101 protein-coding genes, 2 tRNA genes, 1 rRNA gene and 1 pseudogene (1 of these 105 only partly in view) are annotated in these 112008 nt (G+C 68.3%); 48 read left to right on the top strand and 57 right to left on the bottom strand.

Annotated elements, in window-relative coordinates:
- The 4 genes in view from MLE64_RS00525 to MLE64_RS00510 are tightly spaced (at most 51 nt apart) and all read left to right on the top strand, a layout consistent with a single transcriptional unit that may run on beyond the window.
- Window positions 1–1006 carry the 3' portion of an acetoin utilization protein AcuC gene (locus tag MLE64_RS00525; RefSeq protein WP_243314648.1) on the top strand. It extends 128 nt beyond the left edge of the window, so only the last 1006 of its 1134 coding nucleotides appear in the window; the start codon falls outside the window, past its left edge; its stop codon occupies window positions 1004–1006.
- Window positions 1007–1057: 51 nt separating this feature from the next.
- Entirely contained in the window at window positions 1058–1645 is a 588-nt protein-coding gene (ruvA, locus tag MLE64_RS00520; RefSeq protein ID WP_243314646.1) for a Holliday junction branch migration protein RuvA, read from the top strand.
- On the top strand, window positions 1642–2577 hold the full coding sequence (locus MLE64_RS00515) for a 2-hydroxyacid dehydrogenase (protein WP_243314643.1): 936 nt from the start codon (window positions 1642–1644) through the stop codon (window positions 2575–2577). The genes ruvA and MLE64_RS00515 overlap by 4 nt, the downstream gene beginning before the upstream one ends.
- Window positions 2578–2605: 28 nt before the next feature.
- Window positions 2606–4147, top strand: a complete 1542-nt coding sequence (locus tag MLE64_RS00510; RefSeq protein WP_243314640.1) for a tetratricopeptide repeat protein — start codon at window positions 2606–2608, stop codon at window positions 4145–4147.
- Between the two features lie 326 nt (window positions 4148–4473).
- Here the strand turns inward: MLE64_RS00510 and smc are convergent, their stop codons facing one another.
- Window positions 4474–8028 carry a chromosome segregation protein SMC gene (smc, locus tag MLE64_RS00505; RefSeq protein WP_243314639.1) on the bottom strand — a complete coding sequence of 1185 codons (3555 nt, stop codon included), beginning with the start codon at window positions 8026–8028 and terminating at the stop codon, window positions 4474–4476.
- 189 nt (window positions 8029–8217) lie between these two features.
- Between smc and MLE64_RS00500 the strand changes: the two genes are divergently transcribed.
- The 10 genes from MLE64_RS00500 (at window position 8218) to MLE64_RS00455 (ending at window position 15715) form a co-directional block, all read left to right on the top strand.
- The gene (locus MLE64_RS00500) at window positions 8218–8949 is read left to right on the top strand and encodes a hypothetical protein (protein WP_243314637.1); all 732 of its coding nucleotides are present in this window, start codon (window positions 8218–8220) and stop codon (window positions 8947–8949) included.
- On the top strand, window positions 8949–9803 hold the full coding sequence (locus tag MLE64_RS00495; RefSeq protein WP_243314635.1) for a PilN domain-containing protein: 855 nt from the start codon (window positions 8949–8951) through the stop codon (window positions 9801–9803). Before MLE64_RS00500 ends, MLE64_RS00495 begins: the two co-directional genes overlap by 1 nt.
- Complete coding sequence (locus MLE64_RS00490; RefSeq protein WP_243314633.1) at window positions 9800–10378, top strand: hypothetical protein; 579 nt, start codon at window positions 9800–9802, stop codon at window positions 10376–10378. Before MLE64_RS00495 ends, MLE64_RS00490 begins: the two co-directional genes overlap by 4 nt.
- A complete protein-coding gene (locus MLE64_RS00485) occupies window positions 10375–11022 on the top strand; it encodes a hypothetical protein (RefSeq protein ID WP_243314632.1) in 648 nt (215 codons plus the stop codon). The genes MLE64_RS00490 and MLE64_RS00485 overlap by 4 nt, the downstream gene beginning before the upstream one ends.
- 17 nt (window positions 11023–11039) lie before the next feature.
- Complete coding sequence (locus tag MLE64_RS00480; protein ID WP_243314630.1) at window positions 11040–13343, top strand: secretin N-terminal domain-containing protein; 2304 nt, start codon at window positions 11040–11042, stop codon at window positions 13341–13343.
- A complete protein-coding gene (locus MLE64_RS00475) occupies window positions 13340–13798 on the top strand; it encodes a type II secretion system protein (protein WP_243285911.1) in 459 nt (152 codons plus the stop codon). The genes MLE64_RS00480 and MLE64_RS00475 overlap by 4 nt, the downstream gene beginning before the upstream one ends.
- A 98-nt stretch (window positions 13799–13896) precedes the next feature.
- Window positions 13897–13982: transfer RNA gene (locus tag MLE64_RS00470), tRNA-Leu, on the top strand.
- A gap of 132 nt (window positions 13983–14114) precedes the next feature.
- A complete protein-coding gene (gene rpsO / locus MLE64_RS00465; protein WP_243285910.1) occupies window positions 14115–14384 on the top strand; it encodes a 30S ribosomal protein S15 in 270 nt (89 codons plus the stop codon).
- A gap of 57 nt (window positions 14385–14441) precedes the next feature.
- The gene (locus tag MLE64_RS00460; RefSeq protein WP_243314628.1) at window positions 14442–15116 is read left to right on the top strand and encodes an NUDIX domain-containing protein; all 675 of its coding nucleotides are present in this window, start codon (window positions 14442–14444) and stop codon (window positions 15114–15116) included.
- Complete coding sequence (locus tag MLE64_RS00455; protein ID WP_243293266.1) at window positions 15113–15715, top strand: L-threonylcarbamoyladenylate synthase; 603 nt, start codon at window positions 15113–15115, stop codon at window positions 15713–15715. Before MLE64_RS00460 ends, MLE64_RS00455 begins: the two co-directional genes overlap by 4 nt.
- On the opposite strand, the gene MLE64_RS00450 is transcribed toward MLE64_RS00455, so the two are convergent.
- The 7 genes from MLE64_RS00450 to MLE64_RS00420 form a co-directional block, all read right to left on the bottom strand.
- Window positions 15708–16487 carry a hypothetical protein gene (locus MLE64_RS00450; RefSeq protein WP_243314626.1) on the bottom strand — a complete coding sequence of 260 codons (780 nt, stop codon included), beginning with the start codon at window positions 16485–16487 and terminating at the stop codon, window positions 15708–15710. The two genes, MLE64_RS00455 and MLE64_RS00450, sit on opposite strands and share 8 nt — an antisense overlap.
- The gene (locus MLE64_RS00445) at window positions 16487–17887 is read right to left on the bottom strand and encodes an L-serine ammonia-lyase (protein ID WP_243314616.1); all 1401 of its coding nucleotides are present in this window, start codon (window positions 17885–17887) and stop codon (window positions 16487–16489) included. The genes MLE64_RS00450 and MLE64_RS00445 overlap by 1 nt, the downstream gene beginning before the upstream one ends.
- Before the next feature lie 24 nt (window positions 17888–17911).
- Window positions 17912–19486: an L-aspartate oxidase gene (nadB, locus tag MLE64_RS00440; RefSeq protein WP_243314613.1), complete on the bottom strand. Its 1575-nt coding sequence runs from the start codon at window positions 19484–19486 to the stop codon at window positions 17912–17914.
- Window positions 19483–20259 (bottom strand): DUF309 domain-containing protein, encoded by a 777-nt coding sequence (locus MLE64_RS00435; RefSeq protein ID WP_243314611.1) that lies wholly within the window; start codon window positions 20257–20259, stop codon window positions 19483–19485. The genes nadB and MLE64_RS00435 overlap by 4 nt, the downstream gene beginning before the upstream one ends.
- A complete protein-coding gene (yaaA, locus tag MLE64_RS00430; RefSeq protein WP_243314609.1) occupies window positions 20256–20978 on the bottom strand; it encodes a peroxide stress protein YaaA in 723 nt (240 codons plus the stop codon). The genes MLE64_RS00435 and yaaA overlap by 4 nt, the downstream gene beginning before the upstream one ends.
- A complete protein-coding gene (locus MLE64_RS00425) occupies window positions 20975–21670 on the bottom strand; it encodes a DUF3473 domain-containing protein (RefSeq protein ID WP_279342884.1) in 696 nt (231 codons plus the stop codon). The genes yaaA and MLE64_RS00425 overlap by 4 nt, the downstream gene beginning before the upstream one ends.
- A 119-nt stretch (window positions 21671–21789) precedes the next feature.
- The gene (locus MLE64_RS00420) at window positions 21790–22485 is read right to left on the bottom strand and encodes a MotA/TolQ/ExbB proton channel family protein (RefSeq protein WP_243285902.1); all 696 of its coding nucleotides are present in this window, start codon (window positions 22483–22485) and stop codon (window positions 21790–21792) included.
- Window positions 22486–22557: 72 nt separating this feature from the next.
- On the opposite strand from MLE64_RS00420, the gene MLE64_RS00415 reads away from it, so the two are divergent.
- From MLE64_RS00415 to tatC, 4 genes are all read left to right on the top strand, one after another.
- Window positions 22558–23913, top strand: coding sequence for a UDP-glucose dehydrogenase family protein (locus tag MLE64_RS00415; protein WP_243314606.1), 1356 nt, complete (start codon window positions 22558–22560; stop codon window positions 23911–23913).
- Entirely contained in the window at window positions 23913–24257 is a 345-nt protein-coding gene (locus MLE64_RS00410; RefSeq protein ID WP_243314603.1) for an AtuA-related protein, read from the top strand. Before MLE64_RS00415 ends, MLE64_RS00410 begins: the two co-directional genes overlap by 1 nt.
- Window positions 24258–24289: 32 nt before the next feature.
- A complete protein-coding gene (tatA, locus tag MLE64_RS00405) occupies window positions 24290–24487 on the top strand; it encodes a twin-arginine translocase TatA/TatE family subunit (RefSeq protein ID WP_243314595.1) in 198 nt (65 codons plus the stop codon).
- A 64-nt stretch (window positions 24488–24551) separates the two neighbouring features.
- Window positions 24552–25319, top strand: coding sequence for a twin-arginine translocase subunit TatC (gene tatC, locus MLE64_RS00400; protein ID WP_243314593.1), 768 nt, complete (start codon window positions 24552–24554; stop codon window positions 25317–25319).
- Here the strand turns inward: tatC and MLE64_RS00395 are convergent.
- A complete protein-coding gene (locus MLE64_RS00395) occupies window positions 25268–26395 on the bottom strand; it encodes a UDP-N-acetylglucosamine--N-acetylmuramyl-(pentapeptide) pyrophosphoryl-undecaprenol N-acetylglucosamine transferase (RefSeq protein WP_243314591.1) in 1128 nt (375 codons plus the stop codon). The two genes, tatC and MLE64_RS00395, sit on opposite strands and share 52 nt — an antisense overlap.
- Before the next feature lie 187 nt (window positions 26396–26582).
- Between MLE64_RS00395 and MLE64_RS00390 the strand changes: the two genes are divergently transcribed.
- On the top strand, window positions 26583–27332 hold the full coding sequence (locus MLE64_RS00390) for an electron transfer flavoprotein subunit beta/FixA family protein (protein WP_243314588.1): 750 nt from the start codon (window positions 26583–26585) through the stop codon (window positions 27330–27332).
- Window positions 27333–27379: 47 nt separating this feature from the next.
- Window positions 27380–28351: an electron transfer flavoprotein subunit alpha/FixB family protein gene (locus tag MLE64_RS00385; RefSeq protein WP_243314586.1), complete on the top strand. Its 972-nt coding sequence runs from the start codon at window positions 27380–27382 to the stop codon at window positions 28349–28351.
- Between the two features lie 66 nt (window positions 28352–28417).
- On the opposite strand, the gene MLE64_RS00380 is transcribed toward MLE64_RS00385, so the two are convergent.
- From MLE64_RS00380 to MLE64_RS00365, 4 genes are all read right to left on the bottom strand, one after another.
- Window positions 28418–28867 (bottom strand): DUF1569 domain-containing protein, encoded by a 450-nt coding sequence (locus tag MLE64_RS00380; RefSeq protein WP_243314584.1) that lies wholly within the window; start codon window positions 28865–28867, stop codon window positions 28418–28420.
- An 84-nt stretch (window positions 28868–28951) separates the two neighbouring features.
- Window positions 28952–29179 (bottom strand): hypothetical protein, encoded by a 228-nt coding sequence (locus tag MLE64_RS00375; protein ID WP_243314582.1) that lies wholly within the window; start codon window positions 29177–29179, stop codon window positions 28952–28954.
- 31 nt (window positions 29180–29210) lie between these two features.
- Entirely contained in the window at window positions 29211–29933 is a 723-nt protein-coding gene (locus MLE64_RS00370) for a cyclic nucleotide-binding domain-containing protein (protein ID WP_243285893.1), read from the bottom strand.
- Between the two features lie 24 nt (window positions 29934–29957).
- A complete protein-coding gene (locus MLE64_RS00365) occupies window positions 29958–30494 on the bottom strand; it encodes a GAF domain-containing protein (protein WP_243314580.1) in 537 nt (178 codons plus the stop codon).
- A 63-nt stretch (window positions 30495–30557) separates the two neighbouring features.
- On the opposite strand from MLE64_RS00365, the gene lpxK reads away from it, so the two are divergent.
- Window positions 30558–31676 carry a tetraacyldisaccharide 4'-kinase gene (lpxK, locus tag MLE64_RS00360; protein WP_243314577.1) on the top strand — a complete coding sequence of 373 codons (1119 nt, stop codon included), beginning with the start codon at window positions 30558–30560 and terminating at the stop codon, window positions 31674–31676.
- On the opposite strand, the gene btsR is transcribed toward lpxK, so the two are convergent.
- Both btsR and MLE64_RS00350 read right to left on the bottom strand, forming a co-directional pair.
- Window positions 31608–32321, bottom strand: a complete 714-nt coding sequence (gene btsR, locus MLE64_RS00355; protein WP_243293251.1) for a two-component system response regulator BtsR — start codon at window positions 32319–32321, stop codon at window positions 31608–31610. The genes lpxK and btsR overlap by 69 nt on opposite strands.
- Window positions 32318–34000 (bottom strand): sensor histidine kinase, encoded by a 1683-nt coding sequence (locus tag MLE64_RS00350; protein WP_243314575.1) that lies wholly within the window; start codon window positions 33998–34000, stop codon window positions 32318–32320. The genes btsR and MLE64_RS00350 overlap by 4 nt, the downstream gene beginning before the upstream one ends.
- Window positions 34001–34334: 334 nt before the next feature.
- Here MLE64_RS00350 and MLE64_RS00345 point away from each other — a divergent pair, with 334 nt between their 5' ends.
- The 6 genes from MLE64_RS00345 to MLE64_RS00320 all read left to right on the top strand — a co-directional run bounded on the left by MLE64_RS00345 (window position 34335) and on the right by MLE64_RS00320 (window position 40040).
- Window positions 34335–35609 carry an ABC transporter substrate-binding protein gene (locus tag MLE64_RS00345; RefSeq protein WP_243314573.1) on the top strand — a complete coding sequence of 425 codons (1275 nt, stop codon included), beginning with the start codon at window positions 34335–34337 and terminating at the stop codon, window positions 35607–35609.
- A 72-nt stretch (window positions 35610–35681) separates the two neighbouring features.
- Window positions 35682–36560: a branched-chain amino acid ABC transporter permease gene (locus MLE64_RS00340; protein WP_243314571.1), complete on the top strand. Its 879-nt coding sequence runs from the start codon at window positions 35682–35684 to the stop codon at window positions 36558–36560.
- A gap of 1 nt (window position 36561) precedes the next feature.
- Complete coding sequence (locus MLE64_RS00335) at window positions 36562–38517, top strand: branched-chain amino acid ABC transporter ATP-binding protein/permease (RefSeq protein WP_243314569.1); 1956 nt, start codon at window positions 36562–36564, stop codon at window positions 38515–38517.
- Between the two features lie 11 nt (window positions 38518–38528).
- Window positions 38529–39245, top strand: a complete 717-nt coding sequence (locus tag MLE64_RS00330; protein WP_243314566.1) for an ABC transporter ATP-binding protein — start codon at window positions 38529–38531, stop codon at window positions 39243–39245.
- Window positions 39246–39292: 47 nt separating this feature from the next.
- Window positions 39293–39367: transfer RNA gene (locus tag MLE64_RS00325), tRNA-Gly, on the top strand.
- A 127-nt stretch (window positions 39368–39494) separates the two neighbouring features.
- A complete protein-coding gene (locus MLE64_RS00320; protein ID WP_243314564.1) occupies window positions 39495–40040 on the top strand; it encodes a peroxiredoxin in 546 nt (181 codons plus the stop codon).
- Window positions 40041–40042: 2 nt separating this feature from the next.
- On the opposite strand, the gene MLE64_RS00315 is transcribed toward MLE64_RS00320, so the two are convergent.
- From MLE64_RS00315 to MLE64_RS00295, 5 genes are read right to left on the bottom strand one after another with little or no spacing between them, the layout of a single operon-like run.
- Entirely contained in the window at window positions 40043–41146 is a 1104-nt protein-coding gene (locus MLE64_RS00315) for a hypothetical protein (RefSeq protein ID WP_243314563.1), read from the bottom strand.
- Between the two features lie 2 nt (window positions 41147–41148).
- Window positions 41149–41967: a helix-turn-helix domain-containing protein gene (locus tag MLE64_RS00310; RefSeq protein WP_243314560.1), complete on the bottom strand. Its 819-nt coding sequence runs from the start codon at window positions 41965–41967 to the stop codon at window positions 41149–41151.
- On the bottom strand, window positions 41964–42947 hold the full coding sequence (locus tag MLE64_RS00305) for an AAA family ATPase (protein ID WP_243314558.1): 984 nt from the start codon (window positions 42945–42947) through the stop codon (window positions 41964–41966). Before MLE64_RS00305 ends, MLE64_RS00310 begins: the two co-directional genes overlap by 4 nt.
- On the bottom strand, window positions 42944–44197 hold the full coding sequence (locus tag MLE64_RS00300) for a sigma-54-dependent transcriptional regulator (protein WP_243314557.1): 1254 nt from the start codon (window positions 44195–44197) through the stop codon (window positions 42944–42946). Before MLE64_RS00300 ends, MLE64_RS00305 begins: the two co-directional genes overlap by 4 nt.
- Before the next feature lie 40 nt (window positions 44198–44237).
- A complete protein-coding gene (locus MLE64_RS00295; protein ID WP_243314555.1) occupies window positions 44238–45626 on the bottom strand; it encodes a type I 3-dehydroquinate dehydratase in 1389 nt (462 codons plus the stop codon).
- 172 nt (window positions 45627–45798) lie between these two features.
- Between MLE64_RS00295 and MLE64_RS00290 the strand changes: the two genes are divergently transcribed.
- Window positions 45799–47136, top strand: coding sequence for an anaerobic C4-dicarboxylate transporter (locus MLE64_RS00290; protein WP_243293240.1), 1338 nt, complete (start codon window positions 45799–45801; stop codon window positions 47134–47136).
- Between the two features lie 62 nt (window positions 47137–47198).
- On the opposite strand, the gene MLE64_RS00285 is transcribed toward MLE64_RS00290, so the two are convergent.
- On the bottom strand, window positions 47199–48956 hold the full coding sequence (locus MLE64_RS00285; RefSeq protein WP_243314553.1) for an anion permease: 1758 nt from the start codon (window positions 48954–48956) through the stop codon (window positions 47199–47201).
- A gap of 147 nt (window positions 48957–49103) precedes the next feature.
- Between MLE64_RS00285 and MLE64_RS00280 the strand changes: the two genes are divergently transcribed.
- Window positions 49104–50159: a tartrate dehydrogenase gene (locus MLE64_RS00280; RefSeq protein ID WP_243314551.1), complete on the top strand. Its 1056-nt coding sequence runs from the start codon at window positions 49104–49106 to the stop codon at window positions 50157–50159.
- 451 nt (window positions 50160–50610) lie between these two features.
- Entirely contained in the window at window positions 50611–53655 is a 3045-nt protein-coding gene (locus MLE64_RS00275; RefSeq protein WP_243314549.1) for a cytochrome c3 family protein, read from the top strand.
- Between the two features lie 81 nt (window positions 53656–53736).
- On the opposite strand, the gene MLE64_RS00270 is transcribed toward MLE64_RS00275, so the two are convergent.
- From MLE64_RS00270 to MLE64_RS00250, 6 genes and pseudogenes are all read right to left on the bottom strand, one after another.
- Entirely contained in the window at window positions 53737–55293 is a 1557-nt protein-coding gene (locus MLE64_RS00270) for a peptidylprolyl isomerase (protein WP_243314547.1), read from the bottom strand.
- 36 nt (window positions 55294–55329) lie between these two features.
- A complete protein-coding gene (locus MLE64_RS15915; protein ID WP_341482247.1) occupies window positions 55330–55758 on the bottom strand; it encodes a hypothetical protein in 429 nt (142 codons plus the stop codon).
- Between the two features lie 264 nt (window positions 55759–56022).
- A pseudogene (locus MLE64_RS15995) lies at window positions 56023–56490 on the bottom strand (cytochrome c3 family protein); the annotation flags it as partial.
- A gap of 62 nt (window positions 56491–56552) precedes the next feature.
- Window positions 56553–58259, bottom strand: coding sequence for a hypothetical protein (locus tag MLE64_RS00260; protein WP_243314538.1), 1707 nt, complete (start codon window positions 58257–58259; stop codon window positions 56553–56555).
- 156 nt (window positions 58260–58415) lie between these two features.
- The gene (locus tag MLE64_RS00255; RefSeq protein ID WP_243314536.1) at window positions 58416–59069 is read right to left on the bottom strand and encodes a cytochrome c3 family protein; all 654 of its coding nucleotides are present in this window, start codon (window positions 59067–59069) and stop codon (window positions 58416–58418) included.
- A 57-nt stretch (window positions 59070–59126) separates the two neighbouring features.
- Entirely contained in the window at window positions 59127–60194 is a 1068-nt protein-coding gene (locus MLE64_RS00250; protein ID WP_243314534.1) for an NHL repeat-containing protein, read from the bottom strand.
- Window positions 60195–60503: 309 nt separating this feature from the next.
- Between MLE64_RS00250 and MLE64_RS00245 the strand changes: the two genes are divergently transcribed.
- From MLE64_RS00245 to MLE64_RS00215, 7 genes are all read left to right on the top strand, one after another.
- A complete protein-coding gene (locus tag MLE64_RS00245; RefSeq protein ID WP_243314532.1) occupies window positions 60504–61865 on the top strand; it encodes an NHL repeat-containing protein in 1362 nt (453 codons plus the stop codon).
- Window positions 61862–64897 (top strand): cytochrome c3 family protein, encoded by a 3036-nt coding sequence (locus MLE64_RS00240; protein ID WP_243314531.1) that lies wholly within the window; start codon window positions 61862–61864, stop codon window positions 64895–64897. Before MLE64_RS00245 ends, MLE64_RS00240 begins: the two co-directional genes overlap by 4 nt.
- Before the next feature lie 56 nt (window positions 64898–64953).
- Window positions 64954–66213, top strand: a complete 1260-nt coding sequence (locus tag MLE64_RS15645; RefSeq protein ID WP_279342836.1) for a cytochrome c biogenesis ResB family protein — start codon at window positions 64954–64956, stop codon at window positions 66211–66213.
- Window positions 66214–66215: 2 nt separating this feature from the next.
- Window positions 66216–66755, top strand: coding sequence for a hypothetical protein (locus tag MLE64_RS00230; RefSeq protein ID WP_243314529.1), 540 nt, complete (start codon window positions 66216–66218; stop codon window positions 66753–66755).
- Complete coding sequence (gene ccsA / locus MLE64_RS00225; RefSeq protein WP_243314527.1) at window positions 66752–67579, top strand: cytochrome c biogenesis protein CcsA; 828 nt, start codon at window positions 66752–66754, stop codon at window positions 67577–67579. The genes MLE64_RS00230 and ccsA overlap by 4 nt, the downstream gene beginning before the upstream one ends.
- A 71-nt stretch (window positions 67580–67650) precedes the next feature.
- Window positions 67651–69111 carry a B12-binding domain-containing radical SAM protein gene (locus tag MLE64_RS15910; RefSeq protein WP_243314524.1) on the top strand — a complete coding sequence of 487 codons (1461 nt, stop codon included), beginning with the start codon at window positions 67651–67653 and terminating at the stop codon, window positions 69109–69111.
- A gap of 81 nt (window positions 69112–69192) precedes the next feature.
- The gene (locus MLE64_RS00215; protein WP_243314522.1) at window positions 69193–69942 is read left to right on the top strand and encodes a hypothetical protein; all 750 of its coding nucleotides are present in this window, start codon (window positions 69193–69195) and stop codon (window positions 69940–69942) included.
- Window positions 69943–69968: 26 nt separating this feature from the next.
- Here the strand turns inward: MLE64_RS00215 and MLE64_RS00210 are convergent, their stop codons facing one another.
- Genes MLE64_RS00210 through MLE64_RS00200 form a run of 3 tightly spaced genes read right to left on the bottom strand, consistent with a single transcriptional unit; the run spans window position 69969 to window position 73239 of the window.
- Window positions 69969–70496 (bottom strand): hypothetical protein, encoded by a 528-nt coding sequence (locus MLE64_RS00210; RefSeq protein ID WP_243314519.1) that lies wholly within the window; start codon window positions 70494–70496, stop codon window positions 69969–69971.
- On the bottom strand, window positions 70493–71281 hold the full coding sequence (gene mazG, locus MLE64_RS00205) for a nucleoside triphosphate pyrophosphohydrolase (protein ID WP_243314517.1): 789 nt from the start codon (window positions 71279–71281) through the stop codon (window positions 70493–70495). Before mazG ends, MLE64_RS00210 begins: the two co-directional genes overlap by 4 nt.
- Before the next feature lie 26 nt (window positions 71282–71307).
- Complete coding sequence (locus MLE64_RS00200; protein ID WP_243314515.1) at window positions 71308–73239, bottom strand: L,D-transpeptidase family protein; 1932 nt, start codon at window positions 73237–73239, stop codon at window positions 71308–71310.
- 126 nt (window positions 73240–73365) lie between these two features.
- On the opposite strand from MLE64_RS00200, the gene MLE64_RS00195 reads away from it, so the two are divergent.
- Window positions 73366–73737 (top strand): diacylglycerol kinase, encoded by a 372-nt coding sequence (locus MLE64_RS00195; protein ID WP_243314512.1) that lies wholly within the window; start codon window positions 73366–73368, stop codon window positions 73735–73737.
- Here MLE64_RS00195 and MLE64_RS00190 read toward each other — a convergent pair.
- A complete protein-coding gene (locus MLE64_RS00190; protein WP_243314510.1) occupies window positions 73715–74596 on the bottom strand; it encodes a phosphatase PAP2 family protein in 882 nt (293 codons plus the stop codon). The two genes, MLE64_RS00195 and MLE64_RS00190, sit on opposite strands and share 23 nt — an antisense overlap.
- Window positions 74597–75054: 458 nt before the next feature.
- Window positions 75055–76998 carry an aconitase family protein gene (locus MLE64_RS00185; RefSeq protein ID WP_243314508.1) on the bottom strand — a complete coding sequence of 648 codons (1944 nt, stop codon included), beginning with the start codon at window positions 76996–76998 and terminating at the stop codon, window positions 75055–75057.
- A gap of 135 nt (window positions 76999–77133) precedes the next feature.
- On the opposite strand from MLE64_RS00185, the gene MLE64_RS00180 reads away from it, so the two are divergent.
- Window positions 77134–77925 carry a VOC family protein gene (locus MLE64_RS00180; protein WP_243314506.1) on the top strand — a complete coding sequence of 264 codons (792 nt, stop codon included), beginning with the start codon at window positions 77134–77136 and terminating at the stop codon, window positions 77923–77925.
- A 64-nt stretch (window positions 77926–77989) separates the two neighbouring features.
- Here MLE64_RS00180 and MLE64_RS00175 read toward each other — a convergent pair whose 3' ends face one another.
- The 6 genes from MLE64_RS00175 to MLE64_RS00150 form a co-directional block, all read right to left on the bottom strand.
- On the bottom strand, window positions 77990–78337 hold the full coding sequence (locus MLE64_RS00175; RefSeq protein ID WP_243285858.1) for a DUF1292 domain-containing protein: 348 nt from the start codon (window positions 78335–78337) through the stop codon (window positions 77990–77992).
- A gap of 141 nt (window positions 78338–78478) precedes the next feature.
- Window positions 78479–78682: a cold-shock protein gene (locus MLE64_RS00170; protein ID WP_243285857.1), complete on the bottom strand. Its 204-nt coding sequence runs from the start codon at window positions 78680–78682 to the stop codon at window positions 78479–78481.
- A gap of 182 nt (window positions 78683–78864) precedes the next feature.
- A complete protein-coding gene (locus MLE64_RS00165; RefSeq protein WP_243314505.1) occupies window positions 78865–79665 on the bottom strand; it encodes a C40 family peptidase in 801 nt (266 codons plus the stop codon).
- Window positions 79666–79791: 126 nt separating this feature from the next.
- Entirely contained in the window at window positions 79792–82356 is a 2565-nt protein-coding gene (locus MLE64_RS00160; protein WP_243314502.1) for a PxKF domain-containing protein, read from the bottom strand.
- Window positions 82353–82895 carry a hypothetical protein gene (locus MLE64_RS00155; protein WP_243314500.1) on the bottom strand — a complete coding sequence of 181 codons (543 nt, stop codon included), beginning with the start codon at window positions 82893–82895 and terminating at the stop codon, window positions 82353–82355. The genes MLE64_RS00160 and MLE64_RS00155 overlap by 4 nt, the downstream gene beginning before the upstream one ends.
- Before the next feature lie 102 nt (window positions 82896–82997).
- Window positions 82998–83297 (bottom strand): PilZ domain-containing protein, encoded by a 300-nt coding sequence (locus tag MLE64_RS00150; protein ID WP_243314498.1) that lies wholly within the window; start codon window positions 83295–83297, stop codon window positions 82998–83000.
- Between the two features lie 174 nt (window positions 83298–83471).
- Between MLE64_RS00150 and MLE64_RS15630 the strand changes: the two genes are divergently transcribed.
- Both MLE64_RS15630 and MLE64_RS00140 read left to right on the top strand, forming a co-directional pair.
- Window positions 83472–83951 carry a helix-turn-helix transcriptional regulator gene (locus MLE64_RS15630; protein ID WP_279342835.1) on the top strand — a complete coding sequence of 160 codons (480 nt, stop codon included), beginning with the start codon at window positions 83472–83474 and terminating at the stop codon, window positions 83949–83951.
- A gap of 86 nt (window positions 83952–84037) precedes the next feature.
- On the top strand, window positions 84038–84298 hold the full coding sequence (locus MLE64_RS00140) for an Ada metal-binding domain-containing protein (RefSeq protein ID WP_243314497.1): 261 nt from the start codon (window positions 84038–84040) through the stop codon (window positions 84296–84298).
- A gap of 47 nt (window positions 84299–84345) precedes the next feature.
- On the opposite strand, the gene MLE64_RS00135 is transcribed toward MLE64_RS00140, so the two are convergent.
- Window positions 84346–85374 carry a DUF2911 domain-containing protein gene (locus MLE64_RS00135; protein ID WP_243314495.1) on the bottom strand — a complete coding sequence of 343 codons (1029 nt, stop codon included), beginning with the start codon at window positions 85372–85374 and terminating at the stop codon, window positions 84346–84348.
- 600 nt (window positions 85375–85974) lie between these two features.
- On the opposite strand from MLE64_RS00135, the gene MLE64_RS00130 reads away from it, so the two are divergent.
- The 3 genes from MLE64_RS00130 to MLE64_RS00120 all read left to right on the top strand — a co-directional run bounded on the left by MLE64_RS00130 (window position 85975) and on the right by MLE64_RS00120 (window position 88589).
- Entirely contained in the window at window positions 85975–86754 is a 780-nt protein-coding gene (locus MLE64_RS00130) for a toll/interleukin-1 receptor domain-containing protein (protein ID WP_243314493.1), read from the top strand.
- Between the two features lie 167 nt (window positions 86755–86921).
- Window positions 86922–87833 (top strand): hypothetical protein, encoded by a 912-nt coding sequence (locus tag MLE64_RS00125; protein WP_243314491.1) that lies wholly within the window; start codon window positions 86922–86924, stop codon window positions 87831–87833.
- Window positions 87834–88409: 576 nt separating this feature from the next.
- Window positions 88410–88589 (top strand): hypothetical protein, encoded by a 180-nt coding sequence (locus MLE64_RS00120; protein ID WP_243314489.1) that lies wholly within the window; start codon window positions 88410–88412, stop codon window positions 88587–88589.
- A 286-nt stretch (window positions 88590–88875) separates the two neighbouring features.
- On the opposite strand, the gene MLE64_RS00115 is transcribed toward MLE64_RS00120, so the two are convergent.
- From MLE64_RS00115 to MLE64_RS00075, 9 genes are all read right to left on the bottom strand, one after another.
- Entirely contained in the window at window positions 88876–89175 is a 300-nt protein-coding gene (locus MLE64_RS00115; protein ID WP_279342834.1) for a helix-hairpin-helix domain-containing protein, read from the bottom strand.
- The gene (locus MLE64_RS00110; RefSeq protein ID WP_243314483.1) at window positions 89162–89692 is read right to left on the bottom strand and encodes a DinB family protein; all 531 of its coding nucleotides are present in this window, start codon (window positions 89690–89692) and stop codon (window positions 89162–89164) included. Before MLE64_RS00110 ends, MLE64_RS00115 begins: the two co-directional genes overlap by 14 nt.
- 39 nt (window positions 89693–89731) lie before the next feature.
- On the bottom strand, window positions 89732–90142 hold the full coding sequence (locus tag MLE64_RS00105) for a nuclear transport factor 2 family protein (protein WP_243314481.1): 411 nt from the start codon (window positions 90140–90142) through the stop codon (window positions 89732–89734).
- A gap of 69 nt (window positions 90143–90211) precedes the next feature.
- On the bottom strand, window positions 90212–90733 hold the full coding sequence (locus MLE64_RS00100; RefSeq protein ID WP_243314479.1) for a DinB family protein: 522 nt from the start codon (window positions 90731–90733) through the stop codon (window positions 90212–90214).
- A gap of 83 nt (window positions 90734–90816) precedes the next feature.
- Entirely contained in the window at window positions 90817–93822 is a 3006-nt protein-coding gene (locus tag MLE64_RS00095; protein ID WP_243314476.1) for a helix-hairpin-helix domain-containing protein, read from the bottom strand.
- Between the two features lie 63 nt (window positions 93823–93885).
- Window positions 93886–94341, bottom strand: coding sequence for a DUF2442 domain-containing protein (locus MLE64_RS00090; RefSeq protein ID WP_243314474.1), 456 nt, complete (start codon window positions 94339–94341; stop codon window positions 93886–93888).
- Window positions 94319–94561: a DUF4160 domain-containing protein gene (locus MLE64_RS15905; protein WP_243314472.1), complete on the bottom strand. Its 243-nt coding sequence runs from the start codon at window positions 94559–94561 to the stop codon at window positions 94319–94321. The genes MLE64_RS00090 and MLE64_RS15905 overlap by 23 nt, the downstream gene beginning before the upstream one ends.
- 27 nt (window positions 94562–94588) lie before the next feature.
- The gene (locus tag MLE64_RS00080; RefSeq protein ID WP_243316781.1) at window positions 94589–95722 is read right to left on the bottom strand and encodes a Y-family DNA polymerase; all 1134 of its coding nucleotides are present in this window, start codon (window positions 95720–95722) and stop codon (window positions 94589–94591) included.
- Between the two features lie 240 nt (window positions 95723–95962).
- Entirely contained in the window at window positions 95963–96397 is a 435-nt protein-coding gene (locus MLE64_RS00075; RefSeq protein WP_279342833.1) for a molybdenum cofactor biosynthesis protein MoaE, read from the bottom strand.
- 59 nt (window positions 96398–96456) lie between these two features.
- Between MLE64_RS00075 and lat the strand changes: the two genes are divergently transcribed.
- Both lat and rnhA read left to right on the top strand, forming a co-directional pair.
- Window positions 96457–97797 (top strand): L-lysine 6-transaminase, encoded by a 1341-nt coding sequence (gene lat, locus MLE64_RS00070; RefSeq protein WP_243314469.1) that lies wholly within the window; start codon window positions 96457–96459, stop codon window positions 97795–97797.
- A complete protein-coding gene (rnhA, locus tag MLE64_RS00065; protein ID WP_243314467.1) occupies window positions 97794–98237 on the top strand; it encodes a ribonuclease HI in 444 nt (147 codons plus the stop codon). Before lat ends, rnhA begins: the two co-directional genes overlap by 4 nt.
- Window positions 98238–98280: 43 nt before the next feature.
- Here the strand turns inward: rnhA and MLE64_RS00060 are convergent, their stop codons facing one another.
- From MLE64_RS00060 to MLE64_RS00050, 3 genes are all read right to left on the bottom strand, one after another.
- On the bottom strand, window positions 98281–100101 hold the full coding sequence (locus MLE64_RS00060; protein ID WP_243314465.1) for an energy transducer TonB: 1821 nt from the start codon (window positions 100099–100101) through the stop codon (window positions 98281–98283).
- A 119-nt stretch (window positions 100102–100220) separates the two neighbouring features.
- On the bottom strand, window positions 100221–100889 hold the full coding sequence (locus MLE64_RS00055; RefSeq protein ID WP_243314463.1) for a hypothetical protein: 669 nt from the start codon (window positions 100887–100889) through the stop codon (window positions 100221–100223).
- On the bottom strand, window positions 100882–102303 hold the full coding sequence (locus tag MLE64_RS00050; RefSeq protein WP_243314461.1) for a sigma-54-dependent transcriptional regulator: 1422 nt from the start codon (window positions 102301–102303) through the stop codon (window positions 100882–100884). Before MLE64_RS00050 ends, MLE64_RS00055 begins: the two co-directional genes overlap by 8 nt.
- 65 nt (window positions 102304–102368) lie before the next feature.
- Here MLE64_RS00050 and MLE64_RS00040 point away from each other — a divergent pair, with 65 nt between their 5' ends.
- Window positions 102369–104720 (top strand): ComEC/Rec2 family competence protein, encoded by a 2352-nt coding sequence (locus tag MLE64_RS00040; RefSeq protein WP_279342832.1) that lies wholly within the window; start codon window positions 102369–102371, stop codon window positions 104718–104720.
- Here MLE64_RS00040 and MLE64_RS00035 read toward each other — a convergent pair.
- Genes MLE64_RS00035 through ettA form a run of 4 tightly spaced genes read right to left on the bottom strand, consistent with a single transcriptional unit; the run spans window position 104689 to window position 108453 of the window.
- Entirely contained in the window at window positions 104689–105270 is a 582-nt protein-coding gene (locus MLE64_RS00035; protein WP_243314459.1) for a phosphorylase, read from the bottom strand. The genes MLE64_RS00040 and MLE64_RS00035 overlap by 32 nt on opposite strands.
- A gap of 9 nt (window positions 105271–105279) precedes the next feature.
- Window positions 105280–106137: a DNA cytosine methyltransferase gene (locus tag MLE64_RS00030; protein ID WP_243314457.1), complete on the bottom strand. Its 858-nt coding sequence runs from the start codon at window positions 106135–106137 to the stop codon at window positions 105280–105282.
- Between the two features lie 4 nt (window positions 106138–106141).
- Window positions 106142–106759, bottom strand: a complete 618-nt coding sequence (locus MLE64_RS00025; RefSeq protein WP_243314456.1) for a hypothetical protein — start codon at window positions 106757–106759, stop codon at window positions 106142–106144.
- On the bottom strand, window positions 106756–108453 hold the full coding sequence (gene ettA / locus MLE64_RS00020) for an energy-dependent translational throttle protein EttA (protein WP_243314454.1): 1698 nt from the start codon (window positions 108451–108453) through the stop codon (window positions 106756–106758). Before ettA ends, MLE64_RS00025 begins: the two co-directional genes overlap by 4 nt.
- Window positions 108454–108657: 204 nt before the next feature.
- Here ettA and MLE64_RS00015 point away from each other — a divergent pair, with 204 nt between their 5' ends.
- Complete coding sequence (locus tag MLE64_RS00015) at window positions 108658–109053, top strand: DUF6982 domain-containing protein (RefSeq protein WP_243314452.1); 396 nt, start codon at window positions 108658–108660, stop codon at window positions 109051–109053.
- A gap of 6 nt (window positions 109054–109059) precedes the next feature.
- Here the strand turns inward: MLE64_RS00015 and ppdK are convergent, their stop codons facing one another.
- Complete coding sequence (gene ppdK, locus MLE64_RS00010; RefSeq protein WP_243314450.1) at window positions 109060–111774, bottom strand: pyruvate, phosphate dikinase; 2715 nt, start codon at window positions 111772–111774, stop codon at window positions 109060–109062.
- Between the two features lie 115 nt (window positions 111775–111889).
- A 5S ribosomal RNA gene (gene rrf / locus MLE64_RS00005) occupies window positions 111890–112005 on the bottom strand.
- Window positions 112006–112008 lie beyond the last annotated feature (3 nt).

Genomic DNA, 112008 nt, shown 5'->3' with positions numbered 1-112008 from the left:
CGCGGCGCCCGCGGCCACCCGGGAGGAGATCCTCACGGTCCACGACGAGGCGTACGTGGCCATGGTCGAGGCCCTGGATCGCGGCGAGTCCAGGCCCGAGGCGGAGCAGTTCGGACTGGGGACGCCGGACAACCCCATCTTCCCGGGCATGGACCTCGCGGCCCGCTGGCTGGTGGGCGGAACCCTCCATGGGGCACGGCTCCTGATGGAGGGAGCCGAGACCCGGGTGCTCCAGCTGGGCGGAGGACTCCACCACGCCCAGAGGAACCGGGCGGCGGGCTTCTGCATGTACAACGACCTAGCCGTGGCCATCCGGGCCATGGTGCGCCACGGCTGGCGCGTGGCCTACCTCGACATCGACCTCCACCACGGCGACGGGGTCCAGAGCCTCTTCTACGACAGCGACCAGGTGCTGACCATCAGCCTGCACGAGACGGGGCACTACCTCTATCCCGGCACCGGCCACATCCAGGAGCTGGGCGCCGGCACCGCGCGGGGGCTCAGCGTCAACATCCCCCTGGAGCCCTTCACGGAATCCGAGAGCTACCTCGAGGCCTTCGACGCCGTGGTGCCGAGGGCCCTGGAGTGGTTCTCGCCCCACGTCCTGGTGGTGCAGGCCGGCGCGGACGCGCATTTCGCAGACCCCCTCGGGGACCTGGCCCTGACCACCCAGGCCTTCCAGGCCCTCTATCGCCGGATTCTCGACCTGGCCGCTGAGCGCACCCAGGGACGGGCGCTCTTCACCCTGGGCGGCGGCTACGAGGCCCAGGTCGTGGCCCGCGTCTGGACGATCCTCTACCTCACGCTGATGGACCTTCCCATCCCGGAACAGCTTCCCGATGCCTGGCTGGACCGCTGGCGCGAGCTGCTGGGGCCGGAAGTCGGACGGACCCTGCACGATCCCGTGCCGGCCTATCCGGAGCTCCCCGGCCGCGAGGAGCGCAACCGGCGCAACGGCGACGTGGTCGCGCGGCTGATGGACTCGCTCTTCCGCTACTGGATGTAGCGGCAGGAAACGCCGCAGGCCCGGGGGTTTTCCTTCCGGTATCCTCGAAGGATGATCGGACGCCTGCGCGGGGAACTCATCCAGAAGCTGCCGAACCTGGCCCTCGTCGAGTGCGGGGGCGTGGGCTACGCCGCGGCCATCAGCCTCTCGACCTATGGCCTGCTGCCGGAGGCGGGCACCCAGGTGGTGCTGCACACGGAGCTGCTGGTGCGCGAGAACGAGATCGCCCTCCTGGGCTTCTCCTCCACCCAGGAACGGGAGCTCTACCGACTGCTGGTGAAGGTGGACGGCGTGGGGCCAAAGATGGCCCTGGCGGCCCTGGGCGCCCTCAGCCCCGAGGACCTGGTGCGCGCCATCCGGGGCCGGGACGTGAAGGCCCTCACGCGCATCCCCGGCGTGGGGAAGAAGACCGCCGAGAAGATGTGCTTCGAGCTGTCGGAGAAGCTCGGCGGCCTGTCGGGCCTGGACGGCCTGGCGGGAGGGCCCGTGGGCGACCCCTGGGAGGAGAACCTGCGCTCCGCCCTGACGAATCTTGGCTTCAAGGAGGACGTAGTGCTGCCGGTGGTGGCGGACCTTCGCACCTCGAAGCCGCCCCTGGCGGAGGCCATCCGTCTCGCTTTGAAGGCCCTGCAGCGATGAGCACGCGAATCCTCTCCACCTCTCCTCTCGTCGGCCCCGCCTTGGCCGAACTCGGCGCCCGCTTCCCCGATCTCCGGCTGGCGGCCTTCCGCTCGCCGGAATGGAACGCCGCCCTGCCCGAGGCCGAGGCTCTGGTGGTGATGCTCTCCGAGCCCGTCACCGAGGCGGATCTCGACGCCGCGCCGAAGCTGAAGGCCATCGGCACCTACTCCGTGGGCGTGAACCACCTGCCCGTGAAGGCCTGCCAGGCCCGCGGCATCGCCGTGGTGAACACGCCCGGCGTGCTGACGGACGCCACCGCCGACATCGCCCTGGCCCTGCTCATGGCCGTGACTCGCCGCGTGGCGGAAGGCGAGGCGCTGGTGCGTTCCGGCGCGTGGAAGGGCTGGGCGCCTGACCAGCTGCTGGGCCTGGGTCTCTCGGGCAAGGGCTGCGGCATCCTCGGTAGCGGCCCCATCGGCCAGGCCTTCGCCCGTCGTGCCCAGGCCCTGGGCATGACGCCCTTGTTCTGGGATCGCGAGGGACGGGGCGGCGAGGTGGATTTCGGCGCCGGCAAGGCCGCGCGCCTCCCCCTGGCGGACCTGCTCCCGAGGAGTCTCGTGCTGTCCCTCCACTGCCCGCTGACGGACCAGACCCGCGGCATGCTGGACCGCGCCGCGCTGGAGAAGCTGCCCCAGGGCGCGGTGATCATCAACACCGCGCGCGGCGGCATCATGGATGAGAATGCCGCCATCGATCTGCTGGAATCGGGCCGCCTCGGCGGGGCGGGCCTGGACGTCTACGAAGGTGAACCGCGCCTCAATCCGCGTTGGCTGAAGGCGCCCCGCGCCGTGCTGCTGCCCCACCTCGGTTCGGCCACCGTCGAGACCCGTGGCGCCATGGCACAGCTTCTTTGCGACGGACTCGCGGCGGCGCTGGCTCCATCGCGGTGATACCCTGGACTCCCTCACGAGGCATCCCATGGCACGCCCCTGGATCAAGCTGCTCGACCCAGACCTGACGGCCCTCAAGGCCGCGGCCGGAACGTCGTTTGCTGACCGCCTCAAGCTGGCTCGCGCCCTCAATGGCCGCGCCCGGCACACGGAGGCCCAGGAGGTCCTGGACCAGCTCCTGGTCGAGGACCGCTCCCACGCGGAGGCCTGGTTCGAACGCCTGCTCTGCTTCAGCGACAACGCCGAGGAGGAAGAGGGCCAGGAGCTCCTGACGCAGCTCGAATCCCTCCGGGATGAGCACCCCGGGTGCGGCGGGCACCTGCGCAACCTGGGCTACCTGCGCCTTCTCCTCCAGGACATCGACGGAGCGGAACTCGCCCTCCACCAGGCCCTCGCCCTCGACGGCCAGGATCCCAAGGCCCTCGAGCTCACGGGCCTCGTGCACCTGCATCGCGGCCAGGCCGCGGAGGCCAAGGCCTGGCTGCTGAAGTCCCTCAGCCTGCGGCCCACGGATCCCCGCACCCTCCGTCTGCTCGCCATCGCCATGGACCAGCTCTCCGACTGGAGCGGCGCCGAGGCGCAGCTGGTGGCCGCGCTCCAGACGGACGGGTCCTACTACTGGGGCTGGCACGCCCTCGGCGAGATGCTGCTGAAGCGCGGCGAGCTCGCGGAAGGCCTGCGCTGCATCCAGCGGGCCCGCAGCCTGCACGTGTGTGATCCGGCCAGCTACTTCATCCTCGCGGAGATCTTCAGCGAGCAGGGGCATCTGGAGCTCGCCCAGGGCCAGCTCCACACGCTGATGCTCCTCGCCCCCCCCGCGCCGGTGCTGGCGGAGGCCCAGGCCCTGCTGGGCGAGCTGAAGCGCGACATGGGTGACCGCGAAGGCGCCGTTTCCTACTTCAGCCTCGCCACAGAGACCGATCCGGAAGCCGCGAACCCCTGGGCCGCCCTGGGCGACATGGCCCGCGAGGAATCCCGCTGGGAGGACGCGCTCCGTTGCTACCGCGAGGCCATGATGCGGGAGCCCGATGCGGCGGACCTCCAGGTCCAGCTGGGCTATGCCCTCATCGAGACCCGTCAGGGACCAGCCGCCGAGCAGGCGTTCCTGAAGGCGCTGGAGACGGATCCTGGCGAGTACAGCGCCTACCTCGGCCTGTCCGAGGTCTACCGTTTCGCCAACCGCCCCGAGGACCAGATGGGCATGGTGGACCAGGCCATGGCCCTGGCCCCCGACGACTCGGATGTGTGGAACGCCCGGGGCGTGGCCCTGGAAGTCGCGGGACGCCTGACGGAGGCCACGGAGGCCTACGAGAAGGCCCTGACCCTGGAGCCCAGCCATCGCAAAGCGGCCAACAACCTCGGCTTCGTGCTGGAGAAGCGCATGGACCAGGGCGAGCCCGAGCTGCGGCATCGCGCCCTCGAAGCCTGGAAGCAGCGGCTGCTCATCTGCCGGGACGCGGGCCAGAGCATGAAGATGGCCACCGAGCATCTCACCAAGCTGGGCGTGGGGGAGGAGACCCTCCGCGAATGGCTGCGGCCCGAGTTCCTCGCGGCCGAGCTGGAAAGCTGACACACCGAAGTCACCCCAGCATTACCAGGTAGTTACAAACCGACGGCGCACGTCTGTGGAAAAGCCTGTGGATTGATCCTTCCCGGGAGGGCTAAACCCTGTTCCTGGATGGACTTCGAGGGTGTTTTAACGTCGATTTGTGTCTATACAAACTGAATCAAATCAATTTTTAAATTAAATACGTCTGACGGATCTGCCGGACAATTCCGATCCGGGGTTTTCCACAATTTACGCTTTCTTTCGCATTGACAGGCCGATCGCCCTTGCAGGGCATGGACCGGAGGGCGAAAAGGGTGTTCACCACCCATTCCGTCACACCCGAAAGCTCAGACCAGGGCCTCGGCCTCCCGGAGCTGGACGCTCACCAGCCGCGAGCAGCCCGCCTCTTCCATGGTGACTCCATAGAGCGTGTCCGCGGCCACCATGGTGGGCTTCTGGTGGGTGATGACGATGAACTGGGTGTCGACCTTCATCTTCTGGACCATGGCGGCGAAGCGGCCCACGTTCGCCTCATCCAGCGGAGCGTCCACCTCGTCCAGCACGCAGAAGGGGCTGGGCTTGAAGTGGAAGATGGCGAAGAGGAGCGAGATGGCCGTCAGCGCCTTCTCGCCGCCACTCAGCAGCGTGAGGGCCTTGGCGCTCTTGCCCGGGGGCTGGGCGGTGATCTCGATGCCGCACTCCAGCAGGTTCTTGGGGTCCTCCAGGCTCAGCTGGGCCTGGCCGCCGCCGAAGGCCTCCCGGAACACCTCCTGGAACCGCGTGTTCACGAAGTCGAAGGCTTCCCGGAAGCGCTCCTCGCTGGTGGCGTTGATCTCCTGGATGGTGGACTCCAGGTTGCCGATGGCCGCGGTGACGTCGGCCCGCTGCTCGTTCATGAAGGCCAGGCGGGTCTCCGCCTCCTCCAGTTCCTGGATGGCCAGGGGATTCACGCCGCCCAGGTCCATGCGCCGCCCCTGGAGCTCGTTGAGCCGGGTCTGGTGGACCAGTCCGCCCTCGGCCCAGGCCTCCCGCTCGACCTCGGTGATGCCGGCCAGGAAGGCGGGGATCTCCAGCCCCAGGGCCAGCTCGACCTCCTTGGCCAGGGCCTCCTGGCTGCCCTGGACCTGCGCGCCATGGATGAGCACCTCCTGGTGCTGGGCCCGGGCGTTCTCCAGGGCCTCCTGAAGCTCGCGGGCCGCCCGCTCCTGCACCCGGAGGGTCTCCTGGTCCAGCTCGAGGTGGGGCTGCGCCTCCTGGGCCAGGGCCTGCACCTCCTCCCGGTCCCTCAGCAGGCCCTGGGATTCCGCTTCCAGCTCGGCGAGGCGCTGGGCGCAGGTCTCCATGCGGCTGCCCTGCTCGGAGGCCTCCACTTCCAGGCGCTGCCGTTCGGCTTCCAGGTCGAAGCGGCCCCGCTGGGCCAGCTGAAGATGCCGCTCGTGGCCGTCCCGCTCCGCCCAGGCCGCGTCACGGGCGCGCGCGACCTCGCCGCGCTGGTCCCGGCGCTCGTCCAACCGATGCCGCGCCTCGCGGACCAGATCCTCGGCCTGGCGGATGGCCTCTTCCAGGGCGGTGTCGTTGGCCTCTTCCGGGTGGGCTTCCAGGTCCCGGAGCTGGCCCTGAAGGCCTTTGATCTCGGCCTCGATCTGCTCCCACAGGGCGTCCGCCCGCTCGCTGGCCGCCCGGATCTCCGACAGCTGGGTCAGCAGCGAGGTCCGCTGCGCCTTCAGGGTGTCCGCCCGCCGCCGGAGGGCCCGCAGGTCCTCGTCGATCTCGACGGATCGCTCCCGGGCGGCGCGGCTGTCGTCGCCGCCCCTGCCGCGCCGGGTCTCCAGGTCCTCGATGCGGTCCAGCAGGGCCTCGCGGGTGGCCTTGGCCTCCTCCTGCTCCGCCCGCAGCTTCAGGGGAGAGGCGGCGGGGGCGGACACGCCGAGCTGCACGGGACCGAAGGGCAGACGCACGAAGGCGGGCGAGACGAACGCCAGGTCCGGATGGGCCGCCGCCAGCGTGGGCAGGGCCGCGTCGGCGCATCGGAAGGCCCGGCCCAGCAGGGCGCCGAGCGGACGGTTCGACCCCGTCCACCTGAGGTGGTCCCGCAGAGCCTCACAACCCTCCGGGACGGGCGGCAGGTCCCCCTTGTCCTCCAGGGCCAGCAGCAGATGACCCGGAGCCTCGGCGGCGCGGCCCGCCAGGGACGCCTCGACGGCCAGGACCTGGAGCCAGTTGCCCAGCAGCCGCTCCAGATCCGGCCGCAGGGCCTCGTCCACCGTGAGCAGATCCACCAGCGTCTGGGGGCGGACACCCTGTTCCCGCAGCCAGGCGAGCCCCTTCTGCAATTCCGCCTCGCCGAAGCTCTTGGCCAGCAAGTCGGAGATCTGCCGCAGGCGCCGCTCGGCGGCGTCCAGCTCCGCCTCGGCCCGATGGTGATCCTGGGCCAGGACGCGCTGGGCCTCCTCCAGCTGCTCGGCCCGGCGGCGCTGGTCCAGCGAGGCCTCCTCGGCCTGCTCGAGCTGGGACAGCAGCCCCTCCAGCGCCCGCTCCACCTGGCCCGACTCGGCCTCGAGGCTTTCCAGACGTGGCGCGCGGACAGATTCCTCGTGGTTGAGGGTGTCCAGGCGGCCCTCCAGCTGGGCGACCTGAGTCTGGAGCCCCAGCCGCTCCTTCTGGCGGGCCAGGGCCTCCTTCTGGGAGTCGGCCTTCCGCTCGCGATGGGCATGAAGCTCCGCCTCCGCGTGGCGGAGGGCGCCCTGGGCGAGGGCCACGGCCTCCTCGGCCTTGGCCAGCTCTGCCTCCTGAAGGGCGAGGCGCTCTCCGGCCTCCTTCAGCTGGGCTTCCAGCGCCGTGAAGGAATCGCCGGATTCGGCCAGCCGCGCCACCAGCATCTGGATGTGCTCTTCCAGGCGGGCCCGCTGGTCCCGCGCCTCGACCCTCCGGTCCTCCTGGAAGCTGCGCTCCTGGTCGGCCAGCTGGAGGCGCTGATCCAGGCCGAGAATGGCGCTCGCCCGCTTCGCCTGGGCCTGCTGCCGCTCGTCCACGGACAGGCGCAGAGCCTCCACTTCGGAGGCCTTCTCGGAGACCTGCGCCGTGAGCTCGGCCACCCGCCGCTCGACCTCGTCCAGGTGGTCCAGGATCCGCTGCTTGGCCTCCTCCAGTTCCACCGCCTTCCCCGCCAGCAGCACCCGCTGCGTGGCCTTGATCTCCGCGTCCAGTTCCTTCGCCTTCCGGGCGCGGGCCGCCTGGCGGCGGAGCGAATCCATCTGCTTGGTCAGCTCGTAGAGGATGTCATCCAGCCGCTGGAGGTTGCCGCGGGTCTCGTCCAGCCGCTTTTCCGCGTCGGCCCGGCGCAGCTTGTAGCGGGTGATGCCGGCGGCCTCCTCCAGCAGCAGGCGCCGGTCCTTGGGCTTGCTGCTGAGGATCAGGTCGATCTGCCCCTGCTGGATGAAGCTGTAGGCCCGAGTGCCCATGCCCGTGTCCAGCAGCAGGTCCTGCACGTCCTTGAGCCGCGCCTCCCGGCCGTTGATGCGGTACTCGCTGCCGGTATCCCGGTAGAGGCGGCGCGAGATCGTCACCTCCCGCGTGGAGCCCGGCAAGGCCGGGTCCGGCATCTCCAGGGCCAGCTTCACCTCCGCCAGGCCCGTGGGCCGGCGCTGGGCCGTGCCCGCGAAGATCACGTCGGCCATCTCCGCGCCGCGCAGCATCGAGGCCCGCTGTTCGCCCAGCACCCAGGCCAGGCTGTCGGAGATGTTCGATTTGCCGCAGCCGTTGGGCCCCACGACCGCGGTCATGCCTCCTGGGAAACTGAGCTTCTGGGCGTCTGCGAAGGACTTGAAGCCATGGAGTTCAAGGGAGATCAGGCGCACGCGATCAGCGCTCCAGGAGAAAGGGTGGGGAACATCTGCCTCCATCATTCCATATCAGACGTGCTGTCCGTCCCTTGGGAATCCGGAGCAGGCCCGTTAGACTCGATTCCTTCCCCTGTCCTGTCAGGAGCCGTCTGTGCATCCCCTCCGTTTTCTCCTGTGCGACCCGGCCACGGACGCCCGGTCGGGAGCGCTGTACCCGAAACACAGGCCCGGAAACGCGGGAGCAAGGCCATGAGATTGCCCTTCCTCCAGGCTCCTGCGGCGTCCCTGGTGTGGCTGGAAGCGCACCGCATCCACGCCGGCCTCCACCGTCGCACCCTTTCAGGCGCCCCCACGGAGGATCAGCTGGCCCAGGCCCTGTCCTCCCTGCCCCAGGGCCCCACCCGCTGGGTGCTGGACGACCTCTGGACCCCATCGGTCCTGATGAGGGACCTGGCCGAGCTGCCCAAGGGCGCCGAGGCCCAGGAGGCCTTCTTCCGGTGGCGGTTCAACCAGACCCTCGCCCTGGAAGAGCCCCACTTCGTCCAGGCCCTGGAGATCGAGCCCGGCATCTGGCTGGCCTCGGGGATCCGCGAGGAATTCCGGGAGACCCTCCTCCAGCTGGGCCTCCGCCTCGACCGGAACCTGCATGGGCTCATGCCCCGCTGGCTGCACCTCTACAACCTGCTGGCCCCGTCGCTGGAGCTCCCGGGCATGCTCCTCTCCCTGAGCCCCGCCGGACAGGGCCGCTACGCCGGCACCCTGGTGGCCTGGGGACGCACCCTCTGCCTGCTCCGCCAGTGGACGGAACCCCTGGATCCCCAGGCCTGGAACGAAGAGCGCATCACGCCCAGCGCCGCCTTCCTCCAGCGGGAATCCCGGACCCCGCAGAGCCTGGCGATCTGGGGCGCTCCGGCGTGGCCTGACACGGGCCTCCCCACGCGCATCCTGGATGACCGGTTCGCCTTGGTGGAGACGCCCTGATGGCCGTTCCCGTCCTCCACCTCAACCTGGCGCCCCGGCCGACCCTGTGGCGGCAGCACCACCGCGTCCTCGGCTGGGCCGCCCTCGGCCTCGGCGGCGCGTTCTTCCTCGGCTCCCTGGGGCTCACCTGGCGGGTCTACCACCAGGCCAGCCGCGCGGGCCGAGACGCCGTGAGCCTGACCGAGGAGACCCGGCGGGCGGCGCGTTCTGAAGCCCAGATCCAGGCCGCCCTCCAGAGCATGGACGCCACTCGCGAGCAGGCCCGGTGGAAGCTGGCCGAGCGCATCCTCCAGGAGCGGAGCCTGCCCTGGTCCCGCGTCACCGCGGAACTGGAGCAGTGCATGGCCCCTGGCATGCGGCTGAAGAGCCTCCAGCGGACCCGCGGCAACGGCCAGCAGGTGGTGATGAAGCTCAAGGCCGAGGCCCAGACCCGCGTGGCGGAGGCCGCGTTCGTGGATGCGCTCCGGACGGCTCCCGTCTTCTCCGAAGTGATCCTGGAGCGCGAATCCGAGCGCCAGGGCGGGGGCTGGGACTTCGAGCTGAGCGTGCCCGCCGCGGCCGTGCCCCCGCCCTTCGAACTGCGCCCCGTGAAGACCGGCCCCGCGTCCACCGCCCCGGCGACCCCGCCCAAACCGGCAGCCCCACCCAAGCCGACAGCCATCGCGCCACGCCCGGCACCCGCGCCTGCGGCTCCGGGGGCTGCGCGCCTCACGCCCCCGCCAGCCGCGCCGGCCGGCCCCCTGGCGCCGGGCGACAAGGCCGGAGCCCAGACCCGCCCCATGCCGGTGCCGAACGACGACGAGGAAGCGCGTCCGCCCAGAGGCTCGCGCCTGTCGAGGAGGCCCCCCCGATGAACAGCCCCCTCCGCGCAAGCCGACTTCGCCTGGGGCTGGGCATCCTGGGACTGGCCCTGGGCCTCGGCGTGGCGATCTTCCTGCTCCCGGACGCTTCCCAGCAGCGGTCCCAGAAGGTCAAGGCCAAGCAGGAGGCCGAGCGCAACCGGAACCAGCAGGTGCAGCAGCTCCAGGAACTCCAGCAGCTGGCCGACCGGATCCGCCGGGGACAGGAGACCCTCGAGAACCTGGAGGCCCGCCTGCCGCGCGGCTCCGCCGGCGAGCTCCAGTGGAACCTCAGCAAGACTCTGCACGAGCTGGCCAAGAAGCATGACCTGCGACTCCAGATGGTGAAGTACGGCCTGCCCAGCCGGGAGGGGGCCCGCGGATCGGACCTGGAAGCCGTGGACGTGGAATTCGTCGCCGTCGGCATCTACGCCAACCACAAGGCCTTCATGCTCGACCTCGAGGGATCCGGGCTTCCCTTCGCCGTGAGGGACGGCCGCCTGGAGGAAAGCCCCGAAGGCGCCCGCATCGACATCGTGCTGCGCGCGTTCCGCAAGGCCGGCGCCCCGGACCGCGAGGAGGAGGCATGACCACGCCGGCCCGCGCCTTCGACTTCCAGGCCATGATCCAGGAACTCCGGGCCAACCGCCGGACTCAGGCCGCCCTCGTGGCCTTCGCCCTGGTCCTCGCCTTCGCCCTCTACACCGTCCTGGCCCCCGAGGCCCCCCGGACCCGGCGTGCGACACCTGCGGGAACGGGGCCGAACCTGGACCCGCGCCAACTGGCGGGGCTGAAGAAACTCCCGGACCTGGCCGCCCTTGACCGGGCAGGAGAACTTCCTCCGGGAGCCAAGGTGCAACGGGACCTCTTCCTTTTCGAGGCCCCTCCGCCACCGCCCAAGCTCGTCAAGCCGCCCCCGCCCCCGCCGCCTCCCACGCCCGAGGAGCTGGAGCGTCAGCGGCTGGCCCAGGAGAAGGCCGCGGAGTTCGCCGGCAGGCCTCAGAACCTCCGCTACCTCGGCTTCTTCAAAGGCAACCCCGCCGGCCTGGTGGGCGCCTTCATGAAGGGCGAGGAACCCGTGACCCTGGTCCAGGGCACCCTCGTCGGGGACCGCTGGAAGCTCGTGTCCATCCTCGAGAACCGGGCTGAATTCCAGAACACCAAGTATCCAGACCTGCGGATGGTCCTGGAGGCCCGCGACGCCTCCGGCGGCGCACCCGTCAATCAATTCTGATCCGAAGGATGCCACCGATGCCGCTCTCCTCCTTCGCACCCGCCCGCAAGATCATCGCCGCCGTCGCGATGCTGCTCCTGGTCCTCGGCTGCAGCCTCCACAAGGCCAACCAGGCCTATGACGAAGGCCGCTACGACGATGCCGTGGCCTCCTACCGCGAGGTGCTGCGCCGCGACCCCTCGAACACCAAGGCCCGCATCGGCATCAAGCGGGCCTCCCAGCGGGCGGCCGAAGGGCACATCGCGCTCGCGCGCCAGGCGGAGCAGCGGGGCCTGACCGACACCGTGCTGATGGAGGTCAAGAAGGCGCTGGTGCTGGACCCCGACAACCAGATCGCCCAGGACTGGCTGATCCGGCTGGAGCAGAAAGTCGCCCAGGACAAGGCCGCGGCGGACGCCGCCGATGACCTCGAGCTCCTGAAGGCCAAGGCCGACACCGTGAACGCCGTGCAGCTGAACCCGCGGTCCCTGGAGGGCCTCGATCTGAACTTCAGCCGCCGGACCAGCCTGCGCGAGATCTTCGCCACCCTCAGCCGCGCCTCGGGGGTGAACATCATCGCCCACTCGTCCTTCCAGGATCAGAACATCTCCATCGACCTGCGGGGCCTGCCCTTCCAGCGGATCCTGGACACCCTGATGCTGCAGAACGACCTGTTCTACAAGGTGATCGACAAGAACACCATCATGGTCTTCAAGGCCACCCCGCAAAACCGCGACCAGTACGAGAACCAGCTCCTCAAGACCTACTACCTGTCCAACGCCGATCCCACGGAACTGCGCTCGACCCTCACCACGCTCAACCCCCAGCTCCGGGTGTTCACCGACAAGCGCATCAACGCCATCATCGTGAAGGCCAAGCCCCTGGAGCTGGCCGTCGTGGACCAGGTGATCCGCAGCCTCGACAAGGCCAAGGCCGAGGTCATGGTCTACATGGAGCTGATGGAAGTCACGGAGAACAGCCTGGAGCAGGTGGGCCTGCTCCCGGTGATCAACGCCTCCGACACTTCTGGCACCTTCCGGATGGGTGCCACCACCGTGAACAACACCTCGGGCATGAACACCAACTCCGGATTCACCAAGATCCACACCGCCGACATCCGCGTGCTCTTCCCGAACCTGGCCCTGGACTTCCTGAAGGGCAACGGCGACGCCCGCCTGGTGGCGAGCCCGAATGTCCGGGTGCTCTCGGGCGAGACCGGCGAGGTGAACATCGGCGAGAAGATCTCCACCACGCAGAGCCAGCTCTCCCTGCCCACCACGGGCACCACCAGCACCACCTCCGCCTCGTCCCTCCTGGGCGGGGTGGGCCAGACCTCCTTCTCCTACGAGGACGTGGGCGTGAAGATCAAGGTGGAGCCCCGCGTCCACCACAACGGTGAGATCACCCTCAAGATCAACAGCCTCGTCACCACGCTGAAAAGCGGCTCCACGCCGGGCCGGCCGGACCTCGGCAAGCGGGAGATCATCACCTCCGCCCGCCTGCGTGATGGCGAGACCGCGATCTTCGGCGGCCTGCTGAAGGACGAGGAGCAGAAGAGCCTCCAGGGCATCTGGGGCCTCGCCGACATCCCCCTCATCGGCCGCCTGACCGGGAACACCCGCAACAGCAAGGCGAAGACCGACGTGATCCTCACCATCCGCGCCGTGCTGGTGCGGAAGCCGGTGCTCACGGAACAGGATCTCGCCGCGTTCAACCCCGATGACGCCGCGTCCCAGACGGGGATGTTCGCCCCCAAGCCCACCAAGCCCGCCCCGGCAGGAGCCGCTGCTCCTGCGGCCGCCCAGCCTGCGCCCGCCCAGGCCGCCCCCGCGCTACCCGGCTCCGCCGCCGCTCCCGCCGCGCCTGTGCCGGTGCCGCCCGCGCCTTCCACCGCGATCCAGGAAAAGAAACCCGACACGCCTCCCGTCGACCAGGCGGCCCCCGCCGCCTCCGATCTGGTGATCTTCATGACGCCGGTGGCCTCCGAGATCAAGGTCGGGGAGCGCGTCCAGATCGGCCTCACGGTCAGCGGCGGCAAGGGCCTCAGCTCGGGCACGGTGGAGCTCCGCCTGCCCGCGGGCCTGAAGCTTGGCGCTGTGTCGCCTGGCGATTTCATCACCACCGAGGGCGGCAGCCTGGAACAGGTCCCCGGGAAGGACGGCACGCTGAAGCTCGTCTTCAAGCGCAACAGCCCCGAGGTGGACAGCGGGCAGCTGGCCACCCTTGAGCTGACGGGCCTAACCCCCGGCAACGCGCCCGTGCTCATCCAGAGCGGCCAGTTCCTGGCGGGCACCAGCCCCATCTCCGGGCGCTGGTCCAACGCCCTTGTGACGGTGCAGTGAGCCGCCAGAGGGGATTCACCCTGCTGGAGCTGGTGGTCACGGCCACCGTGCTGCTGATCCTCGCCTCCGTGACCGTGCCGCTGGCCCGCAACGGCCTCAAGCGCGAGAAGGAGCTGGAGCTGCGTCGGGACCTGCGCGAGATGCGGCTGGCCATCGACGAATACAAGAAGCAGGCGGACCAGCAGAAGATCAAGGCCCCACCGGCGGAGGCCAACGGCTATCCCGAGAGCCTGGAGGTCCTGGTGGAAGGCGTTCCCGCGGCCGGTTCCCTCAGCCGCAAGGTGCGCTTCCTCCGCCGCGTCCCTGTGGATCCCTTCACGGGGAAGGCGGAATGGGGTCTCCGGAACACCAACGACGACGCCAACAGCTCCAGTTGGGGCGGCGGCCACGTCTACGACGTCTACAGCCTCGCCCCGGGGACCGGCATGAACGGCATCCCCTATCGTGAGTGGTAGGGGCTCTGCCGAGAATCACTGTTGCCTCGAAGCGTGGACCACGCTAGGCTTGGTGTTCGGCACATCCGGAACCCGCGGGCCCCGGATCGTTCTTTCAAGCGGATATGGCGGAATTGGTAGACGCGCTAGTTTCAGGTACTAGTGTTCACAAGACGTGGGGGTTCGAGTCCCTCTATCCGCACCATTTTCTCGCCGGCGTCGCCGGCAAGAAAATGGTCGTTGAAAACAAACAGGCACCTGGCCTCTCCAGGTTCGACCCATCCTCGGTACGGGACTGAGGAACGGGTGACGGGCGATCCCCCGAAAAGGAGCCGACATGGCCCTGAACGTGGAACAGAAGAAGATCATCATCGACGACTACAAGCAGCACGAGTCGGACACGGGTTCGCCCGAGGTGCAGGTCGCGATCCTGACCAAGCGGATCAACGACCTGACCGAGCACTTCAAGACCCACACCAAGGACTACCACAGCCGCCGCGGCCTCATGATCATGGTCGGCCAGCGCCGCCGCCTGCTCGACTACCTCAAGAAGAAGAGCAAGGAGCGCTACGCCACGCTGATCGACCGCCTCGGCCTCCGTCGGTAAGGAAGGCTTCTTCTCCCAAAACGCCCGCGCAAGCGGGCGTTTTGCTATGTTCAGAAGATGGATCTGAAGCCCCTGCCCCGGCCCGAGCATCCGGACCCCTACACGGTCACGGGCCGCCGGTTCATCTACGACTCGCCCTGGATCCGCATCCGCGAGGACCGCTTCCGCCACCGCCGGGGCGCCGAGGGGCGCTACGCCGTCTGCGGGTTCCACCGCACCGCCTGCGGGGTCCTGGCGCTGGATGACCAGGACCGCGTGGTGCTCGTGGGCCAGTGGCGCTATCCGCTGGAGGCCTATTCCTGGGAGATTCCCGAGGGCGGCGGCGACATCTCGGAGAGTCCCTTCGAGGCCATGCGCCGGGAGCTGGCGGAGGAGGCCGGCCTCGCGGCCCAGGTGTGGGAACCACTGGCCTTCTTCCACACCAGCAACTCCTCCACGGAGGAGGAGGCCTTCCTCTTCCTGGCCACAGACCTCAGTCCCGCGGAGGGCCACCATCCCGAGGACGACGAGGAGCTGATGCTCCATCGCGAGCCCTTCCAGGACTGCCTCCGACGCGTGCTGGCCGGCGAGATCACGGACAGCCTCACGGTGGTGGCGCTGCTGGCCCTCCAGGGACGGCGAACCGGCGTGGCCGCGGCCCTGGACCCCGCACTGGCGGAGCGCTTCTTCCAGCGGCCCCAGGAGCATCCCTCCGCCGGCCGCGCGCGCTGGCGGGAGCTGGACACGCCATGATCCTCACCCTGCACCCCGAGACGCCCCAGGTGCGCCATCTCGAGCGCCTCGCGGAGCTGCTGCGGAAGGACGGCGTCATCGCCTACCCCACGGACACGCTGTTCGGGCTGGGCTGTCTGGTGTCCCACAAGAAGGCGGTGGACCGCATCCACCAGCTCAAGGGCCGCGATCCGAAGAAGCCCATGTCGATCATGTGCTCGGACATGGAGATGCTCTGCCGCTACGCCCGCCACCTGGACACGCCCACCTTCCGCATCCTCAAGCAGCTGCTGCCCGGGCCCTACACCGTGCTCCTGCCCGCCAGCCGCGAAGTGCCGCGCTACCTCCAGAACAAGCAGGTGGTGGGTCTCCGCATCCCGGACCAGCCGTTCTGCCACGCACTGGTGGCGATGCTTGGCGAGCCCATCATCACCACCAGCGTCGCGCTGCCGGACCAGCCCATCCTGAACACGGCCTGGGAGATCGAGGAAGAGCTGGGCCACGCCCTGGACATGGTGGTGGACTGCGGCCAGCCCCTGGGCATCCCCAGCACCATCCTGGATCTGAGCGGCGAGGAGCCCGTCCTCCTGCGCGAAGGCGCGGGGGCCTGGCCTATCTAGGCGATCCGGCCTTCTCCTCCGCCTTCTTGCGCAGGGCCTGATATTCCTCGTCGCTGAGGAGGCCGTCGCGCCAGAGGCCCTCGATGCGGCTGAGGGCGCCCTGCAGGTCGAAGGCGGGGGCCGGCTTGGCGACGGCGGGTGCCGGCAGGGCGGGAGGGGCGGGTGCGGGAGTGGGTGCCTGAACGGGTTTGGCAGCTTCCTTCGGTGCCGCGGGGACGGCGAGCAGCCGCCCCAGATCCTCGCTCCAGCGCTCGAAGCGGCCCGGGATGTAATCGGGAGCCCCGCTTTCGAGCGTGTCGTGGAAGGCGCCCAGCAGCTCGCCCGTCTTTCCGTCCACGAGCTTGAGGTCGAAGGACAGGGCGACCCGGCCCGCGGCCATGTAGTCGTCCGCCTGGCCGATGGCGTCCACGATCCGCCCCACCAGGTGGACGTCGCCGGTGGCGGTCGAGACGGGCACGCTTCCCTTCAGGCCCCGGCGGAGGCCCCGCTCCAGGGCTGCGGGAAGGGCCCCTTCGACCCGGGTCAGGAAGGTCTGGTCCTTGAGGTCCCGCTTGCCCAGGACCCACGCGGGCGCCTCCCAGGATCCCAGCTGGACCGCCCTGCCCCGCAGGTCCAGGCCGGGCTTCAGCCACTGGAAGCCCAGGGCCTTCGACGGCTGGAACGCGGCTCCAGGGCCGAACCAGGCGGGATCGAGCCGCCCTCCGTCCAGACCTCCGGCCTGGGCCGAGAGAAGGGCGGGGACCAGCAACAGCAGGGCGGCGGACGGTCGCATCAGCACTCCGGCAGGTTCACCGTGAAGTCTAGCGGCATTTCGAGCACGTTCACGGCGAGGCCGCCCCGGGCCGTCTCCTTGTACTTGCTCTTCATGTCGGCGCCGGTGTCGCGCATGGTCTTGATGACCTTGTCCAGGCTCACGAAGTGGTGGCCGTCGCCGTGCAGGGACATGCGGGCGGCGTTGATGGCCTTCACGCTGGCCATGGCGTTGCGTTCGATGCACGGCACCTGCACCAGGCCGCCGATGGGATCGCAGGTGAGGCCCAGGTTGTGCTCCATGCCGATCTCCGCGGCGTTCTCCACCTGGTCCGGCGTGCCGCCCATCACCTCGGCCAGGGCCCCGGCGGCCATGGAGCAGGCCACGCCCACTTCGCCCTGGCAGCCCACCTCGGCGCCGCTGATGGAGGCGTTCTCCTTGTAGAGGGCGCCGATGGCCCCGGCCGTCAGGAGGAACCGCGCCACCCCCTCGTCCGTGGCCCCGGGCACGAAGCGCCGGTAGTAGTGCAGGACGGCGGGAATGATGCCCGCGGCGCCGTTGGTCGGAGCCGTCACCACGCGGCCCCCGGCCGCGTTCTCCTCGTTCACCGCCAGGGCGTAGAGGCTCACGAAGTCCAGGGCCGTGAGGGGATCCTTGAGGCCCGCCTCCGGGGATTCGGTCAGACGCCGGTAGAGCGCGGGCGCGCGGCGCGGCACCTTCAGGCCGCCGGGCAGCAATCCCTCGGTGGCGCAGCCGCGCCGCACGCAGGCCTGCATGACCGACCAGAGCTCCTGGAGGCCCGACCGGATGGCCGCCTCGGAGCGCCAGGTCCGCTCGTTCGCCAGCATGACCTGGCTGACGGGCAGCCCCTGCGCCCGGCAGTGATCCAGTAGGCCCTTGGCCGTGTGGAAGGGGAAAGGCGGCTCCAGGCCGGCGGCTGTCGGAACCAGGGCGCCCTCCTCCACCACGAACCCGCCACCCACGGAGTAGTAGACCTGGGCGCGGAGCACCCCGCCGCCTGCGTCCAGGGCCGTGAAGCGCATGCCGTTCGGATGGAAGGGCAGGCTCTTGTGGAGCAGATGCAGATGGTCCGCCTCGCGGAACGGGACTTCGCGCCTCCCGAGGAGGGCCAGCCGCCCCGAGTCGCGGACCCGCGCCACCAGGCCCTCCACGGCCTCCACATCAACCTCTTCCGGGGTCTCCCCCAGCAGGCCGAGGATCACCGCCTTGTCGCTGCCGTGGCCCCTCCCCGTGGCACCCAGGCTGCCGAACAGCTCCACTCGCACCTCCCCTGTGGCCTCGAGCAGGTCCGAGGCCTCCAGCCCGAGGGCGAATCCGCGGGCGGCCCGCATGGGCCCCACGGTGTGCGAGGAGCTCGGCCCGATGCCGATGCGGAAGAGGTCGAAGACGGACAACACCATGCCCCATTGTCCCGCGACCGGCAATCAATCGATGCGGTAATGGCAGCCGCGGCTTTCGGGGTTCTGGAGGGCAGCGTTGAGGATCAGGCGGGCGCAGAGGATGCCGCTGCGCAGCTCCAGCAGCTCCCGGCTGAGGAGCGTCTGGTGGTAGAAGCGCTCGATGCGGTGGGCCAGGTAGTGCAGGTCCGACCGTGCCCGCTCCAGGCGGGCGCTGCTGCGGACGATGCCCGCATAGTTCCAGAGAGTGCTGCGGATGAGGCGCCAGTCCTGGTCGATGAGGAGGGGGTCAGTCTCCTCAGGTTCCTCCGGCATGCGCCAGGCGGCCAGTTCGCCGGGATCCGGATCCACGGTCTCCCGCAGTTCCCGCACGGCGGTGTCGGCGCTGTGGAAGCCCCACACCAGGCCCTCCAGCAGGCTGGTGGAGGCCAGGCGGTTGGCGCCATGGAGCCCCGTGCAGGCCACCTCTCCGGCGGCGAAGAGGCCCGACAGGCTGGTGCGGCCCTCCAGATCCACCAGCACGCCGCCGCAGAAATAGTGGGCGGCGGGCACCACGGGGATGGGATGGCGGTGCGGATCGATGTCCTCGGCCCGGCAGGCCGCCATGATCGTGGGGAAGTGCTCGTCCAGATCCAGCTTCGCCGCCACCGGGGCCAGATCGAGGTAGGCGCAGGGTTCCCCACTGACCGCCATCTCCTGGAAGATTGCCCGGCTCACCACATCGCGAGGCGCCAGTTCCATCTGATCCGGGGCGTACTTGGACATGAACCGCTCGCCCTTGCGGTTGAGCAGCTGCGCTCCTTCGCCCCGGAGGGCCTCGGTCAGCAACGTCCGCGGCTTGCCGGGGACGTAGAGGGTGGTGGGATGAAACTGGAGGTACTCGCAGTTCACGATGCGCGCGCTGGCCCGGTAGGCGGCCGCCAGGCCGTCTCCCGTGGCGCCCGGCGGGTTCGTGGTGTGCAGGTAGAGGTAGCCCAGGCCGCCGGTGGCCAGGATCGTGCGGCGGGCCAGGAGGCCTTCCACCTCGCCCGTGATGGGGTCGAAGAGGTAGGCGCCATGGACGCGGATGGGCTCGTAGACCTGCACCGGACTGACGCAATGGTGAGGGCTGGTGATGAGGTCCACCAGGCAGAGCCCCTCCCGCAGGCGGATGTTCGGGTGCTTCCGGACGGCCTCGCTGAGCGCCGTCTGGATGGCCAGCCCGGTGGCGTCCTTGGCGTGGTAGATGCGCCGGGCGCTGTGGGCCGCCTCGGCCGTGGGATCGGGGGTCCCGCCGGTCCCGAGGTCGAAGGGCACGCCCAGCCGCTCCCAGAGGAAGCTCCGGCAGAGTTTCGGCCCCTCCTCGGCCAGCTGGCGCACGGCCTCGGGCCGGCAGAGGCCCGCGCCTGCGGCCTCGATGTCCGCGGCCAGCAGGTCCGCGGAGTCGCCTTCCTCCGGCGGCGGCTGACCGATGATGCCGCCCTGGGCCCAGGCGGTGTTGCTGCCGCCCAGCTCGTCCTTGGCCACCAGCACCACGGAGATGCCCTGATCCGCCGCGCGCAGGGCCGCGGAACAGCCCGCGATCCCCGCGCCCAGCACCAGCAGATCGACCCCATCCTTCATGCCAGCTCCCAGGTAGGGCGATCCAGGGCCCACAAGGCCGACAGGTCCCCGCCATCCTTCGTGCGCCTTCCATGGTCCAGCCGCCGCACCGTCAGGTCCAGCGCAACCTCGGCCCGCACCTCGCCCCAGGGCGTGGGAACGCGTCCGCCGCAGGTCTCCAGGCGGCCGACGGCCTCCTCCCACAGGGCCACCATGCCCGGCAGGTTGTGCTGCTGGAGGTGGTGGTATCCGCCCGTCAGCAGGATCAGCCCCTGGAGCTGCCCCTTCAGGTCGCCCTCCGCCGCGTCCCACAGCGGTTCCAGGGCGTCGTGGCACTCGTGGTAGAGGCCGTGGTTGAAGAGGGACACCCCGCAGGCCAGCGGGTAGCGGGCGCCCAGGGGCAATGGCGTGAGGGCGGCCAGCTGCCACCCGCAGCGCAGGCTCACCAGCGGACCCCAGGCGCCCCAGGCGGCAGCTGGACGCCAGCCGGTGGGCCCGGCTTCCGCCGTGTCCGGCCAGGCCGCCCGGTGTGCCTGCCAGGCAGCCACGGGATCGTGGTGGCCCAGGGCGCTCAGCATACGGGCGGCATGGGTCAGCAACTCGGCCTCGGGGAGCCCGTCGGGATAAACCTTCCGCAGGCCCGGCGCGCCGAGGATCGTGGGCCAGACCAGGACCTGGCGGGCCTCCGGATCGCCCAGGGCCGCCTCCATGCGGGCCTGGAAGAAACGCTGGATCGCCAGGGGAAGCTGGGGCTGGCGCTGCCAGAAGGGAGTGCGGTTGCAATCGTCGCTCATGGTTCCACCAGCAGCCGGAGGGCCAGCCCGCCCCGGTCGTTCTCATCCACGCCAGCCCACTGGCACCCTGGGATTCGCCCCTTCAACACCTTTCTGGGATCGCCCTGCTGGTGCGCCAGGATCCAGCGAGCCACCAGGCCCCGGTACTTCTTCGAAAAATGGCTGACGGCCTTTCCCCGGGCATCGAGAATCTCCACCGTATGGCGGGGGCGGGTCCAGCCCTTGAGCAGATCGGCAGAATCGCCCGGGAGCAGCTCCCACACGGAGCCTTCCGGCAGCGCCTCCAGCTGCGCCGGAAGCGCCTTCCGCCAGTGGGCCTTCAATCCCGGGATGGCCGCCAGCTTGAGCTTGTAGGGTGGCACGGGCTCGTCGCCGCGCACCAGGCCCCGGAGGTTGGACAGGATGAACACCTGCCGCCAGGCCTCCGGTGGCAGCGAGGCCGCATCCAGCGCCTGGAAGGCCACGCCGGTGTACCGGGACAGGGCGGGCAGCAGGGGCACGGGCCGCGCCAGCGCCAGCGCTTCGGTCCGGGCCTTGTCCAAGGCCAGATCCTTCACGTCGAAAGCTTTCTTGAGCGCTTCCGGCGATCCGGTCCGGGCGAGGGCCAGCAACCGCTCTCGCACCCAGTGCTGAGCGGACGTCTCCGGCAGCTTCCCGCGGACCCCGCCGGAAGCCTTGTCCTCGGAAGGCGCGAGGAGGATGAGCGGCGCCAGGGTCATCGCTCCGCCACCCAGGCCTCGAGGGTCGTCAGGCGGAACCCCGCGAGCAGATCGCGAAGGTGCGCCCCGTGCCCCTTCAGGCCGGCGCTGTGGGCGAAGCGGTGGCCGAAGGGAGCTCCCGGCAGTTCCGGCTGTCCCTCGTCCAGCTCCCATGGGTGTACGGTCAGCGGAGTGCCGGCATCATTGAGGGCCAGGGCCTCAAGCTCCCGGCGGACGAGGCTGAAGGGCAGCACCCGGGGGCCCCAGCCCCAGAGGGGCGAGCGCGGTGGACCGGACCAGAGGACGGGCGGCGGCAACTCCCAGAGGCCTTCCATCAGCAGGTGGGGCCGCCGGGGCCAATGGGGATCGCCGATGACGGCGAGGGGCGCGCGGCTGGAGTCGTAGCGGAAGCCCAGCTCCGGCAGGTCCCGCCACCAGCCTTCGGCAGGGCCGCGAAGGCTCCACTCCGGGGCCCGATAGCCCACCACGGGCTGCCCGGTGAGATCCTCCAGCAGGGCCTTGCCGTCGCGCAGCGAGGCGCGCCATGCGGCCCGATCCATCTCGAAGGCCCGGCGGTGCGTGAGCCCATGCAGGCCAACTGCGTGACCTTCCGCCACGATGCGCCGCAGCAGCACCGGGTGCCGGCGGGCCTGGTCACCCAGGCAGAACCAGGTGGCCTGGGCGCCCAAGTCCGCGCAGAGGGCGAGCGACAGCTCCGTGGCCTGCGGCAGGCGGCACTCGAAGCGGTCCAGGGCCTCGGGCTGGTCGTAGGGCGGGCAGCAGAGCTGGAACCAGTCCTCCCAGTCGAGGGAGAGCGGCAGGCGTGGGCTTCTCAGGTGAAGTTCCGTTCCGAGAGGCTGATGAACTCAAGGGAGAAGTCGTCGAGCTCGGTCTGGAACTGCTTCAGCTGGCCCTGGAAGAAGTTGTAGGCCATGAGCGCGGGAATGGCCGCCACCAGGCCGATGGCAGTGGCCACCAGGGCCTCGGAGATTCCGGGGGCCACGGTGGCCAGGTTCGCGTTGCCCGTGGCGCCGATGCCGCGGAAGGCATCGATGATGCCCCACACGGTGCCGAAGAGGCCGATGAAGGGGCTCACCGCGGCCACGGTGGCCAGGCCGCCCAGGGACCGCTCGAGCCGCCCCATCTCCACCACGCTGGCCCGCTGGAGGCTGCGCTCCACAGCTTCCATGCTGCGCAGCTGGGGGCGGCCATCCGGACCCACCTGGCGGAGCTGATAGGTGACTTCGCCATAGCCCGCCACGAAGAGGCCCACCAGCGGGCTCATGGCGAACCGCTCCACCTGCTGCTTCAGGTCGCGCCAGTCCGTGGCCCGCTTGAAGGCGCCTCGGAAGCGCTCGGACACCTCGCGGCTGCGGCGGTAGAGCAGCGCCTTCCGGATGATCACCACCCAGCTCAGGAGCGAGAAGGTGAAGAGGATCGTCAGCACGGACTTGGCGACGGGGCCCGCATGGAGCATCACCTCCAGCAGGTTGACTTCATTGCCCGTGGGTGCCGCCAGGATCGCCATGCTGCTGCCTCCGTCCGGGAAATGATAGCAAGCGGGGATGCGGCTACACTGGATGCTTTGCGCGGGGACGCCATGCAGGTGCTGGTCATCGGATCGGGTTACGTGGGGTTGGTGGCTGCCGCCTGCTTCGCCGAGGCTGGGCACCGCGTCCTTGGCGTGGATGTGGATGCCGCCAAGGTCGCCGCCCTCAGCCGGGGGGAATCCCCCATCTTCGAGCCGGGCCTGGATGACCTGCTCCGGAGGCATCTCGCGTCGGGCGTTCTGCGGTTCACCACGGACCTCAAGGAGGGCATCGCGGAGGCCGCCGCGGCCTTCATCTGCGTGGGCACCCCCCAGAGCGAGGACGGCAGCGCGGACATGAAGTACGTGCTGGCCGTTGCGGGCCAGATCGGTGGGGCCATGGCCCTGCGCGCCAAGGATGCCGCCCCCCTCATCGTGGTGGACAAGAGCACGGTGCCGGTGGGCACGGCGGCACGGGTCCATGCGGAAATCGCACACCACACGGATCGCGCCTTCGAAGTCGTGAGCAACCCCGAGTTCCTCCGCGAAGGCTCGGCCATCGGTGACTTCCTGGAGCCGGACCGCGTGGTGGTGGGCTGCCGCACGGACCACGCCGAGAAGGTGATGAAGGGGCTCTACCAGTCCTTCCTGGACCGCAGCGGCGGCAAGTGGTTCCGCATGGACCCCCCCAGCGCGGAGCTCACCAAGTACGCCGCCAACGCCATGCTGGCCCTGCGCATCAGCTTCATCAACGAGATCGCCAATCTCGCCGAGTGCGTGGGCGCCGACATCGACCACGTGAAGACCGCCATCGGCGCGGACCACCGCATCGGCCCGGCCTTCCTCAACCCCGGGCCCGGTTTCGGCGGTTCCTGCTTCCCCAAGGACCTGCAGGCGCTCCTCAAGGTGGGGCGCGAGCACGGCCATCCCATGATGACCCTGGCCACCACGGTGGAGGCCAACCGCCACCAGAAGCAGGTGCTCCTCCGGAAGGTGAAGGCCCACTTCGGCGTGAAGCCGGGCGTGCCCGCTCCCCTGAAGGGCAAGCGCTTCGCCCTGTGGGGCCTGGCCTTCAAGGCCAACACCGATGACATCCGGGAGAGCATGGCCCTGGAGCTCATCGATGGCCTGGTGAACCTGGGCGCGGACGTGGTGGTGCATGACTTCGCCGCCATGGAGGCCGTGAAGGCGAAGGTCGGCGACAAGGTCCGCTACGCCGAGACTCCACTGGCAGCCTGCGACGGTGCGGACGCCCTGCTCATCGCCACCGAGTGGGCGGATTACAAGGCGGCCGACCTCGAGGCCGTCGCCAAGGCCCTCAAGTCACGCTGCATGTTCGACGGCCGCAACCTCTTCCGGCCGGAGGCCATGGAGGCCAAGGGCTGGACCTACCATTCCCTGGGACGCCGTTCCGTGGAGGCCCGTTGATGCGCATCCGACTCGAAGACATCGCCCACGCCCGCAGCGGCGACAAGGGGGACGGCTCCAACGTGGGCGTCATCGCCTATACGGAGGCCGGTTATCACCTGTTGCAACAAGAACTTACATCTGAGCGTGTCAAACATCACTTTTCAACCATATGCAAAGGTAGTGTTGAACGTTTCGAGGTTCCTAACCTCAAGGCCCTCAACTTCATCCTGCACGACTCCCTGGGCGGGGGCGGCAGCGAAAGCGTGAAAACCGATGCTCAGGGGAAGACCCACGGGCAGGCCCTGCTTAGAATGGAACTCGACCTTCCGGCCGGCCTGACGCTGGCGGATCTCAAACCCTGAAGGGCATCCCCACCCCGCCAAGGAGCACCAACATGGGCAATCTCGGAATGATGGAAATCCTGCTGATCGGCATCGCGCTGCTGATCTTCTTCGGCCCCTCCCGCCTGCCCGAACTGGGCAAGAGCCTGGGCAAGGGCATCCAGGAGTTCAAGAAGGCCAGCCGCGAGCTGACGGATTCCGTGAAGGAAGACGTCGCCGCGCCTCCCGCCTCCGACAAGGACAAGAAGTAAGCCGCCAGGCCCTCCACCGGCCGGTCTCCCTGGGGAGGCCGGCCTTTTCTCCCCGTTGAGGACCATGGCGCTTCCGGCCACGCCGCCCGACAAGATGAGCTTCTGGGAGCACCTGCAGGAACTGCGGGTGCGGATCGTCCGATCCCTCGGCATCGTGGCCGTGGGCTTCGCCATCACCTATGCCTACCGCTTCAAGCTCTGGGCCTGGGCGCAGAAGCCCTTCCTCGAGGCCATGGCGCGCCAGACGGGCAAGCCCATCGGAAGCCTGGATCCTTTCGCCTTCACGGACCTCACCGAGCCCTTCTTCAGCATGATGCGGCTCTCACTGTGGGCCGCGGCCGTGTTCTGCGCCCCCTTCCTCTTCTACCAGCTCTGGGCCTTCATCCGGCCGGGCCTGCTGCCCAAGGAACGCCGCCTCGTCATCCCCTTCGTCTTCGTCACCTCGGCCTGCTTCCTGGCCGGCGCCGCCTTCGCCTACTACCAGGCGTTCAAGTTCCTGGGGGACATCCTCTTCCAGGAGGCCGCCCAGGCGGGCCTGCGCGCCAACCTGCACGCCTCGGACTACCTGGACCTGTTCATCTCCACCACGCTCATCACCGGCGTGATGTTCGAGCTGCCGGTCCTCTTCTTCTTCCTGGCGAAGTTCCGCATCGTGACGGCGCGCCTCATGCTGAAGTACTGGCGTCATGCCACCATCGCCATCCTCATCTTCAGCGCGTTCTTCACGCCGGGCGACGTGGTGGTGACCACCATCTTCTTCAGCGTGGTCCTGCTGGGCCTCTACTTCATCTCCGTGGTGGTGGCCTGGGCCGCGGAGCCCCGCGCGAAGTAGGCCCCCAGGTCGTCCAGGCTGAGACCCACGGCCTGATTGGGTTCAGGCGGGACGGACAGGTGCCTCCGCGCATCCGCGTCGGTCATGCGGAGCGCGAGTGACGCGCGGAGCCGCGCCGGGAACTCCGGGCCCTGCTCGACCATGGCGGCGCGGCCCTCCGAGGCCAGGGCCAGGGCGTTCATGCGCTGGTGGTCATTGGCGCTGGTCGGCAGGGGCACCAGGATCGCCCCCCGGCCCGCGGCCTTCAGCTCCGCGCAGGTGCTGGCCCCGGATCGGCTGAGGACGAGGCTGGCCGCCTCCATGGCCTCATCCATGCGGGTGATGAAGGGGACCAGCGCATGGCGAGGGTGGCGCGGCCGGTCCTTCAGCCGCTCGAACTCCGCGGGGCCGGCCTGGTGGAGCAGTTCCCACTCCGGGGCCGCCTCCAGCAGCGCGGGCGCGATCTCCAGCAGCGCTTCGTTGAGGGCCCGCGCCCCGCCGCTCCCCCCGAGGACCAGCAACCGGAAGGGCGGCTCCAGCGCCGATGCTGCCGGGAAGTCCCGCAGGAAGGCCTCCCTCACCGGCGTGCCCACCACCAGGCAGTCCGCCCCGGGAAGCAGGGAGCGCACGCCTTCGAGGCCGCACCAGACCCGCCGGGCCTTCGGAGCGAGCAGCTTCACCAGGGCGCCCGGCGCGGCGTTGCTCTCATGCAGGAAGTAGGGGATGCCCAGCGCCCGCGCGGCCAGCAGGGCCGGAGCCGCGCCGTAGCCGCCGGTGCCGATCACCGCCCAGGGCCGGGCCTTCCGCCACATGGCCTTCAGGCGTGCTGTGGCGCGCCATAGCTTCCAGGCGGATCTCGCGGCCCGCAGAGGCGACCGGCCCAGGAAGCCCTCCACATCGAGCAGCAGGTGCGGCCAGGGACTGGTCGGCAGCTCCCGGGCCTCGATGCCCCGGCGGGCCCCCACGAAGGCGATGGCCCGCTGCGGCCATCGACGGCGCGCGCCTTCCGCCAAGGCCATGGCTGGGAAGAAATGCCCTCCCGTCCCTCCGCCGGTGAGGACGAGGGCTCCATCGAAGCTCGGCGTGCGATCGCTCATGATCCGACCACCATACCGGAAGGCGCCCCCTTCCTACCCAAAGGCAAGTGCAACTTACCTGGAGACAGACACGTGATTCCAGGCACAAAGATCCTCAAAGGCCGGTAAAGTGGAAGGTCACGCCGCGCTAGAATCCATTTTTCCGCCGGTTCCCACCGGCTTGTCCATGACGCATCAGGGAGCGCCCATGAAGATCCTCGTCGCCCTCAAACAGGTCCCCGATACTGAGACCAAGATCAAAGTCGCCGCGGATGGCAAGTCTCTCGATCCTGCGGACGTCAAGTGGATCACCAGCCCCTACGACGAGTACGCGCTGGAAGAGGCCATCCGTCTGAAGGAGGGCAAGGGCGCTGAGGTGGTGGCGCTTTCCGTGGGAGGCGACACCGCCAAGGATGTGCTGAAGAACGCCCTGGCGCTCGGCGCCGACAGCGCCGTGCTGCTGAAGGGTGACGGCCAGGGCGATGCCTTCGCCGTGGCCCAGATGATCGCCGCCTACGCCAAGGACAAGGGCTTCGACCTGATCCTCTGCGGCAATAAGGGCCTGGGGGGCGACAACGCCGCCATGGGCCCCATGCTGGCGGAGCTGCTCGGCATCGCCCAGGCCAACGTCATCGTGAAGCTCGAGCTCGGCGAAGGCACCTTCAAGGCCGAGCGCGAGATCGAAGGCGGCTCGGAGATCGTCGAGGGCGCCCTGCCCGCCGTGATCACCGCCCAGAAGGGCCTCAATGAGCCCCGCTATGCCAGCCTCAAGGGCATCATGGCGGCCAAGAAGAAGACCATCGAGGAGCTGGATGCCGCCGCCACCACCGCTGGCGCGCAGGTGAGCGCCCTGGCCCTTCCCCCCGAGCGCCCCGCCGGCCGTCTGCTGCAGGGCGACGCCGCCCAGCAGGCCCAGGCCCTGCTCCAGGCCCTCAAGGATGAAGCCAAGGTCTTCTAGCCGGTCCTCCTCCGCTGACTGATCCGATATTCGAAAGGACGACATCCATGATTCTCGTGTTCTGTGAACTGAAGGACGGCCAGATCCGCAAGCCCAGCGCCGAGGCCCTCAGCGAAGGCCGCCGTCTGGCCGACGCTTCCGGCAAGAAGGTCGGCGCCCTGTTCGCCGGCGCCTCCTGCGCCGGGGCCGCCGAGGCCGCCAAGTTCGGCGCGGACGTGATCCTCACCGCCGAGGGCGCCACCCTGGCCTCCTACTCCAGCGACGCCTTCGCCCAGGTGCTGGCGGATGCCGTGAAGGCCAAGGGCGCCACGGTGCTGCTGGCCGCCGCCACCGCGGTGGGCAAGGACGTGCTTCCCCGCGCCGCCGCACGCCTGGGCGCCGGCTATGCCTCCGACGTCACCGGCCTCTCCATGGCGGACGGCAAGCTCCAGGCTGTGCGTCCGGTCTACGCCGGCAAGGCCTTCGCCACCACCACCTTCGCCAGCGCCGTGCAGACGGCCACCACCCGCCCCAACGTGTTCCCCGCCGCCGAGAAGGCTGGCGCCGGCGCCGCGGAAACGCTGGCGGCCCCCGCCGGTGACTTCAAGTCCGTGGTGAAGGAGATCCTCGCCAAGGCCGGCGGCAAGGTGGACCTCAGCGAAGCCAATGTCATCGTCAGCGGTGGCCGCGGCATGAAGGACGGCGCCAACTTCAAGATCCTTGAGGAACTGGCGGACGCCCTCGGGGGCGTGGTCGGCGCCTCCCGCGCGGCCGTGGACGCGGGCTGGGGCCTGCCCCACAGCATGCAGGTGGGCCAGACCGGCAAGGTCGTGAGCCCCACCCTCTATATCGCCTGCGGCATCAGCGGCGCCATCCAGCACATCGCCGGCATGAGCGGCTCGAAGTTCATCGTCGCCATCAACAAGGATCCCGAGGCGCCCATCTTCAAGCTGGCGAACTACGGCATTGTCGGGGATCTGTTCGAGGTCGTGCCTGAGCTTACGAAGGCTGCCAAGGCCATGGGAATCGGCCAGAACTGACCAGCGCCGTTCCCACCTGCAAAATCGCCCGGCGAACGCCGGGCGATTTTGCAGATAAGAAAAGATTCAGACTCCGAACTGCCTCAGGTGGTGGTCGAAGTGCTTGTAGATCAGGCACCCCCACTGGTCGCCGCTGAGCCGTCCGAAGAAGGGATGGATCCTGCCTTCGGTCTTCGCGGCGCCGCGCTGGACGACGCGGTCGATGAGCGTGGCCAGCCGGGTGCGCTCGGCCTCGAAGTCCTGGGGGCTGGACACCACGTAGATGGGATCGGTGGGGGAGTTGCGACGGAAGGGCTTCTCCCCGAAGACCTGGCTCCGGATGAAGGGCGTGATCAGCTTCCCGAGGAGGAGCTGCTTCACCGGACGGTCGCCCAGGGGATCGCCCAAGGCGAGGGCACAGTGCTTCATCATCTGGGCGGGATCCATCTTCCCCCACTGGCGCTGGGCGCCCGGCTCCAGTTCCGCGAACCGTCGGGCCAGGGCATCCCGGTCGGCCGGGTTGAACAGGGAATTCATCGTCGTTTTCCTCCACCAGAGAGCCGTTCACGGCTCCAGAATGCCGCCCGGCTGCGCCGGACGGCATTCTGGAGATAAGAAGAGCTATACGGGCTCGAATCCCTCATCGCGCAGGAAGTCACGCGCATCCTCGGGATCCCCGAACCGGGCGACGACCATGTCGCCTTCGTTCACGTCGCCGTCCAGAGCGTCCAGGTTGTTCCGCTCCCGGATGACGCAGGCGCCGCCGATCTCGTCCAGGCCGAACTGCACCAGTTCCCGGATGACGCCGTGTTCATCCCGCCACAATTCGACGTGCAGGTCCGTACCCATGGCCACCTCCCGCGATCCGTCCGGTGGAAAGTTAGCTCTTTTCGAAGAAGAGCACCACCATGCCGAAGCCCACGCGATCCCCGTGCTTGAGCTCCCGGGGCTCGCCGGGCTGGATGCGCTCGCCCCGGACGAAGGTGCCGTTCGCCACGCCCGGCTCCTCCAGCAGGAAGTAGCGACCGTGCTCGCAGAGGATGCGGGCATGGCGCCGCGACACGCTGAGGTTGTGGTCCTCTTCGGTCAGGTCGATGTCGGGATGCACGCCCGTGGTGGGGTCGAAACGGCCGATGAGCGAGCCGTGCGCCAGGATGGGATGCGGCTTGCCGCTGAGCACGGACACCAGGTTCGCCACGGGAGTGCCCGCAGCCTTGGCCGGGCGGCTGGCATCCAGTTCCTCCACCCGTTCGCCCAGCTCGCGATGCCGCTGCGCGAGGCGCTGCATCATCTTCACGGACACTTCGGGGTTCTGACGGATCATGCGCATGAAGGTGCCGCGGTTGATGGCGATGAGATCGGAATCCTCAAGGGCCAGGGCCGTGTGCTGGCGCGGCAGGGCCTCCAGCAGGCTGCCTTCTCCGAAGAAGTCCCCCTTGGACAGCTCTTCCGTCCATTCGCCCTTCGGCTCCTCTGAGACGTATAGCCGGACCCGTCCCGCGAGGATGATGTACATCTGCTGGGCCATCTCTCCTTTGCGGAAGATGACCTCGCCTTCGCGGAAGCGCAGCTTGCTTTGATCGATGAAGCTGGGTTCAGCCATGCAGATCCCGGGGAGTGTCTTAGGTTAACCCAGCCCAGGCGATGGGTGAACCGCATCCGAGAAGACCCGGGCCATCAGGTCTTCGAGGATCCGGGCCTCGGCGGCCGAAAAACCCCCGATGTGGGGTGAATCCAGGTCAAGAACTGCCTGGAGTCGGCCGCTGACCGTGATGGGTATCACGAGCTCGGACCGGGTCGCGTCATCGCAGGCGATGTGGCCCGGGAACGCATGGACGTCGGGCACGAGCTGGGTGGCGCCGGTCCGCGCGCAAGCCCCGCACACCCCCCGCTCGAACGAGATGCGGAGGCAACCCATGCCGCCCTGGTAGGGACCGACCGCCAGCATCCGGTCGGCCACGCGACGGTAGAACCCGCACCAGTTGGCCTGGGGCATCGTCTCCCATAGGAGGCAGGCCAGGGTCGCCTGGAGGGCCACCTCGTCCGTCTCGCCCTCCAGGGCCGCCAGGATCTGCGGAATGGCCACCCGGAGCCGCTCCACCCGCGCCGATTCAGGCAGCAACGTGCCCCGCGCCACCGGCTCCAGCAGGATCCCCTCGCTCATCTCTCCTCCGCAGCCCTGGTGCCAGGCGTGACCCCGTGGGGGTTTTGTTGGACACTCTGATCCATGTCCATTCTGCGCCATCTGGCCGCCCCGCTGTCCCCCTTGTATGGGATGGTCGTGCGTGCCCGGAACCGCAGCTTCGATGCCCATCCCGAACGGATCTCCCGCGTCCCCGTCCCGGTGGTGTCCATCGGCAACCTCAGCGCCGGGGGAACCGGGAAGACGCCCCTCACCCTGTTCCTGGCCGAAGGGCTGGAGGCCGCCGGATGGACCAACGCTGTGCTGTCGCGAGGCTACGGCGGGCGGCGGGACATCGATCCCATGAGCGTGGAGGCGGATTCCGACCCCCGCCAGACCGGCGACGAGCCCCTGCTCATGGCCCGGCGCCTGGGCCCGGAACGGATGGTGGTGGGGCGGAAGCGGCATGCGGCCGCCCTCCGGGCCCTGGCCCAGCGCCCGAGCTTGAGCTGCCTGCTGCTGGACGACGGCTTCCAGCACCGCGCCCTCCACCGGGACCTGGACCTGCTGGTGCTCGATGGCGTGAGGCTCTGGGGAAACGGACGGATGCTGCCCCTGGGCGACCTGCGCGAACCCGTGGACAGCGCCCGCCGGGCCCATGCGCTGGTGATCACGAGAGCCGCCCGGGTGAAAGATCGCGCGATGGTCGAGGCCTGGTGGGACCGCCACGGCAGCGGCGGACCCCTCTTCTGGGTGGATTTCACCCTGGGGGCGCTGCGCCGGTGGGGCACGGGCGACCACAGCCCCCTCCTCCTTCCCGGCCTGGGGCCCGGTCTCGGGCCCGCCTTCGCCTGGTGCGGCCTCGGCCACCCGGAAGCCTTCTACGCCGACCTGCTGGTGGCCGGCCAGGCGTGGGCCGGAACCCACAGCTACCCGGACCATCAGGGCCCCTCGCCTGCCGGCTTGGCCTGGCTCCAGGCCAAGGCGCGGGAGGCGGGCGCGGCCTGGCTCGTCTGCACGGAGAAGGACGCGGTCAAGCTGGGTCCGGAGCACCGTTCCGCGCTGGAGCTTCCCCTGTACGTGGCAGAGCAGCACGTGGCCGGCGGAGAGCCCCTGCTGGCCTGGGTCCGGACTGGCCTGGCCGCCCGATCGACCTCAGCGGATCAGCAGCCGCTCCTTGAGCTGGGGCAGGAACCGGCGGCTGACAGGCACGAGCTTCCCTGACCGGGTCCGGATGAGCGATGACGCGTCCTGGCGGAGGATCTCGTCGATCTGGCGGAGGTTCACCAGCACCTGCTTGTGGCACCGGGCCAGGGACGGCACCTTGGCCTCCAGGACCGTCAGAGTGAGTTCCGTGAGGAATTCGCCCTTCTCGGTCACCAGGTGGACGCCGCTTTCGCTGGAGCGCACGAACTCGATCTCCGCCACGTCCACGAGCTTGATGCCGTGTCCCGAGATACACGGGATCCGCTCGATGGAAGGGCTGTCGTAGGCCGGCTTGCTCCCCTCCCGGAGGAACCGCTTCAGCTTCTCGGTGGTGCGGGCGAGGCGGTCCGCCTGGACGGGCTTGAGCAGGTAGTCCAGGGCGCTCTCCTCGAAGGCCTTGAGGGCGTACTCGTCGTAGGCCGTCACGAACACGACCAGGGGCATCACGTCCGGATCGAGCATCCCCAGGAACTGGAAACCGTCGATCTTGGGCATGTGGATGTCCAGGAACATCACCTCGGGCCGCATGGCCTTCACCGCGCGCAGGGCCTGGATCGCGTTGGAGCAGGTGCCCAGCACCAGGTATTCCCCGGTCTCGGAGAGCAGCGTCTCCAGTTCCTCCCGCACGTGCATCTCGTCGTCGACGATCAGGGTCCGCATCATGATGCCCGGGCCTCCTCCGCGGGGATGCGGATCGACACGCAGGTCCGCACATGGGGATCGCAGGTCACGGTCAGGCCGGATCCCCCTTTCAGGAGGTTCCGGATGCGCTTCTCCACGATCCCGAGCCCGAGCCCATCCTTCCCGCGCTCCTTGCGCTCGAAATAGGTGCCAGCGTCGTCCTCCACGTCGATCCGCGCGGCGCCGTCCTCCCAGAAGGCGTGGATGCGCGCCGATCCGGGCTCCAGCTTGTCGGCGATGCCGTGCTTGATGGCGTTTTCCAGGAGGGGCTGAAGGGTGAAGGTGGGCAGCTTCACCTGGAGCAGGGTGGGATCCACGTCGATCGCCACGGTCAGCCGCTCCTGGAAGCGGGCCTTCTCGATCTCCAGGTAGGCGTTCACGTGGGTGAGTTCCTCCTCCAGGGTGGAGAACTCGGGACTGCGCTTGAGGTTCATCCGGAAGAAGGTCGAGAGGTGGTTCAGCAGCTCCCGGGCCCGGTTCGCGTCGCGGCGCATGATGGCCTGGATGGTGGTGAGCGAGTTGAACAGGAAGTGGGGATTGATCTGGGCGTGGGCGAGCTTCAGCTCCGCCAGCACCAGCAGGTTCTTCTGCTCCTCGTAGCGCGCCCGGAGCAGCTGCGTGGCCAGGAGCTGCGCGAGCCCTTCGCCCAGGGTGCGGTTGATGCTCAGGAAGCGCTTGCTGGCGGGCTCGAAGAGCTTGATGGTCCCGATCACCTCGCCGTCCACCTGCAGCGGGATCACCAGCACCGAGCCCAGCGGGCACTGGTCCGAATACCCGCAGTGATAGGGCTCGTGCGCGCCGTCCATGAACTGGACATCCCGATGGAGGATGGCGCGGTGGCACTCGGGCGCGAGGGTCATGCCCGGTTTGTGGTGGTCCGACCCAATCCCGACGAAGGCCAGCACGGTCTGGGTGTCCGTGATGGCCACGGCTCCGACCCCGGTCTCCTCCAGGATGATCTTCGCGAGCTCCGGGGCCACGTCGGGCGTGAAGCCCTTGGCGAGCGGCCCCAGGGTCCGCCCCGCGATGCGGAGGGCCCGGGCCGTCGAGGCGGCCCCCACCTGGTCGTAGAGATCGCGGCGGTCCCGCAGGATGCTCATGAAGATCGCGGCCCCCAGTGAATTGGCGGCGATCATCGGGAAGGCGATGGCCTCCACGAGCTGGAGGGCGTCCGGGAAGGGCCGGGCCACCAGCAGGATGATGATCATCTGCAGGGCCTCCGCCACCATCATCGTGACCAGGGCCGTGAGGGGACTGAGGGGGCGTTCCGCCCCGTACCGCCGCGCCAGGTAGAGGTGGACGACGCCACCCAGGGCACCCTCCACCGTGGTGGACACGCCGCAGGCCAGGGCCGTGAACCCCCCATAGAAGTACCGGTGCAGCCCTCCCGTGAGCCCCACCGCCAGCCCCAGGTACGGCCCCCCCACGAGCCCGGCCAGCACGGGCCCGATGGCGCGGGTGTTGGCCAGGGCCCCGTGCACCGGGAGGCCGAGGTAGGTCCCCCCGATGGAGATCACCGAGAAGAAGAGGTACATGACGGCCAGGTCCCGGCGCGAGGCGGCCTCCAGGCGGCGCATCCGGAACATGGGGGAGTTGCAGTAGGCGTAGGCCACGAACAAGAAAAAAGACGCCACCTGGATGAGGGAGAACAGCAGCTTCATGGTCCCTCCTTTCCTGTGGGTGTCCCCTACGATACCGGGTTCCCACCGCCCCCGAGCCGGGCGCGGACCACGGTCGGCAGGCCATTCCGACCGCTCCCGGCCGGATTCCGGCCGGACGGGAAGTCCCAGGAGCCGGTGGGCGACCTTTCCGCCCCTCGCCCCCTCGGGACCGTACGAACATGGGTGGCAGATCACCCCCTCCAGCCCCACCTGATCGGCCCCCCGGCCCTGTGGAAATCAAGGCGTAACCGCAGGCCGTCCGAGGCCCCACCCCCTGGCGCAACCTGCCATAATCCGTCCCAATTCCCCACAACCTGCTTCCAAGGAGACCCCCATGCTCAGGCAGACCCTCTATGGATCCCTTCTCTTGGCGGCCTTCGGCCTCCACGCCGGGGACACTGTCAAGCTCGCCATCACGGGCCCCTTCACCGGCGGCTCCGCCCCCATGGGCGCCTCCACGCGCGACGGCGCCAAGCTGGCCATCGCGGAGATCAACGCCGCCGGCGGCATCCAGGTCGGCGGCAGGAAGATGAAGATCGAGGTCATCGAGCGCGATGACGAGGCCAAGAACGAGCGTGGCGCCCTCATCGCCCAGGAGCTGGCCGCCATGGGCGACCTCTCCGGCGTCATCGGCACCGTGAACACCGGCGTCTGCATGGCCGGCGACAAGCACCTCCAGGAGAAGGGCGTCACCAAGATCATCTGCCCCGCAGCGGGTTCCGCCTCCATGACCCAGTGGAGCAAGGCCGGCGTGAAGGACAACTCGATCTTCCGATTCGCCGCCCATGACGGCATCCAGGCCGCCATGGTGGTCGAGGAGGCCATCAACCGCCACTTCACCAAGGTGGCCGTGATCTTCGACTCCACCAACTACGGCGTGTCCGGCCGGGACGACATGCTGAACCAGATCAAGCTCCAGGGGAACAAGCTGCAGGTGGTGGCCCAGGAGAAGTTCAACATCGGCGACAAGGACATGACCGCCCAGCTCCTCCGCGCCAAGGCCGCCGGCGCCCAGGCCGTCCTCATCTGGGCCATCGGCCCCGAGCTGGCCGCCGTGTCCAACGGCATGGCCAAGATCGGCATGAAGGCGCCGCTCATCGGCGGGTGGACGCTCTCCATGTCCAACTACATCGACAACGCCGGCAAGAACGGCAACGGCACCCTGATGCCCCAGACCTTCATCGAAGAGCCCATCACGCCCAAGGCGAAGGCCTTCATCGACGGCTACCACAAGACCTACAAGGTGGATCGCATCCCCTCCGCTGTGGCCGCCGCCCAGGGTTACGACGCGGTCTACATCTTCGCCGCCGCCGTGAAGCAGGCTGGCACCACGGACACCCACAAGATCAAGGAGGCCCTGGAGGACCTGAAGGAGCCCGTGAAGGGTGTCATCGCCACCTGGAACCACCCCTACACCAAGTGGAATCCCGCGGACGTCACCACCCATGAGGCCTTCCGCCGCGAGCAGGTCGTGATGGGCATGGTGCAGGACGGTCGCGTGGTCTTCGGCAATGCCTCGGACAAGGCCCGCCTCATCAAGGAGGCCGCCGGCACCCCGGCCAAGGCCCCCGCCAAGCCGGGCCCCAAGGCCAAGGGCAAGACCAAGTAAACCGATCATCACCGCACATCCCGGGGGGCTTCGGCCCCCCGCCTTTTCCGCCCCGCCCCGAGGGCCCCCGACATGAATCCTTCGATCATTGGACAGATGGCCGTCAGCGGCGCCCTCATGGGCCTCGTCTACGCCCTCATCGCCTACGGCTTCCAGCTCACCTACGCCACCAGCAAGAGCATCAACTTCGGCCAGGGCGAGCTGGTGATGGTGTCCGCCTTCTTCAGCCTCACCCTCACCAACCTGGGCCTGCCCTACTGGCTGATGGTGCCCGGGGGCCTGCTCTTCGGCGCCCTGCTGGGCCTGGTCGTGGAACGGGCCGGCGTCCGGCTGGCCCTGGAGCAGAAGAGCGAGGGCTGGATCCTGCTCTCGATCATCCTGGGCCTCTTCTTCTTCTCCGCCGCCGAGAACATCTGGGGCCGCGATGATCGTCCCTTCCCCACGCCCTTCCAGTCCGATCCGATCCGCGTGTTCGGGGTGGATGTCACCCGCCAGGAGCTTTCGGTCGCGGTGGGCGTCTTCGCCATCATGGGCCTCATCGAGCTGTTCAAGCGCCGCACCCTGCTGGGCAAGGCCTTCGAGGCCGTGTCCGCGGACCGGGACGCCGCCGAGCTCATGGGCATCTCCGCCACGCGGACGGTGATGCTGTCCTACGCCCTGTCCGGCGTGGTCGCCGCCCTGGCGGGCATCCTCGTCTCCCCCATCACCACCGTGGGCCCCACCATGGCCTCCGCCCTCATCCTCAAGGCCTTCTCCGTAGCCGTGGTCGCGGGCCTGGACTCGGGTTTCGGCGTCGTGCTCATCGGCATGGCCCTGGGCGCGCTGGAGAGCCTGGCCAGCTTCTACCTGGGCAGCGGCTGGCGCGAGGCGCCAGGCCTCACCCTGCTGATCCTAGCCCTGGCCGTCCGCCCCACCGGCGTCTTCGGCAAGGCCGTCATCCGGAAGGTATGAGATGAAGCGCATCCTCTTCCTCCGCGGCGCCGAGCTCCTCGTCTTCGCTTTCCTGGCCACCATCCCGCTGATGGTGGTCAACCCCTACGCCCTGGGCCTGCTGACGCTGCTGGCCATCTACGGCATCCTGCTCATCGGGCTCGACGTCACCGTCGGCTACCTGGGCCAGGTGAACCTCGCCCACGTGGCCTTCCTGGGCCTGGGCGCCTACACCGCCGGCCTGGTCGTCACCAAGCTGGGCCTCGGCCTGGTGCCGGCCCTCGCCGCGGCCACGGCCGTGGGCCTGGCCCTGGGCGGCCTCCTCGCGCTGCCCGCCCTGCGCCTCGAAGGCCCCCAGTTCGCCCTGGCCACCCTCAGCTTCGCGGCCCTCAGCACCACGGCCCTCAACGAGCTGGAGAGCCTCACCGGAGGCGCGCAGGGCCTCAGCCTGACGCGGCCACCCGTGTTCGGGCTCACGCTCACCCCGCCCATCTTCTTCTGGCTGTGCCTGGTCCTGCTGGCCATGGTCTGGATGGTGATGCGGAACCTGCTGGCCTCCCAGTGGGGCCGGGCCTTCGAGGCGCTGCGCGACAGTCCCATCGCCACGGACGCCATGGGCGTGGGCACCTACTACCACAAGGTCGCCGCGTTTTCGCTGGGCTCCGGCCTCGGCGGGCTCGCGGGCGGGCTGTACGCCTTCAACTTCCAGTACCTCCAGCCCCAGAGCTTCGTCTACGAGCTGATGATCATTCTCCTCCTGGGCGTGGTGCTGGGCGGGCGCAAGAGCCTCTGGGGCGCCTTCGTGGGGGCCACGGTGGTGGTCCTGCTGCCGAACCTGCTCTCCAATGCCCTGCTGTTCCACATCTTCAGCGGAGCCGGGTTCGCCCTCGCCCTGGTGGCGGGCCTGCGGGGCCTGCTCAAGAAGACAACGCGGCCCTTCCAGGCGCTCGCGCCCGTGGTCGCCATGGGCATCCTGGCCATCGGCGGCTTCTTCGTGGAGAACACGGAAGATTGGCGCAAGGGCATCTTCGCCCTGATGCTCTTCTCCGTGGTGGTGGGCCTGCCCGAGGGCCTGATGGGCTTCCTGGCCATCTTCCTCGCCAAGCTGTTCCGCGTGCCCCCCTCGCCCCTGCCGGAGCCTTCGGACCTGGAGGCGGTCCTCCCGCAGCGCGCCCAGGGCGACGGCTCCCTGCTCGTCCTGGAGGACCTCAAGCGGCACTTCGGCGGCGTGAAGGCCGTGGACGGGCTGTCCATGCAGGTGCGCGCCGGCACGATCCACGGCCTCATCGGGCCGAACGGCTCGGGCAAGAGCACCGTCGTGAACGTGATCTCCGGCCTCTACACGCCCTCCTCGGGCGGCGTGGCCCTCCGCGGCGTCCCGCTGCCCCAGGGGAGCCTCACCGGAGTGGCCCGGGCTGGCGTGGCCCGCACCTTCCAGAACCTCCAGCTCTTCAGCGAACTCACGGCCATCGAGAACGTGATGGTCGCGCTGAAGGACGTCTACAGGATGCCCCTCCCCCTCGTGCTGCTGGGCTTCGCCCGCGCGCAGGAGCGGCGCGCGCAGGCCGACGCCCTGGCCCTGCTGGACCTCATCGGCCTCAAGGACCAGGCGCGCACCCGGGCGAAGGATCTCACCTACGGCGCCCAGCGGTTCCTGGAGATCGCCCGGGCCCTGGCCCGCAAGCCCGACCTGCTGATCCTCGACGAGCCCGCGGCGGGACTCTCCCATCCGGACGTCCTCCAGCAGATCGAGATCATCAAGCGGGTCCACGCCCGGGGCGTCACCATCATCCTCATCGAGCACCACATGGATGTGGTGAGCGAGCTTTGCGATCAGGTGACGGTGCTGGACGGCGGCAAGGTCATCGCCGAAGGCGCCCCGGAGGACGTCAAGCGCCATCCCAAAGTCATCGAGGCCTACCTGGGCCAGGCCAGCGATTCCGCGCCTTCCAGCGGCGCCGAACCCCTGCCCGCGTGAAGGAGACCGGCATGCTCATCGTGGATGACCTTCATGCGGGCTACGGCGCCAGCGAGGTGCTCGTGGGCACCACCCTCACCGTGAAACCCGGCGCCGTGGTGGCGCTCATCGGCGCCAACGGCGCGGGCAAGACCACGACCATGCGCGCCGTCTCCGGGATGGTCCGTCCCTCCCGCGGACGCGTCGTGCTCGACGGCAGGGATGTGCAGGGACTCGACGCCTCCCGCATCGCGCGGCTGGGCCTCGCCCATTCCCCGGAAGGCCGCAAGGTCTTCGGCCCTCTCTCGGTGGAAGACAACCTGCTGCTGGGCGCCTACGGCCGGCTGCCCAAGTTCCTGGGGTTCAAGTCGGGCGCCCAGGCGGATCTGGACCGCGTCTATGGGCTCTTCCCCCGCCTGAAGGACCGCGCGAAGCAGGCCTCTGGCACCCTCTCGGGCGGCGAGCAGCAGATGCTCGCCATCGGCCGCGCCCTCATGGCCCGGCCCAAGGTGATGCTGCTGGACGAGCCCTCCATGGGCCTCGCCCCGGTCATCGTGCAGGAGGTCTTCCGCACCATCCGCCGCCTGAAGGAGGAGGGCATCACGCTCCTCCTCGTCGAGCAGTTCGCGAAGAGCGCCCTCGAGGTGGCCGACTACGCCTACGTCATGGAGCGTGGCCGCATCGCCGTCGAAGGCACGCCCGAGGAGCTGGGGCGGAACGAACGCGTCATCGCGGCCTACCTGGGCTGAGCAGGGCTGGCCTCCGGCCCGTCACTAGGCTAGGATGGATCCCTGCCGCGGGCGTAGTTCAGTGGTAGAACGTCAGCTTCCCAAGCTGAATGTCGTCGGTTCAATCCCGATCGCCCGCTCCAAACCAGAAGGCCCGCCGGATGGCGGGCCTTCTGTATTTGAGATGGAGAAAGGCGGGAATTGATTTCCTGTCACAACATGTGGACCAGGGAATCCAAAGGACCGCAGGTTTCGACATGGGAGGTTTCGATGGCCGGTAGAAAGCTGTCCACCCTGGCCCTGATCTCGCTGATCTCAACCCTCCCGGCCTTCGCGGCCCTGAAGGTCGGGGACAAGGCCCCGGATTTCCAGGCCCAGGCCTCGCTCGGGGGCCAGGTGTCCTCGTTCTCGCTGGCCGCGGCCCTCCAGAAGGGCCCCGTGGTCCTCTATTTCTACCCGGCGGCCTTCACCCCCGGCTGCACCACCGAGGCCCACCTGTTCGCCGAAGCGGTGGGCACGTTCCACCAGCTCGGCGCCACCGTCGTCGGCGTATCTCATGACGACATCGACAAGCTCAACAAGTTCTCCGTGAGCGAGTGTCGGGGCAAGTTCGCGGTGCTGTCGGATTCCGACCAGGCCATCATGAAGGCCTACGACGCCGTTTTGGCCGCCAAGCCGCAGCTCGCCAATCGCACGTCCTACGTCATCGCCCCGGATGGCCGGATCCTCCACACCTTCACGGACCTCAAGCCCGACCAGCACGTGGCCAACGCCTTGGCCGCCCTACGGCAGTGGAAGGGCCAGGCCGGCAGGTAGCCCTAGCCCTTCCCCTGCGACTTCATCTCCAGGAACCGCTTGGCTTCGCGGCGGAGGAGCTCGGCCACGTTGCGGTCCTTCATGAGCAGCTTCATGTCGCTCTCGAGCAGGCGCTTGAAGTGGGTCATGGCCAGGGGAAGCGGCGTGCGCGGATTCAGGACCAGGGCCTTGGTGATGGTGTACTTCTTCATCCACTCGCGGTTGCCCGCGATGATCCGGAGCACCTCGTCGTTCACGGTGCGCATCTGGGCGATGTAGGCGACCTCCCCTTCCGTGATGCGGCCGTTCCGCATGACGTTCACCTGGATGAGGCGGTTGGCCTCGCGGATGAGGATGGTGCGCTCCTCTTTGCCGCCCTTGATGGCCAGCATGATCTTCTGGTTGGTCCGGAGCCTCGCCACCCGCTGGGAGAGGGTGAGGACGATCTCCTGGCCCTGGTCATCCACCAGGGGCTTCTGCGCCAGCAGGCGCCGCTCGGCGGCCATTTCCTCGGATTCGATCTCCGCCTCTTCCTCCTCCCTGGAGGTCTCCTTCGGCAGGGGCAGCTCGGCCCAGGCCTTGTCCAGGTGCCCAGCCTGCACCTCGTCCAGGATCTCCAGGCGCTCCTTCTTGACCTCCTCCGGGACCAGGCGCAACACATCGAAGCGATACTCATTCACTCGGCGCTTGATGACGTACTCGCCCTCGGGGTGCTCCTCCAGCAGGTCGAGGATCCTCGGCCGCTCCATCCACAGCACCTGGTTGTTCAGCACGATCTCCAGCACCGAGCCCGGCAGGCTGGGCACCGAAGCCTCCACGACCGCCGCGGTCAGGGAGGGGTTCAGCAGGGCCTCTTCCAGCAGGGTCGGCTCTTTCCGGTGGCAGAGCACCAGCTGCAGGGGCCCGGGCGGATCCACGGGCGCCAGCAGGACCCCCGAGAGCATGGATTCCGGCATGGAGGCGAGGCATTCGAGAGCCTTGGCCGTGTAAGGGGTCTCCTGCAGCGCGGCATGGGCCAGGGCCTGGAGCAGGTCCTTCGTGGGAACCGGCAGGCTTCCGCCCACCAGGGTCATGGCCATGGGCTCGGGCAGGGTGCCCTGGAGGAAGCGTTCAACGATGGGATTCATGCTCATGGCTCGGTTCCGTCTTCCTGGTCATCGGGCGGCTGGGGTTCCGCCGGCGGGGGGGCAGGCGCGGCGGGCGGGCGGAGCCAATGCCCTTCGGCATCAAACCGGCCGGACCAGGCCTCGCCCACATTCTGGCCGTGGGCGATTCGCACGCCGGCCACCTCCACGTTCACCACGCCCGCATTGTCGAGGCTGAGGGTGAAGGGGCCCTTCGCGCGCAGCCGCCAGGGTTCGGAGACCCGCAGCGTGTGGACCTGAACCTGCCCGCCGGACTCCGGGGCGGGCTCCAGGCGCACCTCGCAGGTGTCCATGGCGCGCAGGCTGATCAGGATCCCCTGATCGTTGAGGGGGGCCTCCGGCAGGAGCTCGCCCAGCACGGGATAGGGAGAGGTGGACGGGGGCGGTGGAGGCGGCAGGGTGGCCTTGGGCAGGGTGGTCAGATAGCTGGGGGCCAGCTTCCGACCGAGGCTGGGACCGGGCACCACCAGCCAGGCCGCCACCAGGACCGAGGCGACGGTGAGGAGACCCATGACGATGCGCTCCAGCCGCTCCTGCCGGGGGTCCGGCGTCGGCAGTTCCTGGGCCCCGGGCACGATCTGGAAGGCGCTCGTGTGGAACTCCAGATCCACCCCCAGGCGCTCGGCCAGCTGGCGAGCCAGCGGTCGGGGACGTCCCGGCGGCAGGGAGGCCCAGTCGTCGGATTCGATGGCCTCGATGTGGCGCAGCGGCAGCTTCAGCTCCACCGCCAGGATCTCGCGGGACAGCCCCTTCGCCACGCGCGCGTCCCGCAGGATCTGGCCTACGGTCTCGTCCTCTCTCATCCCGCCCATCCCACGGGCAGGTCCTTCAGCAGGCGGGCCAGCTGCTCCCGGCGCTCGGCGCGGTTGAGGCGCCGGTCGTCCAGGCTGCCCCGATGGGCCATGGTGTCCGCCAGGGTGGCCTGCAGGTCGTCCGGCGTGATGAAATCGCGCCCCTCCAGCCAGGCTTCGGCCTGAGCGAGGCCGAGCCAGTGCTTGACCGCGCGGGTCGAGCAGAAGCCGCCGCCCGTCCGGATGCGGTCCACCATGCGCTCCGCGTAGTCCATCACCGCGTCGGACACCCGCACGGTCCGCACGGCGGCGCGGGCCTGCCGCCAGCCGTCCAGGTCCAGGGCCGGGCGCAGGGCGTCCAGGCGATCCGAGCCCGCCTCGCCCTTGAGGATCCGGCGCTCGGCCTCGCGGTCGGGGTAGCCCAGGTGCAGGGAGCAGGAGAAGCGGTCCAGCTGGCTCTCCGGCAGGGGGAAGGTGCCGGCGTGATCCATGGGGTTCTGCGTGGCGATGACGAAGAAGGGGTCCGGCAGGCGGTGGGTGCTGCGATCCAACGTCACCTGCCCTTCCACCATGGCCTCGAGCATGGCGCTCTGGGTCTTGGGGCCGATGCGGTTCAGCTCGTCCAGCAGCAGCACTTGGCAGAAGATCGGGCCGGGCTGGAACCGGAAGGTCTGGTCCTTGGCATCCCACAGGTGCACGCCCAGCAGGTCCGAGGGCAGCAGATCATTGGTGCCCTGCACCCGCTGGAAACTACCGCCCAGGATGCGCGAAAGGCCCTTGGCCAGCGTGGTCTTCCCCACCCCCGGCAGGTCCTCCAGCAGCACGTGGCCGCCCGCCAGCAGGGCCGCGAAGGCCCGCCGGACCTGGGCGTCCTTCCCCACCACCACAGCCTGGAGCGCGGCCAGGCCGGCCCTCACCGCGGGACGGACGGCTTCCGGCGATCGCGCAGGAGGGGCGACGACGGGAGGGGCCTGGGCTGGATCCTGGATCATGGGGCCTTCCGGGGCACGGGGCTGTCTCTATCTTCCAGAGGGATGCCATGGTCCCGCAAGCGCTGAGCCAGGCTGCGCAGGGTGAGCCCCAGCCCCTCCGCCGCCCGCGGCAGGTCCCCATGGGCCTCGGCCAGGGCGCGCCGCAGCAGCTGGCCCTCGGCGGCGCGCGCGGCGGCCCGCAGCATGGCCTCGAGCGGACCCGGCTCGGGCCAGGGCAGGCTGAGGATGTTCGAGCAGCCCAGTTCCAGATCCGGAAAGGCCCGGATGGCGGGTCCGTCCGAGAGGCTCAGGGCCCGGGCCAGCAGCGCTTCCAGCTCCCGCACGTTCCCCGGCCAGGCATGGCCGAGCAGCTGGCGCTCCGCCGACCGCTCGAGCCAGGGCGCCGTCCGGCCTTCCAGGCGGGCGGTCCGCTCGAGCAGCGCCCGAGCCAGGGCCAGGAGGTCCTCGCGGCGCTCCCGCAGCGGGGGCACCCGGAGCTCGAGGGAGCCCAGGCGCTGGGCCAGCTCCGGCGGGAGCCCCGCGCCCTCGTCCAGCCCGGCCATCCAGCGGAACCCGCCGCCGGCGGCATCGATGGCCCGGACCAGGGGCGCCACGGCCTCCGGCGCCAGATGCTCCAGCCCCGCCAGGTAGAGGCTCCCACCCTGGACCAGTTCCAGAAGGCTGGGATCCGGGCCCTCTGCCCCGAGGGTGGCGGCGGACAGGCTCAGGTAGGGGGCTCCGGGATGGCGGAGGGCGTGCAGGCGGCGGGCGCAGCGGCCCTTCCCCGCCCCATGCTCCCCCACGAAGAGCACCGGCAGCGCCGTGCCCGCGGTCCGCCGCAGGGCCTGGTCCAGGGCCTGCATGGCCGCGCTGTGGGCAACCCAGGGCTCCGCGGGGTCCGGCGGGGGCGCGCCCACCAGGGCCCGGAGGCGGTCCAGGAGGGCCAGGAAGGCATCCAGGTCGAAGGGCTTGGGCAGGAAGTCCTCCGCCCCCAGGCGCATGGCCTCCACGATGTCCCGGGGTTCCCCGAAGGCGGACATCAGCACCACCCGCAGGGCGGGATGCAGCTGCCGGGCCCGTCGGATCAGCTCCAGCCCGCTCATGCCCGGCAGCCGCAGGTCCGTCACCAGGACATGGGACGGCGCCGCCTCCAGGGCCCGCAGGGCCTCCTGGGGATCCGCCACCGCTCGCACCGACCAGGCCGAACCCTCCAGGGCCTGGATGAGCAGGCGCCGGAAGCTGTCCTTGTCCTCGACCAGCAGAAGGTCCATGGGTAGAAGCTATCAGCTGTCAGCGATCAGCTGTCAGCTATCAGCCAGCTCGGCCGCAGTCCGCGATGAACCGGCGGCTCTGCGCCTCGGCTTGGGCCTCGAAGAGGGAGGCGCCGGGCACCAGGGCCAGGCCGGCGTTCCGGGCCCAAGCCACGAACGCGGTGTCCTCCTTGTAGATCCACTCCACCGCCCAGCGTGCCGACGGCAGCGCGGCCTCCAGGAGGTCGGGGAACGGGACGAGGTCGTCGGGGTTCATGCCCAGACTGGTGGCCTGCACCACGCCCACGGGTCCGAAGGTGGCCACAGCGGCCGGGCTGGCCGGCGCCTGGCGGGAGGCCTGCAGCACGGGCCGGCCCGCAGCTTCCAGCACCTGGCGGCTCGTGCGCCCCACCCCGCCCCCACCGAGCAGCAGCACCGGCCCAGGGGCGAGGTGCGACAGCACCTGTCCAAGCGCCTCGGCGTCCGTGTTGGCGCCGTTCCAGGGAGCGTCCGGTCCCTGGCGCCACAGCGTGTTCAGCGGGCCTTCCAGGCCGAGGGCCCGGGGCAGGGACAGCTTGAGGGGGGCGGTGATGCTGAGGCCGAGGATGCCGAGGGCCTCCAGGGCCTCCGTGGCCTCGGCGGCCTCCCCGCACAGGAGCGGGACATACAGCAGGTTCTGGCCTGCCTCCTGGAACCGGGGATTGTGGAAGGCCGGGCCCCGGGAGTGCAGCACCGGGTCTCCGATGACGCCGCAGAGGCCGCAGTTCCGGGGAAGGTCCGCGCAGCGCCAGGCGCGGAGCGTGGCGAGCGGAAGCTGCCCCGGGGCCGCCGCGGGCCCGTCGTCAGGAGCCGCATAGGTGAAGGCGCCGCCCCAGGCGGCCTGCAGGGCCCGGGTGGCGAGGCCCTTGGGCCCCATGAGGAAGGCCGACAAGGCGATCCCGCGGTCCCGGGCCCGGGCGAGGGCAGGCCTGAGGTGGCCGCCATCCCCGAGACGTCCGGCCCAGCCCACCCACTTGAAGGCATCGCCTTCGGGGAGGGCCGCCAGCCGCTCGTCCAGGTCGAAGACGCCGGGCGCCACATGCACCGAGCGCAGCAGGCCCACCCCAGGCCGCGCGGCCTGGAGTGCCGCGGGAACCCGCAGGTCCCACTCCAGGTCCACCCAGGCCGGTCCGGCGGCCACGGCCTTCAGCAGGTGGGCCATCCGCCCTGCCTCGTCCTCGTCCGGCCAGCGGCCACCCTCGGATCGCCGCCGGCAGGTCGCGAGGCAGCGGCCCCCGAGCGCCCGGACCAGCTCCCCGGGTTCGGCCCCGGGAAAGAGGTCCAGCCTCAGCTCAGGCAGCGCGTCCGGACCCAGGCTGCGGGCGCAGGCGAGGGCCTGGTCCCAGGTGGCGTGGGTCAAGGTCACCAGATGGAAGGGGAGGGGCATCACCGGGAGGCGCTCACAGGCCATCGTAGCCTGCTCCGGAGCCGAGGCGGGGCCGGTCTCGCCCCCTTCTGCCACTTCGGAGGAGGGTTTACCAACTAAAGAAAGTGATGACAGCGACCATTCATTACCGATCGGTCTGCTACGCTCGCCGGGCGAGGGGTTGAGAAACCCAACCCCTCGATCTCAAGGAGAATGCATGTTGTCCCCCGCGTTGATGTTCTGGATCCAATTCATCCTGGTCCTGGGCGCCATCCTGATCGGCATCCGCAAGGGCGGTGTCGCCCTGGGCCTCATCGGCGGCCTGGGCGTGGCCGTGCTGGTGCTGCTGTTCCGCGTGGCCCCCGGCACCCCGCCCGTCGACGTGATGCTCATCATCCTGGCGGTGGTGACGGCCTCGGCGACCCTGCAGGTGGCGGGCGGCCTGGACTACCTGGTGCAGCTGACGGAGCGGCTGCTCCGGGCCCACCCCAAGTACGTGACCATCCTGGCCCCCCTCTCGACCTTCTTCCTCACGGTCTGCGTGGGAACGGGCCATGCGGTCTACGCGCTGCTGCCGGTCATCTCCGACGTGGCCCTGAAGACCCGCATCCGGCCCGAGCGCCCCATGGCCATCTCCAGCGTGGCCTCCCAGATGGGCATCACCGCCAGCCCCGTGGCGGCCGCCGTCACCACCTTCCTGGCCATGGCCGCCAAGAACGGGCATCCCGTGGGCCTCTTCGACATCGTGCGCATCACCCTCCCCGCCGGCATCATCGGCGTGCTGGCCGCCGCGGCCTGGAGCTTCAACCGCGGCAAGGAGCTGGACCAGGATCCCGAGTTCCTGGAGCGCATGAAGGATCCCGAGTTCGCCAAGGGCCTGGAGGGCGACGTCACCACCCTGGACAAGGTGATCCCCTTCAAGGCCAAGCTGTCCGTGGGCCTCTTCTTCGCCGGCGTGCTCACCATCGTGCTCATCGCCCTCAAGCCCGGCCTGCTGCCCATGGCGAACGGCAAGCCCATCCCCATGACCACGGTCGTGCAGGTCATCATGCTGGCCTTCGGCGCCTTCATCCTGTTCGCCACGGAAGTGAAGGCCCCCGAGATCGCCCGCTCCAGCGTCTTCATCGCGGGCATGATCGCCGTCGTCTCCATCTTCGGCATCGCCTGGATGAGCGAGACCTTCATCAAGGCCAACGAGGGCTACCTGGTGGCCCACATCAAGGCCATGGTGCAGATGGCCCCCTGGACCTTCGCCATCGCCATGTTCGCCGTGTCCGCCTTCGTGAAGAGCCAGGCCGCCACGCTCACCATCATGCTGCCCTTCGGCTACGCCCTGGGTCTGCCCACGCCCCTGCTGCTGGGTCTCATCCCCGCCAGCTACGCCTACTTCTTCTTCGCCTTCTACCCCAGCGACCTCGCCGCCATCAACATGGACCGAACCGGCACCACGCGGATCGGCAAGTACCTCCTCAACCACAGCTTCATGATCCCCGGCCTCATCGGCGTCAGCGTCTCCACCTGCGTCGCCTTCGGGTTGTCGAAGCTCTTCGCCTGAACGTGTCTACATGCGCAGAAAACCCCGCCATAGCGGGGTTTTCTGCGTAAGGGGAAAAACCGCTACCAGAGCCCTAGCACCTTCCACCAGAGGCCACCGAGGCCCACCCAGATGATGATGTTCACGACACTCACGATGAGCCCCGTCCGCCACCAGGTGCCGAGCTCCACATAGCCGGTGCCGAAGAGCACCGGCGCCGGGCCCGTCCCGTAGTGGGTCATCCCCGCGAAGAGGTTGCTGAAGAAGGCGAGCACCAGGGCCGCCAGCACGGGCGGCGCGCCGGCCACGATGGAGACGCCGAGGAACGCGGCGTACATCGAGGCCACGTGGGCCGTGTTGCTGGCGAAGAAGTAGTGGCTGTAGAAATAGACCAGCGCCAGCACCAGGAAGGCCGCGATCCAGCCCTTGCCCGCCACCATCCCGCCCATGGTCTTACTGAACCAGGGCACCATGCCCAGCTTGTTGAGGAAGCTGGCCATCATCACCAGGGCGGCGAACCACACCAGGGTGTCCCAGGCGCCGGTTTCGGCCTTGATGTCGTCCCAGGTGAGGACGCCGGAGATCAGCAGCACCGCCAGCCCCGTGAGCGCCGAGGTGGTCGCATTGAGGTCGCCCAGCTGCTTGGCGAAGATCCAGAGGACCAGCAGCAGCACGAAGACGCCCAGCATCATCCACTCCTGGCGCTTGACGGGGCCGAGGTCCCGCAGGTGGCCCTTGGCCATCTCCACGGCCTCCGGCGTCTCGGTGATCTCGGGCCGATGCAGGCGGTAGATGATGAACGGGATCAGCAGCAGCGCGACGACGCCCGGGACCACGGCCGCCAGGGCCCAGCCGACCCAGGTGATGTTCACCTTGAGGTCGCCCGCCAGCTTCTGCGCCAGGGGGTTGGCCGCCATGGCCGTGAGGAACATGGCGCTGGTGATGCAGTTCACCTGGTAGGCCGTGAGCGTGAGGAACGAGCCCATCCTGCGGGCGCTCCCATCACCGGGGTTGCTTCCATAGGCGCGGGCCAGCGAGGCCATGACCGGCATGACGATGCCGCCGCCGCGGGCCGTGTTGCTGGGGATGGCAGGGGCCAGCACCAGGTCCGTGGCCGCCAGCCCGTAGCTGAGGCCCAGCGTGCGCTTGCCGAGCAGCGCCATGAAGTTGTAGGCGATGCGGGCGCCCAGCCCCGTCTTGATGAAGCCCCGGGAGATGAAGAAGGCCAGGACGATGAGCCAGATCGTCACATCGGAGAACCCGCTGATGGAATCCGCGATGCCGAGGGTGCCCGACAGGGCCGTGATCGCGATGCCGACCATGGCCACCGCGCCCATGGGCAGCGCCTTGACGATGATCCCCACGATGGTGCTCACGAAGATGGCGAAGAGGTGCAGTCCCTTCACCCAGTCAGCCTTCCGCTTGGCCTCGGCGTCGGCCTTGATCTTGGCATCCGCCTCGGCCTTCACCTTCGCCTCAGCTTCCGCCTTGGCCTTGGCCTCAGCCTCGACCTTGGCCTTGGCTTCCGCCTCCGCCTTCGCCTTGGCTTCCTGCTGGGCCTTGGTCAAGGGCTTGGCCGGAGCGGGAGCCGGCGCGGTGACCGGCGCCGTCACGGGCGCTGTGGGCTTGGCCGCAGGTTTCGCGGGCGCCGCCGCGGCCGGCTTGGGAGCCGCGGGCTGGCCGGTGAAGAGCTTGGCGTCCGGCACCGACACCATCTGAGGCAGCCCGAAGTACAAGACCAGGCCGAGGGCCAGGGTGGCCAAAGCCGGAATGGGCCTGGCACCCTGCCAACCAGACAGGCCTCCGCCCGGGGCCGTTCCTGAAACGGGTTCGTGGCTCATGAGGAGCCTCCATGTGTGGGAAGGGGGTCGAATTTCGGTGCGTAGTCTACCCCTGAGTCGCATAGTGTGAAGAGGTATCTGCACGGCCTTTCGGCCCCATACCATCATCAATTAGATACATTTGCAGCTTTTTCACAGGAGCGCCCCATGCGCGACTTGAGGATCGCGGTCATTCCTGGTGATGGCATCGGCAAGGAAGTGGTGCCCGAAGGCATCCGGGTGCTGGAGGCCGCCGCGGCGAAACATGGCCTTCGCTTCCAATGGGATCAGTTCCCCTGGAGCTGCGAGTATTTCCTCCAGACCGGCCGCATGATGCCCGAGAACGGGCTCGACCAGATCCGGCACCACGACGCCATCTTCCTCGGCGCCGTGGGCTTCCCCGGCGTGCCCGACCACGTCTCACTCTGGGGCCTGCTCATCCCCATCCGGCGCGCCTTCAAGCAGTACGCCAACGTGCGCCCCGTGAAGCTCATGCCCGGCGTGCCCTGCCCCCTCGCGGGCCGCAAGGAAGGTGACATCGACTTCATCGTGGTCAGGGAGAACAACGAGGGCGAGTACTCCAGCATCGGCGGCCGGCTCTACGAAGGAACCGACCAGGAGATGGCCGTCCAGCAGACCGTCTTCACCCGCCAGGGCGTGGACCGCATCCTGAAGTACGCCTTCGACCTGGCCCAGAAGCGCCCGAAGAAGCACCTCACCTCGGCCACGAAATCCAACGGCATCGCCATCACCATGCCCTACTGGGACGAGCGAGTGAAGGCCATGGGCGCGAAGTACCCCGAGGTGAAGGTGGACCAGTTCCACATCGACATCCTCTGCGCCCACTTCGTGCGCAACCCGCACTGGTTCGACGTGGTGGTGGGCTCCAACCTCTTCGGCGACATCCTCTCGGACCTCGGCCCCGGCTGCACGGGCACCATCGCCATCGCTCCCAGCGCGAACCTCAATCCCGAGCGGGAATTCCCCTCCATGTTCGAGCCCGTCCACGGCTCCGCTCCGGACATCTACGGCAAGGGCATCGCCAACCCCGTGGGCCAGATCTGGGCCGGGGCCATGATGCTGGACCACCTCGGCTGCCCCGAAGCCGCCGCCTCCGTTGTGGCCGCCATCGAAAAGGTCCTGGCCACAGGCCCCCGTACCCCCGACATGGGCGGCAAGGCCAGCACCTCCGACATGGGCAAGGCCATCGCCGACGCGGTGTGACGCCGATTCGCGTTCCATGATGAAAGCCTCACCACAGGAACACGGAGCCTGGGCGCTCGGGGGGCGCCGTGTCCCAACGAGGAGCCTGGGCGATTCGTGACACGCATCACCCGGTGTGGAACGTGGGGCACCGGGCCAGACCGCAGGAGTAGACCGCGCCGCGCCGACGCCGGGAGAGGTCTGTGGGAATGTTGTCTACGGAAACCTGATGCATCGAGATCTGGGCTCGGACAATCCCGTGACCAACTCATGATCGATCCAAGCCGATCCTCCAGCAGATCTTGACCGTCCCTCCGCCGATCACGCCGGAAATAACCTAATCCAGACGCCTTTTCATGCGCGATACCTCTGCGGAAGGCCATCAGGAGATCTTGGACAGCACAAAGATGACTCTAAGATGAGGTATGCCCATCCCCCCCCACTGGGCTCCTCATCTGAGACCGCCGACGCCATGACCCCTCCACGCCGGACCCTCGCTTTCCTTCTGCTCGCCCTGCTGGCAGGCCTCGTACCCTGCCGGGCCGCGGACACGCCCCGAACCTGCCAGGATTGCCATCCCAAGGTCCGTCAGGCCGCCTCTCCCACCACGGCCCACAAGCCCCTGCTCGACGGGAAGTGCCAGTGGTGCCACAAGCCCCACGGCGCGGCGAACGTCAACCTCCTCCACGAGGGCGGGGGCCGGGCGCTCTGTGCCATCTGCCACAAGGGGTTCAAGCAGACCGCCAATGAGCGCCCAGCGCACCGCTTCGAATCCAAGGGCGAGTGCGGCGCCTGCCACGGCGCCCACGACACGGGACGGAAGCGCCTGCTCCGGAAGGACACCCAGGAACTGTGCCTCTCCTGCCACGCCGACATCAAGACCCGCACCACGTCGGCCCATCCCCATCCGGCCACGGACGACTGCCTGGCCTGCCACCAGCCCCATCCCTCGGCCACGCGCAGCCTCCTCAAGGCGGGCGTCCCGGGTCAGTGCGATACCTGCCACGACGTGGCCGGCCTCTCGAAGACCCACGGTGGCTTCCCACTGAAGGCGGAGGCCTGCGCCACCTGCCACAACCCCCACGGCGGCGCGGCCAAGGGCCTCCTGCGCGACCGTCAGCACGCCCCTTTCGCGCCGGGTTCCTGCGCCGACTGCCATGCGCCCGCCGCCGGCGGTGCCGTGAAGCTGGCGAAGCCCGTAACAGAGCTGTGCCTCGACTGCCACGGCCCCCTGCCCGGCCCCGGCGTGCAGCACCAGCCGGCGAAGGATGGGAAGTGTCTCACCTGCCACCGGCCCCATGCCGGGGACGCCAAGGGCCTCCTCACGGCCCCGCCCCAAGAGCTGTGCGCCGGCTGCCACACGGACCTCGCCAAGGGGAAGTCCCTGCATCCACCCTTCCGGGATGGCGCCTGCATGGACTGCCACCGGCCCCACGACTCGAAGGAAAAGGCCCTCCTCACCGCGCCCGCGAAGCAGCTGTGCCTCACCTGCCACGAGGACCTCGTCAAGGGCAAGAGCCAGCACGCGCCGGCCGCCCAGGGTGACTGCCTCGTCTGCCACGGGGCCCACGCCACCGCCACCCCCCCGGTTCTCAAGCAGGCCGGCGAGACGCTCTGCGCCACCTGCCACACCGGCGTGGCGAAGGGTGAGGTCCTCCATGCCCCGGCGAAGAAGGGCCAGTGCCTCGCCTGCCACACGCCCCACGCCTCAGCTTCCGCCAAGCTCATCAAAGGCGGCGAGCTGGCCGCATGCGGCGCCTGCCACGAGAAGATCGTGAAGCGCAAGGTGCTCCACGCTCCTGTGAAGAACGGCCAGTGCAGCGCCTGCCACACACCCCACGGCGGCGCGCTCGCGAAGCTCGTGAAGGACGACACCGACAAGCTCTGCACCGCCTGCCATGCCGGCCTGATGAAGGGCGATGTGAAACACCAGCCCGCCACCGGAAAGCGCGGCTGCCTCGCCTGCCACGATCCACACGGCGGCGATCAGGCCAAGTTCCTGAAGCGGGACCAGCCCGAAGGCTGCTACACCTGCCACACCCGCAAGGACAAGTTCCAGGTCGTGCACTCCCCCGTGAACGACGGCCAGTGCAGCAGCTGCCACAGCCCCCACTCCGGCGACGGGCTGGCCCTGCTAGCCTCCCCCCGGATCCAGGAGACCTGCGCGACCTGCCATGACCTTGCGGACGAAGCCCTGGGCCGCAAGCACCTCACCAGCTCGCTGGCGAAGGTGGACTGCCTGGGCTGCCACGAGCCTCACACTTCGACGAAGAAGGGCCTGATCCTCAAGGGCGCCCACCCGCCCTTCCTGGAGAACTGCGCCAACTGCCATGCCTCCCCGGCCCCCGGCGCCAAGCTCCCGGCGGGCACGCCCCGCCTGGACCAGCCCGTGCCCCAGCTCTGCCGCACCTGCCACGCGGACCTGGAGCCCAAGGCCGGCGCCACCCAGCACCAGCCCTTCAAGGGCGGCGAGTGCCTGTCCTGCCACCGTCCCCACGCCTCCAAGACCGAAGCCCTGCTGGAGAAGCCCGGCAGCCAGGTCTGCCTCACCTGCCACGAGAAGGCCGAGGCGCCCAAGGGCGGCTGGGGGCACAAGCCCTATCTGGACAGCAGCTGTCGAGACTGCCACGCGCCCCACCAGACCGAGGCCCAGCACCTGCTTCGCCAGAAGCCCCTGGACCTGTGCCTGGGATGCCACACCTCCATCGCCGCGGCGGTGAAGTCGAAGCACGCCCACCAGCCCGCCGCCTCCGGCGAGTGCCTCAGCTGCCACGCCGTCCACACGGGCAAGCTGGCCAAGGGCCTCCTCCAGCCCATGGAGGAGCTGTGCGTCAGCTGCCACGACGCCGGGGACCTGAAGAAGGCCCACAAGGGCTACCCCGTGTCCGCCAAGGACTGCGCCACCTGCCACGACCCTCACGGCTCGAACAACGACGGCATGCTCAAGGCCACCGCCCACCCGCCGGTGGCCGCGGGCGACTGCAGCACCTGCCATGCGGACAGCGCCGCGCCCAAGCCCTTCGCGACCAACGAAGCCATGCCTGGCCTCTGCTTCAACTGCCATGACGGCGTGGCCACGGCCGCCAAGAAGGCCTTCCCCCATCCCCCGGTGGCCAACGGCGAGTGCACCGCCTGCCATACGCCCCACGCCTCCACCCGGCCCTCCCTCCTGGCCGGCAACCCCAAGGACCTTTGCCTCCAGTGCCACGACGGCCTGCGGGACGAAGCCAACAAGGCGGTCTCGAAGCACAAGCCCGTAATGGACGGCCTCTGCGCCACCTGCCACACAGCCCACGGCGGCGACGCCAAGGGCTTCCCCCGCGGCGAGGTCCAGACCCTCTGCCTGAACTGCCACAAGGACAAGAAGGCTGGCCACCCGGTGGCCAACCATCCGACCTCAGGCCGCACTGTCAAGGCCACCGGCAAGCCCCTCACCTGCCTCTCCTGCCACCAGCCCCACTTCTCCAAGAGCCCGAAGCTGCTGGCCGTCTCCGGCTGCGACGCCTGCCACACCTAGGGTCGCGTTCCCGGGGGAACTGTCCGCCCCCATGCCAAAGCCCCCCGGTCACCCGGGGGCTTGGCGCCTTCAAGGCGGGTCTTAGTCGCCCAGGCTGCGCTCCACCAGGTCGGGGCCGTGCGCCTTGAGGTAGTCCGCCCGCACGGCCTCGCGGCATTCGTCCAGCGGCATCACGGGACCGGAACGCCGCTCCAGGGCATTGAAGATCATGAAGCCATCCGGGCCCAGCATGGGGCCCACCGGTTGGCCCAGGGGTCCTGCCAGGAGAGCCTGCATGAGCGTGGGGGGCACCAGCGTTTGGAGTGAGGCCACCTCCACCCAGCCGGGTTCGGGGTTGCCCGTGGCCTCCGCGTCGGCGTGCCGCGCCACGGCCTCTCGCCAGGGCAGACCCGTCCGCACCTCATTCAGGGCCGCGTCCGCTTCGTCCTTGGAATCGGCCACCAGCACCTGCAGGCGCAAGGCGCCCACCTGCCGGAAGCGGTCCGGGAAAGCCTCGTGGTGCTCCGCCAGGTTGACCTCGGGCACCTGGGCTTCGGCGAGGTAGGATTCGGCGTAGCGGGAGTACGCGCGCTCCCGCTCGTCCAGCCAGAGGGCGGCCTGAACCCCGGGCTTCCGGTCGAGCCCCTGCTTCCTGGCCGCGGCGGCGAGACGGATCTGGTCCGCCACGCCCTCCATGAACTCAGCCTTCGTGGCGGCACCCAGCGAATGACTCTGGCCCATGGTCCTGAGCACCTCGACCAGATGCCGCTTGAGCCGCCGCAGGCTGATGGTCGTCCCGGCCACCCGGCCCGCCACCTTGCGCTCATCGCCCGGCAGGATCTCCGTGGTGCGGTCCGCGCCCAGCACGGCCAGGTCGGGAACCAGTGGATACCGGGGACGCAGCGCGTCCAGGGCCGCCTGCCGCTTCATCTTCGTCTGGGCGGCCGCCGCCTCCTTCAGCAGGGTTTCCCGCTGCGCGGCGAAGTCCACCTCCGTCTCACGCCGGGCTTCCCAGGCCTTGGCGACATGCCAGCCGAACTCGCTTTGAATGGGGCCCACCGGCGCGCCCACGGGAGCAGCGAACACGGGACTGCCGAAGGCAGGCACCAGCTGCTTCTGCCGGATCCAGCCCAGGTCGCCCTTGTTCTGGGCCGCGCTGGGATCCACGGAAACCTCGGCGGCCACCTTCTCGAAGGGCTCTCCTGCCTGGATGCGCTTCAGGGCCGCCTCGGCCTCCTCCCGGGTCTTGCACAGGAGGTGCGACACGTGACGTTCTTCCCCCTGGGCCAGGAAGGCGGCCTTGACCTGCGCCTCGGTCATGCCGGCATGACCCGGCCGGGAGTCGAGGAAGGCCCTCCCCAGCACGGCAAGGCGACCCTCCTGACGGCGTTCCTGCCACTCTGGCGCCTTCAGGAGCCCTCTGGTCCCAGCCAGCGCCCAGGCCTTCTCCAGCCGGGCGAGCCTGGCTCTCGCGGCCTCGGCGGATAGGCCCGGCTCCGCCGCCCGGATCGCCTTCAGGTGTTCCGCCTCGGCATCGACTGTGCGGATCGAACGCAGGGCGGGCGCCGCCGTCACGGCAGGACCCAGCCCGAGCGCGCCCACCAGGATCGCCATCTGGATCCGGGTGAAGCCATTCTGCAACGAGGGGGCGTCATGCATGGAAAGCTCCTGGAAGAACGCCTGAATGACCCGCGATCAATAGCGCGTCTGCACGTGGTCGTAGCCGTGGCAGCTCAGGGTGCAGGTGCCGTGGCCGAGGCCCGACCGCTGGAAGGACGGCCCGCCGACCGAAGAAGCAGTCACCACAGAGCGGTCGAACTCGATGAGGGCTGCCTGCCGCAGGGAACCATGGGAGGCATGGCAGGTGGCGCAGGCGGTCGGCTCGCCGTAGCCCGGCTGGAAGGCGCCGCTCCGCCCGGGACGGAGGTCCTTCGGTGAGCGCAGCCCCAGCACCGCCGCCGCCTCGGAGAGAGTCGGCACCTGTCGCTGAGCGGCCATTGAGCCGCTGTTGGTGAACCCACTCAGGTGCTGGGCGTGGAAGGGGAAAGATTGGTTGGCGAGGATGGACTGCCGGTCATGGCAGAGATGGCAGAGGTCGTTGGCGCGTTCTCCCAGGCGCCCCATGTCCTTCTCATGGCCAAAGGAAGCCTTCAGGAGGGCGGCATTGATCGAAAAGTGCGGCCCCCGGGCACCCGTCGGATCGGGATTGTCATGGCAGGAGGTGCAGTCCAGCCGCCCCTGGAAGGCTGATGCGCGCAAACTGGGCAGTTCCGGATGGCTCGCGGCGGTGGCTCCAATGCCGTGGGAGGAAGGAGCACCCTTTCCAAACAGCTGACCGATGTCGGCGTTGCCGGATGTGAGGGGTGCCGCCTCCGGACCGGCATGACATCCGAAGCAGATGTCGGCCGTGGACTGAGGATGACGGTCCAGCAATCGGCCACGGTCATCGAAGGCTGTGTTGCGGAGTTTGCCGCGTTCCTTCCCATGGGGATCGTGGCAACCGGAGCAATCCTGAGTCAGGCGAATCTGCCTGGATGGATTGACCTGGACCGAACGGACGTAGGTACCGGGCCGGCGGGAACTGAACCGTTCCTTCGTGTGACCGGAGCCCTGGCCGCTCCAGCTCGAGAGCTTGGGGGCGAATCCCTCGCTGGGAGCGGTGTTCGTCCCCTCATGGCAGGACAGGCACAGCTGGTCTGTCGCCTCGCGAGCCGGCTTCTGGCTGGTGCGCCCGCTCCCGCGATGATTTTTGTGGCAGGTCAGGCAGGCCCCATGAACCAACGAGATCCCACTCCGGGTTGGCGCCTTGGCCGAAGCGACACCTGTGGACCCGACCTGGGCGAACCCCGGATTCATCGCCAGACCCATCGCCAAACCGACGGCAAGGCCTCGGAACAGTCTGAACGACGGCCGATGTCTCATCGCCAGTTCCTTATGCAGATCGCGTCGAACCAACGCAGCAGATCCACATTGATGCTGTCGTTGCGGAGGCCGCCATCCGTGCGTGAAGTCTGGTACCGGACACGCAGGGAGACCTGGCGGAAGCTCAAGTCGGCCCATGTGGACACGGTGGTTGTGGCGGGAACCATGGAGGCATCGTACCGAAGGATCAGCACGCCGACCGGAACCTTCCAGAGCCGGGTCGTGGCGCCCGCGGTGTAGCGCCGGCTAAGGCCGCTCTGATTCCCCAGGGCAGGCGCCGGACTCCACGTCGAGGCCACGGCCTGGCTCTCGCGGTCATCGCTGTATCCCATGGATGCGGTCAATGTGGTGAGTCCCAGCCGATACGAGCCGTTCACCAGGAAATCGCTGTTGCGAAGCTCCAAGCCGGGTCGGGCGAGACCCTTGTCGTGCTTGAAATCCCCCATCAGGTACACGGACAGGTCACTCCTGGTTAGCACCTGCCCCGTGATCCTGGCCCAATCCAACGTCCCGCCTGTTCCACTGTCGCTCATGCGCCACACGTCCGCAGTGAATGCGAAGGACCCGGTCTGGCGCATCCGCCGCCTGAGCATCTCCTGAGCCAACTCAGTCGGCACGAAATCCGGCGGATATTCCTCGCGCACCCTCTGATCGAAGCGCCAATCGCTGAGGAAAAAGAGGCTGTGGCGGATCAGCTCCGGCACATCTCCCCCTCGGGCGACACCCAGGTTCAGGGACGTGAAACGCTTGGCATTGTCGTCGGTTACGAGGGACTGCTGGAAGTACGACAGTCCCGCGTCTCCATGGAGCCTCCATTCGGGACTCACGGCGTAGGACCCGCCCACGAGAAGCGCGCTCGTGCGTTCACTCCGGAATTCGGCCGGCGTGTCGTTCCCGCTGTAGCTTCCCGTAAGGTGGGCATGCCATTTTCGGACTTCGTACACCAGGGATTCCGACGTGAAGCTGGTGGTCGTGTGGACCTTGTCCTGGGTCGAAGACCCGATGGACGCGCTGGTCAAGGAGTGCCAGGCGCCACTGATGGGGCCGTAGAACGAAGCGTTGAAATCGGACCAGCGGCTGAGTCCGGAATCCTGTGCCTGGGATCGGGTGCGAAGCTTCCAGTCCCGGGCAAGAAGAGTGTCCGTGTCCAGATGCAGGGTGATGAATCTCCAGGCCGGCGTGTCGAGCGGTCGGTAGTCCTGGCGGAGAGCCTCGAAATCGATCTGAGTCTGTTGAAGGCGGTGGTGGGTCTCCAGTTTCCACTGGGCCCATTCATCCCGATAGGCCCCCGGCGTGGCTCCTCCCTCCAGCCTGGCGTCGCCATGGCGATAAGTGAGGAAGGTATCGCCGAGGAATCGGTTGGCGTAACGAATCCCCCCGCCCCAGGTTTCGCCCTTCAGCGATCCAGAGCCCAGCAGATCCGGGGACTGGGTGTGCTGGTAGTCCAGATAGAGGCGGAACGGACGATAGGGGAACAGGCTGACGCGGGCCCCGTACCGGTTCAGTCCCAGATCGGCTCCCGACTCATTGCTGTAGGCCAGGCGGTTGTATTCCACCGCCCCGTTCAGAGCCAGGGCGCCCAGGCGATACGTGAAGATGGGGATGCCCGCATCCACCTCGTAGATGGCCTGGGTGGTGGAAGTGCTGGACATCTGGCTGGATTGCCATTGGTTGTAGCGGAGCTGGAACCGCTGGTTCAGCACCAGAGGGCAGTCCTCCGCCCGCCCGGCGATGGCCGCGCCCGCGAGAAGCAGCGTGAATGTTCCAAGCCTCACGGCAGACCTTCGGAAAAGGAGGTCGAAAAAGCGGGGGGCGGGTGGAACCACCCCCCGCGCATCATGCGTGTCGCAGTGCCTGGACTACTTGATGTGGCAGGTGGTGCAGAGCGCGGAATTGGTCATGGACGCGCGCAGGAAGGGCGCGGCGACCGCATTGCTGTGCACGTCGTGGCAGCTGGCGCACTCGACCTTGCTGCTGAAGAGGGGAAGGCCGCCGACATTAGAGGTCGAGCCCGCCACGGTGGGGACCACCAGGCCGGTCTTGGTCGGGTAGGTCATGGACACGGGGTGGTCGTTGCTCAGGTCCGTGCCGAGAGCCGCGGCCCCGCCCAGCACGCCGCTCGCATTGACATTGCCACCGGCCGTGTAGGAGATGGAAGCGACGTCAGAGGGGATGTTGATGAGGTTGCCCACGGAGGTCGTGCCGTCATGGCAGGTGAAGCAGGCCAGGCTGGCTCCGGTGGGCTGGGTGGGCGTGGAGGTCAGGGTCGCGCTGCTGTAGAGGGTGAAGGACGGGGTGGCGCCCTGGAACTTCCGGTTCCACAGAGGCACGAGCTGGGCCGTGCTCGAAGCGGCATTGTGGGGGGCGTGGCAGAACACGCAGACCTGGGTGGTGTTCGTGTGCGCCTGGCCGGCAAGGGCGTTGGTGCTCAGGTCATGCTTGGTGCCGGTGATGCCCGCGGCGGACAGGCTCAGGGAGCCGGCGGCCAGCAGGACGACGAGAAGGGATTTCATGGTTCACCTCGTGGGTGGTGGGGGGGGGGTGGGTGGGGAGAAACAGCAAGGTGCTGCTTATTGCGGGGTCGGTCCGGGGGCAGGTGCCTCCTTTTCCTCCCGCAAATATTGGAATTTCTGGATGCGTCCGTTGATTTGATCGGCCACGTAGATGCCGCCGTTGGCGTCGATGGAGAGGCCAGTGGGAACCTGGAACTGGCCCTTGCGCGCACCACCTTGGCCCACGAAGGTGAGGACGCGGCCCTCCTGATCGAAGATCTGGAAGTTGTTGAAAGCTGCGTCCGCCACGTAAAGGTGGCCCTCGGGATCCACCGCGATGCCCTTGGGCCGCGCGAACTGGCCTGCCATGTCGCCCACCTTGCCGAAAGCCCGGAGGAACCTCCCGTTGAAGTCGAAGAGCTGGACACGGAAGTTGCCCGAATCCACCACCGCGAATCCCACGCCGGGCACCATGCACACGTAGGTGGGGAAGTTGAACTGGCCCTCCTCGCTGCCCCGGCCGCCGATGGTCTTGATCAGGTTCAGCGATCGCGAGTAGAGGCGCACGGCATGCTCGTCTCCGTTCACCACCACGAGCAGGTTCCGGGACTCATCCACCGCCAGCCCGACGGGGCGCTTGATGCCATCGGCCTTGCCCAGGACGCCGAGCTGGCGCCCGTCCTTGTCGAAGACCACCACTTGGCTCGTGTTGGCGCTGGCCGCGTAGACCAGCTTGGAATCCACGGCCAGCCCCGTGGGGGTGGTCAGCACCGCACCACTGACGGCGGAGAAGGCCCAGACCTTCTTGTTCGCCGGATCCATGGCCACGACGCCCAGGTTGTAGTCGCCCACGAAGATCACGCCCTGGCCATCCACCGCCACGCTGAGAGGGCGCTGGATCCAGATCACCTCTTCGGACTTGCCCGCCAGGCGGTCGATGAAGCTGCGCTTCTTCTTGGCGCCCACATCGAAGGCGTTGCGGTACTCAGCCACCCACTTGATGCGGGCGGGAGCAGGCGGCGGGGGCCAGGCCAGCACCTCGTCCTGCGCCACGGGAGGCGCGGCGGGCTTCTGCGCGGACAGAGGCGCCGTCGCGGTCGCGGCACATGCGAGGGCAACGGACAGCAGGATGGAACGATTGGACATGGCGGTTCGGCCTCGTGGATGTCTTGCATCGGACAACGTCACAGGAACCTGTCAGCCGACCCTCGAACCATAGGGCCCATAAGCGAACTACGGGTCATCTATTTTTGTGATTTTGATCATCTGGTTTTTTTTTCTTAGGGGCCTTCAAGAAACGACTGATTTGTTGCAGCTCGCAACTGTTGCGTGTTACACAGCATAGATCATCTGCTCATCCTTAAACCTCATTCCGCCCTATGCTCCTGGTGTCCCGGGCCTTCTCCCGAGGACTCCCCCCCCCCTCTATGCAGCCCGTCCCCTGGAGGTCATCCCATGACCGGCCGGTTCATCCTTCGCCGACGCTGGGCCCTGTCCATGGCCCTCGCCTTCCTGTCCGCCCTCGGCTTGGCGGCCCAGGCCACGCTTCCCGTCGCCACCCCGTTGCGTTCCTATGACAAAGGATTCCGCGAACCCGTGCGTCTAACCACAGATTCAGTCGGACGGCTCTTCGTGGCGGATCCCCGTCTGGGAGTGATCACGGTCCGCGACGAGGCGGGCCGGTTCCTCGGGGCCAAGTGGGGCTTCGCCCAGCCTCTCGGCATCGCCGTGGATCCCTCGGGCCGCATCTTTGTCTGCGAGGCGGGCAAGGGGCGGGTTTCCATCTTCACGCCGGGCTGGGTGCCCGCGGGGTACCTTGGCCAGGGTGACGGCGAGTTCCAGATGCCCAACCACATCCAGATCACGCCGAACGGCCTGGTCTACGTGGTGGACAGCCAGGCCAACCAGGTGAAGGTCTACGGCCCCGGCAACCAGCTGGTGCGTCAGTTCGGCACCCCCGGCATCCAGGCGGGCCAGTTCAACTTCCCCACCGGCATCGCCATCGCGCCTTCCGGTGAAATCTTCGTCTCCGACCAGGGCAACGGCCGCATCCAGGTTTTTGATGCCCAGGGTATCTTCCTTCGCAAATTCGGCGGTCTGGTCGGCATGGTTGGATCCAACAGCACCTTCGGCCGTGTGCAGGGCCTGCTGGCCGATGGTCAGGGCCGCATCTACCTGGCGGATTCCTTCCGCGGTGTGGTGGTGGTGGTGGATGCCACCGGGGTGAAGCTGGGGAACCTGGGGAGCTTCGGCTCGGATCCCGGCCAGCTCGTGGGCCCCGCCAGCCTGGCAATCGACCGCAACAACCGCCTCTTCGTGGCCACGCCAGGCAATACGCGGGTGGAAGTCTACGGACTGGACACCTACACCGATCCTCACATCCTTGCCGCCATTCTGACCGTGAACCCCACCCAGCTGGTTCGCGAGGCCCCCGAGGACCGGGCCCGCACGCGCAGAGGCATGGCCCGGAACCCCGAAATCTGGCGGGAGCGGGGCGATGGGATCACCGGCAGTCCCCTGCGCCCCTCCCTGATCTCCGTCCTCATCAAGATCCCCGGCGTGGATCCCTCCACCATCCAAGGCGGCACCCTCACCGCCAACGGGGTGGCCGCCACGCGCGTCCCTGGTGCCTTCATCGGGGACTTCGACCACGACGGATTCCTGGAATACCGGGCCTGGTTCGACGAGCGCCGCCTGCTGGCCACCTTGCCCGACGGAAGTGCCTTCCTGGTGCTGTCGGGCCGCCTGACGGATGGCCGCACCTTCGAAAACATTGCCGATGTGACGATCGTGAACCTGACAGGGAGTGTCCAGTGATCCGCCTCCGCGCTACCCGTCTCGCGCTTGTGCTCAGCCTGCTGGCCATCACCGGCGTGGCCCTGCTGGCGATCGACCCGCCACACAACATCTCGATGGCGAACAGCTACGGTGCGCTCAACTACTGCACCCCTTGCCATATGACCCATGGGGCTCTGGGCGGGACGCTTACCTACACGGCCGGCAACGCGAACCTGTGCCTGAGCTGCCATGTCACCGGCGGCCGGGTGGCCACCACTCACACCTTCGCCCCCACTGACCAGGCTCTGCCTCCGCGAGGCCTCCCGACCGGGACCGCGCCCACCGGAACGTCCCACCGCTGGGATTCCGGCGCCGCTGGCCGCGTGATCAAGGGCTCCCCCAATACGTCCACGGGTAGCCTCGTCCTGTCCGGCGACTACACGGGAGCCTACCCGACCACCGTCCAGATCAAGATCAACGCCGCGGGCCAAGCCGGAGCCGCCACATTCGACTGGCAGATGACGGTCAACGGGACCAGCGCCTGGGGCACCGCCACCACCGGCACCTTCACCTCGACTGCCCCTGTCGCTCTTGGCAGCACTGGCATTTCCGTGGCATTCGTCAACGGCTCCGCGAACCCCTCCTTCATCGCCGGCGACCTCTACCTGATCTACGCGCGGCCCGACCTTCAGGGACCGGTAAACACGGCGCTGAGCACCCGGATGCAGAACGGCCAGCTCATGTGCTCCACCTGCCATGACCAGCACCTGCAGGCGAACGCGCCCTTCGATCCCGCTGCCGCGGGAATCAGCCCCGGCAGCGCCGGCCGGCACTTCCAGCGCCTGCCCAACACCTCAGATCAGATGTGCGTGGACTGCCACGCCCCCCGCAATGTCACGGCCAAGGGCGGTACCAGCCATCCGATCACGCTTCCCCTGCCCGCCACGTCCGATTACAACAAGGCCACATCCCCGATCACCGGGATCACCAAGCTCAGCGTCACCTCCAATGTGGAATGCCAGTCCTGCCACGACATTCATGGCGCCCCGGTGGCTAACGGGAACCTGCTGCGGGCCGAGGCCACGGGCGCCGCCGCCGGCACCAACCCCCTCTGCGACGATTGCCACACCTACGCCAAGGTCGCCACCAACAAGGGCGTCCACTTCGACCCCACCAAGGGGGTGCTGTGGCCCGGCGGCCAGTGGGTCACGCCCTCCACGTCCACCCCTGCCTCCAGCCTGAGCACCTATCCCGCGTTCAACTACTCAACGGATGCGGCCAAGCGCGCCACCTGCGTGAACTGCCACGATCCCCACGGCTGGCCAGACGCCCGGACCACATCGGCCAAATACGCCAAGCTGCTGGTGGACGACCCTTCGGACCTCTGCCTGGCCTGCCACGACGCCAATGGGCAGATCAACACCACGGGCGGAAACCAGGTCGTGCCCAACATCCAGCAGGAGATTATCAAGCCCATCCACCACCCCGTGGAGCGCACCAGCGGACGCACCGTCATGTGCGCCGACTGCCACAATCCCCACAAAGCCGTGGCAGGCTCGCACACCTACACCACCACCGCTACCCTCACGCGCAACCAGATCATGAACGGCACCACGGTCCAAAGCGGGCCGCTGATGGGCGTCGACGGTGTGCGGTACAGCCCCTACCCGGCGCTCTGGGTTTCCCCCACCGCCTCCAACTTCACCGCCACCCCGACCGCCACCTACGAGTACGAGGTGTGTTTCAAGTGCCACACCGCCTACTCCTTCGGCAGCACACCGCCGAACGGCATCACTTCCGGCGGCACCAGCACCCTGACTCTGGTCAGCGGCAGCACCCAGCCCTGGGTGGCGGGCGTGGGCACGGCGAAGTTCAACAACAACAGCCAGACGGTCAACGGCACCAGCACGAACTGGACCACGACCAACATGGCGGGCCAGTACGTCCGCCCCGTGGGCGGCACCGTGAACACCTACCGAGTCACCGCCTCCACCACCACGTCCCTGACCATTTCCGCCATCTACGGCCAGACCACCACGGCCTACGTGGCCTACGAGACCCGCGACGCCGCTGCCATCACGGGCACAACCACCGTCACAGGCTACGGCACCACTTGGCCGGTGGGGAGCACCCCTGGAACTGGATTGGTCGGCCAGTTCTTCGCCATGACCTCCGGCAACACCAATTCCTACCAGATCACGGCCTCATCGGCCACCAGCCTCACCATCACCACCGCCACCACCTCCACGACACCCCAGGACTTCTATATCCACCCCGGCGCCAGCTTCTCCAACGGCAAAACCGCGGTCGTCGGCTACGGCACCAACTGGACATCCGCCCTTGTGGGCGGGCAGATCCAGGCCGTGGGCGGGACGGCCTACACCATTTCTTCCGTGACCGACGCCACCCACCTGACCCTGAGCGCCAATTTCGGACAGACCAGCACAATCGCCCGGTTCAACCTCGCCTCACCCGTCCTCTTCCAGGAGACGGATGTGGCCCGCGAGTTCAACCCCAATAACCGTTCCGGTCATCCCGTCGTGGCCAGCCTGAACAATTACACCGGGAGCTACGCCCCCAAGGCCCTGGTCCAGGCCCAGATGCTTTCAGGCTCGCCCTGGGTCACCAACGTGGGCAATCAGACCATGATGTGCTCGGATTGCCACAACACGGATGGCGCCGCAGCCCAGGGCCCCCACGGATCTGCCAACCAGTTCATGCTCAAAGGCGCCAACTCCGCCAACTGGCCGAATGTGACCCTCCAGAATTTCTCCACCAGCTGGTGTGCCAATTGCCACACCACCTTCTCCAACGACCCCCACGGGGGCCACCACCTCTCTTACCCTTGCTATGACTGCCATGTGGTCATCCCCCACGGCAGCTTGCGCTCGCGGCTCATTGGCGATCGCACCAATATGCCCACCCGATACGCCTATCAGAACAACCTGAACAATATGCAGATCCAGGGATTCCAGAAGGCCTCCTCCATGTCGAGTTATACAGATAAATACTGCCAGGCGGCCTGCGATAGCCAACACAGTGCCGTACCCGCGGCCAACGAGCCTTGGTGACTCGACCCACCGACCATGGCGGCTTGATTGTCATGACCCAAAGCTGGACACACACGTTGCGCCGCGTCTTCCGCTCCCCGGCGACCATCGTCGGGGAGTTGCTTTGCATCACGCTGCTGGGCGGCCTGGGAGCGACCCTGCCTCAGGCGGGCGTGGCTCCCGCGGATAAGGCCGCGCATCTACGGATCCACGGTGCCTTCGTCAACGCCCTAGTCGACCACCTAGCCCTGGACCACGTATTCACCAGCCCGCTCTTCCTGGTCGCGCTGGGCTTCGCCACTGTGTCCCTGTCCATCGTGGTGGTCGAGCAGATCCGCCGCCTGGCCGCCCAGTGGAAACTCACCCCCACGGAGGGTGCCTTCCGCGGCGCCCCCTTCCGCGCGGAATTCACGCGGCCCTCCTCGGGGGCTGCCACGACGCTGCGGACCCGCGGCCGCCTGGGCCTGGCGGGCTCGCCCCTGTTCCACCTGGGCCTGCTCTGCGTGATCCTCGCCGGCGCTCTCCAGGCCGTGTTCGGCGTGAGCTCCGTGGTGGACCTCTACGAGGGGGAGGTGCTCCCGCCCACTGTGGAGGCCTGGGGGGCCCAGTGGCCCGGGCCCCTGGGCTCGCCCTTCCACCTGGACACCCCCCTGCGCCTGGTGTCCGTGGAGAGCACGCGCTACGGCGGTGGCGATCTGCGGACCCTCCGCCTGCAGCTGGCGGAGGTGGCGTCGAACGGGGACCAGATGCGCGAGATGGGCATCAACCAGGACCTGCCCGTGCCGCGGGGCCGCCTCTACGCGGACAACCAGCACGGCCCGGCGGCCCTGGTGGAATGGAGTCTCCCCGCCGAGCCGCCCCAGCGGACCGCCGTCCTGCTGGAGAAGAAGGAGGCCGTCGCCTTCGGAGCCTACTCTCAGGGCCCGGGTCACCTGCGCGCCCGCATCCGGGTGCCCATGCCCGGGGATGGCAGCCGCCCCGGCCTAGCGGAGGTGCGCGTCCTCGACGGCCCCGCCACCCTGGCGGAGGGCCCCCTGCGGCCCGGCGAGAGCCTGCCCCTGCCCGGGGGCGGCGCGCTGAAGCTGCACGGCCTCCCCTACTGGGCCCGGCTCCACGGCAACCACGACCCCGCCATCGGGCTGGCCTACCTGGGCTTCGCCCTGGCCCTGCTGGGGGCGGCCCTCACCTACGGCGTGACGCGGGTGGACGAGCTGGTGGCCGTCACGCCTGAAGGCGAGTTCGAGAGGGTGGTGGTGGCCCTGCGGCCCCACCGCTTCGCCCCCCTGTTCCGGGAGCGGTTCGAGCGCCTAGTGCGCGACCATGGAGGTGAGGTGTGATCATGCGGATGTTCCTTGCCTTGGCGGTCCTGGCCCTTCCCCTGGCCCTCGGGTGCTCGCGGGTGTCCTCCGGCGAGGCCAGGATGCTGGTGACCCGCTACAACCAGGTGGTGAGCGAGGCCTATCGGAAGAACGATGTCCGTCTCATCGACGAGGTGGTGGGACCGGACGCGCCGGATGGCAAGCGCCTCCTCGGCCTCATCGGCGTGCGCATGGACATGGGCCTCACCCTGGATGCCCGCCTGGAAGAACTGGAGGTGACGAAGGTCGAGCAGGCCGGGGATGACCTCCAGGTCTACACGCGGGAGCAGTGGCGATACCGGGACGTGCAGACCGCCACAGGCCGGCAGGTAGGTGAAGCCTCGGTGGACCACTACGAGATACTCTACCGCTTCAGCTACCACAAGGGCACCTGGCTGGTGGAGGAGACCAGGTTCACCACCCCGCCCAAAGTGGGCCGGAAGGAAGTTCCCTGGACCATCGACGCCAAGGATGCCCACGGCATGATCACCCCACCCGCGCCGCAGGGGGCGAAGCCATGAACCCCTTCCTCCAGGAGACCCTCCTCCACTGGACGGCCGTGGGCGTCTACGCCCTGGCCGCCATCCTCTTCACCCACGCCCTGCTTTGGGACCACCCCGCGCGGGTCCGCTGGGCTCGCGGGGTCGCGGCCCTGGGCCTCCTGCCCCACGGGGCGGCCCTCGTCATCCGCTGGATCGAGGTGGGCCACGGCCCCTACATGCTGAAGTACGAAGTGCTGTCCTCCAACGCCTGGATCGCCATCCTCATGCTGCTCATCGTGCTGTGGCGGCGACCCAGCTGGGCCGGGCTGGCCCTGGTGGTCCTCCCCGTCGCGATCCTCATGGTGGGCCTGGGCCTGCTCACTAGCCCCGAGGCCCGCGACCTCCCACCCACGCTGCGCTCCACCTGGCTGATCTTCCACATCTTCTTCACCAAGCTGGCGGTGGGCGCCTTCCTGCTGGCCTTCTCTGCGGCGGTCCTCCTCCTGAGGAAGCTCAAGGGCGCCACCAGCCGCTTCCTGGAGCGGTTCCCCGCTGCGGAGGTCCTGGATGCCTCCATGATCCGCTTCGTGGGCTTCGGCTTCGTGTTCTGGTCCACCACCATCATCGCGGGCGCCATCTGGGCCCATCAGTCCTGGGGCCGCTACTGGGGCTGGGATCCCATCGAGACCTGGTCGCTCGTGACCTGGCTCTGCTTCGGCACCTTGCTGCACCTTCGGCTGTTCTATCGCCTGGGCTCGCGGTCCACGGCCTGGCTCACCATCGGCTGTTTCGGGGTCTCCATCCTCACGGCCTTCATCTTTCCCTTCCTGGTGCCCTCGCTTCACGCCGCCTACTTCCAGTGACCGGGGATTGTGACTATTTCCGCCACCTTTGACCCCAGAATGATGTTGCGAAAGGCAATGAGGGTGACGTCGTGAGCAAGGTCCTTTTCGTGGTGCCGCCCTACTCCAGCTGGGGGGTGGAGGTCATCGGCACCTGGCCGCCGCTCCAGATCGCCTACCTGGCCGGAGCCGTCGAAGGGGTGGGGCACGAGGCCCGCATCTACGACGCCATGAACCGGGATGGCGCCAGCTTCGAAACCATCCGCGCGGAGGTGGAACAGTACCGCCCGGATGTCGTCGTGGCCTACGACTACCTGCCCGTCACCGGCGCCATCAGCACGGCGGTGGTGCCCGCCGCCATGAAGGCCCTGGGCCTGGCCAAGACGGTGGACCCCGCCATCACCACGCTCATCGGCGGCCCCTTCCCCACCTTCAAATATTCCGAGCTTCTGCGGGATCCCTCCCGGGCCGTGGACATCGTCCTGCGCGGCGAGGCGGAAGCCACCTTCCCCGAGCTGCTGGCGGCCCTTCCGGGTGGCGTGCTGGATGGCGTCCGCGGCCTCGCCTTCCTGCGCGACGACGAGGTCATCGTCACCGAGACCCGCCCGCACATCACGGACCTTGACGCAGTCAAGCCCGCCTGGCACCTGCTGGACTGGGACGCCTACCGCTACCGCATCGATCCGCCGGGTCGCATGGCCTCCATCCTCACCTCCCGCGGGTGCATGATGGGCTGCTCGTTCTGCAGCCACCGGGCCTTCTGGCGGGGCGACTGGCGCGCCCGGACGCCGGAGGACGTCATCGAGGAGATCCGCCTGCTCGTGGACCGCTACGCCGTCGAATCCATCACGATGATCGACCCATACCCCACTCATGACCGCGGACGCTGGGAGCGGCTTCTCGACCTCATCATCGAGGCCAAGCTGGGCATCAGGTTGCTGATGGAGACCCGCGCCGAGGACGTGGTGCGCGACGCGGACCTGCTGCCCAAGTACCGGGAAGCGGGCGTGGTGCACCTCTACATCGGGGCCGAGGCCGGCACGGACGAGCTGCTGGCCTCCCTCAACAAGGGGAACGATGTGAACGCCATCGCCCAGGCCATCCGCCTGGCCCGCGAGCACGACATCGTCACTGAAGCCTCCTTCATGATCGGCCACCCCACGGAGACGCAGGCCTCCATCGACCGCACCATCGAGGTCGCCATCCGGATGAACCCCGACATCGCGGTGTTCCCCGTCCTGACGCCCATGCCCTTCACGCCCCTCTACGACCAGATGCAGGACCGCGTGCGCGTCCACGACTACTCCAAATACAACCTGTCCACCCCGATCATCGAGCCCTACGACATGACGCTCGAGGAGGTCGCCATCGCCCTGGGGCGCTGCTACATGACCTTCTACGCCCAGAAGATCCCCCAGATCCGGGCCCTTCCCGACGGTTTCAAGCGCCGCTACCTCCTGAGCGCATGCAAGGAGATGATGGCCGCCTACGGCAAGCACTTCGGCCACCTGGGGGCAAAGATGCCGAAGATGCACCCCCATCCGGCCGCCTGATCAGCGGGCCCCACGACCAACCGGAATCATTCCGCGCTGGCGCAGCCGGTCCTTACATTTCATCCACAAAAGGAACTCCCCATGTCCAGCGCCCTCTCCCTTCTTCTCGCCGCTTCGGTGATGGCGGGTTTCAGCTCGGACGCCGCGGCGGCCACCCCGCCCCAGGCCTCGTCGCCCGCGCCCCATCCCACGGGAGCCCAGATCCCCAAGGGTGAGGATCTGACGGGCAAGGTGCTCGAACGTCTCGACGCCTCGCCCTACTGCTACCTCCGCCTGAAGACAGCCAAGGGCGAGCTGTGGACCGCCGTCCCCGAGGCCAAGGCCGACAAGGGCTCCGACGTCACGGTCGCCAACGCCGTGCTGATGACGAACTTCGAATCCAAGACCCTGAAGCGGACCTTCGCCGAGGTCTACTTCGGCACCCTGGCCACCCCGGGCGCGGCTCCGGCGGCTGGCGCCAATCCCCACGGCCAGGCCGGGCGCCCCGCCAAGCCCGTGAAGGTCGGGAAGGTGGCCAAAGCCGCCGGCGCGGAGGCCCGCACCGTGGCCGAGATCTGGGCCCAGAAACAGAACCTGAAGGGGAAGGGCGTCACGCTGCGCGCCAAGGTGGTGAAATTCACCAAGGGCATCATGGGCAAGAATTGGCTGCACCTCCAGGACGGCAGCGGCGATCCGAAGAAAGGCACGAACGACGTCACCGCCACCAGCCAGGCTGAGGTGGCCGTGGGCGATACCGTGACCATCCGCGGCGTGGTCCAGACCGACAAGGACTTCGGCGCCGGCTACACCTACGCGGTGATCATCGAGGATGCCAAGCTGACCGGAAAATAGCCGCCAGCCCGTCGTTCACCTGGGGTTCACCTGGGCCGGATCGCCCCCTGCCCTGGCGGCAGGCCTGTGGCGAAGATTTGGCCTCCGGCGCCCTGTTTCTCGAGCACCAGCGCCTGGAGGGTCCGGGCGGCCTTGCCGCGCAGGCGGATCATCCGACCCTCCGCGCCCAGGCGGAACTCGGCGGCGCTCATGAAGGCCCAGGACGATTCGCTGGCCTCCTTCTCGATCCGGATCTGGTTCCAGGGGATGCTGGCCGGCCCCTGCCACCAGGCGGGCTGGAACGGGAAGGGCTGCTTCAGGTGCAGACAGCGCCGCCCGGCTTTCAGGGACATGGGCGAGTGGCCGCGCAGGGCGCCGAATTCCACCTGCAGCCAGCCGAGGTTCTTTTCGATGGGGTCGGTGGGATCCGCCGGGAACGCTGCGTACAGCGCGGGAATGCCCATGAGCCGGTTGGTCAGCCAGGAGGCCAGCAGGAAGATCACCGGGATCAGCAGCAGGACGACGGGCGGGGGCGGGGATCCGCCGCGTGGGGCGAGCAGCGCGAGGACCATCATGGCTTCTGCCTCCGCTTCGCGGCCTGCCAGGCGGCTTCCATCTCGTCGAGGGTGCGCTGGTCCCATCCGCCGGCGGCACGGGCATCGTCCTCCACGGACGCAAAGCGGCCCTTGAAGCGCGTCATCTGGCGCCGCAGGGCCCGGTCCGGGTCCACGCCCTTCTTGCGGGCCCACTGCATGAGGCTGAACAGCACGTCGCCGAACTCCTCCTCTACGCGGCCCGGCTCGGACTCGGCCTGGAGTTCGGCCACCTCCTCCTTCACCTTGTCCAGCACGCCCTCCAGGTCGGGCCACTCGAAGCCCACCTTCGCGCAGCGGCGGCCGATCTCCAGGGCCTCCTCCATGGGCGACAGCGAGGCGGGAATGCCCTCCAGCAGGCGCGGCTGCTCGCCGTGGAGCCCCTTCTCCTCGCGCTTGATGGCGGCCCAGTTGGTGAGCACCTCGTCCGCGCTATCCACCTCGACCTCCGCGAACACGTGCGGATGACGTCGCACCAGCTTCTCCACGATGGTGCGCTCCACATCGTGGAGGTCCCAGGCCCCCCGGTCCGCCGCCAGCTGGGCGTGGAAGGCGATCTGCAGCCAGAGGTCGCCCAGCTCCTCGCAGAGGTGCGCCTCGGTGGTCGGATCGCCGGGCGCATGGGCCGCCAGGGCGTCCAGCACCTCCGCCGCCTCTTCGCGCAGGTAGCGGGCCAGCGAGGCGTGGGTCTGCTTCAGGTCCCAGGGGCAGCCCGTCTCCGGCTTGCGGAGCGCGGCCATGACAGCGCGGAGGGTGGTCGGTTCCATACCCCAGGGTACCCGGAGCGCCTGGTTCAGAGGGCGGCGAGGATGGCCTTCGCCAGGTCCGTCAGCGACGGATCCCGCGCCCCCATCACGAGGATGAGGTCACCCGCCTCCGCTTCGGCGGCCAAACGATCCACGAGCCATTCCCGTGAGGGCGCGGCCTCGGCGGCGACGCCTTTCGCGGCGATCTCGGCCACCACGTCAGCGCTGGTGATGTCCCGCGCGGCCGTGCCGCCGGCGTAGAACACGTCCAGGAACCAGAGGCGGTCCCGGCGCGCCAGCTCCGCGGCGAAGGCATCCACGAACTCCGCACGCAGGAACTTCAGGGGCCCGAAGCCGTGGGGCTGGAACACCGCCAGCACCCGGCCGCCAGCGGCTGTCCGCAGATGGGCCGCGCGGATCGAGGCCGCCACCTTGGCGGGGTTGTGGCCAAAGTCGTCCACCACCGTCACGCCGCGCTTGGTGCCAAGCACCTGGAAACGCCGCGCCACGCCCTGGAAGCCCGCCAGGGGCGCGACCATGTCCTCCAGCGGAACGTCCAACACCCGACAAGCCGCGAGGGCCGCCAGGGCATTCTCCACGTTGTGAACCCCAGGCACAGGAAGGACAAAGTCTTTTCCCCCTACGCGGAAAGCCGAGCTTTCCGCGCCGAGCGACAGCCCTTCGGCTCGCAAGCCGACCCCCTCCCCGAACCCGAAGGTGGTCGCCCCCGCCGCGAACTCCCGCAGGTTCTCCGCCTCGCCCACCACGGCGGCCTCGCGCACCTGGGCCCGGAAGGCGCGGAACATCTCCGCGACGGCATCCATCTCTTTGTGGTCCTTCTGGAGGTTGAGGATCACGCCCACGGCCGCGTGGTAGCGCACCACGGAGCCGTCGCTCTCGTCGGCCTCGATCACCAGCAGGTCCGAGGTGCTGGCCCAGGCGTTGCCCCAGCACCCCTCCCGCTGGAGGGCCACCAGCTCGCCGCCGGTGATGACGGAGGGATCGCGCCCCGCGCCCCGCAGGATCTCGAAGACCATGGCCGTGGTGGTGGACTTGCCGCTGGTGCCCGTCACCGCCACGGTGCGATACCGGGCCACGAGGTACGCCAGCAACTCCGAGCGGTGCAGCACGGGCACGCCCAGGCGCCGGGCCGCCGCCACGTCCGGCACCTCGTCCTCCACGGCCGTGGATACCACCAGGGCCGCGCAGTCGCCTTCGAGGCCCGAGCCGTCCTGGGGGTGGATGGCCACGCCCAGGGCCTCCAGCTGCGCCCGGGCTCCGGGCCGCTGGCCCCGGTCGAAGCTGCGGTCGCTGCCGCTGGCCCGGCCGCCTTTCATGGCCGCGAACTGAGCCAGGGCGCTCATGCCGCTGCCCGCCACGCCGGCGAAGTGCAGGCGTCCCAGGCCCAGCCCATCATTCGGAAGGTCCTCGGCGATGAGCAGGAGATCTCCCTCGGCCACGCGGTCGAAGAGGTCCACCACGTCCGCGTTCGAGAGGCGCACGCAGCCGTGGGACACGGCCTGCCCCAGCTGGGACTCCTGGTTGGTACCGTGCAGGTAGATGAAGCGGGCAAGAGAATCCCGCCCCGGCCCGCGGTTCCAGCCCTCCTCCAGGCCGTCCAGGGTGAGCACGCGGGTGAGGATCAGGTCTTCGTCCCGGGGCTCTCCGCGCCAGATCTCGCCCGTGGTCACGCGGCTGCGGAACACCGTGCCCGGTTCGGCTCCCGCGCCGATGCGCGCGTGGATGCGGTGCCAACCCGTAGGCGTGCGGTACGAGTTCTCCTCGCAGCCCAGGCCGTTCTTCGCCGTGGAGATGACGGCCTCGAAGGCCAGGCGCCCCCCTTCCAGCAGACCCAGGCGCTGGCGGGCCACGTCCACGATCAGGACCTTGGACCGGCCATCCAGGGCCGGCGCGCCCGCGCGTCCGAGCCCAGCCAGGAGGAGGGCGCGGTAGCGGGCGGAATGGACGGGATCAGTCATCTCAGGACTCTCAAGCACACAAAGCAACCAGCGGACCACCCAGCTTCACATGGATTCCGGATGAAGGAGCACGGCCGATCCAGGCGGCCCCGGTGCCACAATGGGCTGTCGCCCATCCGAGCCCGCATGAAGAACCAGCCCTTCCCCCAGCGCCTTTCCTACAGCCTCCAGGGGATCCGCGTCGCCTGGCAGCAGGAGGCCAGCTTCCGCTTCCAGAGCCTGATGGCGTTGGCAGTGGTGGCGTTGCTGATCACCCTTCGGCCCGCGGCAATCTGGTGGGCGCTGCTGCTGCTGAACTGCGGCCTGGTTCTCGCCGCCGAGCTCATCAACACGGCCCTGGAGCACGCCCTCGACCACCTGCATCCCGAGATCCACCCGGCGATCAAGGTGTCCAAGGACTGCGCCGCCGGGGCGGTGCTCATCTTCAGCCTGAGTTCCGTGGCGACCTTCCTCGCGTTCCTCTGGTCCGCAGTGGTCAGAACACCATCGCCACACTGAATCCGTAGCCGCCCGGCTGGACGGTGGGTGCGAAGGACAGGGCCACCTTGCTGTGGGCCCTGGACCGGAGCGACTGGTTGTAGGAGACGACGGACTTCCCGACGAAGGTTCCGATGAGGCCGCCCGCCACCACGTCGGACACGAAGTGCTTGCGCTGCTCCACGCGCGCCACCCCCACGAGGCCCGCCAACCCGTAGGAAAGGCCCGTCACCCAGGGACGGTCCGCGTGCTCGGAAATGACCGAGGCCAGGGCGAACGCCTGGGTGGCATGCCCGGATGGGAAGGACGCCCCGCCATGCAGCGGATGGAAGTCATGGTCGCCCTGGCCGGCCTCGGGCCGGGAGCGGCTAGCCAGGGTCTTCAGCGGCAGGGTCAGCAGGAGCTGGGCGATCCCCATCGTGACCATCGCATCGACCCCTGTGGCGCGCACCTCGGGCTCCTTGAAGGCGACTCCCGCGAGGTAAGTCCCCCCGGCGATGAGGACGCTGGGCACGTCGCCCAGCTCCTGCACCGCCTTGGCGCCGCGGTCCCAGGAGGCGTTGGCGTGGTTCACCATGAACCGGTCCCCCGCATGGTCCAGCAGCAGGCCCGCGCCCAGGACGGCGGCTGCGCTCAGGCCGGCGGTGGTCCAGTCCGGGCGCTCCCAGCGCGCCGGGGCGGTGACCACGTGGGCCGTGTCATCCAGCAGCAGCCGCGGCAGATTCCAGAAGCGATCCGGATCAGAAGGCCCCCCCATCGGAGTGGCTTCCGGCGCCACCTGGGCCTGGACCGGATTCGCGGGCCGCTCCTCCGGTTGAGGCTGTCCCGCCCACAGGTACACGGAGGACAGCAGCAGGGAGCCGAGGCGGACGAACGTCATGGGCGGGTCTCCGGGTGAGGACCCGCGACCGATCGGAGCCCACTCAAGCCACCTTAGCGAGCCCCGGGGTCCGGGTGGAACGCCTTTCCAAGAGTGTGTTTTAGAATTCGCACGGGCCGCGCTGGGAGCGCCGGGCGAGCATGGCTAGGACAGGGCCCGCGGGCATGGTGGTTCCATGTCGAGGGCCCTGGACGACGCCAGGCCCTCCATCTGGCGCCACGCGGCGCGTGGCTCCCGCTCGCAAGCTCGCGGAGAGGGAGCCTCCCCGCCGCCCCAGTCCGGAGGGACGGTGTCCAGCCGCGCGCCCATCGGCGTCACCGCGCTTGGACGATGTCCCGCATCGCCCTGCGCGCGCTTCCTTCTTGGTATCGCCTGTGGCGATACGCAAGACAAACTGATATCTGCTGGATCACGCGGCTGGCCACCGTCGCGGCTCGCGGGAATTCTAAAACACACTCTCAGGCCTTCGCGATGCGCCCGGCCAGGGCGCTGGCGGCCACGGTGGCGGGGCTGGCCAGCCACATCTGGCCTGGTCCGCTGCGGCCGGGGAAATTCCGGTTGATCGCACTGATGGTCACCTCGTCGGGCCGCGTGGAGACGCCTGGCCCCGCATTGATGCAGGCGCCGCAGGAGCTGCCCAGCACCACGGCCCCCACGGCCTCGAAGGCCGCGATCCAGCCCTGCTCCTCGGCGTGGCGCCGCACGTCCTCGCTGCCGCACTGCACGAAGAACCGCACGCCCTCGGGCACTCGTCGCCCTTCCGCCGCCGCGGCCTTCACCACCTCGTAGGCCCTCCGCAGGTCCTCGCGCTTACCGCCGGTGCAGCTGCCCAGGTAGGCGATGTGGATGGGCACGCTTCCGTCCAGGTCCGCCAGGGCCACGCCGTTCCCGGGGTCGCCGGGGCGGGCCAGCATGGGGCCCAGCGCCGCGCAGTCCACCTCCAGGGTGTGGGCGTACTCGGCGCCCTCGTCGCCGCGCATCCAGGGCTCCAGCGTGATCTCCGCGCCCCTCCGTTCCTTCACGAAGCGCATGGTCTCGGCGTCCGGCGCGATGAGGCCCGTGAAGCCGCCGATCTCCGCCGCCATGTTGGTGAGGGTGGCCCGCTCGTCCGTGTCCAGGTCGCGCAGGGCCTCGCCCTGGTACTCGACGACGTGACCGATGGCGCCGCCTTCGCGGATGAGGGGCTGGGCCAGGAGGTGCAGCACCAGGTCCTTGGCGGAGACGCCAGGGCGCAGGCGCCCATTCAGGCGCACGCGCAGCGTGGGCGGCACGGTGACGCGCACGTCGCCCGTCACCCAGGCGTTGGCGATGTCCGTGGTGCCGACGCCGAAGGCCAGGCAGCCCAGCGCCCCCGCGTGGGGCGTGTGCGAGTCCGTGCCCACGACCACCTGGCCGGGAAGAACATAGCGCTCGGCCATGAGCGCGTGGCAGATGCCCTCGCTGCCCGATCCATCCGGCAGCTCGCCGTGGAGCCGGATGCCGTGCTTGCCGCAGAAGGCCTCCTGAGCGGGCTTCAGGCCCTCGGCCACCGCCAGCAGGCCCATGGCGCGATGCTCGGCCTTCATGCTGTGGTGCAGGAAGGTGAGGTGATCCCGGAAGGCCAGGATGGAGGCTGGATCGCGCAGCCTGGCCTCCGGTCCCAGGGACTTCTCCAGGAAGCTGGCGGCCATGGGTGTCACGTACTCGTGGCTGAAGCGCCAGTCCGCCTGCACGAAGAGGCCGTCGCCGGGCCTCACGGCGGGAAGCCCCACCTGCCCCGCCGCCGCATCCACCACCGCATGGCGGGCCAGCAGCTTCTCGGCGTAGGTCATGGGGCGCGGGGCGTGGGCGGGCAGCGGCGGCGCCACCTCGCCCTTCATGCGGGCGGCGTTGTAGGCGAAGAGCCCGCCCCGGCGCACGATCTCCGCGGTGACGGGATCCAGGCCCGCCGTGAACTCCGCGAGAGGAATGGCCTCGCCCCGGCGGATCCGCGGGATGAGGCCGACGTCCGTGCTGGTGAGCAGGCCCAGGTTCTGGCAGTTCTGGCGGTAAATGCGCTCGAAGCTCTCGGCGATCACCAGGCGGATGCCCGCGCACCACTCGGCGTAGGGGCTGGCCTCGCGGCTGCTGCCCTTGCCCCGGCGCTTGCCGGCCACGCTCACCGCGAAGCCGCCCGCCCGCACGGAGCCCGCCTTCACCGGGAAGGCCTCGCCGCACTTCAGGCCCAGGTAGGGGAAGTCGCCCAGCTTCTCGTCGTAGTGGTAGCAGATGAAGGCCGGCGTGATCTCATCCGTGCTGATCTGGTCCCGCAGGGGAAGCGCTTCGGCCGGCTCCAGGTCCTCGCCGGCGAGCTGGCGACGGATCCGCTCCGGATCTTCCGTCAGAAAAAGAATGCGGCCCGTGAAATGGATCAGGTCAGACACCATCCGTTCAGCTTACGCCAGGTGTCGGGAGGATCCGGGTCGTCCACGGGGCCTGCCGGCCTGCGTCATGCCTGGATTTTCAAGGTTGATCCGGCCTCAGAACGGCCTATGTTTTTGCTCCTTCCGGAGGTCGCCATGGCCCAAGCCGTCCTTCCCGCGATTGGAACCTTCTGCTGGCCCGAGCTGGCCACCCGCGACCTCCAGGCCGCCAAGTCCTTCTACGGAGAGCTGTTCGGCTGGCAGCCCAAGGAGATCGCCACCTCCGGAGGCAACTACGCGATCTTCTCCGCCGGCGGCCGCCAAGTCGCGGGACTTTGCGCCCAGGGCAAGGAACAGCGCCAGCAGGGCGTCCCCCCAAGCTGGCTTTCGTACGTGTCCGTATCTGATGCCGACGCCACCGCGGCGAAGGCGAAGGAACTGGGCGCCCAGGTCCTCCACGGTCCCTTCGACGTGATGGAGGAGGGCCGCATGGCCGTCGTCCAGGATCCTGCGGGCGCGATCTTCGCGATCTGGCAGGCCCGGAACCACAAGGGCATCTCGGCCTACCTGGAACCCGGCGCCCTCTGCTGGACCAAGCTCGCCACCAAGGACGCCAAGGCGGCCGAAGCCTTCTACACGCGCCTCTTCGGCTGGACGGCCAAGGCCCCGTCCGATCCCGCCATGCCCTACTTCGAGTGGGCGCTGGATGGGTCCCACTTCGGCGGCATGATGGAGATCAGCGAGCACTGGGGGCCGGCCTGGAGGGAGATCCCCTCCCACTGGATGGTGTATTTCATGGTCAAGGACGTGGACGAGCGGACGGCCCGGGCCCAGGCCCTCGGCGCCGCCGTCCACGTGCCCCCCCGCGACATCCCGAAGGTGGGGCGCTTCGCGGTGGTCGCGGATCCACAGGGCGCCGTCTTCGCCCTCTTCCAGGGCAAGCTCTGAAACCTCGCCCTTTCCAAGAAGAGGCCCCCGGAGCGGGGGCCTCTTCTTGGAAAGGGAAAGCGCGTCAGTCCTTCTCTTCCTCGGCCTTGAGCTTGGCTTCCTGCTCGTCGAGGTGCTTCATGAGGCGCTCGGCCAGCTCCTCGTCCTCGAGGGGGGTGAACATGTCGTCCTTCACCTCGAAGATCTCCAGGCTCAGGCCCTCTTCGGGGTCCGCGGTGCCGTCCTCCTGGGCCTGCAGCTCAGCCAGGGGGGCCAGGATGGCGAAGTCGCGGCCCTCGAACTCGAGCTCTTCCAGAATCGCGAACTCTTCCTTCTCGCCATTCTCGTCTTCAAGTTCAACGACTTCGATTTCAAAGGAATCGTCGTGATCGTGGTTGCAGTCCGGTCCGTGTTCGTGACCTTCGTGAGCCATGGGCTCCTCCTTGCGCAAGGGACCAGAATACGGTCGGAGGCCTTTCGGGCCAAGGAAATAAGCTGATCGGGACCAGCCGCGGCGGGCCCCGAAAAAGGAATCGGCCCCCCGAAGGAGGCCGATCCAGTGTGAACGGTACGGTTAGATCTTGGTGACGTTGGTGGCCTGGGGGCCCTTCTGGCCCTGACCCACGTTGAAGCTCACGCGCTGATTCTCGTCCAGGGTGCGGAAACCCGTGGTCTCGATGGCGGAGTGATGAACGAACAGATCCGCACCACCGTCATCGGGGGTGATGAATCCGAAACCCTTTTCGGCGTTGAACCACTTCACGGTTCCCTGAGCCATGTAACTACCTGCTTTCTTCGTCCTGGATGTAGATGCATTGTTCCTTCCAGGCGAGGCAGCAACGCTTTTTGATACCCGCACGACCGGCGGGCGATTTCCAGTCTAAGGCCATTCCGCATCCAATTTTCAAAAAATCGACGAATTTATTTGCGAAAGAGTCTTAGGGGTCGGAACAAAACCCCTTAGAGGTAGCTCCGGGCCCCCACGAAGGCGCGCTGGAAGTAGCGGTCCGAGAGCCGGTCCTGGCGGATACCCTGCCCCGGCCGCGGCGCGTGGATGAAGGCCCCGTCTCCCAGGTACAGCGCCACGTGGCTCACCCGGCCGCCCCCGTTCGTGGCGAAGAAGAGCAGGTCCCCCGCCCGGGCTCGGTCCAGGTCCACGGGACGACCCGCCTCGAACTGGGCCTGGGAGGAACGCGGCAGCTTCAACCCGTTCAGCCGGTACACGGCCCCGGTGAGGCCGCTGCAGTCGAAGCCCTTCTCCGTGGTGCCCCCGAACAGGTAGGGCACGCCCAGGTAGCCCCTGGCGGCATCCACCAGGCCGACCCGCAGGCCCCGCTCGTCCTCGGGATGGATCCGGGGGCGGCCGGATGCCCCCGGGGCCGATCCGTCCGGGGCCACCACCCAGAACGCCTCGATCACCCCGGCGGCTTTCAGAGCCTCGCCGCGGGCCCGGGCCTTCTCCTTGGTGGCGAAGTCCCCGAAGCGCACCCGGTAGAGGCCGTCTTCCGAGCCGTAATAGGCCGCCTCCAGCCCCTGTGCCTGTAGCGCCTGGGCGAAGCGCGCCGCGTTCTCCACCTTCGCGAAGGCCCCGGCCTGCAGGGTGTAGCCCAGACGGGGGATGGCCCGGGTCGCCGCAGGTGCCGCCGCCGGACTGGCGGGGGGCCGTTCCACGTACCGGTGCGGGGCCCGCGTGCAGGCGGCGAGCACCAGCAGCGCCACCGGCACCGCCGCCCGTCCAGCCCTGTGCCAGAGGCGCCGCATGGGACTCCACGTGAAGGTCTGGAGGGATCCTAGCAGGAGCGGGTCGGGGGGTCCCACGGACTGCGGCACGCCGGAAGGCGGGGCCGCAGCCCCGCCTTCTGGTACGTCCCGGCGAAAGACCGCCGTCTATCGCGCCAGGATGACCGCGAAGGTCCCGTTCACCTGGCCCGTCAACCCGGACTTGATGGAGATGAGGTAGGTCCCCGGGGCGAGCCCTGTGGTCTTCCAGTTGAACTGCCACGTGGCGGTGGTCGAGTCGTACTGGTACCCGCTGCTCCCAGCATCCTCCAGCGCGATGTCCGCGTTCCCGGTGTCTCCCGCCGACACCATCACGATGCTGATGATCGGGCTGGCGGACCCGCTGGGAACAGGCGCGCCCGAGGCATTGGTGTACTGCCACTTGAGCGGGATCGCGCTCTTGATCTTGTAGGACTTGGAGGGATTCCACGGAGACAGGAGGCCGTTGAAGCCGTAGGTGATGGCGTCATGGACCGTCCCGCTGGCGGGGTTGTAGTTGATGTTGCCCGCGAAGCTCCAGCCATCCGCCGGGTAGTCCCCGGGGTCGGTGTGCGTCGTGCCGCTCAGGGTCAGCAGGCTGGCCAGGTCCGCGGGGACCGCCTCCACGCCCTTGGCCGTGGCCGTGGCCGTGTGCGGGTTGCCATCGTAGATCGCGCTGTAGGGCGTGACGGTGATGACCGCGTTGGCCTTCGCGATGACGTCATGCACCGTGCCGCTGGCGGCGTTGTAGTTGGTGTTGCCCGCGAAGCTCCAGGCGTCCGCCGGGTAGTCGCCGGCGTTGGTGTGCGTCGTGCCGCTCAGGGTCAGCAGGCTGGCCAGGTCCGCGGGGACCGCCTCCACGCCCTTGGCCGTGGCCGTGGCCGTGTGGGCGGCGCCATCGTAGGTCACGCTGTAGGGCGTGACGGTGATGACCGCGTTGGCCTTGGCGATGGCGTCATGCACGGTGCCGCTGGCGGCGTTGTAGTTGGTGTTGCCCGCGAAGCTCCAGGCGTCCGCCGGGTAGTCGCCGGCATTGGTGTGCGTCGTGCCGCTCAGGGTCAGCAGGCTGGCCAGGTCCGCGGGGACCGCCTCCACGCCCTTGGCCGTGGCGGTGGCCGTGTGGGCGGCGCCATCGTAGGTCACGCTATACGGCGTGACGGTGATGACCGCGTTGGCCTTGGCGATCACATCGTGCACCGTGCCGCTGGCGGGGTTGTAGTTGGTGTTGCCCGCGAAGCTCCAGGCGTCCGCCGGGTAGTCGCCGGCATCGGTGTGGGTGGTGCCGCTGAGGGTCAGCAGGCTGGCCAGGTCCGCCGGAACGCTCTCCACGCCCTTGGCGGTGGCCGTAGCCGTGTGACTGGCGCCATCGTAGGTCACGCTGTAGGGGGTCACCGTGATGACCGCGTTCACCTTGGCGATCCGGTCCGAGACCGTACCGCTGGCGGCGTTGTAGTTGTCGTCGCCGGCGAAGGTCCAGGCATCGGTTGCGTAGGTGCCGGCGTCGGTGTGGGTCGTGGCGCTCAGGGTCAGCAGGCTGCCCAGGTCCAGGTCATTGAGGCCGGTGGCCTTGCCGGTGGCCGTGTGGGCGTTGCCGTCGTAGGCGACGTCGTAGGGCGTCACCACGATCGTGGCGTCCGCCTTGAGCACCTGGAACGTCCGTTCCACGTCAGTCGCGGCGGTGTAGGTGCTGTTCCCGCCCTGGGAGGCACGCACCGTCACATAGCCCGCACCCGTGATGGTGAGCAGGTTCCCGGAGAGGGTGGCCGGTCCCGAAGCGATGGATAGGGTGACCGGCAGGCCCGAGGAGGCCGAGGCGATCAGGCCGAAGGGCGCGTCGCCGTAGGTGTGGTCGGGGATCGCGCCGAACGTGATGGTCTGCCCCAGCTTGCCGATGTTCTGGACGCTGGGGGAGCCCAGGCTGGCCAGGTCCGCCGCCAGGTAGGTGCGGCTGTTGTTGAGGGTGTCCAGGGTGGTCACCTTGCTGAGCTGATAGAGGCCCGGCACGGAGCCCGCGGGGATGGTCACCGCGCCGCCCCAGGTGCCGCTCAGGGCCGTGCCCAGGGTCAGGGCGGTGGCTCCGGGATACAAGGCCCCATCCGGCCCCGTGAACCAGAAGCTCACCGAGCTGGTGCCCGAGGGGTTGTCCGTCACCGAGAAGCTGGCATTGATGGCCTGGCCGGCGCTGGTGGTGTCAATGGTGGCCGGGCTCAGACTGAAGGAAGCCAGCAGAGGGGCCGCGGTATCCGCCGTGCTGCTGGCCACCTCAACGGTGGCCGGTGGAAAGTCCTGCTTGAGACGGCCCCAGGGATACTGCACCAGGGGCCCGCTGCCCTCGGTCGCCTGAAGGGACAGCTGCCAGGTGCCGGCGGCCCCCTGGTGGGGGATGGTCAGGCTGATCTGGAAGTGGCCAGGCGAGAGCGTGGTGCCCGCGACATAGCCGGTGGTCTGGCTGCTGGTCGGACTGCCGGCCCCGGCCAGGGTCAACGAGGCGCTCATCGCGGAGGCAGACGTATCTGTCACCGTGACCACCACGGTCTGGGCGGAGGCGCTGACATCCACCGAGCCAGGGCTGATGGCCACAGCCGCGACATTGGCGGGTTGGGCCCCGAACAGGGAGGGGGCCACGAGGAGCACCAGGGCGCTGGCCGCCCCGGCGAGCCGGCGGAGGAGGCGAGGCAAAGTGAGGTGTCTCATTTCTGGATCCTCCCGCGCGTATCCACGCCGATCTGGCCGTGGAGCAGGTCGAGGTTCCCGACGAGGGAGAGGTTACCGGTCGCCGAGACCAGGACGCCGGTACCGCCGGTGATCACGAGGGCTCCGTCCAGGACGTAGACCCCTTCCGTGTCCGTCGGGGTCAGCAGCACCTCATCCAGGGTGGTGAGGGAACTGCCGTCGGCGAAGAGGAAGACATGGCTGCCGGTGGCGTGGAGGAGGCCATCCTCCGCCGGAGCCTCCGGGATGCTCAGCTGCTGGGTCACCTGGGCCCACCGGCCCACGCCGTTGGCCCGGACCTCCGCCATGCCCAGGAACCCGCCCTTGGAGCTGCGCGCCAGCTGGGACCGCAGGGCCACATCATTGGCGCCGAAGTCGATCCAGACCGCGCCCGGGATGGTGCCGTCATCCAACGCGGCGGCCGCCAGCCGGGGCCGGGCCAGACCGCACACGCCCGCGGCCGCGACCGCGATCAGCGCAAAGACCGCCCTTCTCCGGCGGGGGGTGATGACCTGGCGCATGGTGTGCCTCCTTGATCTCGTGGAAGTCCTGTAAATGAATCGTCAAGACAAACCGCAGAAGGCCGGCCCCCCGGACGCGCCGAGGAGGCCGGAAAGGGGAGCTCAGGCGAGGAACTGCAAGCCCACGCGGAAGCCGTTCCGCGTCCGCTCGGTCCACCGCACCTCCGAGAGGACGGGCACGCTGGCGTGTTCCGCCTCCAGGGGGACATGGAGCCGCAGGACCTCGCCTGGCTGAAGGGAGCAGTCCGTGAGGAAACTCGCCCCTTCTTGGCTGATGTCGCGCCCGACCCCCTGGGTCAGTTCGCCCCCGGGCAGACCCGCGGCCGTGGCCGTGCGCTCAAACCGGACGACCTGGTGCAGGGCCGTCCGGGGACAGGATCGCTTTTCCGATGAAAGGTTCATGCCTCGGAAGGTTAGGGGTCCCCCGCCCGGCGGCCAATTCCCCCGAAAGAGTGGTTTTTTCTTATCACCACCCTTATGTCATGTAGGTTATGCTCCTCCCCGTTGACCACCATTTCCGGAATCGTACGTCAGCGCTCTGCGCCGGGAGTCCTCGTATTCGACCTCGAGGGTCGCTTGGCGTTCGCCAACGAGCAGGCCCTGGAACTGCTCGCCACCCTCGTGCCGCCGGACAGTCCCACCGGAGCCGTCCCCGGGGCGGTCCTCGACCTGTGCAGGAAGGTGCAGGCGGGCGGAGAGGCCACCCTGACCCTGCGGAGCCCCGGTCCGAATCCTCTGGATGGGGTGCTGCCTCCCTGCGCACTGCGGGCCCTGCCCCTGGGCGCCCCGGGGGAGAAGGGCCCCTCGACCCACACCATGGTCCTCATGGAGCGGGTCGTGGAGAAGCATCAGATCGACCTGGAGAAGGCCCGCGCCACCTTCCAGCTTTCCAAGCGGGAAGCGGAGGTGCTGAACCTGCTGGGCCTGGGCTTCACCAACAAGAAGATCGCCGAGCTGCTCTACATCTCCGAGCACACGGTGAAGGACCACATCAAGAACATCATGAAGAAGCTGGGGGTCGGCTCCCGCGGTGAGGTCGTGGCCACGCTGCGGTGAGGCCAGCTGGACCGGCACGGCCCCTGGCGCGGACACCCCGGGAACCGAAACTGAGTCTCTGCATTCCCATCCCGGGGAGGTGCCCGATGCGGAAGCTCTCGTTCGTCGTGCTGGCCTGCCTCATGGCCGCACCCCTGTCCGCCCGCCGGAACGACGCGCCGAAGGCGGAGCCCGAAACCAAGGCCCAGGTCATCGTGGGCTGCAAGGAGACGAAGCTGTACCACCGCGCCAACTGCAAGTGGGTGAAGGAGATCGACAAGGCCCACACCCGCGTGGACTTCAAGTCCGTGGCCGAGGCCAAGAAGGCCGGCATGAAGCCCTGCGAGGACTGCAAGCCCGGCGAGTAAGGCCGGTCCGAGACGCCTGTTTCAGGATGTGAAATCGCCCGACCGGGCTACTTGAGCTTGTCGAGCTCTCGCTGGATGCGGGTGCGCTGGTCCTCCTGCTTCACCTTGTCGAGGGCCTTGCGGTAGTTCGCGGCGGCCTGGGTCTTGTCGCCCTTGAGGGCGTAGGCCTCGGCGAGGCTGTCGTAGGCGTTCCAGGAGTCGGGGTGGTCCTTCACGTTCCGCTGGAAGAGGGTGATGGCCTCGTCCACCTTCTTCTGGCCCAGCAGCGTGTAACCCAGCTGGTTGACCTCCACCTCGGTGGCCTTCGCCAGGGCCTTCGCCCGCAGGGCCTCGGCGCCCGCGGCATCGCCCTTCTTGTCCAGCAGCGCGGCCTTGGTGCGCAGGGCCGTGAAGGACTCCCGCATGGCGAGGGAGCGGTCCACCCAGGTCATGGCCTCGTCCAGGTTCACGTCGTTGCGGACGCACCAGCCCGCGGCACCGCTCCAGGCCTCCGGGTAGAACTGGTGGAGGCCACGCAGCTGCTCCCGCAGGCTCTGCACCACCACCGCCTTGGAGTCCACCGCGATGGGGATGGGCACCCGCAGCTTCTCCCAGCGCAGCGACAGGGTGACGCCTTTATCGCTGGGATCGTCGAAGGTGTAGGCGAGGCGCTCGGTCGGCTCCGCCGGCACGGGCGTCACCGGCACCCGGGCCACATCCTCCTTGGCGTCGTAGCTGTAGCTGCCCCAGCCGTGGGACTGGCTGCTGAAGATCACGGTCCAGGCCGTGGCCGTGGGCAGCATGTGGAGACCGTAGCGCCCCGCCGGCAGCGGCGTCCCGCCCACGCGGACGGGGTTGGAGAAGGTCACCACGGTGTTCTCGTTGGCTCCGGCCCGCCAGACCTGGCCGTAGGGCACCAGCCCGCCCCAGATCTTTCGGCCGTTCACCGCCGGCCGGTGGTAGCTCACGTCGATGTCCGTCAGCCCCACCGTCTGGCTGACCGTGGCCCGGGGACTGGCCTCGGGCAGCGTGAGGGGCGGCGCCTGGGCGACGAGCACGGACGCAACCGAGAGCAAGGCAACAGCGAACCGACGCATGGGACACCTCCGCGAAGCATCCTGGACCGAAGCCCGAAGAACAGGAAGTGGGCTGGGGCGAGCGGTGGGATTCCGGGGGTGACCGGGATGGGAAGGATGGCTTGAGCCACGGATGGACACGGATTGAAAAGCAAAAGCCATTAGCCGGTGATGAACGGGGATGGACGGAGATGAAAAGCCAAAGGCAAATCAGCCACTGATTCCGGTGATTTCAGTGATTTCACGGATGGGGCCCCGGCCTCACACAGCATGGGCGCCTCCGGATGACTTCCAGCCCCGCCGGAAGCCGCCGAAGGCGGGTCCATGCGGGGACCAATCCGGCTTTATCACCGTCCATCACCGTTCATCACCGGCTGAAAAAGTTTCCCCAGCAGAGCCCCGAGCGGAAGGGTTCATCGCCCCTCACGCGCCATCCAGACCCCCGGCCAGACCCTCCTGACCGTTCAGCGGCCATTTCGCACCGTTCAGCCGGTTGTGATGAGGATCAAACCGGCCAAGTGGGAACATGATCGCGAAATAGCCCAGCCTCGACTTCCACCCAAAAGGCGTTCATTGGCTTCTGCCATTCAGTTCGCCTAATACAAAATTAGGAGTTCTACCATGAAAGTGTTTATCAGTTGGTCAGGACTAAGAAGCAAGCTCGTCGCTGAATTACTCAACGATTGGATCAAATGTGTAATCCAAGCAACTCGTCCATGGATTTCGACTCGAGATATTGATCGCGGGGCACTGTGGTTCAACGAGATTTCAGACCAGCTGAAAGAAACCCGAGTTGGAATCATATGTCTCACGGCTGAAAATAAAAACAAACCTTGGATTCTCTTCGAAGCTGGCGCATTGGCCAAAGGGTTGTCATCAAATCGCGTCTGCACCTTTTTAATCGACTTGAAAACAAGTGATATTGAAGATCCCCTTGCTCAATTCAATCACACCCTTCCATCTCAGGATGGACTTCATGAATTGGTTAAGACAATCAACAACTGCCTTGGCGACTCCTCATTAGACAGTCGTATTCTTGATCAAATTTTTACGACCTACTGGCCTCAATTTGAGTCAAGTTTTAGGGAAATCATAAAAACATCTGCATCACCAGAAAAAGCTGAGCCGAGGTCAGAGAAAAATCTTCTTTCTGAAATTCTAGAAAATACAAGGTATTTAACACACAGAGTGCGAGCACTTGAATCCAAGGTAGAAGAGAGCAAATCACTTCATCAAACCATAACTGAGATCGATTTTAATAAGACATTAATTGCTGGAGTCAATGCTTTAAAGAGAAGCCAAAACCTTAAATTATCTCCAATAGCAAGACTCTCTACAGAAGAAATCCAAAAATTACGTGATGCTATCGAAAAATCAAAAAAAGAAAATAATCTAGATTGATTATTAGGGGCGCGTTCACAACTCCTAACCCTCCGCTCAACTCGGACCCCGCCTGCATTGCCTTCCGCTCTCTCTCAAATCCCTGCTTCCTCGGCTCCGTTCGTCACCTCGGTGCAGGTGGGGCCGCTTAGTTTCCTTCGTTAGCCCTTTCACAGAGGAGTGCGATTATGCGAATCAAAGGTAAAAGTATTCGGAGTTTAACTAAAGTTCTCCCCATGATTGGCGATGGGAGATGTTTCTATGTCGGCCTTCCAGTTTCAGGCAATGAAAGTCGGTTGATTGAAATTGGGTTCCCGAAGAAGGTTCAAGAGGGTCAATCGATACTTCCGGCCGTATTAGGAAGACACACAGATTTCAATGCAAACGGAAGAGAGATCATTCGAATGGACTTGCCGCTAGTACCAGAGTCACGCATGGTTTATTCGACCTGGAATGACTGGCATGGTTATCCGCATTCGGGTTTCCAGCATCGGACTTTCAATGTTCGTCAACGGGACCTTGTGGATCCTCCAGAAGAGAATTTCACTGTCGTCCAAAATACAGAAGGAATCTTCACTGCTTCACGAGAATTATGTTCAGGTAGGGATTCTGATGAGCAAATACTCCATGTGATTAATTTATTTCTTGAATGTTTTGGTGAATGTCATCTTCTCGATGAGAAAAAAGGGCCAATCATAAAGGTCAATCGGCTCAACTGGCATGTCCTTCCGAAGGGCGAATATCCGTGGGCTAATGCTAAGGAGCACATCGAGAAGGTGACTTTGCGCCTAAAAGATGGAGATCGTGAGGTCATAGAGCATAGGCTTAAGCACATTGCCAAACATACACCAGATTTTTTGGCAATCGGGCAAGGTGGATTCGATGGTTATTTCGTACTCGGTTTTTCAAACAAAAATTTATTTGTTTTAGAAAGTCCGCACTTAGACAATGCCACCTATGTCCTCTCCTCTAACTGGAAAGAACTTTCGCAACTGACGAAAAAGGAAATCCTAAAGGGGTCCCTGCAGCACAAGCGACTGATTCATAACAAAGGATGGTACAGAGGTCTCACCACCACACTCGCAGCCAGAAAGGGCTAACCCTCCGCTCAACTCCGGCCCCGCCTGCATTGCATTCCGTTCTGTCTCATCTTCCTGCTTTCTCGGCTCCGCTCAGCGCCTCGGTACAGGCGAGGCCGCTTAGTTCCATTCGTTAGGGCCCGCTCGGAGCAAATCAATGAACCGCCCTAAAATTCCAAGCAAAAATCAACACCCACGGCCCCCTTCTGCCGAAGAGATAAAACTCATCGAGATCAAAGCCGATAGGGTTGACTTGCCGCCTTCAATTGCTGGGAATTCCTTCCATAACCTTCTGTATGGGCCAATGGCAGGCCAGCCGTCGAAGGCGGCCGCAAACCAAGGGCCCCGCAAATCGAGCCTCGTGTTTTGGGCCTTACTCGTCATTGCTGTCTTCTGCATCTATTACTTCCGCAATACGGACCAGGGCTCTTCTAAAAATATTCCACCACCTCAGTCAAGGCCAACCTGGCCCTGACCCTGCGCTCATCCCAGGCTCCGCCTGCCTTGTCTTCCTCTCTCTCAATTGCTCGCTTCCTCGGCTCCGCTCCTCGCCTCAGTGCAGGCGGGGCCGGTTGGTCTCCTTCGTCAGGACGCCAGATGACCAGTGCACCCAATCAACAAGCGCCTCATTCCTCCGTCCTGAAGATGGTCGGCTGGACCTTTGGACCAATCATCTTCTTTATTCTAATGGCTTTAATTTTCGGTAAAACGCACCAAAATCTCACACTCCAAAAATGGTCTTTCCCATTAATTCTTTTTGCAGCGGGTGCTGGTTAGTGCCGTGCTTTTGTTATAAGCAATAATATTGAAAACAATCGTCCCATTTTAATAAAAGCATTTGTTTTATGCTCACTCTATTTTCATTCATGTTGCTCCTTTTTTGGGTCGGTCTTTTCGTTATGTCTGCCTACCATCTACTGAACCCAACAGCTTCCCCACTATTTGGGGGCAGATAATGCGGAGCGATTCGCTCGTCAGCCTTACCTTCCGCTCAGCACCGACCCCGTCTGCATGGCCTCCCGGTCTCTCTCAACGCCTCGCATTCTGAACTCCGTTCAGCGCCTCATGACCGGCGGGGTCGGTTACCTTCCAGCAGGCGCTTGCCTTCGGTGGCGAAGGCCCGCCACGGCTGGGCTTCGCCGCACTGGAGGAAGTGCTGGGCCGCGAGCAGCGTGTAGAGCACGCAGGGGTCGTGGCGGGGGCCCATGGCTCCCGCCAGCTCCTGGAACACGACCAGCGGCTCGCGCTCGGCAAGCTGGCCGGGCTCGAGGATGCCGATCCCGCGGAGGTCGGCGGCGATGGACTTGCCGATGTTCGGCAAGTCTTCCAGTTGAGTGGGTTGATCGCGTCTAGGCCGTGGCATGGTACCGGCGCCCCATGTGGTTCAGTTCCCAGCAGAGAAGGTCGATGTCCCCAGGATCCGCCCCCACCCGGCGGATGCCAGCGACGATCTGGGCGCGGGTGTGGGTGCCGTGGTTCGCGACGTGGAGCAGCAGTTTCCAGAGCGGGGCGGCATCGGAAAAGCCATCCAGACCCGTCCAGGTGCAGGATGCCGCCAGATCCGCGTCGGTCAGCGCGTCGACGAAGGCATGGGTCTGCCGGTCGATGGCGGTCCAGCGGGCCCGGGCCTGGGCCACCGTGGGGATGGCCTCCCCGGGAAGGGTCAGACCGTAGGCCTCCTCCAGGCTCTGGGAACCGTCGAGCCAGGAGAGCCACCCCCACTGGCACGAGAGCAGATGGGCCAGGGTGTCCCGGATCGACCCGTTCCCGCTGCACTCGGGAGCGCTGTATTCCTCGTCGCTGAGCCCTTCGAGGGCGTCGAGCACCCGGACGGTGGCCCAGGTATCGTAGGCGTAGCTGGTCTTGATCACGTCGAGCATGGATGACTCCCCATCAAGCGGTGGCGGCGAGAATTTCGGTCACGCCTTGACGTAACCCATGGCCTCGACGATGCGTCCCTCCCGGACCCGCATCAGGTTGAGACCGCGGACGGCTTGGGCGGCGTCGCCGCCCCACCGGTACCGCCACCGGATGACGACGCGCTCGCCCGCGACCAGCACCTCTTCCCGCTCGAACCAGGTGCCGGCGGCGCTCGCGAGGCCCTGCCAGACCGCCAGGCACGCGGCCTTCCCGACGTGCCGAGAACCCTCCGGGGCGGGCTGGGTGTTCTCGATGACGCAGTCGTCCGCCACGAGCGCCTCCATGGCCTGGGGGTCGTGGTCGTCGAAGGCCTGGTGGAACCTGCGGATGGTCTCCTTCGTGGCCAGCGAGGCGCGGTCGGCGGGTCCCAGGATCTCGATGTCGGCCGGGGCGAGGGATGCGGGGTTCATGGGCTACTCCTTGTCGAGGTGGGGCAGGGCCGGCCCTGCCAAGTGGGGAACCGGTGGACGTGGAGCCTGTCAGACGGCGGGTGCGGGCATGCCCATGGCCGCCCAGCCTTCCCGTGTGGGGCCGTAGAACTCGGGGACGAGGATGCCGGCCTGGCGCATGAGCACCGTCATCTGGCCCCGGTGGTGGACCTGGTGGACCAGCAGGGCGAGGAGGGTCTGGCTCCGCTTCCAGTGCAAGTGTCCGAAGATCAGATCCACCTTCTCAAGTTCCGCGTCGTCCCAGTCGGCGAGGGCCTCCAGCAGCGATTCGGCCGAGCGGGCGTAGGCATCCACGATCGCGGGCGCGCGGGTGGGCGGCGGCGCCACGGGGAAGCCCCGCTCATCCTGGGCCGGGCCGTCCACGCGGAGCCCCATCTGGCTGGTGAGGGAGCCGATGCTGCCCACGAGGTGCCAGCCGAGGCGGCGCAGGTCCCGGTGGCCCGGGGCCACGGCCTGGTCCAGCGCCTGGTCGGGGATGGCCCTCAGGACCTTCAGGGTGTCCTCGACCTCCTCCTGCCATGTGGTTCTGAAGTCGTCCAGGCGGTTGAACATGACAGCCTCCTCAGGGTGAACGAGGAGTCTGCGCCCCCCCTCCTGACAACCTGGTGGCAGGAGGCTCGCGGGCGCCTCCTGGTTCAGCCCACCTCCAGCACGGGGAGCAGCCCGTCCTGCAGGGTCGTCCTCCCGCGGATGGAGACGACCTCGCCCACGCGGAAGGGGCGCTGGCGGCGGCGGAGGACGGGGGGGAAGGCCACGGCTTCGCAGAGGCCGGTCTCGTCCTCGAAGGTGACGAACTGCATGCGCTCGCCCTTTTCGGTGGCCACTTCCTTGTCGGCCACCACCAAGGCCCAGAAGCGGAGATGGCGCCCCGGCTTCTCCCCGGCCAGGACCTTGGCCACGTCGGCGGCACGGTCGGGGCCGCCGCCCTTCCGCACGCGGGCGAGGGCGGCGGGGTGGATCTCCAGGGTGAGGGCCATGGTCGCCATCTCCAGGTCCGCGCGATCGAAGGCGTCCGTGGGGCGCGGGCGCACGCCGGGGGGCACGCCGCCCAGGCGGGCCCACATGAGACGCGTGCGGTCGCCGTCGGGCGCCCAGCGGTCGAAGGCCCCGGCGGCGCAGAGGGCCTCGGCGGTGGTGACGGAGGGTTTCACCCGGCCCAGCAGGTCGTCCAGGTTCGCGAAGGGGCCCTGCTGCTCCCGGTTCTCCAGCAGGGCCTCCACCTCCTTCGCCAAGGCGCCCTGCACCTGCATGAGGCCCACGCGCAGGGCCTGCTCGCCCTCGGCGGTGAAGGCCCAGGCGGAGGCGTTGGCGTCGGGCCCGCGCACCACCAGGCGGTGGCGCCGGGCGTCGCCCAGGTAGGCGATGGCGGGGTAGTAGCCGCCCTGGTTGGTGACGACGGAGGCAAAGAACTCGGCGGGATGGTGGGCCTTGATCCAGGCGCTCTCGAAGCTCACCTGGGCGTAGCTGGCGGAGTGCGGCTTGCAGAAGGAGTAGCCCTGGAAGGTGCGGATCATGTCCCAGGCCTCGTCCACGGTGGCGGGGCGCGCGCCCCGTTCTGCGCATCCGCGCCGGAAGCGCGCCTCGAAGTAGGGCAGCTTCGCCTCGCAGTCGGGCTTGCCCAGGAGCTTGCGGAGCTGGTCGGCCTCGAAGTGGCTCCAGCCCGCCAGCGCCACGCAGACCTTGATGACGTCCTCCTGGTAGACCAGCACGCCAAAGCTCTCGGACAGCAGCTCGTTGAACACGGGATCGCTGGGCTCCCAGGCCTCCTCGCCGCGGCTGCGCTTCACGTAGCGGTCCACCCAGCGGTAGGCGGCGGGGCGGATGAGGCTGGAGTGGATCACCAGCGTCTCGAAGTCGCCCTTCTTCACCCGCTGCTGGAGCTGGCGGGTGGCGGGGCTTTCGACATAGAACACGCCGATGCTGTCGCCCCGGGCCAGCAGGGCCTGGGTGTCGGGGTCGTTGCGGGAGTGGCCGCCGGGATCGGCGGGCACGGCGTCGCCAAGCACCGCGTAGGCGTCGCGGATGACGGCCAGGCTGCGATTTCCCAGCAGGTCGATCTTCACCAGGCCGTAGTTCTCCACGCCGTCCTTGTCCCAGCTGGTGGTCGACACCTTGTCCTTGGCGGGCGCGGGCTGGAAGGCGGCGTGCTCCCAGAAGGGGCCGGGCGTGACGACGGTGCCGCCGGGATGCACGGAGAACTGGTGGAAGTGGCCCTTCAGCGCCAGGGCCTGGCGCAGGATCACCTCCCAGGCGGGGTTCTCGGCGGCGCGGACGAGGCCCCCTTCCCAGCCGCGGACGTAGCGGGCCAGCTGCTTGAGCTCGCTGTCGGGCCGCCCGTGGGCCTGGGCCACGGCCCGCAGCGCGCCCTTGGCCTTGAAGAAGGCGTGGTTGGCCACCATGGCCACGCGGTCACGGCCGTAGCGCTCGAACACCTTCTGGATGACGTCCTCCCGCTCGTCCCAGGCGAAGTCGATGTCCATGTCCGGCGGATCCTTGCGCTCCTTCGTGAGGAAGCGCTCGAACATGAGGTTCGTGGCCACGGGATCCACGTTGCTGAGGCCCAGAGCGTAGCTCACCAGGGAGGCCGCGCCACTGCCCCGGCCGCAGATGCGGGGCGTCGCGCCCTGGGCGGCCTGGACGATGTCCTGCACCAGCAGGAAGTACCGGGCGAACCTCATGCTGGAGATGAGGTCCAGTTCCCGCTCCATGCGGGCGAGCACCTCGCCGCCCGGGTTCTTGAACCGCGCCGCCACGCCCGCGCGCACCTTCTCGCGCAGGAGGGCGTCCAGGTCCCGGCCTTCCTGGCCCAGGGGCTCTGCCAGCACCCATTCGCCCCAGTGGAGGTTCCAGCCTGAGATGCGCTCCAGCAGGGCGGCGGTGGCCTTCTCCACGGCGGGCTCGCCGAAGGGGAAGCGGGCCTCCCAGTCGGCGCGGGGGACGGCCGCCTCGGCGGGATCCCACAGGGCCTCGGTGCGGATGAGCGTGGCCTGCGTCTCGATGGCCCGCTTCAGGCGGTGCATCTCCAGTCCCTCGGCGGTGCGGAAGCGCAGCACCTGGGGCGCCACCACCTCCAGGCCCGCCGCCAGGGCCTTCCGGGCCTCCTGGGCGCGGCGGGGATGGGCCAGCAGGGCGGCGTAGAGGCCCTCGCGCAGCAGGGCATCCAGGCCTGCCAGGTCATCGGCCAGCAGCACACAGCCCTGCGGCGGCTCGGGGGCGCCCAGGCCCGAGATCTCCGGCCCCGGCGCCGCATCATGGGCCTGGGCCGAGAGCAGGCGGTTCAGGGCGGCGTAGCCCGCATCCGTGAAAGGCAGCGCCCCGTAGCCGTGCCCCCGCCAGGTGAAGCGGCTGCCCAGGTGCAGGCGGAAGCCCGTCCAGCGCGGATCCGGCGGCAGGCCCTCCAGGCGCCGCGCCTCGTGGATCCATTCCAGCTCCGCCCGTAGCTTCGGGTAGCCCGCCACCCCCCGGTCCCAGCAGACCAGGTCGCGGTAGCCCAGGCGCCGCGCCAGCGCCAGCAGCTGCTTCGCCGGGTAGACGCCTTCACCAATGGAGAAATCGGAGATGCCGAGGGCGAACATGGGGCAGACCAGAGGAGAAAGGATCTCCACGAAGGGCACGAAGCAAAGAACAAGGGCACGAATCACTCTTGGTGTCCTTCGTGCTCTTCTTCGTGTCCTTAGTGGAGATCTTTTTTAATGGAGATGAGATCAGGGCTGCCAATCGTGGGGCAGACCGCAGGCGTCGAGCACGGCGTGGAGGTAGGGGGTTCCGATGCGCAGGGCGCCCCGCTCGGCGAGGCTCACGAGGGCCTGGGAGCGGCCCATGCGCTCTGCGAGCTGGGCCTGGGTGAGGCCGGCCTGACGGCGGGCGGCTCGCAGGCGCGGAGCCAGGGCCTTGGCCCGGGCATCTGCTTCGGGCGCGCGGCGACCCTCCAGCAGCCCTTCGACGGAGAGGTCCTCGTCCAGGCGGGGCCAGTGGATGCCCGTGCCGCGACCGATGAGGCGCCAATCCGCCAGATCCTCGACGGAAGCTGCCGCCAATCGAGGGAAGAAGGTCAGTGGGCAGGCCAGCTCCCGGCCATCCTGAAGCTGGACGACCAAGCGCCCCCGCTCGAACCAGAGGTGCGTGGCTCGGGGCGTGTCAGGATTCGCCAAAGTGCTCATGCCAGGCCTCTAGGAAGGATTCGCGACGGACCGCCACGATGGCCGTGATCCGCTGGAGGTCCCGGGGCGGAAAGCCGCCGGAATCCGCGATGGACGCATCGTGGAGCCACAGCTTGGCGATGGCGTCGTCGCGCTCGACGTGGACATGGGGCGGCTCGCGGGGTTCATGGCTGTAGAAGAAGAACCGGAAGGGCCCTTCCCGGTGGATGGTGGGGGTCACGGGGCCTTCATGGATATTAGGCTTTTATCAGCCTATTTCAAGGCAAGTCTGCCCCATCCACCCCGGCAGCACGGCCCGGTCGGGGAAGCGGCGGCGGAGACGGGCGAGGGCGGGCTCGAGGCGCTCGAGCTTGGCGTTCCGGGGGTCCTCGAATAGGGCGCGCTCGCGGCCCAGGCCCCAGGCCAGGCGCAGCTCCACCTCGCGCACGAGGAGGCGGCGGGTGGCGCCCGCCAGGAAGGCCTGCTGGAGGCGGCGGGCCAGGACCAGGGGCGGCGCCGTGAGGTCTTCGGGGGCGGCCCGCCAGGTGTGGGGCTCGCCGTCCACGTCCCACCAGCGCAGCACCAGCGTCCGGGGATGGCGGGGGTCGGACCAGAGCCAGTCCAGGCAGCGGACGGCCAGGCCCACCTCCTCCGGCAAGCGGGGGGGCTGGAGGCGCCAGCCATGGCGGGCGTGGCCGGGGCGCTCGGTGAGCAGGGGCAGCTTCAGGCGGTCCTCGCCGCGGACCCGGGCCCGCAGGTCCGGCGCGGCCTTGGGGTTCGTGAGTTCGGCCAGCACGGGCAGGGGCACGGGCTGGAGGTCCCCGAAGATCCGCAGGCCCAGGCGGTGGAAGCGGTCGTGGAGGCGTGGAGGCAGGTCCGGCAGGCGGCGCAGGGGCTGGGGGGCCAGGAAGGCGGCCTCGGCCCCCTCCCCCACCCGCTCCAGCTCATGCTCGGCCCGGGCGGCGAGCTGGGCGGCGGTGGCGCTGAGGGACAGGCCCCCATGGCTGGCCCAGCCGCGGCGCTCGGCCAGCTCCCGGCGCATGCGCTCGGCGGTGTCCGCCAGGGGCCCGAAGAGCCGCTGGGTGCCCTGGAGCTCCACCAGGGCCTCGCCCAGACGGCCCAGCTGGCCCTGGGGCGTCCAGTGCTGGAGGAAGGTCCCCAGGTCGGCCTGGGCCTCCCACCAGACCTGGGGCGAGGGATCCAGCACCCGCAGGCCCGGCGCCCGCCGCAGCGCCTGGTCCAGGGGCAGGCCCGGGGCCAGCCCTTCGGCGCGGCCCAGGCGGTTCACGAACCAGAGCACCGGCGAGCGGGGGCTCTCGGGGCTCAGGAAGGCCAAGGGCCGGTCCCGCAGGCCCCCGTCCCGCCCGCAGGCCAGCTGGAACGGCAGCTCGGGAACCCACATCGCCAACACCGGGACCTCCTGGGGGATCCAAGTATGGCGAATTTTTAGCGAAAAACAAGATCGGTCTTCAGTCCTCGGTCCTCAGTCCTCAGTCCTCAGTCCTCAGTCCTCAGTCCTCAGGAGCGGGTCGGGGCATGGTGCGGCCACCCCAACTCAGAGCGGCCCAAAGGCAAAAAAAGGCGCGGCCGAAGGCCGCCACCAGACGAACTGAAGACTGAGGACTGAAGACTGAGGACTGGCCTACATCTGGAACCGGTGCGTGCACTCCACCCAGCTCTCGGAACCGTCGCGATATTTCTCGCGCTTCCAGATGGGCACGCGCTGCTTGATCTCGTCCATGATCCAGGCGGCGGCCTGGAAGCTCTCGGCGCGGTGGGCGCTGCTGGTGGCCACGATGACGGCGGCCTCGGTGAGGGGCACGACGCCGATGCGGTGGTGGACGGCGCAGCGGGTGAGGCCGTAGCGCTCGATGGCCCGCTCGCGCAGGAGGCCCAGCTCCTTCTCGGCCATGGGCACGTAGGCCTCGTAGGCCAGCTCCAGCACGGGGCGGCCTTCGTGATGATCCCGCGCCCGGCCTTCGAAGAGGACGAGGGCGCCGGCGTGGGGGTCCTCCATGACATTTCGTAAAGCCATGGCGTCCAACGGGGCTTCCTGAACCGATATCCAGGGAATCATGCGTGCCTCTCTCCGCTCCAGACCCAACCATACATTGAACCCGTAGCCAGAGGTCCGTCATGTCCACTCCTCACCTTGATCCGAACACCGTCTTCGACACCCTGGGCCGCCACATGCTGGTGGACGGCTTCCACTTGGTGATGGACCTGGAGAAATCCCACGGCTCCTGGATCGTGGATGCCCGGGACGGCCGTAAGTACTTGGATTTCTACACCTTCTTCGCCACGACGCCCCTGGGCCACAACCACCCCCGCCTGCGGGAGCCGGAATTCGTCCATTACCTGGGCGAGATCGCCGTCAACAAGCCGGCCAACTCGGACATCTACACCACGGCTTTCGCGGAGTGGGTGGAGGCCTTCGGCACCCATGCCGCGCCGGACTACCTGCCCCACCTGTTCTGGATCGATGGCGGCGCCCTGGCGGTGGAGAACGCCCTGAAGGCGGCCTTCGACTGGAAGGTGCGCAAGAACCTGGCGGCGGGCAAAGGCGAGAAGGGGTCGCAGGTCATCCACTTCCGCGAGGCCTTCCACGGCCGCAGCGGCTACACCCTGAGCCTCACGAACACCGCCGATCCCCGCAAACATCAGTATTTCCCCAAGTTCCCCTGGCCCCGGGTGCCGAACCCCAAGCTGGAGTTCCCCGTGGACCTCGCCAAGGTCGAGGCGGCGGAGGCGGAATCCATCGCCGCCATCGAGGCCGCCGTGGCCCAGAACCCGGATGACATCGCCTGCCTCATCGTCGAGCCCATCCAGGGCGAGGGCGGCGACAACCACTTCCGGGGCGAATTTCTGAAGAAGCTCCGAGTCCTGGCGGATCGTCACGATTTCCTGCTGATCTTCGACGAAGTGCAAACGGGCTTCGGCGCCACGGGCAGGTGGTGGGCCCACCAGTGGTTCGACGTTCAGCCCGACATCATCGCCTTCGGCAAGAAGGCCCAGACCTGCGGCATCGCCGCGGGCCGCCGGCTGGACGAGGTGGAGAGCGTCTTCAAGGTGCCCAGCCGCATCAACAGCACCTGGGGCGGCAACCTGGTGGACATGGTGCGCGGCACGCGCATCATCGACGTCATCCGCGAGGAGAACCTGCTGGAGCACGGTGTGACGCAGGGCGCGCGCCTGCTCAAGGGCCTGCAGGAGATCCACCGCGACTTCCCCGAGCTCACCTCGAACCCCCGCGGCCGCGGCCTCTTCTGCGCCCTGGACATCGCCACGCCGGAGCTGCGCAACGCCGTGGTGGCCAAGGGCCACGAGCTGGGCATGATGATCCTCTCCACGGGCTTCAAGGGCCTGCGCTTCCGCCCCGCCATGAACCTCCGGCCGGAGGACCTGGACCTGGGCGTGGAGCTGCTCCGCAAGGCCGTGGCCGAAGTCGCCGCGACATCGCCTACTCTGGTGGGATGAAGATCGAGCTCTACTGCGACGGTGCGTGCTTGGGAAACCCCGGTCCGGGTGGCTGGGGGTTCCTGCTGCGGGTGCACCTCGCCAGCGGCATCCAGGAGAAGGAAGACTCGGGCCCCGAAGCGGAGACCACCAACAACCGCATGGAGCTGACGGCCGCCATCCGTGGCCTGGAGACGCTCACGAAGCCCTGCCAGGTGCTGCTCCAGAGCGACAGCCAGTACGTGGTGAAAGGCATCACCACCTGGTTGAAGGACTGGAAGCGGCGCGGCTGGAAGAAGGCCGACGGCAAGCCCGTGCTCAACGCGGACCTCTGGCAGGCCCTGGACGCGCAGCTGGCGCGGCACCACGTGGAGGCCCGCTGGGTGAAGGGCCACGCCGGCCACCCGGAGAACGAGCGGGTGGACCGCCTAGCCAACGCGGCGGCCCAGTCCGTGGCATAAGAAACGGGCCCCGAAGGGCCCGTTTCCCGAGGTGGAACGTCGACTACCTCCGCTTGGGGAACTTGTAGACAATCTCGGGCGTCCAGCCGCGCACGGGCTTGCCGTCGCGGATGGCGGGGGCGAAGGAGGACTTGTTGGCCGCATCGATGGCCGCCTCGTCGAAGCCGAAGGCCCCGGACACCCCTTCGATCACGGACACCTTCAGCGGCTGACCCTGCTCGCCCACGAACACCTTCAGGCGCACGAGGTGATCCAGGTTCGTCTCCCACCGCATCTGGACGGCCCGGAGGGGGAAGATCGGCACCACCTGGTTCACCACGCGGGCGGGCTGGTCATTGACGGCAGCCACCTGCCTGGACGCGGCGGCCTGGGGCGTGGGCACACCGGTGGGTGTGGGCACGGCCACCGGGCGGGCGGCTTCCTGCATGGGCTGCGGCTTGGGCGCCTCGGGCACCGGCGGGGCGGCGGCGAGCTTGGTCTCGGCGGCCTTCTTCTGCTCGGCCAGCCGCTGCTCGGCGGCCCTCTGCTCGGCCATCCGCTGCTCCGCGGCCTTCTGCTGCCGCTCGACCTCCTGCTTGCGCTGCTGGGATTCTTCGAGCTGCTTCTGCAGCTTGGCCTTCTCCTCGGCGGACTTGGTCTCGCCGAGCTGCTTCTGGAGCTGGGCGGTCTTGTCCGCTTCGGCCCGGGCCTTGGCGTCGAGGTCGGCCTTCTGCTGCTCGATCTCCGCCTTGATCCGCTGGAACTCCGCCAGCTGCGCCTGGACGGCGGGATCCACCTTGGGGCGCCCGAAGAACATGTAGCCCAGGCCCAGGATCACCACCGCGGCGAGGCCGCCGCCGATGAGGACGGTGCGGTTCTTCTGGCTGACCTGCTCGTCCGCATGGCCATCGATGTGCTCGGCGCGGGTGGCGCCGCTGCGCAGGCTCTCGCCGGCGGCGGTGTAGCCGAGGAAGTTGTCGCCCTGCTCGGCCTTCATGGCCGCCGCATCCCGGTCGTTCTCCTCCCGGAAGAGCGTGTGCATGAAGAAGGCCATGTTGAACGTGGTGGGGCTGTACTCGCCGTCATAGAGCACGCGCTCGAGCTCGGTGCTGAAGTCCTCCACGGTGGCGAACGGCTGGCGGCCCTGCAGCAGGCGGCCGAGGAAGGCGCGGATCTCCGCGGGCAGCGGGGCCTCTTCCTGGGCGGCCTTGAGGGTGGCCTGATCCAGGGTGGCCTGGAGGTCGCCGCCGATGGGCAGTTTCTCGAAGGTCAACAGCTCGTAGAGCACGGCGCCCAGCGCGAAGAGGTCCGTCTGGAGGGCGTTGTTCTCGGGCCCCTGGAGGTAGGGGGCCAGCTTGCGCTTGGCCATGGGCGCCTTGGCCAGCATGCCCTTGGCGATGGCGGCGAAGGGCGCGTCCACGAGCTGCGTGGCCCCCTCGAAGCTCACCCACACGCTGTAGGGGCTCAGCACGCCGTGGCTGACGCCCTTGGCCTGCATCTGGACGATGCCCTGGGCCACGCCCTGGATGACCGTCAGGGCGTGATCCACGCCGAAGGGGATCTGCTCCTGCCTGGCCTTCTCGATGAGCTGGGCGAGGCTCCGGCCGGGCACGTAGTCCCAGGCCACATGGGGGGCCTTGGTCGTCTCCAGCCGATAGCCCATGCCGTAGATGCGGGCGCCGCCCAGGAGGGACACCACGCGGCCAGCCTCGGCCAGGTGCGCGTTCATGCCGGCCTGGAACATCTCTTCCGAGAAGGTCCGAACCAGCATGTGGCGATCGAAGTTGCTCCCGGCAATGACCACCGCCCGATGGATCGAACCGAAAGGATCGTTGGCCAGTTCAGAGGCCAGGAGATAGGACCCGAGGCGGGTGTAAGTGCCCATGACTGCTCCAGAGGGGATGGTTGGAACGATAGCCCGAAAGTCGCGATTCGCCTAGCCCTCGCGGGGTGGGATCTACCCCATCCATCGTCCCGATGCACGTCGGACTTCAGGTCTGGCCTTCAGGGTTGAGCGGGGATCTCCCACTGGTCGCCGGCCGCCCGCCAGGCCAGGATCCAAAGGTTCGCCGTGGCGTGCACCCCGTTGGAAAAAGCCAGCTGAAGCTGGGCGAAGGGCACCGACAGATCGTCCCAGGGGCCGATGCGGCGGCCCGTCTCCTCGTCGAAGTGGTCCCGGAGGCGGCGGTTCCGTTCGAGCTTGGTCGCCAGGAGGCGGCGCAGGGGCGGCCCCGGGTCCAGGCTGCCCGTGGCCGCCCAGTAGGGCTCCTGGGTCACCAGCAGGTGCGCCAGGTTCTGATCGGCGTAGGCCTCGAAGCTCTCCCGCAGCGGGCTCAGCCCTTCGGTCACGGAGGGATCCGTCAGCAGCTGGACCATGTGGGCCAGCACGCCCAGGTCGCGGACGATGTCCTCGGGGCGGCGATTCTCGTCGCTGAGGCGGAGGACCGTGCGGAACTGGGCCTCCACCTGCTCCACGGTGGGCGGCTGGTCGTTGGCCACGCCCCGGGCGCCCTCCAGCAGTTCCCGGGGATGGGCCCTCAGCAGGGCGGCCATGCCCTTGGGCAGCAGGCGGACGGCCTTGGCGGTCTGGGCCTCGTGGACCTTGGGTGACCAGGCCCCCAGCGGCAGACATGCCCAAAGCAGGGCCAGGAGGGCGCCTTTCGGTTCAGGCATCAGAGGTCTCCACGGGGACGGTCTGTTCCACCCTCCCATCCTGGCGATCCAGAGGGATGCCCAGGGCCCGGAGGCGGTGCAGCAAGGTGGTGCGGCGCATGCCGAGGCGCCGGGCCGATTCGCTCTTGTTCCAGCCGGTGGCCTGGAGGGCCTCCTCGATCAGGTGGCGCTCCAGGTCCTCCAGGAAGCGGCCCAGCCCCTGGTTCTGCGGCAGGTGCGGGAAGGCCGGGGAAGGCAGAACCCCCGCCACGGACGCGGGAAGGTCCTGGTGGAGGAGCCGCTCGGGATCGGAGCCCAGGGCCATGGCCCGCTCCACGGCGTTCTCCAGTTCGCGCACGTTGCCCGGCCAGGGGTAGGCCTCCAGGGCCTGCAGGGCGGCGGGCTCCACCTGCTTGAGGGGCAGGTTCAGCTCCCGCGCGAACTTGCGGAGGAAGTGGGCCACGAGCACGGGGATGTCCTGGGGGTGCTCGCGCAGGGGATGGATCTGCACGGGGATCACGTTCAGCCGGTAGAACAGGTCCTCCCGGAACCGCTTCTGCTCCACGAGGCTGGCCAGATCCTCGTTGGTGGCGGCCACCAGCCGGAAGTCGGCCTTCAGCGTGCGCGCGGATCCCAGCGGCGTGAACTCGCGCTCCTGGATCACGCGCAGCAGCTTCACCTGCAGGCTCGGAGGCATGGTGCCGATCTCGTCCAGGAAGAGGGTGCCGCCTTCCGCCTGCTGGAAGCGCCCGGCCCGATCGCTGCGGGCGTCCGTGTACGCCCCCCGCACGTGGCCGAAGAGCTCGTCCTCCAGCAGCGTCTCCGGAATCGCGCCGCAGTGGATGGGCACGAAGGGCCCCTGGGAGCGCGGGCTCCACTGGTGGATCGCCCGGGCCGCCAGCTCCTTGCCGGTGCCCGAGGGCCCGGTGATCAGCACCGTGGACGGCGATGGCGCCACACGCCGCAGCAGGCTCTGGAGCTTCTGCCAGGCGTCGGAGCAGCCCACCATGGACGGGCCCTCGGCCTGACCTTCGATCTGCTCCCGCAGCCGCTTGTTCTCCTGGTTCAGCTGCGCCTTCTCGATGGCCCGCAGCAGCGTGTGCTCCAGCTCCTCCGTGCGGAAGGGCTTGGGCACGTAGTCGTAGATCCCCATGCGCATGGCCTGGAGGGCCGTCTCCACCGAGGTCGAACCGGACAGCACCACCACCACCGTGTCGGGCTTGGCCACGGCCTCCCGGGCCAGGTCGAGGCCGTTCAGGTCCGGCAGCATGAGATCCACCACCGCCAGGTCGAACCGCTCGTTCCTCAGGAACTGGGCCCCCCGGCGACCGGATCCGGTGCCCACCACCTCGTGGCCGTGCCGGGACAGCAGCGTGCCCACCACATCGAGGATGGTGGGATCGTCGTCCACCAGCAGGGCCCGGGCCGGATTCATGTTTGTCAGGGTCCCTGGCCCGGAGCCCCCTGTCAAGGTTTGGACAGCCCAGGTAGACTGCCCCCATGCTCTCCAGATCCAGCCTGTGGCAGCGCCTGTCCGGGGCTTCGCTCTGGCCCCTGGCCTGGGCCCTGGCTGCCGCATGCGCGGTGCCCTGGCTGCTTCCGGAGCGGTGGGACGGCCAACTCGCCCCCCGGTGGCTGGTCCTTGGCGCCCTGGCCTGGCTCCTGACCCTGCCCCTGCTCCAACTCCGGTTCCGGCTTCAGCGATGGGCCGTGGTCCCACTTGCCCTGGGGCTGGCAGGCATCACCTGCCTGGGGCTCGCCCGCAAGGCCCGGTGGGAGACCGCACTCCCCATCGGCTTCCAGGCCCTGGAGGGCCGCATCGATGCCCCCTGGACCCTCCAGGGCGAGCGGCTGCGGAGCCGCCTGGAGGTCTCCGCCCCCGAGCCGCTGAGGGGTCTCTCCCTGCCCCTCACCATCCCCGCCGACGGCGAGCAGGCGCCGCCCCTCCCGGGCACGCCGATCCGCCTGCGCGCCGAGTTGCGGCCCGTGCAGGCCGCTCCCGTCTTTCTGGCGGAGCGCCCCCTCTGGCGGGCCCGCAGCGACGAGGCCCCCAGGCGCATCCACTTGGCTTCGGCGCAGCTGATGGAGGCCACCGGACCGCCGGCGCCCTCCCTCCTGCTGCGCCTCCAGGCCTTCGCCCGCCGGCGCTTCGAAGCCCTGCCCCTGGGGCCCACCGCGAAGGACCTCTGGGGCGCCCTGGCCCTGGGCATTCCGCCCGCGGACGAAGCCCACTTCAGCGTCTTCGCGGAGAGCGGCACCATCCACATCCTGGTGGTGTCCGGCCTCCAGGTGACGCTGGTGATGGCGGCGGTGGAGGCCTTGCTGCGACGCCTGCGCCTCCGGGGAGCCGGCGCCGGTGCCATTGCGGCGGGCCTGCTCTACTCGGGCCTGGTGGGCTTCTCGGCGCCTGTGTGGCGGGGGCTCTTCATGGGCGTAGCCTGGGCCATCGGCCGCAGCAGCGGATGGAAGCTGCCGCCGGTGGCGGGCCTGCACGTGGCCTTGCTGCTCTGGCTGCTGGGCCACCCGGCGGCGGGCGTGGAGCCGGGCTTCCTGCTCGCCTGGTGGGCCCTGCTGGGCCTGCTCTGGGGCGCCGAGCCCCTGGCCGGCCTGCTGTCGCCCCTGCTGGGCCGCCTCGCCCTGCCCTTCGCGCGACTGGCGGCGCCCTGGCTGTCCACGATGCCGCTGCTGGCCCTGCTGCATGGCGGTGCGCCCTGGTGGGGCATCCTGGCCAACCTGCTGGTGCTGCCCCTGGTGGCCTTCCTCACGCCCCTCTGCCTCCTGCTGATCCTGGTTCCCCTGCCCGGCCTCACCTGGGGCGCGGCGGCCCTGCTCACCTGGATGGGCGACCGCCTGGTGCCCGCGCTCACGGGCATCGCACCCCTGGCCACGGGTCGGCTGTGGCCCTGGCTCCTGCTGACCCTAGGCTGGCTGGCCCTGGCTCACCTGCAGGGAACACTGCGGCGCACACGGGCGCTGACCGTGGGGCTCGTCGCGGCTTCCCTGGGGCTGCTGGCCTTCCGCGGCACCGGGCGGGCCCCGGGGACCCTGACGCTGGAGGCCGTGGACGTGGGCCAGGGGGATGCGCTCCTCCTGCGCGTCCCCGGGGGCGACGCCACCCTCATCGACACGGGACCCGGGCCGTGGACGGGCCGGAGGCTCGCGCGGGTGCTGAGCCGGCGCGGGGTGCGAGAGCCCGTGCACCTGGTGCTCACTCACGCGCACGGCGACCACGCGGGTGGCTGGGCCACCCTGGCGCGGATCTGGCCGCTGGCCTCGACTTCCGTTCCGGTCACGTCGGAGGACGGGGACCCCTGGGAGGTCTTCCGCCCCGCCGGCGCCAATCCCTCAGGCCTGCTGCGCGGTGACGCCTGGGCCCGCGGCGAGGCCGCTTTCAGCGTGCGCTGGCCCGCCCGGGCCTATGCCCTTCCGGACGCCAACATGGTGTCCACGGTGCTGCGCGTGACCTGGCGCGACCGCGAACTCTGGCTCATGGGCGACGCCCTGGCCATCCAGGAGCGGGACCTGCTGGACCTGGGCGATCCCGGCGCCCTCCGCGAGGCCGGGCCACACCGCCTGCTGAAGGTGGGGCACCACGGCAGCCGCAACGCCTCGGATCTGGGCTGGATCTCGGCCCTGCAGCCCGAGGTGGCCGTGATCCCCGCGGGCCTGCGGAACCGCTTCGAGCATCCACATCCGGAAACCCTGGCCACGCTGCATCAGGCGGGCGTGGCCGCCTGGATCACGGGGCCCTGCTCTGGCGTGCGCCTGTCCGCTGTCCCGGCAGGCTGGCGCGTCGAGGCCGGCGACGGCGCCCTTTCGCTCACGCCCCTTCGAAGAAGCCCGAGGCCCTGAGCGCCTCCACCAGCCGCTGGCTGCCTTCGAGGTGATTGGCCTTCCACTGCGTCGGCGCCTCGGGCCCCACGTCGTTCACGACCACCAGCGCTCCGCCGCAGGGTACGCCGGCGGCGTGGCAGGCCGCGAAGACGCCCGTGAGCTCCAGGTGCTCGGCCGGGGCCACCGAGGCCAGCAGGGCCGCGCCTTCCCGGGTCTTCGTGATGGCGGGCGGCACGGCCACGGCGTGCGGCGGCAGGGGCCCGGCAAGCGTGGCGGCCCAGCGGATGCGTTCGAGGCCTGGCCGGTAGGCGCCGCCGCGCACTTCCTCCAGCGACGTGGCGATGGCCACGGAGGCCCACAGGCACTCGAACAGGGCCAGCCGCTCGTCATAGCGACCGCAGGTGCCGAGGAAGAGCACCGCCTCGGGCCGCCGTTCCGCCAGCAGCCGCGCCGTGGCCGCCGCCGCCGTCACCGCGCCGATGCCCACCGTGGCGGTTTCCCAGCCGGGCGGCGGATCCCCGGCCAGGGGACCGAGTTCCGGAGCGAAGGCAGACAGCAGGAGGCGCATGGGCCGATTCTACAGATGATCCAGTGCCCAGGCGGCGACGGGGATAGAGAGGCTGTTGCCCAGCAGCTTGTAGCGAGCCTCCAGCGACAGCTCTGGGGGAAAGCGGAAGCTCTCCGGCAATCCCAGCAGCCGTGCCACTTCGGCGGGCGAGAAGCGGCGCACGCCGCGCTCTGTTCTCAGGAAGGACCCGCTGCCCACAAAGCGCTGGCCATAGCCGCCGATGAAGCAGGTGCTGCGGCGCTCCGCCGGCGTCACGAAGTCCATCCCATGGCGGTGGCGGGCCAGGATCTCGGGCCGCAGATACAGCCCCTCGTCCTCCGCCGCATCCAGGAAGTCTCCCAGGGGACGCGGGGGCAGGTCCGGTAACGGCCGTGCCGCCAGCGGCTTTCGCGCGGCCACGACGAAGACACGAGGCCGCTGGTTGGGCAGGCCGAAGCGGCTGGGGCAGGCCTCCAGGTCCAGGCGGTGCAGGCCGTGCGCCCGCAGGCGCTCCGCCAGCAGGGCATGGGCGTCCGAGCCCAGGAAGCCGACCACGTTCTCCAGCACCAGGCGCTCCGGCGGCGCCTGGTCGAACAGGTCCATGAGGTGGCGGAAGGCCCGGGAGCGGCGGTCCTCCAGGCCATGCCGGTTCCCCATGCGGCAGAAGGGCTGGCAGGGCGGGCTCAGGAACCAGGTGTCGGCCCCGGCGGCGACCAGGTCCACCAGGGGGATCGTGGCCAGCTCGCGGGCCTTTGGGACCTCGCCGTGGTTCAAGGTGTAGGTGGCGTTAGCCACCTCGCTCACATCGTAGGCCGCCGCCACGCTGCCCTTGGTCCCGAGGGCCAGGCGCCAGCCTCCCAGGCCCGAGAACAGCTCGAGGGCGCGCATCGGCCTAGCTGCAGCCGCAGCTTCCGCAGCCGCCGCAGGAGGCCGCGGCGGCCAGGGTGGTGCCCCGGGCCAGCGCCTGCCCTTCGATGAACAGGCGCAGACCCATGGCCACCGCGGCGGCAGCATCGGCCCAGGGGAACCAGCGGTCGAGCAGCGCCCCGATCAGGAGCAGGCCGCCAAGTTCCAGCAGGGCGCGAGTTCGAGCGGCGTCCGAAGCCAGGCTGGGATGGATCTCCGCCCGGGCCCGCTTGGCCCACCAGAGGGGCGCCAGGAGGGCCAGGGCTCCGCCCGCCAGGATGAGCGAGGCAGGACCCGCCTGAGGCCTGCGGTCGCCCATGAGGGCCGCCGCGGCGGTCAGGATGGCGCCCAGGGCCAGGAGGCGCAGGAGGTGGCTGGCGGCGCGGAGGGTCAGGCGCTCCCGCTCCAGACCCCGGTTGCCGAAGCCCTCCCGGACGCGCTGCCCCACCACCAGGGAGGGCAGGCCCAGCAGGAGCGCGGCGGCGCCGAAGGTCCAGAGGGCGATGGCACCTTGATCGAGGCCAAGCCAGAGGGCGGGCACACCCAGGAGCAGGCCCGTCGCGGCAGCGGCGAAGGCAGGGGCCGCAGAGGCGTCCGCCTTCATCGCGTGAGCTTCCGGTACTTGATGCGGTGGGGATCGAAGGGCTTGAGGCCCAGCACATCCTTCCGGTACTGCTCGTATTCCGTGTAGTTCCCATCGAAGAACTGCACCTGGGAGTCGCCCTCGAAGGCCAGGATGTGCGTGGCCAGGCGGTCCAGGAACCAGCGGTCGTGGCTCACCACCACGGCGCTGCCGGCGAAGGACTCGATGGCCTCTTCGAGGGCCCGCATGGTGTTCACGTCCAGGTCGTTGGTGGGCTCGTCGAAGAAGAGCAGGTTCGATTCGCTCTTGAGCGTGAGGGCCAAGTTCAGGCGGTTCTGCTGGCCGCCGCTCAGCTCGGAGACCTTCTTCTGCTGGGAGTCGCCGGAGAACCCGAAGCGGCTCAGCCAGGCCCGGGCGTTGATGAGCTTGCCGCCCAGCTCGATCTGCTCGTAGCCACCCGATACGGCCTCGAACACGCTCTTGTCAGGGTTGAGGCCGGCGCGGAGCTGGTCCACGTAGGCCATGCGCACGGTCTCGCCCAGGCGGATGGTGCCGGAATCCGGCTGTTCCTGGCCCGTGAGCAGGCGCAGCAGGGTGGACTTGCCGGCGCCGTTGGGACCGATGACGCCCAGGATGCCTCCGCGGGGGATGGCGAAGCTCAGATTCTCGAAGAGCACTCGGTCGCCGTAGGCCTTGGACACGCCCTCCAGCTCCGCCACCAGATCGCCCAGGCGGGGGCCGCTGGGGATGTAGATCTCCAGCTCCTGCTCCTTCTGGCGGCCCTCCTCGCCCGCCAGCCGCTCGTAGTTGGCGATGCGGGCCTTGCTCTTGGTGTGCTGGCCCTTCGGCGACATGCGGATCCACTCCAGCTCGCGCTCGAGGGTCTTCTGGCGCTTCTGGTCGGACTTCTCCTCCTTGGCCAGCCGGCCCTGCTTCTGCTCCAGCCAGCTGGAGTAGTTGCCCTTCCAGGGGATGCCCTCGCCACGGTCCAGTTCGAGGATCCACTCGGCCACATGGTCCAGGAAGTAGCGGTCGTGGGTGACGGCGATGACCGTGCCCTTGTAGTCCTGCAGGTGCTTCTCCAGCCAGGCCACGGTCTCGGCGTCCAGGTGGTTCGTGGGCTCATCCAGCAGAAGGATGTCCGGCTCCTGGAGCAGCAGGCGGCAGAGGGCCACGCGGCGCCGCTCGCCGCCGGATAAGACGCCGATCTTCGTATCGGGATCGGGGCAACGCAGGGCGTCCATGGCCTGTTCCAGTCGGGAATCCAGGTCCCAGCAGTCGTGGGCGTCGATCTTCTCCTGCAGCTCGGCCTGCTTGGCCAGCAGCACGTCCATGTCCACATCGGGGTCGGCGAACTGGTCGCTGATGGCGTTGTAGTCCTTCAGCCACTTCACCTTCTCGGCGGCGCCCTCCTCGACGATCTCGCGGACGGTCTTGGCTTCGTCGAGCTGGGGCTCCTGGTCCAGGATGCCCGTGGTGTAACCCTTGCTGAGCACGGCCTCGCCGTTGAAGTCGTGGTCCACGCCGGCCATGATCCGCAGCACCGTGCTCTTGCCGGAGCCGTTGAGCCCCAGGACGCCGATCTTGGCGCCGTAGAAGTAGCTGAGCGATATGTCCTTGATAACGGGCTTGTTGTTGTAGATCTTGCTGACCCGCATCATCGAATAGATGATCTCGGGCTGATCTGATATCGCCTTGGTGGAGGTCTTGGCCATGATCCGCTCAAAAGGGCGATTCTATCGCGCCCGGCCTCGGGCCTTAGGCACCGTTTCCCATCCCCCGTGGGACCCGCCCGGACGTTTCGCGCTTTCCTGTGGCAAGGGCTTGCATCGAAAGCCGCGGGTTTGTAATTTAAAGTCAACAAACCGCATATGCAGGCGAATCTACCGCCTGCCGGCCCGGGTGGCCTGGAGATTCCCATGAACCAAGTGGTGGCGCGATTCCTGAACGGGACGACCCTGAAGGGCCAGACCAACGACTTTCTTCCGGCGAAGGATCTCTTCCACATCTCCTCGAACGGAAACATCGATGCCAAGCCACTGGAGGTGAAGGTGCCGGACCTCAAGGCCCTGTACTTCGTCCGCAGCCTCCAGGGTGATCCGGAGCACCAGAAGACCAACGAATTCCCGCCCAACGCCCCGGCCCCGGGCCGGAAGGTCAAGGTCACCTTCAAGGACGGAGAGGTGCTGGTGGGCACCACGCAGGGGTACCAGCCGGGTCGGCCGGGATTCTTCCTGCTCCCGGCCGACCCGCGCTCAAACAATGAACGGTGCTACATCGTGACGTCCGCCACTCAGTCGGTGGCTTTCGTCTAGGGCTGGTCAGTCCAGGGCCGCCTGGGCGGCCGCCAGGGTGGCGATGGGCACGCGATAGGGGCTGCAGCTCACGTAGTCGAGCCCCACGCGGTGGAAGAAATTCACGCTGCGGGGATCGCCTCCATGCTCGCCGCAGACGCCCAGCTTGATGCCGGGGCGCGCCGAGCGGCCCTTCTCGCAGGAGATGCGCACCAGCTCGCCGATGCCCTCCTGGTCCAGGCTCTGGAAGGGATCGTCCTCCAACAGCTTCTTGCCCACGTACTCGGGCAGGAAGGTGCCCGCGTCGTCGCGGCTGAAACCGAAGCCCATCTGGGTGAGGTCGTTGGTGCCGAAGCTGAAGAACTCGGCCTCCTGGGCGATCTTGTCGGAGGTGATGGCGGCTCGGGGAATCTCGATCATGGTGCCGATGGGGCAGGCGAACTGGGTGCCGCGCTCCTGGTTCACCTGGGCGATCTCATCCAGCATCTCGGTCTTGGTATAGCTCAGCTCTCGCACGGTCCCGATGAGCGGCACCATGATCTCGGGGATGGCTTTCACGCCTTCGGCGGCCACGTTCAGCGCGGCCTCGGCGATGGCCCGGACCTGCATGCGGATGATCTCGGGGAAGGTGATGCCCAGGCGGCAACCGCGGTGGCCCATCATGGGGTTGAACTCATGGAGCTGCGTCACGCGGCGCTCCACGGTGCCGAGGTCCACGTCCAGCACTTCCGCCATCTCCCGCTGGCCCGCCTCGTCCTGGGGCAGGAACTCATGCAGGGGCGGATCCAGCAGGCGGATGTTCACGGGCAGGCCGTCCATGGCCTTGAAGATGCCCTCGAAATCCTCGCGCTGGATGGGCAGGAGCTTGGCCAGGGCCTTCTTGCGGCCCTCGGTGTCCGTGGCGAGGATCATCTCGCGCACGGCGATGATGCGGTCTCCCTCGAAGAACATGTGCTCCGTGCGGCAGAGACCGATGCCCTGGGCGCCGAAGGCCCGTGCCACGGCGGCGTCGTGGGGCGTATCGGCGTTGGTGCGGACCTTCATCCGCTTGGCCTCGTGGCTCCAGGCCATGATCTTGGCGAAGCGCTGGTAGAGCTCGCTGTCCCCGGCCTTCAGGCGGCCGTCCACCAGCACCTGGTTCACTTCGGAAGGATGGGCGCTCAGCTTGCCGGCGAACACTTCGCCCGTGGAGCCGTCCATGGAGATCCAGTCGTGGCCGGCCTTCAGCTGATGGTCGCCTACCTTCACCAGACCCTTGGCCACGTCGATTTGCACGGCCGAGGCGCCGCAGACACAGGGCTTTCCCATGCCGCGCGCCACCACGGCCGCGTGGCTGGTCATGCCGCCACGGGCGGTGAGGATGCCCTGGGAGGCCACCATGCCGGCGATATCCTCGGGGCTGGTCTCCACGCGCACGAGCACCACGGGGCCCTCCTGGGCCATCTTCTCGGCCTGCTCGGCCGTGAGGGCGATGCGCCCCGTGGCCGCGCCTGGACCAGCGTTCAGGCCCTTGGTGAGCAGGTGGCCCTCCTTGCGCAGGCGATCCTTCTCCTTGGGATCGAAGACGGGCGCCAGGAGCTGGGACAGGCTGTCGGCATCGATGCGCTTCAGGGCCGTGTGGCTGTCGATGAGGCCTTCGTCCACCAGGTCGATGGCGATGCGGATGCCGGCCATGGCGGTGCGCTTGCCGTTGCGCGTCTGCAGCAGGTAGAGCCTCCCGCGCTCGATGGTGAACTCGATGTCCTGCATGTCCTTGAAGTGGGTCTCGAGGCGCTTGCAGGTGGCGTCCAGCTCCGCGAATGCGGCGGGCATGGCCTCTTCGAGGCTCTTCAGGCCGGTACCGTCGGCCTGCGCCCGGGTGATGGGCTGGGGCGTGCGGATGCCGGCCACCACGTCCTCGCCCTGAGCGTTGATGAGGTACTCGCCGTAGAACAGCTTCTCGCCCGTGGCAGGGTCGCGCGTGAAGGCCACGCCGGTGCCGCAGTCGTCGCCCATGTTGCCGAAGACCATGCTCTGCACGTTGACGCCCGTGCCCCAGTCATCGGGGATGCGGTGGAGGCGGCGGTAGGTGATGGCGCGGGCCGTGTTCCAGCTCTCGAAGACTGCGCGGATGGCGCCCCAGAGCTGCTCCATAGGCTCCTGCGGGAAAGCGTGTCCGGTCTCCTCCCGCACGATCTCCTTGAAGGCGGCGACGAGGGCCTTCCAGTCTTCCGCGCTGAGTTCCGTGTCCTGGTGCTTGTGGAGCCGCTCTTTCGCACGCTCCAGCTCCGCCTCGAACAGCGCATGTTCCACGCCCAGGACCACGTTGCTGTACATCGTGATGAAGCGGCGGTAGGAATCCCAAGCGAAGCGGGAATTGCCGCTGGCCTTCTCCAGGGCCAGCACGGTCTGATCGTTGAGCCCCAGGTTGAGCACCGTGTCCATCATGCCGGGCATGGAGACGCGGGCGCCGGAGCGGACGGAGAGCAGGAGCGGGTTCTCGTTGGATCCGAAGCCGCAGCCCCGCACGCCTTCGAGCCACTTCAGGGCTTCGATCACCTCGGCCTTGAGGTCCTCGGCGAGCTTGCGGCCATGGGTGTAGTAGGCGTTGCACTGCTCCGTGGTGAGCGTGAATCCCGGGGGCACGGGAATGCCCAGCCCCGCCATCTCAGCCAGGTTGCAGCCCTTGCCTCCGAGAAGGTTGCGCATGGCCGCGCCCCCTTCGTTACGGTTTCCCCCGAAGGTGTAAACACCTTTGTTCATCAGATCCTCCACGCGGAACTTCCAGTGTATCCGCCGTGACAGACAAATCACCCGGGGATACGCGGTTTGGTACGCGAAAACGGGTCACCTTGGAGGGTGACCCGTTTGGGATTTAACGTCGCAGCGACCTACTTTTCCACTCCTGTGGGGAGCAGTATCATCGGCCCTCCAGGTCTTAACGGCCGTGTTCGGGATGGGAACGGGTGTGACCCCTGGGGAAAAGCCGCGACGAAG

The organism is Geothrix paludis (assembly GCF_022808815.1).
Lineage (GTDB): Bacteria > Acidobacteriota > Holophagae > Holophagales > Holophagaceae > Geothrix > Geothrix paludis.
The sequence above is the reverse complement of the archived record's forward strand: the minus strand, read 5'-3'. Positions and strand labels throughout refer to the sequence as shown.

Excerpts from the sequence above, each read along its gene's own strand:
- ruvA (WP_243314646.1), top strand. The coding sequence starts at position 1,058 with ATGATCGGACGCCTGCGCGGGGAACTCATCCAGAAGCTGCCGAACCTG.
- MLE64_RS00515 (WP_243314643.1), top strand. The coding sequence starts at position 1,642 with ATGAGCACGCGAATCCTCTCCACCTCTCCTCTCGTCGGCCCCGCCTTG.
- MLE64_RS00510 (WP_243314640.1), top strand. The coding sequence starts at position 2,606 with ATGGCACGCCCCTGGATCAAGCTGCTCGACCCAGACCTGACGGCCCTC.
- smc (WP_243314639.1), bottom strand. The coding sequence starts at position 8,028 with ATGGAGGCAGATGTTCCCCACCCTTTCTCCTGGAGCGCTGATCGCGTG.
- MLE64_RS00500 (WP_243314637.1), top strand. The coding sequence starts at position 8,218 with ATGAGATTGCCCTTCCTCCAGGCTCCTGCGGCGTCCCTGGTGTGGCTG.
- MLE64_RS00495 (WP_243314635.1), top strand. The coding sequence starts at position 8,949 with ATGGCCGTTCCCGTCCTCCACCTCAACCTGGCGCCCCGGCCGACCCTG.
- MLE64_RS00490 (WP_243314633.1), top strand. The coding sequence starts at position 9,800 with ATGAACAGCCCCCTCCGCGCAAGCCGACTTCGCCTGGGGCTGGGCATC.
- MLE64_RS00485 (WP_243314632.1), top strand. The coding sequence starts at position 10,375 with ATGACCACGCCGGCCCGCGCCTTCGACTTCCAGGCCATGATCCAGGAA.
- MLE64_RS00480 (WP_243314630.1), top strand. The coding sequence starts at position 11,040 with ATGCCGCTCTCCTCCTTCGCACCCGCCCGCAAGATCATCGCCGCCGTC.
- rpsO (WP_243285910.1), top strand. The coding sequence starts at position 14,115 with ATGGCCCTGAACGTGGAACAGAAGAAGATCATCATCGACGACTACAAG.
- MLE64_RS00460 (WP_243314628.1), top strand. The coding sequence starts at position 14,442 with ATGGATCTGAAGCCCCTGCCCCGGCCCGAGCATCCGGACCCCTACACG.
- MLE64_RS00455 (WP_243293266.1), top strand. The coding sequence starts at position 15,113 with ATGATCCTCACCCTGCACCCCGAGACGCCCCAGGTGCGCCATCTCGAG.
- MLE64_RS00450 (WP_243314626.1), bottom strand. The coding sequence starts at position 16,487 with ATGCGACCGTCCGCCGCCCTGCTGTTGCTGGTCCCCGCCCTTCTCTCG.
- MLE64_RS00445 (WP_243314616.1), bottom strand. The coding sequence starts at position 17,887 with ATGGTGTTGTCCGTCTTCGACCTCTTCCGCATCGGCATCGGGCCGAGC.
- nadB (WP_243314613.1), bottom strand. The coding sequence starts at position 19,486 with ATGAAGGATGGGGTCGATCTGCTGGTGCTGGGCGCGGGGATCGCGGGC.
- MLE64_RS00435 (WP_243314611.1), bottom strand. The coding sequence starts at position 20,259 with ATGAGCGACGATTGCAACCGCACTCCCTTCTGGCAGCGCCAGCCCCAG.
- yaaA (WP_243314609.1), bottom strand. The coding sequence starts at position 20,978 with ATGACCCTGGCGCCGCTCATCCTCCTCGCGCCTTCCGAGGACAAGGCT.
- MLE64_RS00420 (WP_243285902.1), bottom strand. The coding sequence starts at position 22,485 with ATGGCGATCCTGGCGGCACCCACGGGCAATGAAGTCAACCTGCTGGAG.
- MLE64_RS00415 (WP_243314606.1), top strand. The coding sequence starts at position 22,558 with ATGCAGGTGCTGGTCATCGGATCGGGTTACGTGGGGTTGGTGGCTGCC.
- MLE64_RS00410 (WP_243314603.1), top strand. The coding sequence starts at position 23,913 with ATGCGCATCCGACTCGAAGACATCGCCCACGCCCGCAGCGGCGACAAG.
- tatA (WP_243314595.1), top strand. The coding sequence starts at position 24,290 with ATGGGCAATCTCGGAATGATGGAAATCCTGCTGATCGGCATCGCGCTG.
- tatC (WP_243314593.1), top strand. The coding sequence starts at position 24,552 with ATGGCGCTTCCGGCCACGCCGCCCGACAAGATGAGCTTCTGGGAGCAC.
- MLE64_RS00395 (WP_243314591.1), bottom strand. The coding sequence starts at position 26,395 with ATGAGCGATCGCACGCCGAGCTTCGATGGAGCCCTCGTCCTCACCGGC.
- MLE64_RS00390 (WP_243314588.1), top strand. The coding sequence starts at position 26,583 with ATGAAGATCCTCGTCGCCCTCAAACAGGTCCCCGATACTGAGACCAAG.
- MLE64_RS00385 (WP_243314586.1), top strand. The coding sequence starts at position 27,380 with ATGATTCTCGTGTTCTGTGAACTGAAGGACGGCCAGATCCGCAAGCCC.
- MLE64_RS00380 (WP_243314584.1), bottom strand. The coding sequence starts at position 28,867 with ATGAATTCCCTGTTCAACCCGGCCGACCGGGATGCCCTGGCCCGACGG.
- MLE64_RS00375 (WP_243314582.1), bottom strand. The coding sequence starts at position 29,179 with ATGGGTACGGACCTGCACGTCGAATTGTGGCGGGATGAACACGGCGTC.
- MLE64_RS00370 (WP_243285893.1), bottom strand. The coding sequence starts at position 29,933 with ATGGCTGAACCCAGCTTCATCGATCAAAGCAAGCTGCGCTTCCGCGAA.
- MLE64_RS00365 (WP_243314580.1), bottom strand. The coding sequence starts at position 30,494 with ATGAGCGAGGGGATCCTGCTGGAGCCGGTGGCGCGGGGCACGTTGCTG.
- lpxK (WP_243314577.1), top strand. The coding sequence starts at position 30,558 with ATGTCCATTCTGCGCCATCTGGCCGCCCCGCTGTCCCCCTTGTATGGG.
- btsR (WP_243293251.1), bottom strand. The coding sequence starts at position 32,321 with ATGATGCGGACCCTGATCGTCGACGACGAGATGCACGTGCGGGAGGAA.
- MLE64_RS00350 (WP_243314575.1), bottom strand. The coding sequence starts at position 34,000 with ATGAAGCTGCTGTTCTCCCTCATCCAGGTGGCGTCTTTTTTCTTGTTC.
- MLE64_RS00345 (WP_243314573.1), top strand. The coding sequence starts at position 34,335 with ATGCTCAGGCAGACCCTCTATGGATCCCTTCTCTTGGCGGCCTTCGGC.
- MLE64_RS00340 (WP_243314571.1), top strand. The coding sequence starts at position 35,682 with ATGAATCCTTCGATCATTGGACAGATGGCCGTCAGCGGCGCCCTCATG.
- MLE64_RS00335 (WP_243314569.1), top strand. The coding sequence starts at position 36,562 with ATGAAGCGCATCCTCTTCCTCCGCGGCGCCGAGCTCCTCGTCTTCGCT.
- MLE64_RS00330 (WP_243314566.1), top strand. The coding sequence starts at position 38,529 with ATGCTCATCGTGGATGACCTTCATGCGGGCTACGGCGCCAGCGAGGTG.
- MLE64_RS00320 (WP_243314564.1), top strand. The coding sequence starts at position 39,495 with ATGGCCGGTAGAAAGCTGTCCACCCTGGCCCTGATCTCGCTGATCTCA.
- MLE64_RS00315 (WP_243314563.1), bottom strand. The coding sequence starts at position 41,146 with ATGAATCCCATCGTTGAACGCTTCCTCCAGGGCACCCTGCCCGAGCCC.
- MLE64_RS00310 (WP_243314560.1), bottom strand. The coding sequence starts at position 41,967 with ATGAGAGAGGACGAGACCGTAGGCCAGATCCTGCGGGACGCGCGCGTG.
- MLE64_RS00305 (WP_243314558.1), bottom strand. The coding sequence starts at position 42,947 with ATGATCCAGGATCCAGCCCAGGCCCCTCCCGTCGTCGCCCCTCCTGCG.
- MLE64_RS00300 (WP_243314557.1), bottom strand. The coding sequence starts at position 44,197 with ATGGACCTTCTGCTGGTCGAGGACAAGGACAGCTTCCGGCGCCTGCTC.
- MLE64_RS00295 (WP_243314555.1), bottom strand. The coding sequence starts at position 45,626 with ATGGCCTGTGAGCGCCTCCCGGTGATGCCCCTCCCCTTCCATCTGGTG.
- MLE64_RS00290 (WP_243293240.1), top strand. The coding sequence starts at position 45,799 with ATGTTGTCCCCCGCGTTGATGTTCTGGATCCAATTCATCCTGGTCCTG.
- MLE64_RS00285 (WP_243314553.1), bottom strand. The coding sequence starts at position 48,956 with ATGAGCCACGAACCCGTTTCAGGAACGGCCCCGGGCGGAGGCCTGTCT.
- MLE64_RS00280 (WP_243314551.1), top strand. The coding sequence starts at position 49,104 with ATGCGCGACTTGAGGATCGCGGTCATTCCTGGTGATGGCATCGGCAAG.
- MLE64_RS00275 (WP_243314549.1), top strand. The coding sequence starts at position 50,611 with ATGACCCCTCCACGCCGGACCCTCGCTTTCCTTCTGCTCGCCCTGCTG.
- MLE64_RS00270 (WP_243314547.1), bottom strand. The coding sequence starts at position 55,293 with ATGCATGACGCCCCCTCGTTGCAGAATGGCTTCACCCGGATCCAGATG.
- MLE64_RS15915 (WP_341482247.1), bottom strand. The coding sequence starts at position 55,758 with ATGGGGCGCCTGGGAGAACGCGCCAACGACCTCTGCCATCTCTGCCAT.
- MLE64_RS00255 (WP_243314536.1), bottom strand. The coding sequence starts at position 59,069 with ATGAAATCCCTTCTCGTCGTCCTGCTGGCCGCCGGCTCCCTGAGCCTG.
- MLE64_RS00250 (WP_243314534.1), bottom strand. The coding sequence starts at position 60,194 with ATGTCCAATCGTTCCATCCTGCTGTCCGTTGCCCTCGCATGTGCCGCG.
- MLE64_RS00245 (WP_243314532.1), top strand. The coding sequence starts at position 60,504 with ATGACCGGCCGGTTCATCCTTCGCCGACGCTGGGCCCTGTCCATGGCC.
- MLE64_RS00230 (WP_243314529.1), top strand. The coding sequence starts at position 66,216 with ATGCGGATGTTCCTTGCCTTGGCGGTCCTGGCCCTTCCCCTGGCCCTC.
- ccsA (WP_243314527.1), top strand. The coding sequence starts at position 66,752 with ATGAACCCCTTCCTCCAGGAGACCCTCCTCCACTGGACGGCCGTGGGC.
- MLE64_RS00215 (WP_243314522.1), top strand. The coding sequence starts at position 69,193 with ATGTCCAGCGCCCTCTCCCTTCTTCTCGCCGCTTCGGTGATGGCGGGT.
- MLE64_RS00210 (WP_243314519.1), bottom strand. The coding sequence starts at position 70,496 with ATGATGGTCCTCGCGCTGCTCGCCCCACGCGGCGGATCCCCGCCCCCG.
- mazG (WP_243314517.1), bottom strand. The coding sequence starts at position 71,281 with ATGGAACCGACCACCCTCCGCGCTGTCATGGCCGCGCTCCGCAAGCCG.
- MLE64_RS00200 (WP_243314515.1), bottom strand. The coding sequence starts at position 73,239 with ATGACTGATCCCGTCCATTCCGCCCGCTACCGCGCCCTCCTCCTGGCT.
- MLE64_RS00195 (WP_243314512.1), top strand. The coding sequence starts at position 73,366 with ATGAAGAACCAGCCCTTCCCCCAGCGCCTTTCCTACAGCCTCCAGGGG.
- MLE64_RS00190 (WP_243314510.1), bottom strand. The coding sequence starts at position 74,596 with ATGACGTTCGTCCGCCTCGGCTCCCTGCTGCTGTCCTCCGTGTACCTG.
- MLE64_RS00180 (WP_243314506.1), top strand. The coding sequence starts at position 77,134 with ATGGCCCAAGCCGTCCTTCCCGCGATTGGAACCTTCTGCTGGCCCGAG.
- MLE64_RS00175 (WP_243285858.1), bottom strand. The coding sequence starts at position 78,337 with ATGGCTCACGAAGGTCACGAACACGGACCGGACTGCAACCACGATCAC.
- MLE64_RS00170 (WP_243285857.1), bottom strand. The coding sequence starts at position 78,682 with ATGGCTCAGGGAACCGTGAAGTGGTTCAACGCCGAAAAGGGTTTCGGA.
- MLE64_RS00165 (WP_243314505.1), bottom strand. The coding sequence starts at position 79,665 with ATGCGGCGCCTCTGGCACAGGGCTGGACGGGCGGCGGTGCCGGTGGCG.
- MLE64_RS00160 (WP_243314502.1), bottom strand. The coding sequence starts at position 82,356 with ATGAGACACCTCACTTTGCCTCGCCTCCTCCGCCGGCTCGCCGGGGCG.
- MLE64_RS00155 (WP_243314500.1), bottom strand. The coding sequence starts at position 82,895 with ATGCGCCAGGTCATCACCCCCCGCCGGAGAAGGGCGGTCTTTGCGCTG.
- MLE64_RS00150 (WP_243314498.1), bottom strand. The coding sequence starts at position 83,297 with ATGAACCTTTCATCGGAAAAGCGATCCTGTCCCCGGACGGCCCTGCAC.
- MLE64_RS00140 (WP_243314497.1), top strand. The coding sequence starts at position 84,038 with ATGCGGAAGCTCTCGTTCGTCGTGCTGGCCTGCCTCATGGCCGCACCC.
- MLE64_RS00135 (WP_243314495.1), bottom strand. The coding sequence starts at position 85,374 with ATGCGTCGGTTCGCTGTTGCCTTGCTCTCGGTTGCGTCCGTGCTCGTC.
- MLE64_RS00130 (WP_243314493.1), top strand. The coding sequence starts at position 85,975 with ATGAAAGTGTTTATCAGTTGGTCAGGACTAAGAAGCAAGCTCGTCGCT.
- MLE64_RS00125 (WP_243314491.1), top strand. The coding sequence starts at position 86,922 with ATGCGAATCAAAGGTAAAAGTATTCGGAGTTTAACTAAAGTTCTCCCC.
- MLE64_RS00120 (WP_243314489.1), top strand. The coding sequence starts at position 88,410 with ATGACCAGTGCACCCAATCAACAAGCGCCTCATTCCTCCGTCCTGAAG.
- MLE64_RS00115 (WP_279342834.1), bottom strand. The coding sequence starts at position 89,175 with ATGCCACGGCCTAGACGCGATCAACCCACTCAACTGGAAGACTTGCCG.
- MLE64_RS00110 (WP_243314483.1), bottom strand. The coding sequence starts at position 89,692 with ATGCTCGACGTGATCAAGACCAGCTACGCCTACGATACCTGGGCCACC.
- MLE64_RS00105 (WP_243314481.1), bottom strand. The coding sequence starts at position 90,142 with ATGAACCCCGCATCCCTCGCCCCGGCCGACATCGAGATCCTGGGACCC.
- MLE64_RS00100 (WP_243314479.1), bottom strand. The coding sequence starts at position 90,733 with ATGTTCAACCGCCTGGACGACTTCAGAACCACATGGCAGGAGGAGGTC.
- MLE64_RS00090 (WP_243314474.1), bottom strand. The coding sequence starts at position 94,341 with ATGAGCACTTTGGCGAATCCTGACACGCCCCGAGCCACGCACCTCTGG.
- MLE64_RS00080 (WP_243316781.1), bottom strand. The coding sequence starts at position 95,722 with ATGTGGGTTCCCGAGCTGCCGTTCCAGCTGGCCTGCGGGCGGGACGGG.
- MLE64_RS00075 (WP_279342833.1), bottom strand. The coding sequence starts at position 96,397 with ATGATTCCCTGGATATCGGTTCAGGAAGCCCCGTTGGACGCCATGGCT.
- lat (WP_243314469.1), top strand. The coding sequence starts at position 96,457 with ATGTCCACTCCTCACCTTGATCCGAACACCGTCTTCGACACCCTGGGC.
- rnhA (WP_243314467.1), top strand. The coding sequence starts at position 97,794 with ATGAAGATCGAGCTCTACTGCGACGGTGCGTGCTTGGGAAACCCCGGT.
- MLE64_RS00060 (WP_243314465.1), bottom strand. The coding sequence starts at position 100,101 with ATGGGCACTTACACCCGCCTCGGGTCCTATCTCCTGGCCTCTGAACTG.
- MLE64_RS00055 (WP_243314463.1), bottom strand. The coding sequence starts at position 100,889 with ATGCCTGAACCGAAAGGCGCCCTCCTGGCCCTGCTTTGGGCATGTCTG.
- MLE64_RS00050 (WP_243314461.1), bottom strand. The coding sequence starts at position 102,303 with ATGAATCCGGCCCGGGCCCTGCTGGTGGACGACGATCCCACCATCCTC.
- MLE64_RS00040 (WP_279342832.1), top strand. The coding sequence starts at position 102,369 with ATGCTCTCCAGATCCAGCCTGTGGCAGCGCCTGTCCGGGGCTTCGCTC.
- MLE64_RS00035 (WP_243314459.1), bottom strand. The coding sequence starts at position 105,270 with ATGCGCCTCCTGCTGTCTGCCTTCGCTCCGGAACTCGGTCCCCTGGCC.
- MLE64_RS00030 (WP_243314457.1), bottom strand. The coding sequence starts at position 106,137 with ATGCGCGCCCTCGAGCTGTTCTCGGGCCTGGGAGGCTGGCGCCTGGCC.
- MLE64_RS00025 (WP_243314456.1), bottom strand. The coding sequence starts at position 106,759 with ATGAAGGCGGACGCCTCTGCGGCCCCTGCCTTCGCCGCTGCCGCGACG.
- ettA (WP_243314454.1), bottom strand. The coding sequence starts at position 108,453 with ATGGCCAAGACCTCCACCAAGGCGATATCAGATCAGCCCGAGATCATC.
- MLE64_RS00015 (WP_243314452.1), top strand. The coding sequence starts at position 108,658 with ATGAACCAAGTGGTGGCGCGATTCCTGAACGGGACGACCCTGAAGGGC.
- ppdK (WP_243314450.1), bottom strand. The coding sequence starts at position 111,774 with ATGAACAAAGGTGTTTACACCTTCGGGGGAAACCGTAACGAAGGGGGC.